General features: G+C 42.1%; 78 protein-coding genes and 2 pseudogenes (1 of these 80 running past the window's edge). 14 read left to right on the forward strand and 66 right to left on the reverse strand.

Annotated features, from left to right (window positions below; genetic code table 11):
* Nucleotides 1–641: 641 nt before the first annotated feature.
* The 3 genes from RDV49_RS01065 (at nt 642) to RDV49_RS01075 (ending at nt 3,124) form a co-directional block, all read left to right on the forward strand.
* Nucleotides 642–1,469 (forward strand): ABC transporter ATP-binding protein, encoded by an 828-nt coding sequence (locus tag RDV49_RS01065; protein WP_003009839.1) that lies wholly within the window; start codon nt 642–644, stop codon nt 1,467–1,469.
* A gap of 1 nt (nt 1,470) precedes the next feature.
* On the forward strand, nt 1,471–2,163 hold the full coding sequence (locus tag RDV49_RS01070; protein ID WP_003009836.1) for an Rv2686c family ABC transporter permease subunit: 693 nt from the start codon (nt 1,471–1,473) through the stop codon (nt 2,161–2,163).
* Between the two features lie 430 nt (nt 2,164–2,593).
* Nucleotides 2,594–3,124 (forward strand): hypothetical protein, encoded by a 531-nt coding sequence (locus tag RDV49_RS01075; protein ID WP_003010706.1) that lies wholly within the window; start codon nt 2,594–2,596, stop codon nt 3,122–3,124.
* A 197-nt stretch (nt 3,125–3,321) separates the two neighbouring features.
* On the opposite strand, the gene RDV49_RS01080 is transcribed toward RDV49_RS01075, so the two are convergent.
* The 19 genes from RDV49_RS01080 to RDV49_RS01170 all read right to left on the reverse strand — a co-directional run bounded on the left by RDV49_RS01080 (nt 3,322) and on the right by RDV49_RS01170 (nt 19,440).
* Complete coding sequence (locus RDV49_RS01080; RefSeq protein ID WP_003010655.1) at nt 3,322–4,029, reverse strand: hypothetical protein; 708 nt, start codon at nt 4,027–4,029, stop codon at nt 3,322–3,324.
* On the reverse strand, nt 4,026–4,706 hold the full coding sequence (locus RDV49_RS01085; RefSeq protein ID WP_003010654.1) for an ABC transporter ATP-binding protein: 681 nt from the start codon (nt 4,704–4,706) through the stop codon (nt 4,026–4,028). Before RDV49_RS01085 ends, RDV49_RS01080 begins: the two co-directional genes overlap by 4 nt.
* 288 nt (nt 4,707–4,994) lie before the next feature.
* Complete coding sequence (locus RDV49_RS01090) at nt 4,995–6,281, reverse strand: sensor histidine kinase (protein ID WP_037608252.1); 1,287 nt, start codon at nt 6,279–6,281, stop codon at nt 4,995–4,997.
* A 31-nt stretch (nt 6,282–6,312) separates the two neighbouring features.
* The gene (locus tag RDV49_RS01095; RefSeq protein ID WP_037608250.1) at nt 6,313–7,047 is read right to left on the reverse strand and encodes a response regulator transcription factor; all 735 of its coding nucleotides are present in this window, start codon (nt 7,045–7,047) and stop codon (nt 6,313–6,315) included.
* A 906-nt stretch (nt 7,048–7,953) separates the two neighbouring features.
* Nucleotides 7,954–9,579 (reverse strand): chaperonin GroEL, encoded by a 1,626-nt coding sequence (gene groL, locus RDV49_RS01100; protein WP_003004647.1) that lies wholly within the window; start codon nt 9,577–9,579, stop codon nt 7,954–7,956.
* A 21-nt stretch (nt 9,580–9,600) separates the two neighbouring features.
* Nucleotides 9,601–9,882: a co-chaperone GroES gene (gene groES / locus RDV49_RS01105; protein WP_003013619.1), complete on the reverse strand. Its 282-nt coding sequence runs from the start codon at nt 9,880–9,882 to the stop codon at nt 9,601–9,603.
* A gap of 129 nt (nt 9,883–10,011) precedes the next feature.
* Nucleotides 10,012–10,305, reverse strand: coding sequence for a hypothetical protein (locus RDV49_RS01110; RefSeq protein ID WP_003004348.1), 294 nt, complete (start codon nt 10,303–10,305; stop codon nt 10,012–10,014).
* Between the two features lie 101 nt (nt 10,306–10,406).
* A complete protein-coding gene (locus RDV49_RS01115; protein ID WP_037585172.1) occupies nt 10,407–11,261 on the reverse strand; it encodes a PTS system mannose/fructose/sorbose family transporter subunit IID in 855 nt (284 codons plus the stop codon).
* Nucleotides 11,245–12,087, reverse strand: a complete 843-nt coding sequence (locus tag RDV49_RS01120; RefSeq protein WP_003004789.1) for a PTS mannose/fructose/sorbose/N-acetylgalactosamine transporter subunit IIC — start codon at nt 12,085–12,087, stop codon at nt 11,245–11,247. Before RDV49_RS01120 ends, RDV49_RS01115 begins: the two co-directional genes overlap by 17 nt.
* A gap of 56 nt (nt 12,088–12,143) precedes the next feature.
* A complete protein-coding gene (locus tag RDV49_RS01125) occupies nt 12,144–12,638 on the reverse strand; it encodes a PTS sugar transporter subunit IIB (RefSeq protein ID WP_000261775.1) in 495 nt (164 codons plus the stop codon).
* A 14-nt stretch (nt 12,639–12,652) separates the two neighbouring features.
* Nucleotides 12,653–13,090, reverse strand: coding sequence for a PTS sugar transporter subunit IIA (locus RDV49_RS01130; protein ID WP_003009816.1), 438 nt, complete (start codon nt 13,088–13,090; stop codon nt 12,653–12,655).
* A gap of 140 nt (nt 13,091–13,230) precedes the next feature.
* Nucleotides 13,231–14,529, reverse strand: coding sequence for an ABC transporter substrate-binding protein (locus tag RDV49_RS01135; RefSeq protein WP_003009814.1), 1,299 nt, complete (start codon nt 14,527–14,529; stop codon nt 13,231–13,233).
* Nucleotides 14,526–15,209 carry a response regulator transcription factor gene (locus RDV49_RS01140; protein ID WP_037585171.1) on the reverse strand — a complete coding sequence of 228 codons (684 nt, stop codon included), beginning with the start codon at nt 15,207–15,209 and terminating at the stop codon, nt 14,526–14,528. Before RDV49_RS01140 ends, RDV49_RS01135 begins: the two co-directional genes overlap by 4 nt.
* A gap of 5 nt (nt 15,210–15,214) precedes the next feature.
* Nucleotides 15,215–16,531: a sensor histidine kinase gene (locus RDV49_RS01145; RefSeq protein ID WP_003009809.1), complete on the reverse strand. Its 1,317-nt coding sequence runs from the start codon at nt 16,529–16,531 to the stop codon at nt 15,215–15,217.
* Nucleotides 16,531–17,514: a substrate-binding domain-containing protein gene (locus RDV49_RS01150; RefSeq protein WP_003009806.1), complete on the reverse strand. Its 984-nt coding sequence runs from the start codon at nt 17,512–17,514 to the stop codon at nt 16,531–16,533. The genes RDV49_RS01145 and RDV49_RS01150 overlap by 1 nt, the downstream gene beginning before the upstream one ends.
* Before the next feature lie 188 nt (nt 17,515–17,702).
* A complete protein-coding gene (locus RDV49_RS01155) occupies nt 17,703–18,098 on the reverse strand; it encodes a single-stranded DNA-binding protein (protein ID WP_003004675.1) in 396 nt (131 codons plus the stop codon).
* A 101-nt stretch (nt 18,099–18,199) separates the two neighbouring features.
* Nucleotides 18,200–18,826 (reverse strand): YtpR family tRNA-binding protein, encoded by a 627-nt coding sequence (gene ytpR / locus RDV49_RS01160; protein WP_003009800.1) that lies wholly within the window; start codon nt 18,824–18,826, stop codon nt 18,200–18,202.
* A gap of 9 nt (nt 18,827–18,835) precedes the next feature.
* A complete protein-coding gene (locus RDV49_RS01165; RefSeq protein WP_003009797.1) occupies nt 18,836–19,153 on the reverse strand; it encodes a thioredoxin family protein in 318 nt (105 codons plus the stop codon).
* Complete coding sequence (locus RDV49_RS01170) at nt 19,150–19,440, reverse strand: DUF4651 domain-containing protein (RefSeq protein WP_003004245.1); 291 nt, start codon at nt 19,438–19,440, stop codon at nt 19,150–19,152. The genes RDV49_RS01165 and RDV49_RS01170 overlap by 4 nt, the downstream gene beginning before the upstream one ends.
* A 142-nt stretch (nt 19,441–19,582) precedes the next feature.
* On the opposite strand from RDV49_RS01170, the gene pepA reads away from it, so the two are divergent.
* Both pepA and RDV49_RS01180 read left to right on the forward strand, forming a co-directional pair.
* The gene (gene pepA / locus RDV49_RS01175; RefSeq protein WP_003009794.1) at nt 19,583–20,647 is read left to right on the forward strand and encodes a glutamyl aminopeptidase; all 1,065 of its coding nucleotides are present in this window, start codon (nt 19,583–19,585) and stop codon (nt 20,645–20,647) included.
* Nucleotides 20,648–20,891: 244 nt separating this feature from the next.
* Nucleotides 20,892–22,376 carry a DUF1846 domain-containing protein gene (locus tag RDV49_RS01180; RefSeq protein WP_003009791.1) on the forward strand — a complete coding sequence of 495 codons (1,485 nt, stop codon included), beginning with the start codon at nt 20,892–20,894 and terminating at the stop codon, nt 22,374–22,376.
* A 335-nt stretch (nt 22,377–22,711) separates the two neighbouring features.
* Here the strand turns inward: RDV49_RS01180 and folK are convergent, their stop codons facing one another.
* The 23 genes and pseudogenes from folK to pbp1b form a co-directional block, all read right to left on the reverse strand.
* A complete protein-coding gene (gene folK, locus RDV49_RS01185; protein WP_037608247.1) occupies nt 22,712–23,521 on the reverse strand; it encodes a 2-amino-4-hydroxy-6-hydroxymethyldihydropteridine diphosphokinase in 810 nt (269 codons plus the stop codon).
* A gap of 25 nt (nt 23,522–23,546) precedes the next feature.
* A complete protein-coding gene (gene folE, locus RDV49_RS01190; RefSeq protein WP_003019101.1) occupies nt 23,547–24,101 on the reverse strand; it encodes a GTP cyclohydrolase I FolE in 555 nt (184 codons plus the stop codon).
* Between the two features lie 96 nt (nt 24,102–24,197).
* Nucleotides 24,198–25,421 (reverse strand): annotated as a pseudogene (locus tag RDV49_RS01195) (bifunctional folylpolyglutamate synthase/dihydrofolate synthase); the annotation flags it as partial.
* Nucleotides 25,422–26,372 (reverse strand): dihydropteroate synthase, encoded by a 951-nt coding sequence (folP, locus tag RDV49_RS01200; protein ID WP_003009783.1) that lies wholly within the window; start codon nt 26,370–26,372, stop codon nt 25,422–25,424.
* 162 nt (nt 26,373–26,534) lie between these two features.
* A complete protein-coding gene (locus RDV49_RS01205; protein WP_037608245.1) occupies nt 26,535–27,266 on the reverse strand; it encodes a CPBP family intramembrane glutamic endopeptidase in 732 nt (243 codons plus the stop codon).
* 72 nt (nt 27,267–27,338) lie between these two features.
* Nucleotides 27,339–28,532, reverse strand: coding sequence for an acetate kinase (locus tag RDV49_RS01210; protein WP_003009777.1), 1,194 nt, complete (start codon nt 28,530–28,532; stop codon nt 27,339–27,341).
* Between the two features lie 51 nt (nt 28,533–28,583).
* A complete protein-coding gene (locus RDV49_RS01215) occupies nt 28,584–29,537 on the reverse strand; it encodes a class I SAM-dependent methyltransferase (RefSeq protein ID WP_003009772.1) in 954 nt (317 codons plus the stop codon).
* A 30-nt stretch (nt 29,538–29,567) separates the two neighbouring features.
* Entirely contained in the window at nt 29,568–30,005 is a 438-nt protein-coding gene (gene comGG / locus RDV49_RS01220) for a competence type IV pilus minor pilin ComGG (RefSeq protein WP_003009770.1), read from the reverse strand.
* The gene (gene comGF, locus RDV49_RS01225) at nt 29,992–30,444 is read right to left on the reverse strand and encodes a competence type IV pilus minor pilin ComGF (protein ID WP_003009767.1); all 453 of its coding nucleotides are present in this window, start codon (nt 30,442–30,444) and stop codon (nt 29,992–29,994) included. The genes comGG and comGF overlap by 14 nt, the downstream gene beginning before the upstream one ends.
* On the reverse strand, nt 30,434–30,721 hold the full coding sequence (gene comGE / locus RDV49_RS01230; protein WP_003004353.1) for a competence type IV pilus minor pilin ComGE: 288 nt from the start codon (nt 30,719–30,721) through the stop codon (nt 30,434–30,436). Before comGE ends, comGF begins: the two co-directional genes overlap by 11 nt.
* The gene (gene comGD, locus RDV49_RS01235) at nt 30,687–31,091 is read right to left on the reverse strand and encodes a competence type IV pilus minor pilin ComGD (RefSeq protein ID WP_003004513.1); all 405 of its coding nucleotides are present in this window, start codon (nt 31,089–31,091) and stop codon (nt 30,687–30,689) included. Before comGD ends, comGE begins: the two co-directional genes overlap by 35 nt.
* Nucleotides 31,081–31,398: a competence type IV pilus major pilin ComGC gene (gene comGC, locus RDV49_RS01240; RefSeq protein WP_003009763.1), complete on the reverse strand. Its 318-nt coding sequence runs from the start codon at nt 31,396–31,398 to the stop codon at nt 31,081–31,083. The genes comGD and comGC overlap by 11 nt, the downstream gene beginning before the upstream one ends.
* On the reverse strand, nt 31,395–32,426 hold the full coding sequence (comGB, locus tag RDV49_RS01245; protein WP_182448484.1) for a competence type IV pilus assembly protein ComGB: 1,032 nt from the start codon (nt 32,424–32,426) through the stop codon (nt 31,395–31,397). Before comGB ends, comGC begins: the two co-directional genes overlap by 4 nt.
* Nucleotides 32,359–33,300 carry a competence type IV pilus ATPase ComGA gene (comGA, locus tag RDV49_RS01250; RefSeq protein WP_003009757.1) on the reverse strand — a complete coding sequence of 314 codons (942 nt, stop codon included), beginning with the start codon at nt 33,298–33,300 and terminating at the stop codon, nt 32,359–32,361. The genes comGB and comGA overlap by 68 nt, the downstream gene beginning before the upstream one ends.
* 87 nt (nt 33,301–33,387) lie before the next feature.
* On the reverse strand, nt 33,388–33,777 hold the full coding sequence (locus RDV49_RS01255; RefSeq protein ID WP_037608454.1) for a DUF1033 family protein: 390 nt from the start codon (nt 33,775–33,777) through the stop codon (nt 33,388–33,390).
* A 209-nt stretch (nt 33,778–33,986) separates the two neighbouring features.
* Nucleotides 33,987–35,090, reverse strand: a complete 1,104-nt coding sequence (locus RDV49_RS01260; protein WP_003009752.1) for a family 8 glycosyl hydrolase — start codon at nt 35,088–35,090, stop codon at nt 33,987–33,989.
* Between the two features lie 8 nt (nt 35,091–35,098).
* Complete coding sequence (locus RDV49_RS01265) at nt 35,099–36,409, reverse strand: glycosyltransferase family 2 protein (RefSeq protein ID WP_003009751.1); 1,311 nt, start codon at nt 36,407–36,409, stop codon at nt 35,099–35,101.
* On the reverse strand, nt 36,402–36,542 hold the full coding sequence (locus RDV49_RS01270) for a hypothetical protein (RefSeq protein WP_003009749.1): 141 nt from the start codon (nt 36,540–36,542) through the stop codon (nt 36,402–36,404). The genes RDV49_RS01265 and RDV49_RS01270 overlap by 8 nt, the downstream gene beginning before the upstream one ends.
* Nucleotides 36,543–36,551: 9 nt before the next feature.
* Complete coding sequence (locus RDV49_RS01275; RefSeq protein ID WP_003009746.1) at nt 36,552–37,340, reverse strand: MMPL family transporter; 789 nt, start codon at nt 37,338–37,340, stop codon at nt 36,552–36,554.
* A complete protein-coding gene (gene wecB, locus RDV49_RS01280; protein WP_003009744.1) occupies nt 37,341–38,495 on the reverse strand; it encodes a non-hydrolyzing UDP-N-acetylglucosamine 2-epimerase in 1,155 nt (384 codons plus the stop codon).
* 322 nt (nt 38,496–38,817) lie between these two features.
* Nucleotides 38,818–42,471: a DNA-directed RNA polymerase subunit beta' gene (gene rpoC, locus RDV49_RS01285; RefSeq protein ID WP_003009742.1), complete on the reverse strand. Its 3,654-nt coding sequence runs from the start codon at nt 42,469–42,471 to the stop codon at nt 38,818–38,820.
* Nucleotides 42,472–42,630: 159 nt separating this feature from the next.
* Nucleotides 42,631–46,200 carry a DNA-directed RNA polymerase subunit beta gene (rpoB, locus tag RDV49_RS01290; RefSeq protein ID WP_003009739.1) on the reverse strand — a complete coding sequence of 1,190 codons (3,570 nt, stop codon included), beginning with the start codon at nt 46,198–46,200 and terminating at the stop codon, nt 42,631–42,633.
* A gap of 351 nt (nt 46,201–46,551) precedes the next feature.
* Nucleotides 46,552–49,008, reverse strand: a complete 2,457-nt coding sequence (gene pbp1b / locus RDV49_RS01295; protein ID WP_037608243.1) for a penicillin-binding protein PBP1B — start codon at nt 49,006–49,008, stop codon at nt 46,552–46,554.
* A 182-nt stretch (nt 49,009–49,190) separates the two neighbouring features.
* On the opposite strand from pbp1b, the gene tyrS reads away from it, so the two are divergent.
* Nucleotides 49,191–50,447, forward strand: a complete 1,257-nt coding sequence (gene tyrS, locus RDV49_RS01300; RefSeq protein WP_003004779.1) for a tyrosine--tRNA ligase — start codon at nt 49,191–49,193, stop codon at nt 50,445–50,447.
* Between the two features lie 62 nt (nt 50,448–50,509).
* Here tyrS and RDV49_RS01305 read toward each other — a convergent pair whose 3' ends face one another.
* The 5 genes and pseudogenes from RDV49_RS01305 to RDV49_RS01325 all read right to left on the reverse strand — a co-directional run.
* Nucleotides 50,510–50,923: a DUF3021 domain-containing protein gene (locus RDV49_RS01305; protein WP_003009732.1), complete on the reverse strand. Its 414-nt coding sequence runs from the start codon at nt 50,921–50,923 to the stop codon at nt 50,510–50,512.
* Between the two features lie 9 nt (nt 50,924–50,932).
* Nucleotides 50,933–51,388: a LytTR family DNA-binding domain-containing protein gene (locus RDV49_RS01310; protein WP_003013710.1), complete on the reverse strand. Its 456-nt coding sequence runs from the start codon at nt 51,386–51,388 to the stop codon at nt 50,933–50,935.
* Nucleotides 51,389–51,406: 18 nt separating this feature from the next.
* Nucleotides 51,407–52,249, reverse strand: a complete 843-nt coding sequence (locus RDV49_RS01315; RefSeq protein WP_003009728.1) for an ABC transporter permease — start codon at nt 52,247–52,249, stop codon at nt 51,407–51,409.
* Nucleotides 52,249–53,115 carry an ABC transporter ATP-binding protein gene (locus RDV49_RS01320; RefSeq protein ID WP_003009725.1) on the reverse strand — a complete coding sequence of 289 codons (867 nt, stop codon included), beginning with the start codon at nt 53,113–53,115 and terminating at the stop codon, nt 52,249–52,251. The genes RDV49_RS01315 and RDV49_RS01320 overlap by 1 nt, the downstream gene beginning before the upstream one ends.
* 124 nt (nt 53,116–53,239) lie before the next feature.
* A pseudogene (locus tag RDV49_RS01325) lies at nt 53,240–53,347 on the reverse strand (winged helix-turn-helix transcriptional regulator); the annotation flags it as partial.
* A 37-nt stretch (nt 53,348–53,384) separates the two neighbouring features.
* Between RDV49_RS01325 and RDV49_RS01330 the strand changes: the two are divergent.
* Entirely contained in the window at nt 53,385–54,239 is an 855-nt protein-coding gene (locus RDV49_RS01330) for a putative RNA methyltransferase (RefSeq protein ID WP_003009717.1), read from the forward strand.
* Nucleotides 54,240–54,279: 40 nt separating this feature from the next.
* Here RDV49_RS01330 and RDV49_RS01335 read toward each other — a convergent pair whose 3' ends face one another.
* The 10 genes from RDV49_RS01335 to RDV49_RS01380 form a co-directional block, all read right to left on the reverse strand.
* Nucleotides 54,280–55,584 carry a response regulator transcription factor gene (locus RDV49_RS01335; protein ID WP_003009715.1) on the reverse strand — a complete coding sequence of 435 codons (1,305 nt, stop codon included), beginning with the start codon at nt 55,582–55,584 and terminating at the stop codon, nt 54,280–54,282.
* Between the two features lie 10 nt (nt 55,585–55,594).
* A complete protein-coding gene (locus RDV49_RS01340; RefSeq protein ID WP_003009711.1) occupies nt 55,595–57,241 on the reverse strand; it encodes a sensor histidine kinase in 1,647 nt (548 codons plus the stop codon).
* 2 nt (nt 57,242–57,243) lie between these two features.
* Nucleotides 57,244–57,855, reverse strand: a complete 612-nt coding sequence (locus tag RDV49_RS01345) for a YesL family protein (RefSeq protein ID WP_021154271.1) — start codon at nt 57,853–57,855, stop codon at nt 57,244–57,246.
* Between the two features lie 171 nt (nt 57,856–58,026).
* The gene (locus RDV49_RS01350) at nt 58,027–59,508 is read right to left on the reverse strand and encodes an ABC transporter substrate-binding protein (protein ID WP_003009706.1); all 1,482 of its coding nucleotides are present in this window, start codon (nt 59,506–59,508) and stop codon (nt 58,027–58,029) included.
* 79 nt (nt 59,509–59,587) lie between these two features.
* Complete coding sequence (locus RDV49_RS01355; protein WP_003004100.1) at nt 59,588–60,520, reverse strand: carbohydrate ABC transporter permease; 933 nt, start codon at nt 60,518–60,520, stop codon at nt 59,588–59,590.
* 13 nt (nt 60,521–60,533) lie between these two features.
* Nucleotides 60,534–61,463, reverse strand: a complete 930-nt coding sequence (locus RDV49_RS01360) for an ABC transporter permease (RefSeq protein ID WP_003009701.1) — start codon at nt 61,461–61,463, stop codon at nt 60,534–60,536.
* A gap of 227 nt (nt 61,464–61,690) precedes the next feature.
* Nucleotides 61,691–63,571: a beta-N-acetylhexosaminidase gene (locus tag RDV49_RS01365; RefSeq protein WP_003009699.1), complete on the reverse strand. Its 1,881-nt coding sequence runs from the start codon at nt 63,569–63,571 to the stop codon at nt 61,691–61,693.
* Entirely contained in the window at nt 63,565–64,434 is an 870-nt protein-coding gene (locus RDV49_RS01370) for an ROK family protein (protein ID WP_003009697.1), read from the reverse strand. Before RDV49_RS01370 ends, RDV49_RS01365 begins: the two co-directional genes overlap by 7 nt.
* 90 nt (nt 64,435–64,524) lie before the next feature.
* Nucleotides 64,525–67,170, reverse strand: a complete 2,646-nt coding sequence (locus tag RDV49_RS01375; protein WP_003009694.1) for an alpha-mannosidase — start codon at nt 67,168–67,170, stop codon at nt 64,525–64,527.
* A 241-nt stretch (nt 67,171–67,411) separates the two neighbouring features.
* Nucleotides 67,412–68,692 carry a glycoside hydrolase family 125 protein gene (locus RDV49_RS01380; RefSeq protein WP_003009691.1) on the reverse strand — a complete coding sequence of 427 codons (1,281 nt, stop codon included), beginning with the start codon at nt 68,690–68,692 and terminating at the stop codon, nt 67,412–67,414.
* A 215-nt stretch (nt 68,693–68,907) separates the two neighbouring features.
* On the opposite strand from RDV49_RS01380, the gene RDV49_RS01385 reads away from it, so the two are divergent.
* Entirely contained in the window at nt 68,908–70,983 is a 2,076-nt protein-coding gene (locus RDV49_RS01385; RefSeq protein ID WP_037608238.1) for a GH92 family glycosyl hydrolase, read from the forward strand.
* Between the two features lie 190 nt (nt 70,984–71,173).
* Here RDV49_RS01385 and RDV49_RS01390 read toward each other — a convergent pair whose 3' ends face one another.
* The 5 genes from RDV49_RS01390 to RDV49_RS01410 all read right to left on the reverse strand — a co-directional run bounded on the left by RDV49_RS01390 (nt 71,174) and on the right by RDV49_RS01410 (nt 75,317).
* Nucleotides 71,174–71,731, reverse strand: coding sequence for a DUF6287 domain-containing protein (locus RDV49_RS01390; RefSeq protein WP_049472597.1), 558 nt, complete (start codon nt 71,729–71,731; stop codon nt 71,174–71,176).
* Between the two features lie 138 nt (nt 71,732–71,869).
* Nucleotides 71,870–73,375: a zinc ABC transporter substrate-binding protein AdcA gene (locus RDV49_RS01395; RefSeq protein WP_003009679.1), complete on the reverse strand. Its 1,506-nt coding sequence runs from the start codon at nt 73,373–73,375 to the stop codon at nt 71,870–71,872.
* 2 nt (nt 73,376–73,377) lie between these two features.
* Complete coding sequence (locus RDV49_RS01400; RefSeq protein ID WP_003009676.1) at nt 73,378–74,181, reverse strand: metal ABC transporter permease; 804 nt, start codon at nt 74,179–74,181, stop codon at nt 73,378–73,380.
* Entirely contained in the window at nt 74,174–74,878 is a 705-nt protein-coding gene (locus tag RDV49_RS01405) for a metal ABC transporter ATP-binding protein (protein ID WP_003009673.1), read from the reverse strand. Before RDV49_RS01405 ends, RDV49_RS01400 begins: the two co-directional genes overlap by 8 nt.
* Before the next feature lies 1 nt (nt 74,879).
* The gene (locus tag RDV49_RS01410; protein ID WP_003004547.1) at nt 74,880–75,317 is read right to left on the reverse strand and encodes a zinc-dependent MarR family transcriptional regulator; all 438 of its coding nucleotides are present in this window, start codon (nt 75,315–75,317) and stop codon (nt 74,880–74,882) included.
* Nucleotides 75,318–76,094: 777 nt separating this feature from the next.
* Between RDV49_RS01410 and RDV49_RS01420 the strand changes: the two genes are divergently transcribed.
* Entirely contained in the window at nt 76,095–76,559 is a 465-nt protein-coding gene (locus RDV49_RS01420; RefSeq protein ID WP_268928507.1) for an HXXEE domain-containing protein, read from the forward strand.
* Between the two features lie 364 nt (nt 76,560–76,923).
* Here RDV49_RS01420 and merA read toward each other — a convergent pair whose 3' ends face one another.
* The 4 genes from merA to RDV49_RS01440 form a co-directional block, all read right to left on the reverse strand.
* Entirely contained in the window at nt 76,924–78,819 is a 1,896-nt protein-coding gene (gene merA, locus RDV49_RS01425) for a mercury(II) reductase (RefSeq protein ID WP_003009663.1), read from the reverse strand.
* A 28-nt stretch (nt 78,820–78,847) separates the two neighbouring features.
* Complete coding sequence (gene merR / locus RDV49_RS01430; protein ID WP_000640389.1) at nt 78,848–79,240, reverse strand: mercury resistance transcriptional regulator MerR; 393 nt, start codon at nt 79,238–79,240, stop codon at nt 78,848–78,850.
* Between the two features lie 197 nt (nt 79,241–79,437).
* Nucleotides 79,438–80,058 (reverse strand): tetratricopeptide repeat protein, encoded by a 621-nt coding sequence (locus RDV49_RS01435; protein WP_003009660.1) that lies wholly within the window; start codon nt 80,056–80,058, stop codon nt 79,438–79,440.
* Nucleotides 80,059–80,155: 97 nt separating this feature from the next.
* Nucleotides 80,156–80,611 carry a helix-turn-helix domain-containing protein gene (locus RDV49_RS01440; protein WP_003009656.1) on the reverse strand — a complete coding sequence of 152 codons (456 nt, stop codon included), beginning with the start codon at nt 80,609–80,611 and terminating at the stop codon, nt 80,156–80,158.
* Nucleotides 80,612–80,931: 320 nt separating this feature from the next.
* Between RDV49_RS01440 and RDV49_RS01445 the strand changes: the two genes are divergently transcribed.
* The 5 genes in view from RDV49_RS01445 to RDV49_RS01465 are tightly spaced (at most 59 nt apart) and all read left to right on the forward strand, a layout consistent with a single transcriptional unit that may run on beyond the window.
* Entirely contained in the window at nt 80,932–81,405 is a 474-nt protein-coding gene (locus tag RDV49_RS01445; protein WP_003009653.1) for a hypothetical protein, read from the forward strand.
* 40 nt (nt 81,406–81,445) lie between these two features.
* Nucleotides 81,446–82,642, forward strand: a complete 1,197-nt coding sequence (locus tag RDV49_RS01450) for a replication initiation factor domain-containing protein (RefSeq protein ID WP_003009651.1) — start codon at nt 81,446–81,448, stop codon at nt 82,640–82,642.
* A gap of 2 nt (nt 82,643–82,644) precedes the next feature.
* Nucleotides 82,645–83,031, forward strand: a complete 387-nt coding sequence (locus tag RDV49_RS01455) for a hypothetical protein (protein ID WP_003009646.1) — start codon at nt 82,645–82,647, stop codon at nt 83,029–83,031.
* Between the two features lie 59 nt (nt 83,032–83,090).
* Entirely contained in the window at nt 83,091–83,285 is a 195-nt protein-coding gene (locus RDV49_RS01460; protein WP_000598356.1) for a DUF3173 domain-containing protein, read from the forward strand.
* A 3-nt stretch (nt 83,286–83,288) separates the two neighbouring features.
* Nucleotides 83,289–84,316, forward strand: the 5' portion of a protein-coding gene (locus tag RDV49_RS01465) for a tyrosine-type recombinase/integrase (RefSeq protein WP_003009641.1). The gene runs 106 nt beyond the window's last position; the window shows 1,028 of its 1,134 coding nt (coding positions 1–1,028); its start codon is at nt 83,289–83,291; the stop codon falls past the right edge of the window.

Consider the following 84,316-nt stretch of genomic DNA (forward strand, 5'->3'; position numbering starts at 1 on the left):
AAGCTTTGGGAACCAAGGCTTTATATGATATCAATCACCGACCACGAAAATGTTTAGCTTACAGAACTGCTAGTGAAGCTCTAGAGGATGAGTTCGAGTAAATGTTGCACTTATTCTTGCAATTTATCATTTACTTGATGCACGAACTCGATATTTTTTTCGTTAATTTGTTTTTGCCCCACTTTTGCCCCATTTTTAAATCCTGACATTGAAAATACCTAAAAGTATTTCCCTAAAATCAGCTATATTTCAACATTTTTGTTTATTTTCAATATGAAAAGTTCTTACAAATTCATGTAGGGGGCATTTTTTTATGCACAAAAAGCCTTGAAAACCACTCAAGGCTTTTTTGTTTATTTAAGACAAATGGATTTGTACCACCTCTTCTGTATAAACTAGAAAATACATCTTTACTTTCATTCAGAGATTTTAATACGATAAGTGTAAAAACTATCTGCGAGTAAACCACATTTCAAAAATTAACAAACTAAAGAATATATCTTGCTTTATCTTTTAAATCTTAGTATTATAGATTTAAAACTTTAGGAATAAGCCTATGTACTGACAAATAAAATTCCCGTATTCCAATTTATCGTGATGGTAACAAATTACGTAATAATTTTCTAAAAGAAAGATATAAAATGAACGAAAGTATCTTAATTTCAAATCTTACCAAAAAATTTAAAGACAAAACAGCACTCAAAGAAATTAGTTTCTCAATAAATAGTGGAGAAATATTTGGTTTTTTAGGACCATCTGGTGCTGGCAAAACTACGACAATCAATATTTTAACTGGTCAGTTACCACCTGATGAAGGAGAGGTTAAAATATTAGGAAAGGATTGCGCCCAATTAACCTCTGACGACTTTTTAGAATTGGGAATTATGAGTGATAATGTAGGTTTCTATGATAGACTGTCTCTGTACGATAATCTTTTATTTTTTGCTAAATTCCACAGTGTAGAAATATCATATCTAGATCATTTATTAAAGCGATTGAAGTTATATGATGATCGATTTAATAAAGCAGAGAAGTTATCAACCGGAATGAAACAAAGAATGTTGTTAATTCGGGCGATTCTACATTCACCAAAAGTAATTTTTTTAGATGAACCAACTTCTGGAATGGATCCAACCCTATCTCAAATCGTTCATGAACTACTACTTGAAATAAAAAACTCTGGGGCAACTATTTTTTTAACAACTCATAACATGGATGAAGCGACCAAGTTATGTGATTCAATCGCTTTACTTCATGAAGGAAAAATCGTCGAACAAGGTTCGCCTCGAGAGATTATTGATAAGTACAGCCAGACTGATAAGGTTAAAATAAGCTATTTTGATGGAAGAGAGATTATTGTTCCTAAAGAGGAGGCTTATAAATATCTAGGAGAGAACACTAAAACAATTAATACTCTGGAAACAAGCCTTGAGAGTATCTTTATTCAATTAACAGGAGACAAATTATAATATGCTTAAACGATTTTTTAGTTTATTATGGTTACGGTATAGATACCTTCTTCATAACAAAATCATTCTATTTGTATGTGTATTCACACCAATAGTCGACTTCTCACTTTTAAACTTTGTGCCAGACGTTCGTGGTTCAATCTTTTTAATGAATATGGCGATTATTACCATCTATAGTCTGACCGCTGGAACCTTTACTACACTAATCATCAGTGAAGAAAAAGATAAAAAGAATTTAAGAACGTTAATTTTAACAGGAGTCAAAACTCCAGAGTATATTTTTTCTACAGTCTTATTTCCATTTCTATTTTCAATTATAGGTGTTTGGGTGATGCCTATTACTTTTGGTATCTCAATACCTAATCTTGCTCTATATTCAGTAGTAACCTTCCTTACGATACTTTGTTTTATATTGGTCAACTTTGCTATAGCTTTGTTCTGTAAAAATCAAACACAAGCCTCTGCCGTGAGTCTAATATTCTATCTTGTCATTATGACTCTCCCTATGTTTTCGAGCATAAATAAATTTGCTAAATTATTAACAGATTTTTCTCTATTAGGAGCGCATAATCAATATTTTAATGATATCTCTGCCTTCAATCTTTATAATATACAAATTTTAACATTGTTACTTTGGATCATGTTAATGTCCGCACTTGTATATACGGGATTCGTCTGGAATAAGAAACATTGAGATGATGTAAGCAATTTATCGGGCCTAGGTTACTGATAAAATAATTTTTGCCACACTTTTGCCCCATTTTTAAATCATGACATTGAAAATACCTAAAAGTATTTCCCTAAAATCACTTATATTTCAATATTTTTAATTACTATCAGTATGAAAATTCTTTCCAAATCCATGCAGGGGACATCAAACTTCAACAGTAAAAGCCTTGGTTTACAAGGCTTTTTTGCTTGTCTCAAAAGTATTTGGCTCATATTTTTATACACTATAATGTAGCGTACGAAGTTAGAACATCCTGCATCATTGTTATTCCATTTAAAATAAAAAAGCACCTTTGAACCCTAGCAAACATTTGACAGTTCTTGCCTGAATCCGCTATGATAAGGGTACTTGAAATTCCAAGTTTTCGTTACATCTTAAATGTAAGGAGTCCAAAATGAAAATCTATTATTCAAAATATGTCGGATATGGCTTTTTGGCTTTTGCCTGTGCGATCTTTGTCCACTTAGCTTTTTTATCGGTCCTAGGTTTTGAGGGTTTTCCAAAAATCACTTTTATCACTCTCATTCAGATCCTTTTATTGTTAATTGCGGTCTATGCAACCATTGCTGGGATCAAAAGGCTGACTAATCGTCAGATCGCCTTTGAACTGACTTCTGATGGGATCCATGCTTATCAGGGAGTGATTCTGACAAAAGATATCTTTATTCCCAAGGAAGATTTGGTAACTGCAGCTTATAAAGAGGTCGATGTTAGTGACCCCGATCACCAAAATAGTAAGAGTTATTTCATCGAATTTCAACTGAGGGACAATACAGCACTAGAAAATCTCTCAAAATCGAATGTCATCATTAACACAGAGCACCATACCGTAAAACTCTTCGTCAATCTTTGTAAATTTAAGGAAGAAGATTGGCAAGATCTTTCCAAGTACTTGACGGACGAATACCGAATAACCGTTTTATAGCAAAGAAAAGAGAGTGGGACAGAAATCGGTAATTCGTTAGAATTCGATTTCGTCGTCCCACCTCCGCACAGTTGAGTAGGGCTGTAAAAGCTGATGAAATCAGCGTAGTAGAGCCCACTCAACCACTGCGTCTTGCTCGACAATCCAAAAACAATTGAGAGGCTAGGACTTTTGTCCCAACCTCTTTTTAACTGCTCTTAGTTCCCCATTTTTCCTTTGGGTACGAGCAGATAGAAAAATAGCAAATTCAATCCAAATACGGCAACAAAGAGCGCTAATTGAGTGGCATCGACCGTTTGTTTCTCGGTCAAATCTTGGATCAGCTTTGTATAATAATAACCTGGGAAAGCCCGTTGTAGCTTGCCAACTAAGTCCATAAATCCTCCACTTGCACCAAGCGTATCAAAGGGAATAATGGTCATAGCGGCCAAAATAATGATAGGAAAGCCAATGGTATCAATCGTCTTGGCATCTACTCTTACCCCAAGGACAAAGCCAATCACGCTAAAGTAGATCCCCATCAAGGATAAGAGGAAAAATTGTACCAACAGGCTAGTCGTCACTGGAAAGCGAAAACCTAGAACAGCAACTACTAGTACTGCTAAAAAGATCAAGCTGTTCAAAATCAGTTGTACGATCGATTGATCCCATAAATAGTTCTTGACACTATAGCTTGTAAAATGGGATTCAAAAGAATAAAACCCGATATCTGAGGCGATCCGCTTACTAAAGGTTGCAAGGCTATTGCCAATGACCCCGATAAATACGGCAATGCCTAATAAAATACTTGGCGAAACCCCTTTTTGAAGCTGATCAAAGAAGATATACCAGCCTATGGGTAAAATAATGGTGAATAATACAAAGCGCTTATTTCGTAAAACTTGTTTTAATTGAATCTTTTTCATGCTTGTTCCCCTCCTTTATTCATCTCTTCTCGGAAATACTGCTCAATGGTTTGACCATCCTGGTGAATGTCCTCGACAGACTTTGTGGCAGCAATTCGACCATCTTTTAAAATCAGGACTTTTGTAAAAAAGGCATCGATTTGGTTAAAATCATGGGTCACCACAACAGATGTAAACTCTTGCTGCTCCAGTAATTTCCAAAAATTATCCACTGCTTCCAAGTCCATGCCAGTCGTTGGCTCATCTAAAAAAATCAACTTTGGATGATTCAAAATAGTTACCAACAAGGACAAGCGTCTCTTTTGACCACCGGAAAGACTGCCCACCATCTGCTCTCTTGATTCTCTCAATTCGACCATCTCTAAGAGTCCATTGATATCAGCCTGCTTCAGCTGATTCATCCGGCTTTTTAATTCGACGAATTCAGCGACGGTTAGATCCTCGATGAGCAGATCCCCCTGAGGCATCATCCCAATTTCTCTTTGAAAATCAAGCGAAGTCTTTATCGTCCCCGAATCGGCCTGGAGCTGTCCAGCGATAATATTGAACAGGGTGCTTTTACCTGCCCCATTATTTCCCAGCAAGGCAATTTTATCTCCTTCTTCTATCGAAAAAGACACTCCCTTTAATACAGCTTTTTCCTTAAATGATTTTGTAATAGATGCTACCTGAAACATACGATCCCTCTTTTCTTATTGATCTTGTGTACAGTATACTTCAAAGGGACAGGCTTTGTGGCTCTCTGTCAGAATCGGTCAGAAAATCGTCGCGAATGGTCAAAAAAGAGGCTGGGACAAAAGTCCTAGCCTCTCAATTATTTTGGATTGTCGAGCAAGACGCAGTGGTTGAGTGGGCTCTACTACGCTGATTTCATCAGCTTTTACAGCCCTACTCAACTGTGAGGAGGTGGGACGACGAAATCGAATTCTAACGAATTACCGATTTCTGTCCCACTCTCTCTTCCATTATTCCTTCCAAAAGGTCAGGCTCTGAGTAAATCGGTAGTTTGAACTCTTGGTAGACACTGTCGTTTTGGGATACTTTTCCAGTAATTGTTGGATCTTGTACAAGCCAAGACCGCGGCCCTCTCCTTTACTCGAGTAGTCTTTTTCAAAAATTCTCGCCAGATCTATTTTTTCAGCTTTTGTACTATTTTCAACGATTAAGATGAGGGAGTTTGTTTCCTGAAGCATGGCAAGGGTCAGCTGGGGGTCCTCTGATTCAAGACTCGCTTCAATAGCATTGTCACAAAGGATGGATAAGAAGGTGATGAAATCTAAAACCTCGATGAATAAATCACGAACAGGTTCATCGATCTCGACAGAGATCCCAATCCCTTTATTTTGAGCTTCCAATAATTTTGCGGACAGAACACTTTTTACAGCTGGATTTTCTATGTGACTGAGTTTGGCAATATCAAACTTACTATTGTAAAATTGCTGGCCACTCTCTCGAAGAACATTCTCATAGACTTCCCTGATCGCATTGAGGTCTTCGTGCTCAATACTTAATTTGAGACTGGTTAAAATATTCAGGTAATCATGACGAAAGGCACGAATCTCCCCATAGAGCATTTCGACGTGTTGGCTATAGGTGGCTAACTCCTGCAGTTGCCTATCTTTTTGCTCTAGAATCTCTTGTTTCAATCGTTCTTTGGACACTGCATTGAAATACAAGAGCATCACAAAAAACAAAATCAGATAAATACTATTTAACTGTTCCCGTAAAGCATCTGCATGAGGAATAGCATCCTCAAAAACCACCAGACCTACAACACTGAGCAAATACACAAACATGGAAAGATCCATTGGGAGTAGGAAACGATTAAAATACTGCCGTTGAAACCCTACTTTTAAATCTGTAAAATCTAGTTTTAACAATTTAGTGATTCCTATATAAACAGGAAAGACCAGCAATTCAAGTAGAGCATCATACCAGCTGACAGATGCCTCATGAACAAGTACGATCCCTAACATTGGAAAGACATAAAAGGCTAAGAGACGCCCAATGAGACTCTCCATGACAACCGGATAGAGCCCATAAAAAATATTCAAAAGGTGTCGTATGTTACGATTTCGGTAGAAACTATAGGCAATAAATACTAAGAAATAGCCAAAAAAGCCTACCGGTGGTACAAGGGTAAAGATAATTGCAAAGAAGAAGGGGCACAAAAAGAGCCAGCGCAAGGTGAACTCTTGTCTACTGATATGACGATAGATCAGCATGCTGACGAAGAACTTTAGGTAAGACATTAGAATATCTAACAGCAATTCTTTCTCCCTTCTATTTTTTCAAAGCTTCCAGTAAGCCTCTGTACTTGGTCCGTGAGATCAAGCAATTGTCCCCATTTTCAAAAAAAGCTTTCTTGGCTTCTTTATCAATCTTCGTAATATTTTGCGGATTCACCACAAAGGAGCGGTGGCACCGATACAAGCGGGGATCTGCTTTTTCGATATCGGCAATACTAGCGTAAAATTCCAAGCGCTCTTCCTGGGTGTGTAAAATGACCTTGTGAATGGTTGGAGACGTTTCAACATACAAAATCTTATTAAAAGGAACTTGTACACGCGCCATCGCACTCTCAAACGTAAAGGCATCTTGCGCAATCGTGGTCCCAGCTTGCTCCAAGGTATAATCGATGGCTGAGCTGATTCTCTCTTTGAACTCTTCCTCACCCAGCGTTTTATCGATAAAATCCAAGGCAGCCACTTTGTACTGAAAGGTAATGGGCATAAATTCAGAGTGAGTGGTGACAAAGACAATGGTCGCATGGGGATCTTTCTTACGAATCTCTTTTGCGATCTCCAGCCCCTTTTTCTCCTCACCTTTAATCTCGATATCTAAAAAGAATAGGTGATGGGCGCCTCTCTCTGTGATAGCATCCAGCAACTGGCTTGACTTCCCAAACACTTCTGGCGCTTTGCATTGCAAGAATTTTTGACGGATGAGATCCTGCAAGACCGCTTCGATACGCGATTGTTGGATCCATTCATCTTCTAACACAAAAATCTTCAACAAAGTCCTCACTCCTTCCCCTCTACGAATATGTTCTATTTTACCATAAATGATGCCTGCTGAGCCACTCTTTCAAAAGAGACTTAATAGCCCTTCTACCTTTTCTCCTTAACAAAAAAACTCTCCCGGAGGAATCCGGAAGAGCTTGCGCAAGGGGAATTTGAAAAATATTTTTTAATATGAAAAAGGTCGATAAAATCTATGCTATGTTCAAACTCTCATTTTACTAACAGCGATATTACGATCAAGTTTTATTGTCAATAGACATGTATGTGGGAAGTTCTCCCCTTGCAACAATGTAGACCTGTGATCTACTCTTACTAGTATACACTAGAATTATTACAAAATCAGTTAATTTGTATTGCAATTTGTTGGCAAATATCCCTCTGCCTGAAAACACCGCAAATGCTTGATTCCCAAGCATCTACGCAAGTCCTCTTTAATTAGTATTTATCATTTCTGTTACAAAATTTAAAATAAAAATATTATTCCATAATAAATGAAAATCCCAAAGCACGATAAAAAGAGGCTGGGACAAAAGTCCTAGCCTCTCAATTATTTTTGGATTGTCGAGCAAGACGCAGTGGTTGAGTGGGCTCTACTACGCTGATTTCATCAGCTTTTACAGCCCTACTCAACTGTGCGGAGGTGGGACAACGAAATCGAATTCTAACGAATTACCGATTTCTGTCCCACTCTCTTTGAGCTAGTAAGACGATTAGCCAGGCCGCAACATAGTGGCTACTATCCAACGATGAGAGGTATAGCCTCAATCGTGTAACAGTTACGACAGAAAATAAAGAAGGCCTATAACGCCTTCTTTATTTTCTTAGTAAGACACTTCGGCAAGGCACCATGGTGCTTGCCGTAGCCTAATGAGGTGCTTTAGCACCCATTAGGCTAAGTGTGTTACATCATCCCACCCATCATGCTTGGATCCATTCCTGGTCCTGCTGGGGCTGCTGGTTCTGGTTTGTTGGCTACGACTGCTTCGGTCGTCAAGATCAGACTCGCTACGGAAGCGGCGTTTTGAAGGGCTGAACGGCTCACTTTAACTGGGTCGATGATTCCTGCATCAATCATATTCACCCATTCACCTGTTGCAGCATTGAAACCTGTTCCGACTTCGGCATTTTTCAAGCGATCAATCACAATAGATCCTTCGTAACCGGCATTGTGGGCAATTTGGCGCACTGGCTCTTCCAAAGCACGAAGAACGATATTGCGTCCTGTTGCTTCATCCCCTTCTAATTCAAGGGCTGCGACTGCAGAGATGACATTGACAAGAGCTGTACCACCTCCGGCAACGATCCCTTCTTCAACGGCTGCGCGAGTCGCATTAAGGGCATCTTCGATACGGAGTTTCATTTCTTTCAATTCTGTTTCTGTTGCAGCACCAACCTTGATTACGGCAACGCCACCAGACAATTTAGCCAAACGTTCTTGTAATTTTTCACGGTCAAATTCAGAGGTTGTGGTTTCGATTTGTGACTTGATGACCGCCACACGGTTAGCGATCGCTTCTGGGTTACCAGAACCTTCGACAATGACGGTACTGTCTTTATCAACTGACACTTTAGCTGCTTGACCAAGCGCTTCAATGGTTGCATCTTTCAATTCCAAACCAAGATCGTCTGTAATGACTGTACCACCTGTCAAGATGGCAATGTCTTCTAGCATGGCTTTGCGGCGATCTCCAAATCCTGGTGCCTTGACAGCTACGACATTAAAGGTACCACGGATCTTGTTCAAGACAAGTGTTGGAAGAGCTTCGCCATCGACATCATCTGCGATGATCAAGAGTGGACGGTTGCTTTGAAGAATGCTTTCCAACAATGGCAAGATTTCTTGGATATTTGAAATCTTCTTGTCAGTGATCAAAATGTATGGATTTTCAAGGTCTGCCACCATCTTTTCATTATCAGTGACCATGTATTGTGAGAGGTAACCACGGTCAAACTGCATGCCTTCAACGACTTCCAGTTCTGTCTCCATTCCACGAGATTCTTCAATCGTGATGACCCCATCTTTGCCAACTTTTTCCATGGCTTCAGAGATGTACTCACCAACTTTTTCAGAACGAGAAGACACAGCAGCTACTTGAGCAATCGCTTCCTTGCTCGATACTGGGATCGCATTGTTTTTCAAAGCTTCTACTGCTGTTGCAACAGCGGTCTCAATCCCACGGCGGATGCCAATTGGGTTAGCACCTGCAGTGACGTTTTTGATCCCTTCACGGACGATGGCTTGAGTCAAGACCGTTGCGGTCGTTGTACCGTCACCTGCGATATCATTGGTCTTAGAAGCCACTTCTGACACCAATTTAGCACCCATATTTTCAAAATGGTCTTCCAATTCAATTTCTTTTGCGATGGTCACCCCATCATTTGTGATCAAGGGCGAACCAAATGATTTTTCAAGAACCACATTGCGTCCTTTAGGGCCCAACGTAACTTTCACTGTATCTGCTAAGACATCGACACCACGGACCATTGCAGAACGTGCATCAGATGAAAATTTAATATCTTTTGCCATTTCTCTTACCTCTTTCTTCTCTTACTCTACAATTGCAAGAATGTTTGATGTTCCAACGATGGTGTAAGTTTCTTCCCCATCTTTCACTTCAATTCCTGCATGGCTTTCAACCAAAACGTGGTCTCCTGCTTTTACAGCTGGAGCGATGAGTTCACCACTTAGGGTACGCACACCTTCACCAACGGCAACCACTTCAGCTGTTTTTGTATCGGCCTTGCTCGCACCTGCGAGGACAAAACCTCCAACAGTCTGTTCTTTTTCTTCTACTTTTAAGACCACACGGTCTCCTAATGGTTTTAACATGTTCATTCCTCCATACGTGTTTTTAGCACTCTCTATACACAAGTGCTAACTTATGTTTCTATTGTATCACTTGGTCAGAAATAGTCAAGAAAAAAACACCTCAAAAATAAATGAGATGTTTCTAAAATATCAATTTAAAATTGTCAATTTTTGATTGAAATCATCGATCACTTTTTGAAGATTGATCCGACCGCGGTAGATGCCATATCCAAAAACAATCATGCCTAAAATTCCAACCAAGGCTAGTAAAATCCCGAGGATCAAGAGTGGGAGGAAACTTTTGTGAAAGAGATAGATCAATACCACACCAATACTGGCAATGATAAAGAGTAAGCTGAACCAACGACCAAGGTTTTCAAGCATGTGGCGTTGGTACTTGATTTCTGTTTCATATCCATTGACAAGTTCTTGTTTTGTAACCATGGGATTCCTCCTGATAAAAATTGAGAATGAAGTGCAAATAAAGGAGGTCCATTCACTTCATTCTCAAAAACTCCTACTAGCAAATTCGTTTTTTCTTGACCTTAGTATTTAAGATGTGGGTCAAAGATACCAAGGGCAACACCGATCAAAGCCACTACAACGAGAAGTAACATGACTTTGTTTGGTGAAATTTTTTTCTTAGACATCAACCACCAGCAAAGAGTGATGAAGGCTGCTGTCAAGAGACCTGGATAAACACCATCGATCTTTTCTTGGATGTTCAAGAAGACTTTTCCTTCAGAATTCTTGAATTGAAGGGCTGTTGTAACAGATACCCAAGTAGCTGCTACGGCACCGATAACCATACCACCGACAACGCTGATCGCTTTACGAAGAGCTTGTCCTTTTGGTCCTACAAGGAATTCAACGGCTTTATCCCCTAATTGGTAACCTTTGAAGAAGGCAAAGCGCATACCAAAGTAGACTAAGAGGTTCCATACGACGATGTAGAAGAGAGCACCAGCGACGTTACCACCTTTAGAAAGACCAAGGGCAATCCCTAAGAGAACTGGAATCAAGGTACCAACGACCAATGAGTCACCAATACCAGCGATTGGTCCCATCAAACCGGCACGCATACCGTTGATGGTTTCGCCATCTACTGCATCTCCGTTTGCACGCGCTTCTTCCAAACCAGCTGTGATCCCTACAACAAGAGATCCAAGTTGTGGTTCAGTGTTGAAGAAGGCCGTATAGGTTTGCATAGCATCCTTTTGTTCTTCTTTTGTGTCATACATTTCTTCTACGATTGGAAGCATAGAAGTCAAGTACCCGAAGGTTTGCATATGTTCTTGAGAGAAACAAGTCAAATGACCATAATACCAATGATGGAATGCTTTTGCTAATGTTTTCTTTGAAATTTTCTTTCTATCAGCCATTTTAAATATCCTCCTCATCATCGTCTTGGTCCACCACTCCGGCTGGAGCAGCTTTCATCGATTTGATCACTTCAAGTTCATAGTAGATTACTGCAAAGATTAATGAAACAACGGCACTGGATACCAAGTTCAATCCGAGAGATTTTGCCAAGGTAAATCCAACAAAGAATGGAATGAAGTCAGTTGCTTCTGTAACAATTTGTTTCAACAAGATGGCAATACCGACACATGGGAGAAGAGCACCGACTGTAAAGAGGGCTTTCATCCAGTAACCATCCATAGGAAGGTATTGTTTCATCAAATCAACCATGTTTTCACCGTATTTGGTGATAATCATTGTTGGAAGGAAAGAGAAGAGGAAGTGAGAGATCCAAGGGTAAACCCAGTCAACTGCGTAGAGTTTTTTGAAGTTTCCTTCTTCAACGGCTTTCCAACCAATGTGTTGCCAAACCAAGTTCATAGTAGCGGTACCGTAGAAAAGAACTGTACCAATTGTCCCAACGGCTGCACCGATTGGAGCTGCAGCTGCGGCGATTCCTGCTTCATCTGTGATGTTATTAGCATGCACAAACAAGATAGCAAGAGGAACACCGATGTAAGAGATGGCACGCACATCGGCAGATACGGTACCACCAGGTGTTACCAAGGCGATATAAACGACTTGAAGGGCAACCCCGACCATAATACCGGTTGTCACATCTCCAAGAATTAAACCTGAAATCAACCCACCGATCAAAGGACGACCGAGTGTATAGTTCCCGATACTGGAACCTCCCATACCAGGCATTGAAGACAAGCTGGCGAAAATACCAAGCAAGATTGCTTGAATCCATGAAATTGTCATAACAAACGCTCCTTTTGTTTGTAAATTTATTTACCTAACAGATCAGACTGTTAGTTTTAAAAACCAAATTTTGATTTGAAATCATCCCAATACCCGATGGAAACATCTGGCAACAATTGGAATTTCACCTTGTAGCCTGCTGCTTGAATGGCTTGGAAGGCTTCTGCTTCTTCCTGAGTGATGGATTGGTTATTTCCCAATTTCACAGCTCCAGGACGATCATTTGCAGGGCCAACAATGATTTCTTTGACATCACCTGGGACAAACCCTTGGTCGACCAAAATTTCCTTCATATCGATTGGATTTTTGGTGATCAAGAAGTAACGACTATCTGATTCTGTTACTTTTGCTGATTTTTCCTTAAAGGCTTCCTTTGTCCATACAAAGGTTTTCTTGTCTGATGCGCCTTTGTAAGCTTGAATCAAAACCTTGTTTGATGCTGCTGCATCGTTTACGGCAATCAAACCATCACATGGTTTTTCCTTTGCCCAGCGTGTGACTGTCTGACCGTGAATCATGCGGTCATCAATCCGTACAAATGTTACTACCATAAGGTACCTCCCTATTAAATATCGTCATCATCTTCTTCAGCACCAGTGGCTGAAACTTCAAAAGGCTGTAGTGCAGATCGTGCTTCTGATAAGATGGTAGCTGACAAATCGTCTCCATCCAACACATCCTTCATCACAACTGCCGTCAAGGCCATGGTGAGGTTCATCCCACCAAGGATCAAGGCTCCATCGAGCTTTCCAGCTTCTTCTAGAACCATGGCTGCAGTGGTTAATGGACTACCACCTACGATATCTGCCAAGACCAAAACAGAATCATCAGCTGTCAATCCTGAAATGCTCTCTCTGAAATCAACTGCGAAGTCATCGACCGATTTTCCTTCTTTGAGTCCAACTGCGATGACCTGATCCAACTTGTCACCAGCAAACATGGCTAGTGATGTTTTTAGACCTTCTGCCAGTCCGCCATGACTGACCAAAACGAGGTATTTCATTTTTCTACGCCTCCTTTATTTGACTCTATTGTAGAGTATTTGAAAGCGTTTTTACATTGTCAAATGTCACATTCCTAATATGACATTTAGCAATAAAAAAATGACATCTGTCACTTGACAAAATGCCATCTTATTTTACTCTAAACTCCTACCTGTAGACTACTTTCAATCTCCCTCTGAATTTGAGGCAAGCGGTTCTCAACATCTTGATCGCGCAAGGCATTGCCAATCAAGTAATCTAACTTTTCTAACACCTCTTTTGAGACATTTTTAGGACTACTTTCAACAGCTTGTTCCATGATGCGGTTCAAGGTCTGATTGGTCAAGGAATCCGTCCCAAAATCATCTACCTGCAAGAGGTCTTTACTAGAGCGACTCTTGACTACCTGTGGCATGACAGAGATCCCCTGGGATTGGGCAAAGAGGGTTTGTTGAATTTCGGGATCCTCTGTTAAGAGTTGCATTAATTCCCAAGCCAACTTGGAATGAGAACTTCGAGCCGACATAGCAAAAGAAGTCGTCGTGACCAAGGTTGCCTTGGTCGTTTTTGACTTAGCAGGCATCGGGATACAGGTCCAGGTGAAGTTTGAATATTTAGAAACGTGGTAGGGATAAGGTTTGTAGGTCCGATATTGGGCCAAGGTCATGGGATAGAAGGCGACTTTTCCCTGGTCAAAATCTTTAGAGCTCACCTTGTAATTTTTATTTAGATCTTCCAATTTTTGCAGAAAAGTCAGAGACTCTTTCACTTCTGGAGCTGTCAGCTTGAGCATGCCTCCTTGGAAGAGATGACCTCCATTTGCCGCCAAGGCTTCTTTCCAGGTGTATTCTGTACTCCCAAATTGGTCCAATTGCCCATCCCCATTGGTATCTTTGGTTAGTTTCTTGCAAATCGTATAGAACTCTTCAAGGGTCCAGCCTTCTTTGGGAACCGCGATACCTTCTTTATCCAAGAGATCTTTATTGACACACATCAAAATCGGATTGCTTTCATAAGGTAAGGCATAGGTTTGCCCCTGATAGACACCGGATTCAAAGGCAACGGGATAAAAGGCAGCTTGATCTTTTCGATCCATATAGCCGTTTAACTTTTCTAATACGCCTCGCGCTGCTAATAAGGAAAGATCTTGCTCAGAGACCATAAACACATCTGGCGTCTTTCCTGAGACAATCTTTTCGGAAAGCCAGTCAGAATAATCCGACTGAGGAATCCCATTTTCATACTCTACACGAACGTGGGGATGGGATTTTTCAAATTTTTGAATCGCACGATCCAAGGCATGGGAACGTTGACTGGTCGGCACATCCCAGCTAGAACCTGCATAAACGCCGATATGGAGGACGGTCGGTTGCTGTTTCCACCAATAGAAACCCGCGCTCGCACAGAGCACAACAAGGAGGCCGATCCCCCAACAAAGATGCTTTCGCTTCAATTTCATTCTGTATTTCCTTTAGAAAAATCACGTCTCGTCACTCCTGTTTGGACTGACCAGATCGCTAATTGCGTTCGATCTCGTAGGTTTAATTTCGCCAAAATTGTTGATAAGTAATTGCGCACGGTTCCTTCTGATAAGAAAAGTTTAGCCGCAATTTCTTTATTAGACTCCCCATAGCCGACTTCTTGGATAATGCGCCATTCCGTCGTGCTCAAATCCTTGACATTGTCCTCATCCACAGCAATAGAGAAGTTGGTCTTGGCCATTTGTGAGAAAATTTGAAAGACTTTACTAGCGATATTCGGGTTGATCATGGCTCCGCCTTGATACACCACCTTAATCGCTTCATAGAGTTCCTCTGTCGAGGCTCCCTTTAAAAGATAACCTGAAGCACCATACTTGAGTGCACTATAGATAAATTCATCATCATCAAAGGTCGTTAAAATAATAATTTTGATATCCGGATAGTGCTCTTTGACTTCTTTTGTCGCCAAGACCCCATCCATGCCTGGCATCCGAATATCCATTAAGATCAGGTCAGGATGTGTCTGTGGAATGCTCGACAAGACGTGATTCCCATCTTCCACTGTGGCCACCACTTCAATATCGGGGTGGGCTGACAAAATAATTTTCAGAGATTCTCGAATCAAGGCCTGGTCATCTGCTACCATTACTTTTATCACCATCTCTATCTCCCTTCTTTATATTTCGGTAAACTGACGCGCGTGAAAAATCCATCGCGACTTTCAAATTGAAGCTGTCCTCCTAGGATGGAAATACGCTCCATCATCTGCTTGAGCCCATAGCCATAGGTCAAGGTTTCAAATCCAACCCCATTGTCCTGCAACTCAATCAGGTAATTTTCTTTATCCTCAAAAAAATGAAGGCTCATCTGACTGGCATGACCGTGGCGAACCGCATTGGTCATAGACTCTTGGATCACACGAAAGATCGTATCTTCAATCATGACGTCCATATCGACATCGACCCATTCATAGCGTAAATCAACCTGCAAGTTGGAGAGCGTCTGGTACTCGCGGATCATCTTTTCTAAAGCATCTTTGAGGGTTCGTCCCTCAAGGGCACCTGGACGGAGGCGGTTGAGAGAGCCTCTCACATCCTGGATTCCTTCACGAACCACTTCTGAAACACTTTTCACCTGCTCTTTTGCCCGATTGGGATCGATATCAATCAAGACTCCGACAGCATCTAAACCTGCTGAGATCCCTGTTAGCGCGTGTCCCAAGGTATCGTGAATTTCCCGAGCAATCCGCTTGCGCTCCCGATCCTCTGCAATCTTCTCAGACAAGGCCATATAGTTGTTCAACTCCGTATTGACCTTCGAAACCATGGCCAACTCTTCTTCTACTTCGTGGTTTTCCGCAAGAACATTCATAATATAGAACAAAAGCGAAATAATGAAGAGCACCATATTCAAGGCATAGAGGGAATTCTTCAAGAAAAAGGCCAGAATCCGAATGGAGGCAGGATAAAAATGAATATAGACATCCAGAGAAGGAATCGGAAAGAAAAGCGAAAAGACGTCTGAATTGGTCACAAGAAGCATCAAGAAACTTACTAGGATAAAAGCAAACCAATACTTGCGGTCTCGCTTGGTATTCAACTCTTTGGAACCATAGAAGATATCCGCAAAAACCAAGAGAATGAGCCCGTTATAAGCTACATTTTGGACCCACATCAAGAGCAACATCAGGAGGATCTCCAGAATGTTCCACTTATCAAAAATGGACCATCGACTCGTTTGAGACCGATAACGACTCATGGAAATCAAGGCAATCCCAGCAAATAAGAGTGCAGACAACCAAAAAGTTGTAGAGGGCGCAAAAGGAATGCGCTCTAAGCGTTCTACTAATAGGGAAGCTTGTCGTTGAGCAATGATATAATTGGTTGCTTGAAGATAGATGATACTGTTGAGCATCACAGCGATAAAATTCACGACCATCAGAATGGCCAAACTGTATCTCACACCTCTAAATTTTCTCATTACTGCCACCCATTCACATCAAATTGATCGATGTTTTCCTTTGTCATCATCTGAACCGGAATGGTTATTTCTTTTTGGTAGCTCTTCCCATCAGCCATATCTTGGATGACCTCCATCACGCGGTCTCCCATCTTCAACGGAGACTGGGCAACGGTTCCTACGACATCATCTGTCGAGTGTAGCAAGGCTTTCATATCTGGTGAGCCATCAATCCCATAGATCGCAATGGGATGGGTGATTCCTTGCTCCTTGATCGCCGCTAAAGCTCCTATAGCCGAGCGGTCATTCAAGGAGACTAGAGTATCGACATTCCCCCCTGACTGCAAGAACTTACGGACAGCTGGCATGGCGATCTCCGTCTGCCCCTTGGTTTCTAGTTCCGAGATGATCTGATAAGACCCATGTCCTTTGATGGTATCCTTAAATCCCTGAATCCGCGTATCTGCCGAAACAGTCCCTTTGTGCTCCAAGAGAAGGATCCGAGCATTTGAAGAGCGTTTCATCAACTCTTTCGCAATCAAGACTCCTGCTTGGTAGTTGTCGGAGACAATGCTGGCATCCGGCTTAAAATGCTTGAGCTGGGTATCAACTGCAATGATCTTAATTCCTTGTTTTCTAGCTTTTTTAAGAGCCCTTAAAATCGGCTGACTATCCCCTTTGACCGGATTAATCACAATCACATTTACTTTTTGAGCGCAAAAATCATCGATCTGCTGGCTCTGCCTTTTTTCATCCAATTCCGGATCTCGAACAGATACAAGAGCCCCTCTCTCATCGGCAATCCGACTAATTTCCGAATGAATACTTTTATAGAACTCATTGTTCATGGTCATATAGGTGACACCAATCTTGGTCTGATCCTTGATGCTACTGGTTTGACAAACAGCATAGATCCACAAGAGGAGGCAGGCCACTGGAATCACCAGTAGAACCCGTTTTATCAGCCATTTTAACAGTTCTTTTCTTTCTTCTTTCCTCTTCAAACTCCGTTCCTTTTCTGAAAATTTTGAATATATATTACTTTATTTTACTACTTTTTCAAGAAAAGTGCTGGCTTTTATTGTACAGATGCATATTTTTGATTTATTTTTAAAAGAGTCGTTCCCGAATAAAATCCCTAGCAAGTATCAAAAAAGCTGGTCTATAAACGAACCAGCTTTCTTTTTTGATCCTAAAAGGGAAGATCTTCCTCTTCTAAGATGATATCGGCTAAATCTCCCGTTCCACCATTTTCACGCATCGCTCGCTGAGCGCGGCTCTCTAGCAACTGAAAACTTTGGCAGAGGACCTCTGTCACATACTGCATAACTCCATTTTTCTCGTAGCGGCGCGTCCGAATCTCTCCATCCAAAGAGATCAGGCTCCCTTTGCTAGCATAACTAGCCATGGTTTCAGCCAATTTCCCCCAGACAACGACATTGACAAAATCAGTCTCTCGCTCCCCGTTTTGGTCCTTGTAGCGACGATTGACCGCAACGGTCACTCGGGCAACGGATTTGTCTGTGCTGGTTTTATGCAATTCTGGGGCCGCTACTAGGCGACCGATTAAAATAACTTTATTATACATCATTTACCTCCTATCTATTTATTCGAAAAAATTTCAAAAAATGGAGGTGACAAACCAAAATCAAAAAAATCTAGGATCCAAAACATCCTAGATTCTTCTCTTTATTCGTGCCAGTGACGAGCAGGATCAAAAGGTGTCCCTGCTACTTCTGCGTCATCCAATTCAATAATGCCTCGTTTTTGAGGAGCATTTGGCAAGTGCAATTCGCGCGGACTGCACATCATCCCATAGCTTTTTTCTCCACGAAGGGCCCCTGGGAAAATCAAGCTACCATCCGGCATCATGGCACCTGGAAGAGCGACAATGGTCTTGAGACCCACTCGCGCATTTGGAGCTCCAGCTACGATCTGAACCGTCTTATCTGGTCCAACTGCTACTTGGCAGATATTCAAGTGGTCACTATCTGGATGGGCTACCATTTCAAGGATTTCTCCCACCACAAATTTTGGTTCCCGATCATTGACCAAACGTTCTGCGAAGCCTTCTCTTTCCAATTCTTGATTCAAACGAGCTACTTGCTCATCTGTCAAAAAGACTTGGCCCTTGCCTTCGATGGCGAAGAAAGATGAGGCATCAAAAATATTCCAGGCAACGGTTTCTTGCTTGTCCTCACGGTAAACGCGAGCCACTTTTCCTTTTCTCTCCACCGCGAGCTTTGCTTCTCCACTATTTTTCAAGGTCAGCATCAAGACATCGCCGACTTGTTCTTTGTTGTATGTTACAATCATGTTTTTCTCCTATTTTAATCCTGCTAAGAATGCTGTAAGCTGCGCCTTGGTTTTTCGATCCCGATTGACAAACCGACCGATTTCCTTATCCTTTTCCAGAACCACCAAACTTGGGATCCCATAAACATCCCAGACTTTCGCCAGATCCATATAGGCATCTCGGTCAATCAAGATAAAGGTAAATTCGGGATTTTCAGCTTCAATCTCCGGCAAAAAAGGCTTGAGGTAACGACAATCCCCACACCAATCTGCTGAAAAGACAAACACTTTCTTGCCATCTTGCTCTACATAAGAAGCAATTTCTTCTAGAGAATTTGGTGTAATCATAGTTTTTCCTCTTCATAATGCAAGAGACCGTCCTCATAGACAAAGCGGTAATGGCGCTCATCTTCAAAAATGACGCCTCCTACTAAGCGTTCTTCACTAGACTCGTAGAGTTCCACATACAGGGTCGCAATCGTCCCCATGGCTTCCATTTGCTCCCGTACTTCTGCTACCAACTCTTCTTGGGTACGGAGACGCTTTTGATCTTTGGCGATTTTATAAACACCGGCCGCAAGAGCTCCTGCACTTGCTACAGCCAGACTAGACAAAATAATTTTTTTAGCTTTCATAGTGCCTATTGTAACACAAAATAAGCAGAGGGACAACGGTCTAGGCTGGATCTCTCCCTCTGCTTTTTGAGATTGATTTCCATAATAACGCTACCATCCTTGTAGAAAAAGTGTTAAAATAGCATCAGAAAGAAGGTAACCTATGACTGATTTATTTTCTAAAATCAAAGAAGTAACTGAAATCCCTGCTATCTCAGGTCATGAAGCTCCTGTACGGGATTATTTGCGCCAACAATTGACCCCTCATGTGGACGAAATCGTGACAGATGGTCTCGGTGGGATCTTTGGGGTCAAACATTCAACAGCTGCCGATGCTCCTCGTATCTTAGTAGCTGCCCACATGGACGAAGTTGGTTTTATGATCAGCGAAATCAAAGCTGACGGAACTTTCCGTGTTGTCCCAATCGGAGGTTGGAATCCGATGGTCGTCAGCAGCCAACGCTTCAAACTCTTTACACGTGACGGACGTGAATACCCTGCTATTTCAGGATCTGTTCCTCCTCATTTGACACGTGGAACGGGTGGACCAACCGTACCAGCCATTAGCGACATCATCTTTGATGCAGGCTTTAGCTCTAAAGCCGAAGCTGAAAGTTATGGGGTTCGTCCTGGAGATACTTTGGTCCCAGATAGCTCTGCGATTCTCACTGCTAATGGTAAAAACGTCATCTCAAAAGCATGGGATAACCGCTACGGCGTCTTGATGGTCAGCGAATTGGCCAAGAGCCTTTCTGGACAAGCCTTAAACAACGAACTCTATGTAGGGGCCAACGTTCAAGAAGAAGTGGGACTGCGTGGAGCCCACACTTCAACCACTAAATTTGATCCTGAAATCTTCCTTGCTGTAGACTGTTCACCAGCGGCCGATGTCTTTGGAGACCAAGGAGCGATTGGGGAAGGAACACTGCTTCGCTTCTATGATCCAGGTCACATCATGCTACCAAATATGAAAGATTTCTTGCTCACTACTGCTGAAGAAGCAGGTATCAAATTCCAATACTATTGTGCCAAAGGTGGTACCGATGCAGGTGCAGCACACTTGAAGAACGGTGGAGTCCCATCAACCACTATTGGTGTCTGTGCACGTTACATCCACTCCCACCAAACCCTCTATGCCATGGATGATTTCTTGCAAGCACAAGCCTTCTTACAAGCATTGGTTAAGAAATTGGATCGCTCTACAGTTGATTTGATCAAACACTATTAAGCAACATCGATCCGAAGCCCCGTAAGGGGCTTTTTTAGAGGGAAAACAAACTTCTCTTGGAAACTTTCCACCGTGAGTCACCATTGAGCCCCTTGGCATCCACACTCCCCTTAGGAAAGTATCTTAGAATATTTTATCTTCCATCTGTTTTCTGATATAATATGAAAGAATGAAATGGTAGGGAACGGAACACTCATCCTTGGATTTGTGTGGCAGACCCTTCCCTTATATACAGGAGTTTTACATGAAAAAACAAGCTTTTAGTTCTGAAAAGTATTTGAACTTGCAACGTGACCACATTATTGAGAGGATCAACCAATTCGATGGCAAGCTCTACCTTGAATTTGGTGGTAAGATGTTAGAAGACTTCCACGCTGCTCGTGTCCTCCCTGGATACGAACCAGACAATAAGATCAAGTTGCTCCAAGAATTGCGCGACCAGGTGGAAATTGTCATTGCCATCAACGCCAACAACATTGAGCACTCAAAAGCCCGTGGAGATCTAGGAATTTCTTATGACCAAGAAGTACTGCGCTTGATCGACAAATTCAATGAATTAGGGATCTTTGTAGGCTCTGTCGTCATCACCCAATATGCTGGACAAGCTGCAGCAGACGCCTTTCGCAAACAACTGGATAAGAGCGGGATCGCCTCTTATCTCCACTATCCGATCAAGGGCTATCCGACTGATATGGACCACATCATCTCTCCTGAAGGGATGGGGAAAAACGACTACATCAAAACTAGTCGCAATTTGGTCGTTGTGACAGCTCCTGGCCCTGGTTCTGGTAAGCTGGCAACTTGTATGTCCAATATGTACCATGACCAATTAAATGGGATCAAATCAGGTTATGCTAAGTTTGAAACCTTCCCAGTATGGAATCTTCCTTTGCACCACCCAGTCAACTTGGCTTATGAAGCAGCGACTGCAGATCTAGACGATGTCAATATGATCGATCCCTTCCACCTCCAAACCTACGGGGAAACGACGGTCAACTACAACCGCGATATCGAAATCTTCCCTGTCTTGAAGCGCATGTTGGAACGCATCTTAGGAACCTCTCCTTATGCTTCTCCAACAGACATGGGTGTCAACATGGTTGGCTTTGCCATTGTGGACAATGACGCTGCGATTGAAGCTTCCCAACAAGAAATCATCCGTCGCTATTACCAAACCATCTTAGATGTCAAAGCTGAACGCGTCGGTGAAGGAGCTGTCAAAAAGATTGAGCTCTTGATGAATGATTTGGGCATTACGCCAAATGATCGGAAAGTAACCGTGCTTGCCCGCCAAAAAGAAGAAGAAACAGGTGAGCCAGCCTTAGCCCTTGAATTACCAAACGGCGAGATGGTAACCGGAAAAACCTCTGATCTCTTTGGCCCAACCGCAGCCCTCTTAATCAATGCGATTAAGAAATTGGCGCATATTGATAAAGAAACCAAATTAATCGAGCCAGAATACGTCCAACCTATCCAAGGCTTGAAGATCAATCATTTGGGTAGCCGTAACCCTCGTCTTCACTCAAACGAGATCCTCATTGCCCTGGCCATTACAGCCATGAGCAACGAAGATGCTAAGCTTGCTATGCAAGAATTAGGCAAGTTGAAAGGCAGCGAAGCCCACTCAACCGTGATGCTGACAGACGAAGATAAGAACGTCCTTCGTAAGCTCGGTATCAACGTCACCATGGACCCTGTCTACCAGTACGATCGTTTGTATCGTAAATAAACTAAGACAAACAAAAACAATCCCTGTTTTAGGAATTGTTCAGATTGAAGACAAAGTCTTCTTAAAAAACTTTCCTTAGGTGAGTACGGACGTCAGCGAACTTCTACGAAGTTCCATGACTAATTATTGAGCCTAAGGTCTCAATAATTCCGAGTGCCTGAAACGGTATTGTTTCAGGCACTTTTCTCACGGCGGAAAGTTTCATTAGATGACTGAATAACTATAACGAGTATAATTTTTAAAGAATTGATTAGATTCTATTAAAGATTCGTTTATCTACGCTCTCAACAATCCCTGCTCGAGGGATTGTTTTTTTATAATGCAAAGAAGAGAAACTATTTGACAGCCTCCCATAATTGGCGAATGGGCTTTCTTTGAACAGGGTCCACAAAATGAGGAGCAATTTCATTCAAAGATTCTAGGACAAAGGCACGTTCTGCCACATAAGGATGTGGCAAGATCAAGTTTGGACTGTAACAAATGGTGTCCCCCATATAGAGCAGATCTAGATCGATCACACGTGGCCCCCACTTGACCTCACGAACACGTCCCATTTCCTGCTCAATGGCAAGTAAGGTCTCTAATAAATCCTCTGGGGTCATCCAGGTTTCAACTTCTGCCACCTGATTCAAAAAGGTGTCCTGCTCCACTCCTCCCCAAGGTTCTGTTTCAATCCTTGTGGATGTCTGAAGAAGGCGAATGCCTCGATCCTTGAGTTTTTCTAGCGCCGTCTCTAGTTGCAGTTGTTTATCTCCCATATTGGTGCCAAGCCCAATAAAGGCCCGTTTTTTCTCCCGTTCGATTCTCACCGAACAAGTCTCGAGTGGCAAGGGAACAGGAGCCCAGGGCTTTTTCAACTCCAGACGAACTTTTTCTACAAAGGCATAGCTTTCGAAAATCTTTTGCACCAATTGAAAGGCCACCGTTTCAATCAGATCGATCTTTTCTGCCTGCATCCACTCGGTCAACTGTTCCGCCAAGATCCCATAATGGATCGAAGCTTCTAAATCACCTGTGCGGGCAGCACGGGTCATCTCATAATCTACCCATAGGTCTAGGACAAAGCGTTGTCCTAATTCTTTTTCTGCTGGAAAAACACCGTGATAGGCGTATACCTCTAAGTCCTTGATCCGTAATTGATCCACTCTCTTCACCTCTTATAGCCAGCCATTAGTGGCCCATGAGTTTATAGGCTTCATTTTTTAAGTCTTTATCTGTCGCAAGCAGTCCACGCGCAGCAGTTGTCACTGTAGCGGTCCCAGGTTTACGGACACCACGCATATTCATACACATATGCTCTGCTTCTACCCAGACAAGTGCTCCTTGCGCTCCAAGATATTCCATCAAGGCATCTGCGATTTCTACCGTCAAACGTTCCTGAATCTGTGGTTTTTTAGCATAAACCTCGACCGTACGAGCCAGTTTTGAAAGCCCAGCCACACGGCCATTTGGAATATAGGCAATGTGCACTTTTCCATAAAATGGTAAAAAGTGATGCTCACACATGGAATGGAAGAAGATATCCTTCTCGACCACCATATTGTTATCAATGATTTCAAATGATTTAGACAGGTGCTCTTCTGCTGTCTGCCCTAGTCCTGCAAAGATTTCTTGATACATCTTGGCAATGCGGGTTGGCGTTTCCTGAAGTCCCTCACGGTTCTCGTCTTCACCGACTGCCTCGATGATCATTTTCACTGCTTCTTCAATTTTCTTTGTATCCATATCATCTCCTAGTTGGATTTTTCTGTTTTTTAATAAATAAGGTCGTATCTGGCTAAGGAAGTAGAGCGACCCCGTTACAATGAGGAGCTCATCGCCTTTTGCTTGCCAGTTTTGTAGAAACTCTTGCCAATTGACTTCCTCAAGCTGATGGTTTTTCGCAGCAGCTCTTATCTCTTCTTGAGAATAGGCTCTTGGATCTTCAAAAGTCGTGAGGATCAAGCGACTATTTTCTAGTTCCTGCCACTGAATGAGCATCTCTTCTAAGGCTTTGGTCCGGATGCAGGTAAAAAGAATGGTCTTTTTTTGGCCTGGGAACAGTTCCCGAAGACTTGCGATTAAAGGCGCAACGGCGTGGGGGTTATGGGCCCCATCTAGCAAGATCATGGGATTTTGCGAGACCACTTCCATCCGGCCAGGCCAGACGACTTGATGCAAGGCCTCATCCACTAACTCTCTTGACAAGAGTTCACGCCCTTCTCTTTCAAAAAGTACATCACAGATACTGATCGCAAGAGCTGCATTTCTGGCCTGGTGATGACCTAAGAGCGCTACTTGATAAGAGGCTTTTTCTCTTTTAGAACTGTGATAAGAAAATGATTGGCCTGATAGACAAGAGGCTTCTAGCTCAACTTGGTAATCTCTGTCATAGGCTGTTATCGGTGCCTGCTTCTGAATCGCAATACCTTCAATGACTTGGCTGGCTTCTGCTTCTAATTTCCCTAGAACCAGAGGAATTCCTGGCTTAATGATGCCTGCCTTTTCACGGGCAATGGAAGCCAGATCTGGCCCAAGAAGGGCAACATGATCCAAGCCAATCGAAGTGATCGCGGTCAGAACAGGCTGACAGACATTGGTACTGTCTAGTCGTCCGCCCATACCGACTTCTATGATCACATAATCCAGCTCCTCGTGAGCAAAATAATCATAGGCGATGGCTGTCATCACTTCAAATTCCGTCAACCCTTGAAAGACGGCCGATGATTCTTCAGCTTCCAAGAGTTGTTGATAGCTATCCAGATAGGCCTGCAGGTCTTGATCTGAAATGGCTTGGCCATTAATGGTGATTTGGTCATTGTAATGGATCAAATAAGGAGAGGTAAAGACTCCAACGCGTAAACCTGCCTGCCTCAAGAGTTGGGACAAGGTAGCAATGGTAGAGCCTTTGCCATTGGTCCCCGCAACATGAATGACCCGACAGTCTAGGTGAGGATTTCCTCTCAAAGCCAAGAGAGCTTCCATGCGCTCCAAGCCGAAATGTGGATCTTGAGAACGATAGGCTTCTAGCCAACGAAGATCCAACTGATGTTCTTTTGTCTTCATTTACTTGTATTGTTTTAAATTGGTATCTGCTGCCTCTTGGGCTTGGAAAATGGCTTGGCCTAGACTTGCTGCCATCTTGTGAAGGGGAATATCATGCACCCGCACCACTTCGACTCCTTGACTGGCTGCAATACTGGTCAAATGGCTCGAAGCCAGGTCCCGATTCCAAAAACCAGTCTCCGTTGCAGGATCTGTCTCAAATCCAGCTTCCTCAATAATGTTGACCACAAAGCGTTTGCGGGAGACCCCTAGAAAGATCGGATAGCCCTTTTGGTGAATCGTCCCAAGTTCTTGTAATAAGAGTAAGTTCTCTCGCTTGGTCAACCCAAATCCGATCCCAGGATCCAACATAATACGATCCATCTGGACACCGGCTGCTTTCGCTACCGCAAGCGAGCGGTCAAAGAAGGTCCACATCAAGTCTTGAATCGGTTCTTGAGCCATCTGTTGAAGCTCTTGCTCTGAAAAGACTGGTTCGAAACCAAAACTTGGAAAGATAGTGGAACTTGGATGATGCGGTCTTGCCATCACTGGATTAAACATGAGAACTGCGCTCGCTTCATGCTCCGCGACGACAGCAGCCATCTTAGGATCTCCAAGAAAACCAGTAATATCGTTGACAATATCAGCTCCAGCTTCGAGCGCCGCCGCCGCCACTTGAGACTTCCAGGTATCCACCGAGATCAAGACATCACTTTCTTTCCGAATGGCTTTAATCACTGGAACCACGCGGTCAATCTCTTCTTGGATCTCCACATAATGACTTCCTGGTCTGGTTGATTCTCCTCCGATATCGAGGATCTGAGCTCCTTCTTGGATCAGTTTTCTCACCTGCTGCAAGGCTGCATCCACACTCGTATACTTACCGCCATCAGAAAATGAATCCGGAGTGACATTTAAGATCCCACAAAGAAGGGTCCCTTGGCCACTCAGCCATTTATTATCAATCATTTTCGTTCTCCTTTGATTCCCTTCCTACAGCATGATTGCGAACAAAAGAGGCTAGAACAAGTGTTCTAAACCTCTGAGTCTACTCTCCATACGGATTTCTGATTTTTTCTGACCTTCTGTAGGATGGTTCTGCATCAAAACTCATTGGTACTTACCATTTTATCATAATTTATCATGGAAGAAAACTCTCCATACTGGCAATAAACAAAGGAGTATGACCACCGGATAATAATAAGCCAGCGCATTCAAGGTCATATGAAGGCAAATGCTATACTCGATCCGCTTGTAGCGATAAGCCACCCAAGTTAAGATCAAGGACATGCCTCCGTAAGCTACCCATTCCCCTAGGGTACTCGGACCATGCAAGTAAGTAAAAAAGAGGGCACCAGCTAGATATCCGATTGGTTCTGCCCCTCGAAAGATCAAACGAGGGATGATGGCCCGACAGAGTAGCTCTTCTAGAATCGGAGCGACAAGGATCACGACCATGCCCATAGCAAGAAAAGGAGCATGAGATTGCAACTCATTCAGAGCCGCTTGGTTTGTTGTCGTCCCACCTGCCTCTTGTTTCAACAAAGGATAGGCGAGCAGGTTATTAGCCATCAACAAGAGAAGAAAAAGAAAATTTCTCCCCAGAGCCGGCCAGGTTATGACCCGAACATCTAAGTTCTCCAGAGGACTCTTTTTGATGACCTTATAAAAAACAAAGAGCACCGCCACTGTCACCAAGAGAGTGAGGATAGTGATCCACCTTGCATCCATTCCTTCTTGAAGGGAATAAACCATGGTGATGAGGGGAAATTGTGAGAGAAAGAATAAGGGCACAAAAAGAAGGAGCCAGAGGGCATTCTTACATAATGGGTGCTTTCGAACAAAAGACTGTATATTTTTCAATGGACAACCTCTTTCTTGTATAAAATAAGAAGACTGGGGCTTTCGCCTCCAGCCTTCTCACTTTATTTCAGTTTACTGATTTTTGAAACGTTCAACGTCACGCGCAATCACCAACTCTTCATCCGTTGGAATCACCAATACCTTCACACGGGAATCATCTGTGGAAATATCTCCGACAACTCCAAAAACGTTCTTTTCAGGGTCGACCTTGCAGCCAAACCAGCTGATTCCATCGATAATAGAAGAACGAACGTTTACTGCATTTTCACCGATTCCTGCTGTAAAGATGATGGCATCTGCACCATTCAAGACAGCTAAGTATTGACCGATGTATTTTTGCAAACGATCGATAAAGATATCGTAAGCCAATTTAGCTTTTTCGTCTCCATTGTGCATCGCTGTATGGATATCCCGCATGTCGCTAGAAGATTCAGAAACACCCAGAAGACCTGATTCACGATTGAGGATGCGGCTAATATCTTCAGGCTTACTGAAATCCTCTGTATGTTCCATCAAGTAAGGAATAATCGCTGGATCAAGATCCCCTGTACGGGTTCCCATCATGACACCACCTAGAGGGGTGAAGCCCATTGAGGTATCGACAGAGATTCCCTTGTCAACCGCTGTAACAGATACACCATTTCCAACGTGGCAGGTGATCAATTTCAATTCTTCTAATGGTTTTCCAAGAAGTTTAGCAGCTTCACCAGCTACATACTGATGACTGGTTCCATGAGCGCCATATTTACGAACCTTATTTTCTGTGTAATATTTGGTTGGAAGAGGGTAACGATAAGCTTTTTCCGGCATGGTTGTATGGAAAGAAGTATCAAATACCACAACACTGGTAATATTTGGACAAATCTCTCTAAAGGCGCGAATTCCAGCTGCATTTGCAGGATTATGAAGAGGTGCTAACAAAGACAATTCTTCTACTTTTCGAAGGACTTCGTCATCTACCAAGGCAGAATCCTTAAAGTATTCTCCACCAGCAACGACGCGGTGGCCCACACCTGTAATCTCATCGTAGGATTTGATAATATCAAAACGAATCAAATCATCCAACAAAATTTTTACAGCTTGTGTATGGTCCTGGATATCTAATACTTGTTTTTCAGAGCGTCCATCAAATTTAACAGTTGAAATAGAATCTTTCAAACCGATCCGTTCAATCAACCCTTTTGCAAGAACAGTTTCCTCTGGCATTTGGTACAATTGCCATTTCAAACTAGAGCTTCCTGCATTAATAGAAATTGTTTTCGACATATATTCACCTCATTAAGCGTTTTCACTTCCTCTATTATATCAGATCTTTGATCAAATTTCACTATCCTTTAACCAGTTTTGGAAACTTTCCATAAAGTGAACCACCTGGTCTTGATCCTGGAGATCGGTAAAAGGATAGACAAAGGGCTGAACAGACTCTTCTTCTTGTTTTCGTAGGACGAAAATCGTCTTAGCATAGGCTGGATTTGAAAAAAGAGATTCTGGCAAGGTCAGCATGGCAAGAATTTGGGCTTTGTCTGTTAGCCAAGCTTTCAACAGATCACTCTGAGGGCTCGTCAAGAGGTTGTTTGGAGCTAAAAAGATGGCTACTCCTTGAGGTTTCAGGTATTTCAGAGCCTGTTCCATCATGAGGTGATGGGCATAGGTATGGCCTTTGGAGCTCGCTACCTGATAGCGCTGTGCAATCGCATCATCTGGATAATAACCAATTGGAAGATCACTGACGATCAAGTCACTTTCTTTCAAAACTTGTGGGCGAACCGCATCGCCTTGTGCAAAGACAACACTGGATTCCATCACGTCTGCGATACTAGCAGATAGGTCAATCAAGAGATCATCTACTTCCAATCCTAAGTAATCAATCGTGAGGTGGCTATTGTTGACAATGGTCTCAGCGAGATTTCCGGTTCCACTTCCCACTTCTAAGACATCCAGTTGGTCGCCTTTGGCCAACTGATCAATCAAAAATGTAATGATAAAACCAATCGCATCTGGTGTGAACTGGTGATTCGCTTGTAAAGGCTCTGTCTGAGCAGCTTTCATAAAAAGGAATTGGTAGGCTCTGCGCCATTCTTCCTTACTTAAACCTAGTTCTTTTAATTTTTTGCTATTATTTTTAACAATGTCTAGATCTGTCTTGCCATCCAAATACATGGCATTTTGTTCAATCAAGGCGTCATAAAAGTTGGTCGACAATTCATTTTGAATACTTTGAGTGTTTTCTAATAGATAGGTATAGGCTTGTTCAATTTTTTCGAAATTCATGATTTCCTCCGCACCCTATCATACCAAAAATTAGTCTTTTTCGCTATTTTCTGATGGCTCCTTGGTCTCATTTGAAGTCTCTTCAGAAGGCTTTTCGCTCCCTGTCTGCTCTTTATCTTTCTGCGTCTTCTTCTTTTCTTTTTTAGCTTTCTTGCTTTCTTTTTCTTCCCTCACAGGAAGGACAAACTCATAGCTTTCGCCATCCATCTTAGCCTGAGCATGAAGAAAATCAGTGTCCTGCTGTAGCTGAACAACTCCAGATTTTAAATGAATCTCTGATGTCTTCTCATCACTCTTTCTCTTTTCAAGAGCCATTTGCACCAAAGCATAGGCCCGAAGGCGATCTTGACTCGTCTTTAAGATCCGTCTCTCCGCAACCTGACGGTGCAGGTAAAACTGAAGTAAGAGACTAAAAATCGCTGCCATCAAGAGGGCGTAGAGCAAGACACCAGCCTTAACTTTTTTCATTTTGCATCGCTGGTACCACATGGTAGACATACTCCCTTTCTAGACCTTCTTCGAAATTCAACCGCAGATGAATCAACTCTCCCTCCTGCCAAATTTGGCTAGAGCGAACCCCTGAAATTATAGGCTGATAGCCCCTGCCCTTATCATCTGTTTTTCGGATATCATCTCCTTTAGATTGACCAATGGCAATTGGTTTTTGATCCTGAACCAAGTAGATATGATTGTCCGCTACTTTTTCAAAATGGCTCCGATCCAATTCCACCTGCAATTGTTGCTGAAAAAGTATCCATTCTTCCTGCTTTTGATGCGCCTGGTAGTCCAATTCAGCATGCAGGAGCTTGGTCAAGCCTTGAAAGACCAACACACCCCCACTGAGCACCAAGAGAGCGACCAAGGCTTCGAGCAGGGTAAAGGCCTTGACCTTTCCTTTATTCCACATGCAGCACCACCTTTCCTTGATGATAGACCGTGAGTTGATCGGCATCTTTTTCGACTTGAACCTGAATACCATTGGCCTCTAGATGATTTTGCCCTGTCTGAAGCGCCATTTGAGCGACAGATAAGACCTCTACCTCTTTGAAATCCGCTAGTCGCTCCTTGCGCGAACGCCGGATCTCCCCTAACAATAAGGTCGTAATCATGGCAAATAAACCCAAGGCTACCAAAGATTCTATGAGAATACTAGCGGGAACGGATGCTTTTTTTAATTTTCCCATTTCCAAGCGACAGTTGATAGGTCACCACTCCTCTCTGTGTCTGAAAGTGAACATTGGCCAGGGATGAATTGCCACCTGCTCGGTCTAAACGAATAGTTTTAGGATCTTGCAAAATGACAGAATCAGGAATCTCCACCGTCTGGTAAGGCGTTTGAATCTTCCTTGCAGTCACTTCAACATCCAATTCCGTTTGCCTTGCCAGCGCTATTTTCTGGCTTTCTTGATAGAGGTGTTCAAACTCTGCAAAAAATACTTTTTCTTCCACCTGCTGAAAGCTCGTCTTGATCGATCCCGATAAGCCCAGATAGATAAAACTGACGATCATCAAGGTCAGAAGAGTCTCCACCAAGGTGAAGGCCTTAATCTGCAACCGCACGAGTTTCTCCACTATTTTTCGCATAATAGGCACGGTAGGACTCTGCTTGTTTGTTGGTAATATTTCCATCAGCAATCAGCTTTGCTAGAGTAGCTTGGTCATTGGTATGATTGAGCTCGTACAATTCAGCCTGGCTTTCGACCACCTTCACAACCGCTGCATTTCCTGTCTCCTTCACGGAGTCTTTTTGCTTGGTCAAATTCGGCACAAAGAGCAATAAAAGCACACTGATGATCAATAAGACCACCAACATTTCAATAAGTGTAAAGGCTTTAACCTGATAGGTTTTTAATTTTTTCATAAATGAACCTCCATATTTTGATAAATCGGCAGCAACATGGCTGCATAGAGTAACACAATCACAAGAGCCACAAAGACAAACACCAAGGGTTGTATCACATTCATGGCCTTGTGAACCTGACGAAAGAAATCTTCCCATGTTTTTTCAGCGTAGATCTCTAACTCACTTCCGAGCTTTGATTTGACTTCACCATATTCAATCATAAGGGGCAATTCTTTTTTGAAAAAAGGATACCCCCTGACCGTTTCTGAAAAGGACTGGCCACGATCTAAAGAAAGAGCTAAGTCCCTCCCAATTTCTTGAAAAAGCTGGGATTTTTGCTCCTGCATCATGGAAAAAATCTGAGACAATTCCAATCCTTGCCCAATCAGATTGCCCCATTCTCTGGCATAATAGGCTGTCAAATAAGCTTGAATCATGCCTTTTCCGAAAGGCAAATGAGACAAGGTTCTAAAAACGTTGATCTTGCCCGACTTCCGATAATAGAGAAAGCCGAGTAAGAAGAAGGTCACCAGTCCCGCTCCTAAGGCCAAAAAGAGTTGGGGGAAGGAACTGATCAATTGTGTCCCAATATTTTGAGCATCCATTTGAGGGAGCAAATAATTACGCAGGCCTAGCATAATCAAAACTAAAAACCCAAGTAAGATAAGAGGATAAGTGCTCACCTCAATCAGCTTTTTCTTGACCTTGCGCATGTTTTCTAAATAAGCACTGATTTTCTTCAAGCTCAATGCAAGATTGCCATGGAGCTCAGCGAGAGACAGCTGTGTCGTCACTGCATCTGAAAAACCGATCCCCGCCATCATCTCTGAAAAACTCCGGCCCCGCGAGAGATCCTCTCGCATCTGGGAAACCAAACGACTCTCCACTAGGTGGGAGCGATCCAGAAAATCGACGATCTCAGACAGATGAAAACCACTCGAATAAAGATTCAAAAACAATTCAATAATTTGCTTTTGTTTAGCGGTAGATAATTTTTTCGGCTTGGGCCTGAGCCAGCTGGATATATCCCGATTGAGCCAAGAGATCCATTTGTTGGTTCCAGCGGCTGGCTGAGTGCTCTTGGTAGTTTTCCGTCGCAAAATCGACCACACCTCCTCCTGCAATTAATCGTTGGTAGCAAATACCTTGTAAAACAATCTTGAGCTCTTCCTCACTCACTCCAAGTTCTAAGAGCCTCTCATAAACACCTCGAACGCTCTTGGCATGAATAGTAGAGAAGACGGTGACTCCTGTCAAACTAGCTCGTACGACTGCACGAGCTGTTTCCTTATCTCGGATCTCTCCAATGATGAGAAGGTCCGGCCGATGGCGTAAGGAGAGTTTGATCAGGTTGTCATAGGTCATGCCGATCTGGTCATTCAGCTGAAGTTGAAGCATATTGTCCTGCTTGATCTCGACAGGGTCTTCAATAGACATGACTTGCTGGTCCGCAAAGCGCTCTTGCGCCAACGCATGCATGAGAGTGGTCTTTCCCGAACCAACAGGACCTGCAAAGAGATAGAGGCCACGACCAGCCAATTTCTTCTTCAAGTCCGGCAACTGATCAAACCAAAACCGCAATTCACGTTCCTCATCATGCAAGAGCCGAATGACCAAGCTTTCATAACCACGATAATCCCCCACCGTCGACAAGCGAATCGAGACCACTCCATTCTCCAAAGGGTAATCACACGATCCTAGCTGGCTGCGCCTTTTTTCTCCCACATTCATCCCTGCCACGAACTTAAAGTGGCTAATCATAGCCGTCATGTCCTCAAAAGGGAAGGACTGCACAAAGCGCCTCTCGTCTCCCACCCTCATAAAAACTTGGTACTCCTCCTTCCGAGGAATGAAGTAAAGATCCTGAGCCTCTTCCTTTTTTCCCATACGGATCAGTTTTTTTGCAATTTCTTGAACCATAGTTCCTCCTCTCACTTATACTATTCGAAAAAGAAGACAAAAAAAGAAGACTTTCTAGATCGCTCTAAAAAATCTTCCGCATTTCTCTTATGACAGGGTCGTCCCCTTTTTTGAATCGAGTGTATATTGACAAGAACGGTGTTTGCGACTGCCTCTTTCCTTTTCGTAGCCTGGGCGGAGCTTGCTTTTAGGGATCTTATGCTCGTCTTCTAGGAGGACAATCGAGTGGAAAAACTGCACATCTTCACTGCAGTCCTCACACCACTCTTTCTCCTTGGTATCCCAAAAGATCGTCATGAGGTCACTCCGACTCTTATAACTTGGAAAGTGCTCATTTAACTCCAACCACTTCTGCTTGTAGTATTTCAAAGCCTGGTAATAGTCTTCAAACTTCCGACTACTCACGATATCTTCTTCCCAACCTTCTAAAAACCACCAGGGTTCACAGTCCCCGTACATTTCAATCACTCGATACATAAACTCATCCATCCTTTGTATCCTCTATTATATAGAAAATCCTTTGAGAATAAAAGTTTTCTGCTCAGAGCATAATTTTTCAGGTATTTTCACAGTTGTTTTTTCAAAAATAGACTACTTGATTTCTCTTGGGTCCTTTTTTCGAGAATCAAAAAAGAGAGTCCCAACAAAATGACGAGCCATCCTGGGAACTCTCTCTTCTCAAGTATTTAGAACAATTCAAGTGCAATCATGGTTGTCATGGTTGCATCATAATAGTTGTTCAGAGGTAGATCTTGTGTGAAGATATACTTATTCTGTTGCACCAACTTCAGATAGCCTTTTTCGTGTTCAGAAGCATAGACTATCGGTGCTAAAAAACTTGCTGCCTGATGATTGTTCAAGGCTTTTCCTTTCAAGTCATAACCCGCGTACAGGTTTCTTTGACTCTTGAAAAAGTTTAACATCTTTTTCACCAATTGTTGACTGGTTGCATCCTTACTTTGAACAAGATTATATGGAAGGCGACAAGCATTATACGAGTAGGCTCCATCATACTTGGATTCAATCGTCTTGGGATCCGCTACGCGCGTTCCTTGCTCATCTACCCAGATGAAATCAGGTAGTAAACCTGTTTTTGTTTGGGAGCTGATCGTTTGGAGTTGCTGCAACATCTTTTCTTTGATGTCTAACCACTTCGAATCTTTTGTCACTTCATAAAAGATCTGGAATTGCGCTGGCAGTGTATCAGACGTCCGCATCAAATGATAGAATTCCGAATCCTGATTAGCCCAATTCCCCACCGTTAACACACCGGTTTCTTCATTGTAGTTGTGTGCGAGAATATCTTCTAAAATCGCTTTGGCTTGAGCCTGGTAGTCTTTGGCTTGCTTTGGCCATTGCTGAGCAGCTTTTAGAAGAGCATAGGCAATATAGAGATCTCCATCTGTGGCGTTATGGTCCTCATCCTTTGCTTTTCCATTGCTGATGGTTTGTTTCCAAGACATCAATTGGGTACCTTCCAAGCGATGATTTAGATAATATTGATAGAGTCTGTCAAAGTCTGCTTGTTGGGCTTGTCCTTTTTTAGCAGCCGCAACAGTAATGAGCATTCCATAACTTTGCGCTTCGGATAAAACCACCGTTTGATTGCTATCATTGGTGGTTCGAACATAGGATTCTTTCCCTTTTGAAACAACAAAATGCTCATTCCACTGACGGTAAATTCGATTTCGCATCTCCACTTTACTTCTCGTTCTCGCTAAAAATAAGGTCAAACAGAAAATGCAAAGGATGACTAGAAACCATACATATCTCATCTTTTTCGTATTCATAATCTCTCCTATCCTGCGAATCGTTTTGTTTTAACCCATTTGGTTTCTTTCCGGTGCAATAGTTTATCCATCACAATCGAAGAGATGGCATCAATCGACACAATGATAAACAGTTGAGAATAGGTGAAATAGGCAGCCAAAGCCAACCAAATTTGCTTGGTAGTGGCTTGACCAAATTGTGAGGCAAGAGCCACATTAATTTGAAGAAGATAAAGCCCGATCATCAAGATCCAATTGAAGAGCATCAATTGCGCAATGTAGATATTTTCAGAATCAAAGGAAAATGGAATTTGCACACCTGGCACCACTGTATGGATACACATAGCCAGAATATTGGCAAAAAAGATCAAGTCCGATAAGACGATGGCCGCATTAAACCAGAAGAAGACACAGGAATAGTTGGTCACTTCTAACTTCACGCGCCAATTTCCCTTACCAAATAAATGCTTGAAGTTGGAAAGAACCACTTCATAATTCCCTTTGGCCCAACGTTTCCGTTGCATATAGTAACTCTTCAGAGTCTCTGGCTCTTGTTGGAAAGCTTCTGAATTATAGGCTAGCGCAATCAACTTCCCACTTTGCATAATCTTGAAAGAAATATCCGTATCCTCAGTCAAGGCACCGTTTTTCCATCCTCCGATACTCTTTACAAATTCGGTTTGAATAATGAAGTTAGTTCCTGGAATCCGTCCAATCTTAAAGAGATGCCACATGCCCACATGGTGGACCCGTTGGGTGACAACAATCTCTTGGTTGATACAGCGGGTCAAGAAGTTTTGATTGGCATTCCGCGTTTTATTGCGGCCGAAAGAAGCCACATGACGTTCTGGATCTTTGAGGACTTCTTTCACAAGGAAATAAAGAGCATTCTTTTCAGGCATGGCATCTGCATCATAGACGCAGATATAGTCTCCAGTCGCCATCGCCAAAGCGTCATTTAGCACACCGGCTTTCCCACCTGTTCCACTTCGATTGATAATGGTCAAATCCCGTCCTGCATACTCTGGCAATGCTTTAACCGCCAAACACTCTTCATAGGTGCGATCGGAACAATTATCCGCAAAGAGCAGTAATTCAACACGATCATGTGGGTAGTTCATATCAAGGATCGCTTTGGCTGTTTGTGCAATGACCACATCCTCATTATGGGCGGGTACGACGATCGTTACTTTTGGATAATAAGGGAGCGGATCCGTATTAACACGAAAATCACTGTGTTTAAACCAAAAATGAACGGCTGAAAAGAGGATTACTAAGCCCCAGGCTAAGGATAACCAAATCGAAATCAAGGCAATAATCATCACAATTTGACTAATCATGGTCCACCGCCTTAAAATTTTTATTGACACGGTGGTAAATCACCGTATAAGCTACAAATAATACAATAAAGCACAAGGCAAAAAATACACTGATGCCTACAGCTATATTAAAAAATATATTTGTAAGAGACATGTTTTCCTCCTAATATTCCACAATAATATCTGTTTCAAGTTGACGTTTTAAGTAACGAATCATTTCTTTATAGCGATGGTATTTGGTTCGATTGGATTGATCCACTACAAGAAATCCTGACTGAAATTGGATGCCCTGAACCCCATCTTCTCCTTGGAACACCAGACTTTCCAACTGTGGTTTTAAGACCGTCATATAATCGCTCTTCAGATCCCGCTCGCTATCAGAAGATAAGATCAAGAAATTACCGTCTGATACATAATACAAGCTTTCATTTGGCTTCAGATGATGCGTTAACAAATAGTTGATTTGGTTCAAGGTCCGATTGTACTCTCTCGGTTGCAATTGGAAGAACAATTCCTCGTGCGACCAGTGAATGAGTAAGGCCTGAATTGTATCATTGGTTTGTCCGCCATAAGAAGCGATGCGGTTGCGATAATCTGCGTAAGCTTCTGGCTCTTGATCCTTCACTTTTGCAATCTCTTTAAAGAGGTGATAGCGAATTCGGGTCAAGATTCCAATCAAGATTGGAAAACTAAAGAGCAAGAGCAAGGCTTGATGAAATGGGATATAGACAACACCCGCCACCAAAAAGACAATCCCAAGGGCAAATGACAACAGGATGGTCCATGTCAACAATAAATCCGATAAAACAATAGCAGAAAATAATCCTAAAACAAAGAACAATCCTTCCTCAATCAGAATCTCTCTTGCAAAAAACAAGCAGTAAAGTAAAAGAAGTACTTCGAAAACAATCAAAATCAGCAACCATCTACTTAACTTTTCCGTTTTTTTCATTTATTCTTTCTCTCCCTCATGAAATTCTTCGGCAGCCTCTCCCTGGCCAAAGTAATGTTTAATGGCTTGTACGATTCGCTCAGAAGCTCTTCCATCCCCATAAGGATTTCGGGCATTTGCCATTTGAAGATACAGGCTTTCGTTGGTTAAGAGCTCTGTCATCGTCGTTTTGACGACGGCAGGATCCGTTCCAACTAATTTCAAAATTCCCGCTTTGACCCCTTCTGGGCGTTCCGTTGTATCGCGTAATACCAATACCGGTTTTCCTAATGATGGCGCCTCCTCTTGCACCCCACCTGAATCCGACATGATAAAGTAACTTCTCGAAGCTAAGTTGTGGAAATCTAGTACATCTAGAGGCTCAATGAGGTGGATCCGATCATGATCTCCTAATAGATCGTTTGCTGCCTCTTGGACCGCTGGACTAAGATGCACTGGGTAAACCACTTCAATAGTCGGTTCTTGATCCACCATTTCTCTCAGAGCCCCAAAGACCGCTCGCATGGGTTGGCCTTGATTTTCTCTTCGATGCATGGTGACCAGGATGACTTTTTTAGCTGGATCTAATTGATCTAACACTTCGTGGTGATAATCCTCTTGAACCGTGAGTTTCAGTGCATCGATGGCAGTATTTCCTGTCACCACAATAGAGGATTCCGGATGATTTTCTTTTAAGAGATTAGCCTTACTTTCGCCAGTCGGCGCAAAATACAGATCCGCTAGATCATCCGTCATTTGACGGTTCATCTCTTCTGGATACGGAGAATATTTATCAAAGGTTCTCAAACCAGCTTCGACGTGACCAATGCGGACTTGATTGTAAAAGGCAACCAAACTCGCCGCAAAGGTAGTGGTCGTATCTCCATGGACGAGCACCATATCTGGCTTTTCTTTTTTGATAACTGGATCTAATTGATTCAGAATTTTAGAGGTAATGTCTAATAAGGTCTGGCTTTTCCCCATAATATCCAAATCGTAATCAGGTACGATGTTAAAGATTTCTAAAACCTGGTCCAGCATTTGACGGTGCTGGGCAGTGACCACTGTAATGGTCTCAATAGTCTCCCTCTGCTTTTGCAACTCCAGCACCAAAGGGGCCATTTTAATGGCCTCCGGTCGCGTCCCAAACACAACCATAATTTTCAATTTTCCCATAAACTTCCCCCGTCGACATACATGTAATTCGACATTTTTTTAATTTGTGTACATCTTTTTCCATTCTACCGCCAATGACTTTAAATGTCAAACCGCTTTTGGGTTTTATAAAGAAATTACTAATAGTTAGTCATTTTATTATTTTGGTGTTTAGAATACATATCCATATAATCACTAATTGTAAGTATTTACAGCATGACTTTTACCGGGCTAATATTTTTGGTAAAAAAATAATTCAATAATTATACAATTATTTTTCAAATAATAAATTTTTATAATTTTTTCAAAAAAAAGCCGGAACTTGTAGTTCCGACTAATTTTCTTATTCTTCTACGACTTCAGCTGTTTGAACTTCATCAACTGTTCCATCTGTTAATGGCACTTCTTCGATAATTTCAACTTCATTAATCGCTTGTGGTTCCAAGTTACGGTAACGAGCCATACCTGTACCTGCAGGAATAATCTTACCAATGATAACATTTTCCTTAAGTCCAAGGAGATGGTCTTTCTTACCACGGATCGCTGCGTCTGTAAGAACACGAGTTGTTTCCTGGAAGGAAGCCGCAGACAAGAAACTGTTGGTTTCAAGTGAGGCTTTGGTAATTCCCATAAGGACTGGACGAGCTGTCGCAGGAACTCCACCAGAAATAAGGACGTCCTTGTTGGCATCTGTAAAGTCTGTAATGTCCATCAGAGTACCCATGAGAAGGTCTGTATCTCCTGGATCCATGACACGTACTTTACGGATCATTTGACGCACCATTACCTCGATGTGTTTGTCGCCGATTTCTACCCCTTGGCTACGGTATACTTTTTGTACTTCTGCAAGAAGGTAAGTTTCAACAGACAAGACATCACGAACGGCAAGGAGACGTTTTGGTTGGATAGACCCTTCTGTCAGAGCATCACCACGAGAGACTTGATCTCCCACTTCGACTTTCATGCGGGCAGTGTAAGGGACAACGTATTCGCCCTCACCAGTTGCTCCGCTAACAAAGACTTTCTTGGTCCGTGTAGAAGCATCTTCTTCGATCGCTGTGACTTCCCCTTTGACCTCAGTGATGACCGCTTCCCCTTTTGGATTGCGGGCTTCAAAGATTTCTTGGACACGAGGAAGACCCTGAGTGATATCGGTATTTGAGGCAACCCCACCCGTGTGGAAGGTACGCATGGTCAACTGTGTACCAGGTTCCCCGATAGATTGGGCAGCGATAGTTCCGACTGCTTCACCCACTTCAACCGCATCACCAGTCGCCAAGTTGATACCATAACAGTGACGGCAGACACCATGGCGGGTGTTACATGTAAAGACAGAGCGGATAGTGACTTCTTCCACACCAGCTTTGACAATTTCACGTGCTAGGTCTTCTGAAATCAAGGTATCTGGACCAACGATGACTTCACCTGTTTCAGGATGTTTAACAGATTTCTTGGTATAACGACCAGTCAAGCGTTCTTCGAGTGGCTCGATCATTTCCTTACCATCAGTAATGGCACGGATCACAAGTCCACGGTCTGTTCCACAGTCATCTTCACGGATAATGACGTCTTGGGCCACGTCAACCAAACGACGAGTCAAGTAACCTGAGTCGGCTGTCTTCAAGGCCGTATCGGTCATCCCTTTACGGGCACCGTGAGTTGAGAAGAACATTTCGAGTACTGACAAACCTTCGCGGAAGTTTGACAGGATTGGCAATTCCATGATCCGTCCATTTGGAGCGGCCATCAAACCACGCATACCGGCAAGTTGCGAGAAGTTTGAAATGTTACCACGGGCTCCAGAGTCCATCATCATAACGATTGGGTTCTTCGGATCTTGGTTATCCACCAAGCGTTTTTCCAATTTCTCGCGGGCTGCACGCCATTCAGCTGTAACGGCATTGTAGCGTTCGTCATCCGTGATCAAACCACGACGGAATTGTTTGGTGATTTGTTCCACACGTTTGTGAGATTCTTCAATGATTTCTGCCTTGTCTTCAACGACCGGGATATCGGCAATCCCCACTGTCAAACCAGCAAGGGTTGAGTGATGGTAACCCAAGTCTTTCAAGCGGTCCAAGAAAGCAGACGTTTCAGTTGTACGGAAGCGTTTGAAGATTTCTGCGATGATATTTCCAAGATTTTTCTTCTTGAATGGAACGTTTAATTCCAATTTTTCAATCGCTGCTTTGACATCTTGACCAGGCTCCAAGAAGTACTTAGCTGGAACGCCTTCTGTCAAGTTGGCATTATTTGGCTCTTGAAGGTATGGAAGTTCTGCAGGCATGATATCGTTAAAGAGAATCTTACCAACAGTTGTCAAGAGAATCTTGTGTTGTTGCGCTTCTGTCCATGGTTTGTTCAAGCTATCGGTCGCAATTCCGACACGGGTATGCAAGTGAACATAGCCATTGCGAAGGGCCATGACCGCTTCATCACGGTCTTTAAAGACCATGCCTTCCCCTTCACGACCAGCTTCTTCCATAGTGAGGTAGTAGTTCCCCAATACCATATCCTGAGATGGGGTAACAACTGGTTTACCGTCTTTTGGATTCAAGATGTGCTCAGCAGCCAACATCAAGATACGAGCTTCTGCTTGGGCTTCTTCTGAAAGCGGTACGTGGATGGCCATTTGGTCCCCGTCAAAGTCGGCATTGTAGGCTTCACAGACAAGTGGGTGCAAGCGAAGAGCTTTCCCGTCAATCAATACAGGTTCAAAAGCTTGGATCCCCAAACGGTGAAGGGTCGGTGCGCGGTTCAAGAGAACTGGGTGTTCTTTGATCACTTCTTCTAGGATATCCCAGATGCGTTCATCTCCACGTTCGACCAAGCGTTTTGCAGCTTTGACGTTTTGCACGATATCACGCGCAACGATTTCACGCATCACAAATGGTTTGAAGAGCTCGATCGCCATTTCACGTGGTACACCACATTGGTACATCTTAAGAGTTGGACCAACGGCGATAACAGAACGTCCTGAGAAGTCGACCCGTTTACCGAGCAAGTTTTGACGGAAACGTCCTTGTTTCCCTTTGAGCATGTGGCTCAATGATTTTAATGGACGGCTACCTGGTCCTGTGATCGGACGACCACGACGACCGTTATCGATCAAAGCATCAACGGCTTCTTGGAGCATCCGTTTTTCGTTTTGCACGATGATACCAGGAGCATTCAACTCAAGCAAACGTGCCAAACGGTTGTTCCGGTTAATCACACGACGATAGAGGTCGTTCAAGTCAGAGGCAGCAAAACGGCCACCATCCAATTGGACCATCGGACGAAGATCTGGTGGAATAACCGGAAGGATATTGAGAACCATCCATTCTGGCTTGTTACCAGATTTGTAGAAAGCATCCAAGACATCCAAACGACGAACAGCCTTCACACGTTTTTGACCAGTTGCAGTCTTCAATTCTTCTTTCAAGAGAGCAATTTCAGCTTCCAAATCCACTTGTTTCAAGAGGTCTTGGATCGCTTCTGCACCCATCTTAGCTACAAAGGAACCTGGTCCGTATTCACGCAAGCGTTCACGGTATTCACGTTCCGTCATGATGGATTTGTGCTCAAGTGGTGTATCTTTTGGATCGATCACCACATAAGCTGCGAAGTAAATGACTTCTTCAAGGGCACGAGGGCTCATATCCAAAGTCAATCCCATACGAGAAGGGATGCCTTTGAAGTACCAGATGTGTGATACAGGTGCTTTCAACTCGATGTGTCCCATACGTTCACGACGAACTTTCGCACGTGTTACTTCAACCCCACAGCGGTCACAAACGATCCCTTTGTAACGGATCCGTTTGTATTTCCCACACGCACATTCCCAGTCTTTTGTAGGTCCAAAGATGACTTCATCAAAGAGACCTTCACGTTCTGGTTTCAATGTACGGTAGTTGATTGTTTCAGGTTTCTTGACCTCTCCATAAGACCATGAACGGACCTTGCTTGGAGAAGCTAGGGTGATTTGCATACTTTTAAAACGATTTACATCAACCACTATTTCTTACCTTTCCTTGTTTTCATACTTGTTTCATTTGGATACAGCTTAGGTGGGGAAAGAAAGAAAACTTTCTTGCCACCTCCTTGTGTCTGTATCTTGTTATCGAATCATCCTGTCAGAAGTATTGGTTTCTCACAAGACAATCATTTTTACTGATTATTTTTCTGATTCTTCAGCATCAAAGGCTGCTTTTGCTTCCTTGGCTGCTTTTTCACGTGCTTTTTCAAGGTCATCCACATGAATCACATCATCGTCTTCCCCTTCATCGAGGTCACGAAGTTCCACTTCTTGATCATCTTCGTCCAAGACACGCATGTCAAGACCAAGAGATTGCAATTCTTTGACAAGAACGCGGAAGGATTCTGGTACACCTGGTTTTGGAATTGGTTTACCTTTGGTAATTGCTTCATAAGCTTTCAAACGTCCGTTGACATCATCTGACTTGTAGGTCAAGATTTCTTGAAGGACATTTGATGCACCATAAGCCTCAAGGGCCCACACTTCCATTTCCCCGAAACGTTGTCCACCAAACTGAGCTTTCCCTCCGAGTGGTTGTTGGGTAACCATTGAGTATGGTCCGACAGAACGAGCGTGGAGTTTATCATCAACCATGTGGTGAAGCTTGATCATGTACATGACACCGACAGAAACACGGTTGTCAAATGGCTCACCTGTACGGCCATCGTAAAGAATGGTCTTGGCATCGCTATCCATACCAGCTTCACGAACGGTATCCCAGAGGTCTTCTGAGCTTGCTCCGTCAAAGACTGGTGTTGCGATGTGGATACCCAAGTTACGAGCGGCCATACCAAGGTGAAGTTCCATAACCTGACCGATATTCATACGTGATGGCACCCCAAGAGGGTTCAACATGATATCAACTGGTGTACCGTCTGGAAGGTAAGGCATGTCTTCAACTGGAACAATACGAGACACAACCCCTTTGTTTCCGTGACGACCGGCCATCTTATCTCCGACGCGGATCTTCCGTTTTTGTGCGATGTAAACACGAACCAACATGTTGACACCAGATTGCAATTCATCTCCGTTTGCACGTGTAAAGATCTTAACATCGCGAACGACTCCATCTCCACCGTGAGGTACACGAAGAGAAGTATCCCGCACTTCACGAGATTTATCTCCAAAGATCGCGTGAAGGAGACGTTCTTCAGCAGAAAGGTCTTTTTCACCCTTCGGTGTGACCTTACCGACAAGGATATCGCCTTCTTTTACTTCCGCACCAATACGGATAATACCTGTTTCATCCAAGTCACGAAGAGCATCTTCCCCAACGTTTGGAATTTCACGAGTAATTTCTTCAGGGCCTAACTTAGTATCGCGTGTTTCTGATTCGAATTCTTCCAAGTGAACAGATGTGTAGACATCTTCTTTCACCAAGCGTTCGCTCATGATAACGGCATCCTCGAAGTTATACCCTTCCCAAGTCATGTAAGCGACGATTGGGTTTTGACCAAGGGCCATTTCCCCTTTTTCCATCGATGGACCGTCAGCGATAAAGTCGCCTTTTTCAACGGCATCGCCAACTTTTACAAGGGTACGTTGGTTGTAAGCAGTACCTGAGTTTGAACGACGGAATTTTTGGACGTGATAGACATCAAGAGATCCATCTTCCCGACGAACTTCTACCTTGTCCGCATCCGCATAAGTAACTTTACCATCGTGTTGAGCAATGACTGCAGCTCCTGAGTCATGGGCTGCTTGGTATTCCATACCAGTACCCACATAAGGGGCTTTTGGATCGATCAATGGCACAGCCTGACGTTGCATGTTGGCACCCATGAGGGCACGGTTGGAGTCATCGTTTTCCAAGAAAGGAATACATGCTGTCGCAACGGCAACTACTTGTTTTGGAGATACGTCCATGTAGTCGACTTGATCAGATGGGAATTCTTGGTTGTTACCACGGTGACGTCCCATAACGATTGGCTCAGCAAAGCCACCTTTTTCGTTCAACTTAGAGTTAGCCTGAGCGACGATGTACTCATCTTCTTCATCGGCTGTCAACCAAACGATTTCGTTGGTGACTACACCTTTTTCCCGGTCCACTTTACGGTATGGCGTTTGGATGAAGCCATATTTGTTCAAGTGTCCGTAAGATGACAAGTTGTTGATCAAACCGATGTTTGGTCCTTCAGGTGTTTCGATTGGACACATACGACCATAGTGGGTATAGTGCACGTCACGCACTTCATATCCGGCACGGTCACGTGTCAAACCACCAGGCCCTAAGGCAGACAAACGACGTTTGTGAGACAACTCAGAAAGTGGGTTGTGTTGGTCCATGAACTGTGACAACTGTGAAGATCCAAAGAATTCTTTAATTGCTGCAGTTACTGGGCGGATGTTGATGATTTGTTGTGGTGTCAAGACATCGTTATCTTGTACAGACATCCGTTCGCGAACGTTTCGTTCCATCCGTGAAAGTCCAAGACGCACTTGGTTGGCAAGCAATTCACCAACGGCACGAATCCGACGGTTTCCAAGATGGTCGATATCATCCACACGGCCAAGGCCTTCTGCAAGGTTCAAGAAATAGCTCATTTCTGCCAAGATATCAGCAGGTGTGATGATACGCACTTTGTCAGATGGGTTAGCATTTCCGATGATGGTGACAACGCGGTCTGGATCTGTCGGAGCGACAACTTTGAATTTTTGCAATTCTACTGGCTCTGTCAAAACAGCAGCATCATTTGGAATGTAGGTGATTTTGTTCAAACCGTTATCCAATTGTTCTGAGATGCTGTCGATCACATCGCGCGTCATGACAGTACCAGCTTCTACAAGGATTTCCCCTGTTTCAGCATCTACCAATGGTTCTGCGATTGTTTGGTTCAACAAGCGGTTCTTGATATTGAGTTTCTTGTTGATCTTGTAGCGACCGACAGGAGCCAAGTCATAACGACGTGGATCAAAGAAACGAGCTACCAACAAGCTGCGTGAGCTTTCCGCTGTTTTTGGTTCACCCGGACGAAGACGCTCGTAGATTTCTTTGAGGGCTTCATCTGTCCGTGAATCCATTGGATTTTTGTGGATATCTTTTTCAATGGTATTACGAACCAATTCGCTATCCCCAAAGATATCGATGATTTCATCATCTCCAGAGAATCCAAGAGCACGCACAAGAGTTGTAAATGGAATCTTACGTGTGCGGTCGATACGTGTGTAAGCAATGTCTTTTGAGTCGGTTTCAAGCTCTAACCAAGCCCCACGGTTAGGGATAACAGTTGATCCATAACCAACTTTACCATTCTTGTCCACCTTATCATTGAAGTAGACACCTGGTGAGCGGACCAACTGAGATACGATAATCCGTTCTCCACCATTGATGATGAAAGTTCCCATTTCAGTCATGATTGGGAAATCACCAAAGAAAACTTCTTGGGTCTTGATTTCACCTGTTTCTTTGTTGACCAAACGGAAGGTCACAAAGATTGGTGCTGAGTAGCTGGCATCGTGGATGCGCGCTTCTTCAAGCGAATACTTGGGTTCGCGGATTTCATAACCCACAAATTCCAATTCCATTGTATCCGTGAAGTTTGAGATGGGAAGCACATCTTCAAATACTTCCTTCAAGCCATGATCCAAGAAATCTTTGAATGAGTCTGTCTGGATTTCAATCAAGTTTGGTAAATCAAGAACCTCTTTGATTCTTGAAAAACTACGACGGGTCCGATGTTTCCCGTATTGAACGTCATGTCCTGCCAAAGTTTTTAGCTCCTTTTTCCATACTAGGATAGCTTGGTAAAATGATTTTCACCACCTATCCGGTTTTAACTACAATTGTGTGATTTGCATCACGTGAAGAGCTGTCTCTTCACCTCATTCGTCGCTTTTTGTAATTTTTAGAAAAATTAAATTTGTGTAACAAACTAGGATTTTTCTGAAAAATAGGCACAAAAAGAGCAGCTAAATCGACTTATTCAAGTAAGATTTAACTGCTGTAAGCTCTTATTTGGACAATATTTCAAATAAAGCACACGACAAATTAGTTATCACTATTATACCGTTTTTTGCTCCAAAAATCAAGGCTTTCTCTATGTTTTCTACTGGATCAGACTAGCGTCGATTGCCACGATTTGAGCTGTTTCGATTTGAACTATTGCTGGATGAACTATTGGTTGTCGAATTGTTCTTATTATTCGACTGATTTCCACTGGAATTGCCGAGAATGGCCGCCCAAGCACTTTGATAATCGCTATCCGATCCCCCGATGGCAAAGCGGTATTGAGTGGTTGGCGCTCCGTTTTTGGCCCAAAGGCTCGTCACCATTTGACCGCTCACATCGATATCCCGGCCATTGACATTGACGCGACCCGGTCTTTCACCAGTCGATTTGAGCACTTCAGAGCGGATCACACTCTTATCGAGAGTGAATTTATCCTGAATTCCGAAGAGACTTGGATCTGCTTGGTAGATCGCATTTGCCAACTGCGCCATGTATTGGGCATTGTTGTTGTATCCAGTCAAGGTCTGCATAGAAGCATTGTTGTCATGGCCAATCCAACCTCCTAAAGAAACATTAGGGGTGGACAGCATGAGCCACATATCCCCATTTGAGTTAGTGGTACCGGTTTTTCCAATCCAGTCAGCACCTGCCAGCGTTGGATTGACTTGGCTAATCCGTGACTTAAAGGTCGTTGTAGCACCAGACGTAATAACCCCGCGCAAGAGATCCTGCATAATCGTTGCCGTCGCTGGAGAGTAAACACGAACAGGATCTGCCTCGTGCTTGTATACTACATCCCCATCTCGATCAATGATTTGCTCTACCATGTAGCGTTTGAGGTAGTTCCCATTGTTAGCAATGGTTTGGAAACCATTGGTATGTTGGGCAACAGTGACCTCAATTCCTCCCCCCATTGGCAGACTCTCAATGCCATATTCAGGGATATCATAGCCCATTTTCTTCATGTAGGATGGGACATCCACACCCTTTTCACGAAGGGTCCGGTAAGTCCAGTAAGCTGGAATATTCCATGAGGTATTGAGGGCCTCACGGAGATCCATCATGGCTGTCCCTCGGCTATCCACGTGCATGATTGGCTCACCACTTGAGAAATTAGTCGGGTAGTTAGAAAGGATGCTATTGCTTCCCATCAAGCCTTGGTCGATGGCAATCCCATAGGCCAACAGAGGTTTGATAGTAGACCCTGGGGAACGCTCTGTATCAAAAGCATGGTTGTTTTGGTTGCCGTCAAAATTCCGTCCACCGATAAATCCTAAAACGGCACCCGTACGATTGTCCATGAGGACATTGCCGACTTCTACTAGACCCGTCCCATCATCCAAGACGCTTCCAAAATTCGCTACCGCGGCCTGCATCGCATTGTGAACCGGTTTGTTAATCGTGGTTTGAATGGTGTAGCCACCTTCGCGCAACTCGCTCTCAGCTAATTCTTGGTAAGCCTTGACGGTTTCATTATTTTTCAAGTCTTGCTTGGTGACATTGTCTCGCTTGATCAAGTAATCATACATGGCCTCTTTTGCTTCTTCCATGGCTTGGAAGTAGAGGTAGTCATGCGGTGTTTTCTCGATGCCATCTGGAGCCATGAAGTCTTTGGTCAAGTCGTACTGAGCATAGGTCTCGTAGTCTTTTTTCGACAAGGCTCCCGTCCGGTACATATTGAACAAAACGTCTTTGGCACGCGCCAAACCTAACTCGAGGTTTTCCTTGCTCTTTAGGCTACCGTCTGCAGCATAAGGAGAGTAGACAATCGGACTTTGTGGCAAGCCAGCGATAAAGGCCGCTTGTGGAACGGTCAAGTCTTTGGCAGAGACGCCAAAGATTCCTTGAGCTGCAGCTTCCACACCCGCAATATTTTGTCCCCGATTGTTTCGTCCAAAAGGCGAAACATTTAAGTAGGTGGTTAGGATTTCATTTTTATCCATTCCCCGCTCTAAAGCCAAGGCATCGACAATCTCTGTCGCCTTACGAGTAAAGGTTGGAGCGTCTCCCACGACTTGCTGTTTGATCAATTGCTGGGTCAGGGTTGATCCCCCACTAGAGGAACCCACGCCGGCTACAGATCCAAGTGTTGCCCGAAGAACGGCTTTAGGCACAACCCCCTTGTGGCTTTCAAAATTCTCATCCTCAGTAGCGATCACAGCCTTCTTGACATTATCTGAAATGGCATCTCCAGCTACGGGCGTACGGATCAAATCACTGTCCACCTCTGCAATCAAGCTCTTATCGGAATAAGTCAGTTTTGAAACACTGCTAACATTGCGAACCTGCTGGACCAACTCTTCTGTCTTTGGAACCTTGACATTGCTAAAGAGGCTCGCTGCATAACCGATCCCGATCCCTGCGCCAAATAAAAAGAGGCACACGAACAGGGCGATCATGACATCCCACAAGAGTTTGAGGGTCCGCAAAAAGGTCGCAAAAATATCGCCGACAGACCAGCTACTTTCCTCATTTTTTTCCTTATTCGGAGTTTCTGTATACATCTTTGCAAAGAATTTTTGAACCTTCTTCCAAAATTCTTGCAGCTTCTCTTTTAATTGATTCACTGATTCTTTCTCCTTGTTCCCTATATTATAGCAAATTAGACCCTTTGTTTTCAATCACAAGAGCGTAGAAATCGTCACTCATTCTGCTTGGGCAAGGGCAAGAAAATGATGGAAAGCATTGCCATTTCCGTGGTTTATGGTAGAATAGAGAAATGAATAAACTTATAAAGGAGAAAAGACACATGCACATTTTTGATGAGCTAAAAGAGCGTGGTTTGGTATTTCAAACGACGGATGAAGAAGCCTTACGCAAAGCACTGGAAGAAGGTCAGGTTTCTTATTATACTGGTTATGATCCAACTGCTGACAGCCTTCACCTTGGTCACTTGGTTGCCATCTTGACGAGCCGTCGCCTTCAACTAGCAGGCCACAAACCTTATGCGCTCGTTGGCGGTGCGACTGGTCTCATTGGTGATCCGTCCTTCAAAGATGCTGAACGTAGTCTCCAAACAAAAGAAACTGTACAAGAATGGGTTCGCTCCATTCAAGGGCAATTGTCTCGTTTCCTCGATTTTGAAAATGGGGACAATAAAGCCGAAATGGTCAACAACTACGATTGGTTCGGAAGCATTAGCTTTATTGACTTCCTTCGTGATGTCGGAAAATACTTTACAGTCAATGCTATGATGAGTAAAGAATCTGTTAAAAAACGGATTGAAACAGGGATTTCTTACACAGAGTTTGCCTACCAAATCATGCAAGGCTATGACTTCTACGTCCTCAACCAAGAACACAATGTAACCCTTCAAATCGGTGGATCTGACCAATGGGGAAACATGACAGCCGGTACTGAGTTGATGCGTCGTAAAGCAGATAAAACTGGTCATGTTATGACTGTGCCTTTGATCACAGATGCAACTGGTAAGAAATTCGGTAAATCAGAAGGCAATGCGGTCTGGCTCAATGCAGACAAAACATCTCCATACGAAATGTACCAATTCTGGATGAATGTGATGGATGCAGATGCTGTGCGCTTCTTGAAGATCTTCACTTTCTTGTCACTTGATGAGATTGAAGAGATCCGCAAACAGTTTGAGGCTGCTCCTCATGAACGCTTGGCTCAAAAGATCTTGGCGCGTGAAGTGGTTACCCTTGTCCACGGCGAAGAAGCCTACAAGGAAGCCCTCAACATCACAGAACAACTCTTTGCAGGAAACATCAAAAACCTTTCTGTCAAAGAACTCAAACAAGGCCTTCGTGGTGTGCCAAACTACCAGGTACAAGCAGAAGATAACCTCAACATTGTTGAACTCTTGGTCACAGCTGGTGTGGTCAATTCTAAACGCCAAGCCCGCGAAGATGTTCAAAATGGTGCTATCTACGTTAACGGCGAACGCATCCAAGACCTTGACTATGTCTTGAGCGATAGCGATAAATTAGAGAACGAATTGACCGTTATCCGTCGCGGTAAGAAAAAATACTTTGTTTTGACTTATTAAGAAAGCAAAACCACGAAGTTTGGTATGAACTTCGTGGTTTTCTTATACACTTTTTTCTGGGACTATTTCCCTTTTCTGCGATGCAACAAAGCTTGGTTAATTCGTTGAGTTTTTTTATGGAGCTGCCAAATCTGATAAAGCCAGATCAGGCCGTAAATTGCTAGAAAGATCAACCAAGGAATCGGGCTCCGTAAGGCTGCCCCCCAGCCAAAAAACAAGTAGGTTAATGCTAAGATGGTAGCTGTCACAACTAAATGCAGGACCACACGCAAACTATAGGTCAAAAACTCTTCTTCCTCAAGAATGAACGTCAAGACTCCCATTGTTCCACTCATTAAAAAGATCGCTAGAATGTTGCGTACATTCACAGCAGGATAGACGATGTTGGGATAGACATGGGATAATAACACCAAACACAAATAAAAGAAGGAACCTGTCCTCATACCAGATACAAAATAAGCTATAAATCGTTTCATCACTTTCTCCTATACCCCTAAATAATCCATCAAGGATTTGACATATTTCCGACTGACACTTGATTTCACTCCGCGTGTCAGTTTAGCCATCATATTGCCTGAAAAACTATCCGATAGCGATTCCAAATGGTCGATATTCATCACCGCGTGGCGGGATATCTGTAAAAAATTACGACGATTAATCCGATGTTGAAAATTTGTCAAAGTATCTCTGACGATGAACGTTTTGTCTGTCGTATAAATGGTTAGCTGATTCTTATCAATCTCGGCTAGAATAATGTCATCAATTTTCACCATGATCAAATGATCATCTGTTTTGATAGGGATCACTACTTGATTCACTGTCGAAAACTGTTCGAGATAGTCCATCACCTCTCGTGCTTGATCGGATAATTGCTTGGCTTGAATGACCACACAGGGGTCGTTTTCTGGGATATCCTGTTTTTCCTCAAAACGAATCTTCATTCCTACTCCAATTCTCACTTACTTTCTTTTATTCGATCTTTTTGCTAAGGAAACCCAAATCCCCAAAGCTAGAAGAATACCACCTAACACTATAAGGTATGTTTGTTCCTTTGTCAATAACGCTTGCCATTTGAGCTGAACGCCCATTTTTTCTTGAAATTCTCGAAGAAGATCATCTCGCCCCTTAAAGGTTTCGCTCACTGCTTCTTTCATGAGTACTTGTCGATAAAGTGATGCAATATAAGTTGCTGGAGTGCACTTCATTAGTAGTTGTGCAAAATCAGGTAGAACACCTAAAGGTACATAAGTCCCTACCAAAAAACCAGAAGCTGTACCCACTATGGTCGCAAACTTCCCAAGACTGTCTACGGATTGGAAAAAATGAACAAAAATGGCATTCACTAAGCTAGAAAGCAGGCTACTAAACAGCATAATAAGGAGCACTTCAGGTAATAAAGACAGTGCTGGAACTTCTCTAAAATAGCCACACATCAGTACATACATCAGGACTTGCATGAAAAAAGAGATGATGATTGCGCTCGTTAGATACGAAAATGGTAACCGCCACTTTCCTTGATCCGATAAATAAAGATCCTGATCTACTTGATGTTCACGGTCCTTTACTAACTGAGTCAGGGCAGCCAGACTTGTCGTAATTCCTGTCACAGCCAGCGTCCCACTCATTAACCAATTATTTAACACAGGACCACTATTGGGGAGCTGAGCCCAAGCATCTGTTAGATTTTTTTGAAGAAAAATAATATAGAGAACAAAGGAAATCAAGGCTCCCAACAGGGAGAAGAAAACTCCTGAACGATTTCTGAAGTACAATAAAAAATTTCGCTTTAGTAAGGCTAGCATTAGCGAACCTCCCTTCCTGTAAGTGCAATAAAGGCATCATCCATGGTCCCTGGACGAAACTCAAAATGGGCTAGATTATCTCTAACTTGCGCCAGGTAATCAATGGCTTCCCTTTCACTCTTGGGTTGAAAAACATATTCTAATGATCCCTGTTGTTCTACTGACATTCCTGAATTTTTAAGACTTTCTATCTGCTGCATCTCCTTGAAACGAATCTTCAAGATGTTTTTTGCATACTGACTCTTAATATCTAGTGCTGATCCCTGAGCAATCACTTTCCCATGGTCCACAATATAAATCTGATCAGCTTCATCTGCCTCGTCAAGATAATGCGTGGTCAAAACAACAGTCATTCCCTCTTCCCTCTGCAATTGATAGAGCAAATCCCAAATAGACTTCCGAGTTTGGATATCCAAACCTGTCGTTGGTTCATCTAAGAACAAAAGGTCTGGACTGTGTAGTAGAGCACGCGCAATGTCAACCCGACGCTTTTGGCCACCTGAAAGCGTTCCGTATTTCTGCTTTTGGAAAGCTGATAGGCCTAGCCGACCAATGAGATCAGACACACGATCGGGTTTTAAGCCTTTATACTGTTTCGCACGAATGGTCAGATTTTCCCTAACCGTTAGCATCTCATCTAAGACACTAGTCTGGAAGACCACACCAATTTTAGTACCTGGTTCATAGATGATTTCACCTTGCGTTGGTTGTTTCAAACCAATCAACATGGAAATCGTTGTTGATTTTCCCGCCCCATTTGGTCCTAGAATCGCATTAAAGGTTCCCTTTTCAAACTGTAAGTGAATATTGTTTACGGCTAAATGATTTCCATATCGTTTACTGATGTTTTTAGCTTGTAATATCATGTTCTCTCTCCTTTTGATAGAACCAGTCTAGCAAAAAAGCCGTTTAAAAAACGACTTTTGGGGATAAGTGGTCAAAATGAAGAGATGAGTGGCGAGATAGAAGAGATTAAAATGAGGAAAAAATTTATTGCAGCCATTCTTTTCCCCATTGATTCAATTCCTTTAAAATCGGCATCAGTGACTTGCCTTTTTTTGTCAGCTCATATTTTGTTTGGTGCTCTATTAGAGCATCGGTTGCTATCTAGAGGCTCTTTTGTTACACTACTAATATGAATACACCGATCAAACCAAAATTACAACGATTTCAAACAGCGACTGCTTTTGCCTGTCCCATCTGTCAACTGGGCCTAGAACTTGTGGAGACCAGTTTTAAATGTCCCAAGGGCCATTCTTTTGATTTGGCGAAATTTGGCTATGTCAATCTGGCTCCCCAGATCAAACAATCGAAGGACTATGACAAAGAAAATTTCCAGAATCGCCAGCTAATCTTGGAAGCAGGTTTTTATGAGCCGATTCTAACAGCGATCGGACAAAAAATTCCGACCAGTGATGCCAGAATTCTAGATATCGGTTGCGGAGAAGGCTATTACTCCCGAAAACTACAAGAAGCCTATCCCAAGGCTACTTTCTATGCCTTTGATCTTTCCAAGGAATCTGTGCAACTAGCTGCCAAGAGTGACGCTAGCTGGAAGGTCAATTGGTTTGTAGGAGACTTGGCTCATTTACCCATTCAATCCAAGAGTATAGAGGTCATTTTGGACATCTTCTCCCCGGCTAATTACGCTGAATTTGAGCGTGTCTTAAAGGCTGAAGGGGTGATCATTAAAGTCGTCCCAACCTCTTCTCATCTGAAAGAAATTCGTCAGTTGGCCCAAGATCAATTGACCAAGCAATCCTACTCCAACCAGGAAATTTTGGAGCACTTTGAAGACCACTGCCAAATTCTCTCATCCGAAACAGTCAGCCTCACCAAGAGTTTAACTCCTGAAGAACGCCAAGCGCTCCTCGCTATGACCCCTCTTCTATTTCACGTAGATCAAGAGAAAATCGACTGGAACCAACTCACAGAAATCACCATTGAAGCGGAGCTGCTGGTTGGAAAAATCAAGATACAAAGAACGTAAAATGAAAAGTAAAAAGGCTGAGACAAATCGTCTCAGCCTTTTAATCATCTTCTGCTTGCTCTGTCATGACTTGTAAGCGATAGGTTTTAGGCGATTTTCCACAGAGTTTACGGAAAACCTTATAGAAATAGCCCACATTGCTGTAACCGACTTTATAGCAGATATCTTCAATACTGTCATTGGTCGATAAGAGGAGCTGCTGGGCAGCCTTAATCCGCTGTTTGTTGAGGAGTTCTGCGAACGTTGCATTGGTTTCTCGTTTAATCAATTGGCCTAAATAGACTGGATTGATAAAGAGAGCCTGACTGATATCCTTGAGCGACAGCTCTTTTTGGTAATCACGGCTAATCACTTGGAGGACACTCGCTACATTTTCATTCATCCGATAGTGGGATAAGAAACGGGATAACTCTTCCTGGATGAAGCTAATCATCTCGCTAAAGGTAGCAGCTTCTTGGACTTTCTTGACCACATCGGCCAAATCATCTCCTTGCAGGTATTCAAACAAATGAAAGACATCCATCAAAAATTGGATAAAGAGCTGCTTGGTCAACGAAACCTTGGGTGTCTTCTCAAGGATCATTTTTTCCAACCAGTCCAGTTCTTCTAAGATCTGTTGGATATTTCCTTGCATGATCACCCGGTAGGCCGGCTCGTAGTAATGGAAGACCTCTTCATCTTGATTGAGAGGGGTCGCTCCATAAAAGAGGCTCCGCTCTACTAGGTCCTTAAATTGACGAAAGTGCTCTTTATAAGGAGGCTCAAAGGCCTTCTCAATCATGGCTTCTTCTTCTTGATCTGAGATAAAGAGTTGAAGATTTTGCCCGAGAACTTGGTAAGATGAGCTGATAAAGCCTTTTTTCTCCTTAGCAACCCCAATCCACAATGAATTTCGTCCTGCGATATACCGACAAAACTCTTCCTCAGAGATATCATCGTGAATCAAGCGGTTGGCCAACTCTTGGCTTGGTTGCTGGATTTGGTGCTGAATTTTTTCTAGAATATTGCCCATCTCCACCTTATTGACAGGTTTGAGCAGGTAGTCTGCCACGCGCAAATTGAGAGCTGTCTTGACATATTCAAAATCCTGATAGCCTGACATAATGATAAAAGCAGCATCTGGGATCAAATCCTTCATCTCTGCAATCATCTGAAGTCCGGTCTTTCCAGGCATATTGACATCCGTGATCACCACATCCACCGGATGCTCTCGCACATAATCAAGGGCCTGGTCGGCGTCTTCTGCAGTTGCGACCACTTCCATATTCCAGTGGTCAAAGGGGATTAATTTTTTTAACCCTTCTGTAATCATATACTCATCGTCTACTAATAAGACTTTGTACATTCTGTCTCCTTTATTCATCTTGAATGGTTATCGTATAGGTCACTCCATGGTGAGGTTGGGAGAAGACTTGGATATGGTAGCGATCTCCAAAATAGAGTAGCATGCGTTCATGGACATTGACAATTCCGATGGACTGCCGGCCACTCTTTTCTTCGATTTCTGAGCGGGGATTGCGATTGGCCAGTATCTCTTGAATTTTTTCTAGCTGTTCTTCTTCCATCCCACGCCCATTATCAGTAACTAGGATCATGACTTGCCCTTCTCCTTGCAAGACTTTGACACTAATCACATTGTCCTTGCGTTTGTGATCCACTCCATGCGCAAAATAGTTCTCGACCAAAGGCTGGATGGTGAATTTGGGAATCTTCATCTTTTCCAAACCTGGATCGATCTTAAAGCCATAAGCAATCGATTTTGGATAACGCACCATACAGAGGTAGCTGTATTTGCGACAAAATTCGAGCTCATTTTCAACTGTCGTCACTCGCTCGTCTGAGATATTATTGCGCAAGAGACTACTAAACTCATAGATAATATCACCCAATTCATCCTGCTCTTGCATGACGGCATACATCCGGATAAATTCCAGTGTATTGTACATGAAGTGGGGATTGATCTGGGCTTGTAGTGCCCGCATATTGGCATCTTTTTGGCTGAGCTGTAGCTGGTAGATATCCCGAATATTCTTATCCATATTGTCTAACATGGTATTGATCATATTACCAATAACCAGCAGTTCTTGGTCCTTGGTCGAGGTATCAATCCGTCGTTCACTCTCGCCTTGACTGATCTGATTCATGGTATCGACCAAATCAAGGACTTGACGCCGGTAATTTTTGAAAATCTGACCTAACAACAAGTAAAGGATCAAGAAAATTAGAAAAGCAATGGAGAGAAAAGTGGTCAGATTAGCTAGACCCTTTTTGACCAGATAACTTTCAGAAACAGCTACATCCACCTTGTAGCCATAGATCGTGCTACGGGTTTGCCATTTAACATCCTTTGATTGCCCCTTATCCCCTTCATGGTACATCTCTTTCCCAAAGGGAGTAAAGATCCGCACAACGATCGGAAGATCGCCCCTGGCGTTATCAATCGCTGCCGTCAAAATTTCTTGGTTCAGCGTCATATAAGCAATCCCAACTCCAGCACCCGTAGTCGGATCTGTCAAAGGAACCGGAATGGCTGTCGCAGGAGCCTTGTAATGGTCCGCTGAGACTTGCTTGCCTCCCTGTGATTGCCGGGTAGAGACAAATACCGTCTTGTAATCAGACAAGGTGACATCGATACCCTCGATGTTTTTATTGCTCAAATAGAGACTGTCAATATTCTTATGTAGGGACAATTGGATATAAGAAGGGAATTGGGCATTCAATCGCCAAGTCTCATACTCCGATGGTGACAAGGTAAAATAGCGATAAACTCCTTCTAATTTTGCAGGGTTCTCAACGAGGCTACGACCTTCTTGTGTGACCCGTTGATAAGAGGTCTCAAGATCCGTCACCACTTCGGTCAAGACCCGTTGGGAGATCCGGTCGGCTTCAGCTTGCTGGTTTTTCCAAGAGATCCCCGCGACGACCAGGCCCATAATGGTCAAAATGACCACCATGACATAGGCGTAGAATTTTAAAAGCGTACTTAACCAGATTTTTTTCATCGTTAGGATACCAATTTTTCGTGGATGTTTTGATAAACAGGGTCAAAGATATCATTGACAAAGAAATGCCATACACCGATCAAGACGAAAAAGAGAAGGGCTGGCATATAGTAGCTAATGACGCCAAGTAGCGCAGTTCCAAGGATGAACTTCAGAACCGGACGAATGTCCAGCAACATTCCGATCAAACTGAGCTTGATACTATTGGCATAAGAGAGATCGAAATGAACTTGCAATTTCAAATAAACGGCGTAAGCTAGAGGCGCAACCAAGAGAAAAACCAGATTAAACAAAAGAACCAAAATTTGGAAGAAATTCAAGTGAGGAATCTGGATCATGAGGTACATGCCATAGAGAAGAACCCCTTCAATGGCAAAGAAGGTATAAAAGACTTGATTAGCCGGGCGTAGATTTTCTTTGAAGAGTTCCCAAGCGCGTGACCAATGATAGTCCTTGTAGGTCATGCCATTTTCCGCATAGAGGCTCATGATAGTGGCACTAGCGGGTCCTACTCCTAGCAGAACACCCCCACAGATCGTCAAGACCCAAAAAATCCCTGTTACCAGCATGGCAACATAGACTCTCGTAAAAATGAACTCGATGATTTTTCCCATCATTCAGCCTCTTTTCCAATTAGTGATTCTATTATACCATAAAAATAAAACGCTTTCCCCCTATTTGCATTGGTAAATTGAAATATTGATTTTCATTTACAAGATTCATTTTCATAAAGACACAAAAAGGCTCTGGAGATCCCTCCAAAGCCTTTTTCGAACTACCTGTTCTTATTTTTTAGAAGCAAGGAATTCGTCGTATTGTTTTTGCATTTCGTCAAGCACTTTTTGGTAAGCACCTTCTGATTTCAATTTTTCAAGCATCTTAGGAACTTCTACTTCAGGATCCACAGTACCAGTATTGATAGCACCTGCGAATTGGTTCAAAGTATTTGTAAGAGCAGTGATTTCTGATTTCACTTTATCTGTGTTAAAGATGAAGCCAAGTGCTGGAGATTCTTTTGCAGTTTCCAAGTCTTTCTTAGATTGTGCAATTTGTTCATCTGTTACGTTTTCGTTGATGTAAAGAATCCAGTTGTTACCAGTGTTCCATCCAGACATGTGAGTGTTTCCGTTGTAGCCATCCAAGACTTTGACACGGTTTTCTTTGCCGGGAACTTTTTCCCAGTTCTTGCCTTCTGGTCCATAAACAAGGCCGTTCAAGAGTTCTGGATCAGTGTTCAAGAGGTTCAACACTTCCATTGCTTTTTCTTTGTTCTTAGAGTTGTTTGAGATAACAAAGTTAGCTACTTGAGTAGTATTGTTCTTCTTGTACAGTTCAGTAAATGGTTTGATTTCGATCTTACGGTTTGCTACACGAGAAAGCAAGCTGTTACCGTAGTCAGCTGGCCCTACTGTTTCTTCACGAACCAACCATGTATCTTGAGAAAGATCATAACCAGTGTCGCTCGTTGCTACGTCTTTTGGAATGTATCCTGCTTCGTAGTATTTGTGAAGAGTCTTCAAGTTTTCTACATAACGAGGAATTGTGTAACGGTCAACGATCTTAGTAGTGTCACCTTTCAAGTCAACAACGAATGGAAGTCCATCAACAGCCACATAGTCAAAGTCATCTGAAGGTCCACCGTAGCTCTTGTTCATTGCAAATGGAACAACGTTTGGATCTTTTTCTTTGATGGCTTTCAAGACTGGTTCAAGAGAAGCATAGTCTTTCACGTTTGAAACGTCGATACCATATTTTTCAAGAAGTGGTCCGTTAAATGCAAAGTTTTGAGAAGATGCAACGTTAGCTGCTACTGGAACAGCATAGATCTTGCCGTTTACAGTGTTCCCTTTGATGTAAGCTGGGTCAAGTGCTTTGTAAAGGTCTTTCCCTTCTTTCTTGTACAATTCTGTCAAGTCAGCATAAGCACCTTTTTGAGCGTTAATGACATAGTTATTAGCAAAGGCAATATCATAGTTTTCACCAGATGAGATGATAACGTTCATTTTTTGTGCATAGTCACCCCAACCAAGATATTGGATATCCAATTTTGCGCCAACTTTCTTTTCAATGATCTTGTTGGCATTTTTAAGAAGAACATCCAAGTTATCTGGTTTATCACCGATTTGGTACATCTTGATGATTGGTTTACCGTCTTCAGTTGTTGCAGACTTCTTGTTGTTCCCTGTAAGGTTTCCACAAGCAGCAAGAGTAGCTCCAAGAGCGATGACACTAGCAGATGCTAACGCGTATTTTTTCCAATTTTTCATAAGAAAAATCTCCTTTATGTTATTTTCTTTTTAGACTAAGTTATGAGTTGAAAATCCTGCTGATTTTCAATAAACGATGTTATTCTTTCACACCACCGATGGTCAAGCCTTTTACAAAGTAGCGTTGGAAGAATGGATAGAGAATGGCGATTGGCACTGTTGCCACAACCACCATGGCCATACGTCCTGTTTCCCGTGGGATGGATTGTACAGCTCCTGCCAATTGGCCGGATACCCCGACGTTTTTAGCGATGTAATCCATATTGTTTTGGATTTGCATCAAGAGGTATTGCAATGGGTAAAGGTTGTCACTCTTAATATAGAGGAGGGCGTTGAACCAGTCATTCCAGAACCCTAAAGCGGTGAACAAACTGATGGTCGCAATCCCTGGAAGAGACAATGGCAAGCAGATTTGGAAGAAGATCCGTGTTTCACTTGCCCCATCGATCCGAGCGGATTCAAGGATAGCTTCTGGAATGGTCCGTTTAAAGAAGGTCCGCATCAAGATGATGTTAAATGGACTGAGCAACATTGGGATAATCAAAGCCCCGATGGTATCACCTAACTGCAAGAGTTGAGTGGTGACAATGTAGCTTGGAACCAACCCTGCACTAAAGAGCATACTAAGGAGTGAAAATACGGTAAAGAACTTGCGGTATTTAAAGGTACTCCGTGAGATAGCGTAAGCATAAGTTGTGGTGATAAAGACATTACATGCTGTTCCCACAATGGTCACAAACAAGGTAATGAAGAGGGCTTGCAAGATTTTGTCTTTGAACTGTACCAAGAAGAGGTAACCATCAAATCCAAATTTTGCTGGCCAGAATTGGAAGCCATGGACTGCCAAACTTTGTTCGTCTGTCAAAGAGATCATGACAACGAAGATGAAGGGAAGCACACAGGTCAAGCCGACCAAGGTCAACAACAAGGTAAAGAAGAAGTTGCTCTTCTTACTGAAAGAATGGATCCCGACATTATCAATTTTTTCTTTTTGAATGGTTGATTTTTTCATACGATCCTCCTTTCTAGAAGAGAGCGGCATTCTTATCAATGCGACGGGCAATGATATTTGAGATTAACACAAGAACCAGCCCGACTACCGATTGGTAAAGACCGGCTGCTGCTGTCATCCCGATATCCCCTGACTTGGTCAAACCGTTGTAGACATAAACATCAATAACGTTGGTTACACTATAGAGAGCTCCAGCATTATGCGGGATTTGGTAGAAAAGACCGAAGTCTGCGCGGAAGATATTTCCGACTGCAAGAATGGTCAAAACCGTAATCAAGGAAGACAACTGAGGAATGGTGATGTTGCGAATGCGTTGCCACTTAGACGCACCATCCACGGTCGCTGCTTCATAGTAAGTTGGGTCAATTCCCATGATGGTTGCATAATACATGACACTGCTATAACCAAAGCCTTTCCAGATTCCTAAGAAGAGGAGAAGCGCTGGCCAGATCCACAATTCCGAATAGAAATTGATGGCTTTCATACCAAATGAAGTTAAGATGTGGTTGACCAATCCTTTGTCCACGTTAAGGAAGGCATCGGTGAAGAAGCTGATGATAACCCATGATAGGAAGTACGGGAAGAGCATGGAGGTTTGAAGCACCTTGACCACTCTTTTTGATCTCAACTCACTAAAGATGATGGCGATCCCAACGGAAACAATCAATCCTAAGAAGATGAATCCTAAGTTGTACAATACCGTGTTTCTTGTAATAATGTAGGCATCTTTGGAACTAAAGAGAAATTTGAAGTTGTCAAAGCCAACCCACTTACTCTTCATGACACTGTCAATGAAGCCCTCTCCTGTGATATGATAGTCCTTAAATGCTACGATATTCCCAAAAACCGGAATATAGAAGAATAAGATTAACCACGCTGCACCAGGTAAGACCATTAAAAGAAAAATGAAATTTTCTCTCAGAGTCCTTACAAACTTTTTCATTTAACTCCCCCCTTTGAGCCTTGAGCGTGTTTATTTGCTTTGGTAGCGTTTACATCACCTATTATAAGATAGCCCATTTATATTTTCAAACTCCTAATTATAGAAAAAATTCTACAAATTTATGACATAGCTTTAAAAAAGGAGTAGAAAAGGGTGTTCGTAAAGACAGCTCCTCTTCTACTCCTATCGACCGCGGATGAGATTTCTGTCATCCGACTTGGCATTTTTTACGTTGTATAAATGGTTGAGGCAGTCGCAATAGTATGCCACTGGTTAGCCGTTGTGGCTGCGAAGTCCTGATCCCCGTAGAAATCATTAAATGGCAAGATTTCGACTTCTAGTTCGTCGATGCGGTCAATCTGATCAGACAGATAAGCCTCAATGCGGCTTTCTGCGCGCTTGATCCGTTGCAAGAGCCCACCCATACGAATGTCTACTGTATCCAAGCCAAAGACCTTGTTTTCTTTCAACCATTGGTGGCTAAAGAGCTTGTGGAAGGTTTCAATCTGGCTTCTTAATTTTGGTAATTCTTCCCTAGCAATTTGTTGCAAGCTCTCTTTATCACCTTTTTGATAGGCTTGACGAATGCGTCGGCCTACATCCACTTTACTACTTAAAATAGCATTCAACTGTGCCTGAGTTTCAAAGAGATAAGCGTAGATGCCTGCTTTTTCTTTGATAGTAGCAAGAGTCTCAGCTGCTTGGGTAAAGTGTGGTTTGTCCTGCTCAGGAGTCATGTGCTTGTCAAGGATTGGGCAGAGAACATCCTGATAAAAGACATAGCGATTAGGGTTGATACCACTGAGATTATCTGGTAGGTCTGGCAAGAGGTTGGCAAGATCAAGTTGCATAAAGTCCTCAACCGATAAGCCTGTATTGGTCTTGAAATGAGCTGACAAACGGTCTAAATCATTGCGGTAGCTGAGTTCTGCCCAGATTTGCAAGCTTGGCAGAATAGAGAACTGAGCTGTTTCACCACCATTATCTCCCCAACCAGTCACAATGACTTCTTTGATCTGATTGGCACGGCAGGCTTTGTTAGCTTCGACAGCGATGAGACGACTGAAATGGTTGTGTGGTGTGAAACCAATCCACTTCCAAGCCCCACCTGCAAAGGCAATATCCTGGTTAATCTTGTGGTGGTTACTGAAGTTACGATTGTATTTTTCTTCGCTATCCTGATAATAATCCCAGTAAACCAAGGTCACACGGTCTTTGAGACGGTCAAGATAAACACGAGTTTCTTCTGGAATTTCGACATCACGGTCGTACTGGCCATCTGCTGACATGAGTTTGAAGAACATATCGCTCCACATCTGGCAGTGGAAACCATACTTGTCTGCGATATCCAGCACGCGCTCCAAGTGTTGGCACATGAGAAGACTCCGATCCACCACACCGTTCAAGATAAGATAACGACCCAAACCAACCAGGTGAGCTTCATCCATTCCGATATTGACCTTGCGAGTTTGTAGTTTAGATAACGTCGCAAACATACCGTCAATCAGGTCGTAGACTTTTTCTTCACCGATGAGGAGGATATCTTCTACATCGCGGAGCTCTTGCACTTCTTTGACGCCCCATTTGACAAAGGCTGATAAGTGAGCCAAAGTTTGGATACATGGCACAAAGGTCATGTCAAACTGCTGGGCGTAGCTTTCGATTTCCTGTAACTCTTCAGCTGAGTATGCTCCACGGAAATAACCAAAGTAAGGTTGTCCTTCAATTTGATAAGTGTCTTCCATGTAGAGCTCAAAGGTTGAATAACCCATCAGAGCCAAGACTTCAATCATCTGCTTGGCAGATGCGACATTGAGCACGGCATTGCGCGAACAGTCCGCCATATAGGCTAAATCTTCATAGGCCGCCTGCTCTTCAATCTCTACCTTGTCCCCTTCTGCTAAAGCTGTTGCGAGCACAGATAAGGCACGGTAGAGTTGATGAGGTTTACGGTAGGTCAATTGATACTGCCCATTCTCCCCCTTGATAGAGATGGAAGCATGGTCAGACTGAGCGACTGCCACTTCTACATCTGGTAGAGAAATGTGATTTTGGAGCAACTCTAAAGCTTGCGCTTGTTTACTGTTGATTCCGGTAAAACTTACCATTGGTTTTCCTCCTGTAACCAGTTGACAAGGGCACCGTAGAGATTGGCATCTGCCTGATAGGTGCAAGCTTGAATGACTGGAGCGATGGTATATTCTTCATATCTTTCCACAAAGGCATCTACGGCTTTTTGCACGCCTTTGATAAAATCAGGGTTCTGACTGATAGAGCCGCCTAGACTAATCACATCTGGATCAATCAGGTACTGGATATTGAGCAGTCCTTGAGCAAGATTACGATTCATGCGCTCAATAGCTTCTTGGCAAAGGGCATTACCTGCTGCCGCCTCTTGGTACACCTTGCGGCCATCCCAATCGGTTTGACCAGATTTTTCAATCACATAGCGAACCATGTTTCCTGTAGAAGCGAGTTGTGACCAGTTATTGAGTCTTTCTGCGGGCTCGATTGTGGTCATGTAGCCAAACTCACCGCCCAAACCATGACGACCACGGTGTAGCTTCCCATTGATAATCATGGCTCCACCGATTCCTGTACCAATCACGACACAGGCTGCATTTTCAATCTCAGGATGAGCTAGCAGTTCACTGAGTCCAACACAGTTGGCATCATTTTCTAGGTGGATAGGAAGCTTATGATGAGCAAGCGCCTCATACCATGAAAAACCATGGATGTAAGGAATGGCACTGATCCCTTCAATTACCCCTGTTTCTTGATGAACGGCTCCTGGCACACTCATGGCAATCCCACGGTAGTCACGTTCTGACAATCGCTGATCCAACCAAGCTAGCAACTCTTCCAGAGTCTCTGGCGTTGCGGTGCTGGCCTTATCTAAAATCTTTCCATCAGGAGTTAGACTAGCAAACTTAATGCCAGTCCCTCCGATATCAATCGTTGCAATGGTCATTGCTTTTACCTGTAAAAAGGAGCGAGTCAGCAGTCGGTTCTTACTTTTTCGCTCCTCCTTTCCTTTTATTGTTTCTTCAGCTGCAACCAGCTATACTTCTTCTTTTTTAATCCATTCTGTCCGGATTTCTTGCGGTGCCAATAAACCTGTATGGACCGGATACGGTTGTTCCAGAAGATCGACAACCGTTTGTTGTCCTTCTGACACGCGCACATTTTCTTGGCTCATGTTGTAATAGCGAAGGATGTAACCTTCTTCATTTTCTGCTACCTTAAAGGCTGTTGGACAAACCTGAGGATGCGTCAAGGCTGTATGCTTGAGTAAGCTACCAGACGCTGCTACACTTCCTTCTTGTTTTTCAACTTGAAGGCTGGTCATCGGTGTCTGCAAAGCTTTGGCCCGGCGATAAGCAGAGAAGCGCCCCTGAGCTTGATGGCATTCTACTGCATATTCAACCTCAAAGTCCCGCAAACATTGTGCTTCTGGCGTTGGGAAGTAGCCCCAGTCACCTAGCTCACCTGAAGCACGGAGAAGGGTTACAGCCATGGTGTCGTCTTCAAGGATTTCGTATTCGTGCAATCCTTTATTGGCTACTGTCACTCCTTTAACATCGTCATACAAGCTAACAAAGGCTTGTTGGTGTTGTGGATTTTCAGGATTTTCCCAAGAAGCTGCTGGTTTATTTGGTCTTGTAACAACTTCATAGATGCTTTCAGAATCATTACTTGGGCGTGTGTTATGAGTTTTGACCAAGAGACGAATGCGGTGGTCTTTGGCAGTATTGGTAAAGCGCGTCTTGAAGCGAATTTGTGGATCATCTACAAAAATGGTCATCTCCGTTTCAAGAGGGATCGTTGTCAGCTCTTCTGAGCGACTTGCCTTGCGGTTCATAAACTCGATAATGCCTCTTTGCTCCGCATCCAATTGTTCATCCGCGCTGACCGGGATCGTCAAGTCATGCTTGAGCAAGATTTTGGCATAGCGAGCATTGTTTTCCAAGACCTCATAAGCTGTTAACTCCGCATAGATCGGCTCTGTTCCTTTTGGTTGGAAGTAGATATATTCATTTCCGATATCCCCACGATCTTCAAAACGAAGGAAATCCTCATAAGCCTCATTGGTCGTTTTATCATAGAGGGTTAAGCCATCATCGATACTAAGGGTTACAAATGGAGTATCAATAACTCCATTTTGGAAGATACCATCGCTTTGTGCTGCTGGCCCTTCGACTAATTGGAAGCTTGACCAAGAAAGTGGTGCAAGGTGAATTGGAATTGTCACGCGCACTTGACGTGCAATATAGGGTTGGCGGAATTTATCCTTAGGCAGGGTATAGCCAAAGCTTGCTCCCAAGTCTTCAATCTCTGCTTCTACAAGATGCCCATCTAAATCTTCTACGTGGTAGTCTGGCAAGCTCAAAGCGGCCATTTTCTTGAAGCCCTCTGTCGGGTGCAATTCCTTAAATGGACAAACCGCTACATCGACAATCGTGCTGACGGTATCTACCTTACTATGCAAGCCAGTATTGATGACCGTAAAGAGGTGCTCACTCTGGGCTTTTTGAGTTGCTAGTTTACCCTTCCATTCGTTCAGAAGGTTGGTCTTGACAAAGTTTCCAACTTGGTTGACCTTGGCAAAACGAACTTCCATTTCACGGTGAACATCATCTACGCTACATCCACAAATACTATCGTGTGGCGCATTTTGTAAGAGTGTCTTCCAAGCATAGGTCAATTGATCCTTATGGTTGTGCCCACCAGTAATGATGGTCAAAGGTTCCACCACTTGCTCGAGCAAGTTGCTGTTTTCTTGGAAGGCTTGTTTGAGGTAAATACGTGAAGAAGAGGTATTAGCAAGAGTGTACCAACCATCGGTTTCCTGACTGGTCAATTCTCCCGTAACCGTTGATAATTGTTCGGGAAGTGCACTTTCCACTGCTTGCACATATTCATCAAAGGAGCTATGAATAAAGGTCACGTCAGGGAACAGTTCGTTGGCCACGCGAATAGCTTCACTCAAGTTTCGTTGAACCGGTTGGTGGTCGCAGCCGTTCATCATTAACCATTGGTTGGTTGAGGCATAGTCGCGAACATCTGCCAATTTTTGTTTCCAGAAAGCCAAAGCTTCGTCTTTATCCACTGGAATTTCGTTCCCGTTACTGTACCAGTTGGCAAAGAGAATACCCAGCACACGGCTACCATCCGCCCCTTGCCAGTACATTTCAGAAAATTGAGAGGTGAATTGCTCATCTTCGAGGACCTGGTTGTCAAATCCGATTGGTTTGACCCCACGCCCAAAGGCTGCTACGTGAATCCCTGATTTTTGAAGAATTTGAGGTGCTTGCCCCATATTTCCAAAGGTATCTGGGAAGTAACCAATCTGAGTGGATTTGCCCCATTTAGCGCATTCAGCTTGGCCAATCAAGGTATTGCGGACATTGGCTTCGCTGGAGATCAAGTAATCATCCTGCAAGATGTAGAAGGGACCAATCTTGAGCTTGCCCTCGTCGATATAGCGCTGCACCTTGTCGCGATTTTCAGGGCGAATTTCTAAATAGTCATCGAGGACGATGGTTTGTCCATCTAAGTGGAAACTTTTGAATTCAGGGTCATTTTCAAAAAGATCAAAGAGATTGTCAAAGAGTTCCACCAATTGCATGCGGTGACTTTCAAAAGGTAGATACCACTCACGATCCCAGTGGCTGTGAGAGATAATATGTACAACAACATTTTCCATGAGTAAAACCTCATTCTAACTTAAATTTTTAATGTTTTAAATATAAACTTGTGATTCTAACAAGAATCAGTGAAGCTAAAGCGTGCTCCTTATACTCAATGAAAATCAAAGAGCAAACTAGGAAGCTAGCCGCAGGTTGCTCAAAGCACTGCTTTGAGGTTGTAGATAGAACTGACGAAGTCAGTAACATATATACGGCAAGGCGAAGCTGACGTGGTTTGAATTTGATTTTCGAAGAGTATTAGCGAATATCCAAGTAATCCAAGACTAATTCGCAGAACATCATGTTGGCCCAAGAGAACCATTCACGCGAGTATTTGGTTGGATCATCTACGTGGAAACTTTCGTGCATGACACCTGTTTCACCATCGCAGGCAACCAACTGATCCAGCAAGAATTTCTTCTCTGCCTTATCATTTGTTGTCAATCCTTGAATAGATAAAGCAATCGGCCAGATATAGCGATAAAAGGTATGAGAACTTCCGAGTCCGCTTGCGTACTTCCCTTCATAGAAGTAAGGATTTTCAGGGCTCAAAATCGTCCGACGAGTGGCTTGGTAGACTTCATCGTCAATCGCACAGTAGCCCAGATAGGGAGCCGCCAACAAGCTTGGCACGTTAGGATCGTCCATGATACTAGCATTTCCCAAACCATCTACCTCAAAGGCATAAATTTTCTCGCCCTTGCTGTTAGTGGTGTAGGCGTAGTTTTCGATCCCTTCTTGAATCTCCGCCTGCAGGCGTTTGGCATCTGCAATGATGCTCTCGCTATCGGCTAGATTCAATGTTGCGAAGATTTCTTGCACATAACCCAAGACAACCACTGCAAACATATTGGACGGAATCAAGTAACTATACTGACAGCAGTCATCACTTGGACGAAAGGCTGACCAGGTCATCCCTGTCACAGCAAAGTCAGGACCAAATCCGTCATTTACCAGCGTGTCTTCCTTACGATCTGTATCCCGAACAAAGCGATAAGGGGAATTCTTGTGGTCTTGTTCCACTGTCCAAAGATGAAGGATTTCCTTAGTCGCTGTAACAAAGGTTTCATCAAATTGGCTAGTCTCACCAGTTTCTTTCCAAAGAAGATAAGCCAGTTGCAAGGGATAGCACAGTGAATCCACCTCATACTTGCGCTCCCAAATCCAGCCATTCAAATCGGTGTGATCAGTCTCGTGATGGCCTTTCCAGTTCTCCTCAATATTAAAAGAGTTGGCATAGGGATCCTTGAGGATCAAGGTCATCTGGCGTTTGACCAAACCAGCAATGGTCTGACGCAAACGAGGGTCTCTTTTTGCCACATAAAGATAGGGCCTCAATTGAGCCGTCGAGTCACGCAACCACATAGCTGGGATATCCCCTGTTAACACAAAGGTTGAACCGTCTTCTAAAATTTCAACTGTATTATCCAAAGTGTCTGTATAACAACGTTCAAAGACATCCACCCACTCAGGGTACTCCTTAGCTCGCTCAGCCACTTGATCCAACCATTCTCGCACAATTTCTTTTGAATAGGTCATTTATTTTCCTCACACGTATCGATTCTTTCCTATTCAGTATAAAAGATTTCAAAGGGGAAATACATACGCAAACTATAGCCCTTTTTCTACAAAATTTTCCATTTGATAAAAACGCTATCATATTTGACAACACTTTGATACAATGAAGAAAATACCAGCGCGTGTTCAAAAAAAAATACAGATCATTTAAGGTTGATGAAGAAAAAGGAGACAGGATGCGCACACATTGCCAAACCATCGATACCCGCTGGGGAAGCGATAATCATCCCCACTATTCCCACGGAAATACCCTCCCTTATACCGGGGTCCCTTTTGGGATGAACTACTTCCTTCCCCAGACGACACACGAACAAGGAGCTTGGTTTTTCAACCCCAATCTCCCTATTTTTCAGGGATTTCGTCTCACCCACCAGCCTAGTCCTTGGATAGGAGACTACGCTTGGTGCCTCATCACGCCCATCACAGGAGATATTGCAAGTTCCGACCTCTTCCGTCGCCAAAGCAGTTATTCGATGAAAGAAGCCGTTTTCCAGCCTCACTACCTCCGTTTTTTTTCGGAACGTTATCAGATTCAAAGCGAGCTGGTTCCAAGCCGCTACGGGGCTGTCATGCGCTTTCGAGCACCAGAAAAGCTAACACTCTGCTTTCATGCAGCAAAGGAACTAGAGGACTTGACTCTGACAGACCAAACCTGCCACTTTCACATTCTGGATCAGGCCCATACCGCAGATACTTCATACTCTTTCTATCTCCAGTGGCAATTTAGCCAGCCGATTGAGAGCGTCACTCACATCGATCAAGATCTTTTTCTGACCTTTGCTAGCAATGAAGTGACCGTCCAATTAGGAACTTCTTATCTGTCCCAAGACATGGCTCACAGCCATCTTCCCCACCTTTCTCTAGAGGAAGCTAAAAAAGAAGCATCCGATCAATGGAATCAGCTGCTAAAACGAATTGAAGTAAAAGATGCCGGAGGGCGTGACCAAGCCTTTTTCGACCATTGCCTGTACCGACTCCTCCTTTTCCCTCAAACCTTTTATGAAACAGATACCGAGGGAAATGACTGGCACCTGGATGTCACTCATAATGAAATCAAACCAGGAAAAGCTTATACCAATATCGGATTCTGGGATCTCTTCCGAACATCTTTTCCGCTCTTTAGCCTTGTCTACCCCGATTATTACCGTCACTTTCTCGAAGGATTTTTAAACACTTACAAGGATACTGGTTTTCTACCAAAATGGTTGGCCCCAGATGAACGAGGAATGATGCCAGGTACCCTCATCGATGGAGTCTTTGCGGATGCTGTCACAAAAGGGATCGCACCAGACCTACATGAAAACATGCTGACAGCCATGCTCCAAACGGCCCAAAAAACAGATCCTACTCAACATTTTGGTCGCCATGGCAATGAAAGCTACAAGACCCTTGGATATCTACCCGATGATTTTCACGAAAGTGTGAGCCACAGCCTAGATTATGCTTATAGTGATTTTTGCATTGCTACCGTTGCCAAGCAATTGAGTCATGCAGAAACAGCCGCTCGCTATGCTACTTCCAGCCTCTCCTACCGAACATTGTATGATGCCCAAACGGGCTTCATGAGAGCGCGATCCACCAATGGAAACTTTAAAGAGCCCTTCTCTCCTACCAGCTGGGGAGGAGATTATGCAGAATGTTCTGCAACCCAGGCTACTTTTGGAGCCTTACACGACCTCTCCGGCCTGATAGAGCTAATGGGCGGTAAAAAAGCCTTTACCCAACGACTGCTGGATCTAGCCAATCAAAAACCTCAATTTGATGTAAGAGGATATGGCTATGAAATCCATGAAATGAGTGAAATGGCCCAAGCCCCATTTGGGCAGATCGCCATCTCCAATCAACCCAGCTTTCACATTCCCTACCTCTTCCGTCACAGCCTTCATCCCGAATACACCAATCTCCTGATCCACCAGATCCGTTCTCAAGCTTTTCATCAAGATTTCCAAGCCTATCCAGGTGATGAGGACAACGGTAGCCTATCTGCTTGGTACATCTGGTCGGTCCTTGGACTCTACCCAACCTGCCCAGGAAAACCAATCTATGATCTGGGCCTCCCTCTCTTTAAAGAAGTTCTTCTCCATCTTCCAAATCATGAGCTCAAAATTTGCGCCAACTCACACACTGCAGGCGCCTATTTCATCCAAAAAGCCCTATTAGATGGCAAAGAGAAACAAGAGATTTCCCATCAAGATCTCCTTGAAGCCCAATTGCTCCAGTTTGACCTTTCATGGCTCCCCCCACATGCATAAGAAAAAGAAAGTGGGACAGAAATCGGTCATTCGTTAGAATTCGATTTCGTCGTCCCACCTCCGCACAGTTGAGTAGGGCTGTAAAAGCTGATGAAATCAGCGTAGTAGAGCCCACTCAACCACTGCGTCTTGCTCGACAATCTAAAAATAATTGAGAGGCTAGGACTTTTGTCCCAGCCTCTTTTTTCTGTTATTCATCTCCTACATGATAGTAGATCGAGCCTTGTTCCCCAAAACTAGCGATACCAACACCAGACCATAAGCGGTTTTTAGAGGCATCTGATGTATCTTTAAAGACGACTTGTCCTTGATCATCGACCTGATCACCAATGGTCACTCCTGCAGGAATATACTCCAACAAGAAGCCTCCATCACGACCACCATAAATGCCTTCTGATGCTGTTCCATAATCCGTCAAAGAAGCTCCATAGCCCTCTAACTCTTGTGAGACCAACCCTTTGTCGTTAAAGACCAGCTTGTTTCCCTTATCATCTTGCCAGATACCAGCAATACTGCTGTAGTCTCCATTGGCAATCGCTTCAAGATCCATTTTCTTCACTTCTTTTTTCTCTTCTTTTTTTTCTTTCTCCTTCACTTCCGAACTAGAAGCAGCCGTCTTTTTGACCTCAGAAGAGGTCGTCGTTTGACTAGAAGAAGCCGGTGATTTTTTACTCACCCTCTGCTGCGAACAAGCTACCAACAGGACCACACTGAGAAGACTCACAAGAATTGCACCAACTTTTTTCATTTAAAATTCCCCATACATTTTTTAATTTAAAGCCCTTTCATTGTAACGTATTTTCAAGCATTTGACAAGCTTCACTCCCCATTTTTAATCAAAAAGAGACCGGGATAATCAGTCCTAGTCTCTCTTTTGATACAACTTTTAATGAGCCAGCATTTCCTGTGCCACTTCTAAACCAGATAAGTTCGAAGGATAATAAGTTGGCCAATTTTCCAACTCATCATAAAGCGCTTCTTGACTCTTTCCTCCATGGAAAATGTGGAAGTGAGCTGCCTTTACCGGAGTAATTTCATGGTCACTAAATTGAACATATTTGAAGTCTCCCGCATCGCTCTCCTTGGCTTCAAATAGATAACGAACACCACGATTTCCCTTCTTATAAGTCAAAATGTGCTTACCTACGTATTTATAGGTATATTTCTTAGAAGATCCTTTTTGATAAAACTCCATTGAATCCTTATCAATCTTAATCCGATCAATATCTGTTTGGTAACCCTTAGTATAATATTCCTTATACTCAGCAGCCGTCATAGTTGGATTTAATTTTGCCTTATAATCAAAGACCTGATCCAAGGTTCCATCTTGCAAGTATGGATAAACGGATTTCCAATCACCTACATAATTTGCTAAGCTACGATCCTTAACTTGACTATCCTCGAAATAGCCCTTTTGAACCGTCTTAGCATCTTCCTCATGTTCCGGTTGAATATCCTTACCAGCTTGTGACGTTGTTTTCTCTAGCGCCTTCAGATTCTCCTTCATAACAGACACGTAGTCTTCGCCATCTTTCATTTCTTGATCCGTCAAGCTTTCCAAAGGATTTAAGACAGCCAACTCAACACCAGCTTCAGAAGACAAGGTTTTCGCCAAGGACTTAGAAGCATTTTCCTCAAAGTAAATGACCTTGATCTCATTTTTCTTGATATACTCTGTCAATTCACGCAATCGTGCAGCAGAAGGCTCGCTATCAGGTGAAATCCCTGAAATGGCCACCTGGTTTAATCCATAATCCAAGGCCAAGTAACGGAAAGCCGCGTGTTGGGTCACGAAATTCTTTTGCTTCGCATCTTTCAATCCATCCTGATAAGCTTGATCCAAAGCCTGTAATTTCTTCAGATAGGCTTGGGCATTTTTCTCAAACGTCTTTTTCTTATCTGGATAAGCTGCGACCAACTGATCACGAATCGACTCTACCATCTTCATGGCACGATGTGGAGAGAGCCAAAGGTGAGGATCATATTCATGATGGTGTTCTTCGCCCCCTTCGTGTTCATGTTCCTCTTCCAATCCAGGAAGCAAGACCATACCCTTGGTAGCATCGATCACTTTGGTTTTCTTATCCTTCATGGATTTCAAAAGATTTGGAACCCACGTTTCCATGTTTTCATTCTCATAAACGAAAACATCCGAATCTTGAATCATAGCCCGCCCCTTAGCAGACAATTCATATTCATGAGGCTCTGATCCCGCTCCAATGAGCAAGTCTACCGTTCCTTCATCTCCAACAATATTTTTTGTAAAATCATAAACAGGATAGAAAGTGGTCATCACTTTTAATTTCCCATTTTGACTCTGACTTTTGCCACAAGCTGTCAAAACAAGTGTTAAAGCCACTAACAATAACCAACCAAATTTTTTAAAGTTCATATCTACTTCCTCAAACGTGATCCAAGATTCACAAGCAAGAACAGTGCCACAAATAAAAGCGTAATACTGGCACTCGCTGGTGTATCTGCAATATAAGACAAAATCAACCCACTAAACATCCCGATAAAACCAATGATGACCGCAATCAGCATGACCCCACGGAAGTTCTTCCCTAATTTCAGGGCAATACTAGCCGGTAAGACCATGATGGTTGAAACCAATAACGATCCTGCTGCAGGAATCATTAAGGCGATAGCAACCCCCGTTACCACATTAAATAAAATGGACATAGTCCGGACAGGAAGGCCATCTACGAAGGCCGTATCTTCATCAAAGGTCAAAATATACATAGGCCGCAAGAATAAGGCCGTCAGCACTAATACAACGAAAGCAATCACAAACAAGGCGATCACCTGTTCATCTGTAATGGTTAAGGTAGAACCAAACAAATATTGATCCAAGCTCATCGAGCTTTTCCCACCACCACGCATCAGTACCAAAGCTAGGGCAAGACCAGTGGACATTAGAATTGCCGTCCCGATCTCCATAAAGTCCTTAAATAAGGTCCGCAAATACTCAAGAAAAACCGCAGCTATAATGACAATGATCATAGTCGAAAGCGTCGGAGAGATCCCAAGGAAAAGCCCAAAAGCGACACCCGCAAGAGAGACGTGACTCAGCGTATCACTCATCAGACTCTGCCGTCTCAAAATCAAGAAAATCCCTAATACAGGAGAAAAAAGACTCATGGCAACCATAGCCAACAAGGCTCGCTGCATAAAATCATACTGGAATAAATCAAGCATGGTCACCCTCCCCTTCTATATCATGGACGTTAAAACATCTCCAAGGAGAGCTCTGGTCGCGAACCAAATGAATATTCCGATCCGCAAACTGGTTAACCTCTTCAGGATCATGCGTAATCATCAAAACAGATTTTTGATGGTGATGCGCACTGTGATGCATCAACTCATAAAAATCACTCTTTGTCGTCGCATCCATCCCTGTTGTCGGTTCATCTAAAACAAAGATATCCGGATCTGAAGCAAACATCCGAGCAATGACAGCCCGTTGTTTCTGACCACCAGACAAAGAACCAATCGCCCTATCCTTGAACTCCAGCATCCCAACAGATTCTAAACTCTTTAGAATATGCTTTTCATCGTGCTCATTCAACTTTCGAAACCAGCCTTTACGAGGATACCGACCTGACTTCACAAATTCATAGACCGTACTGGGAAATCCTGCATTAAAACTAGCAATCTGTTGTGGCAAATAAGCAATCCTTAACTTCTTTCCCTTTACATTTGTCTTTGAAATCTCAACTGTCCCGACCTTGGGCTGTAGAATGCCAAGACTAGCCTTAATCAAGGTTGACTTAGCAGCCCCATTCTCACCAGTCAGCGTAACAAACTCTCCACTATCTAAGTAGTAATTGATCCCTTCCAGAACCGGTTCTCGATCATAATAGAACGATAAATTTGAAACCGTAATATACCTCAAACTATAACTCCTCTTCCAATAAATCTAAAAACCGCGAAATGACCCCCTGCTCATTCTTAGTAAACTTCGACAAAACATCCTCATAAGTGTGAAGGGTATGCTGATGGTGGTGCTGATGCTCTAATGCAATCGGCTTACCAATCTCAGTTAAGCGATAATAAAGAACCCGAGCATCATTCTCATCTCGATAAGTCTCTAGCATCCCTTGACTTAATAATGGCTTCACAGCCTTCGTGATAGCCGCCTGACTAACATTCAATTTCTTAGCTAAGACAGAATTTGTTAGAGCTTCATCAGCAACCAGCATCAAAATATGTTCCTGAGTGTTGGTTAATGAAACACCACTTGTACAAGAACCAACTAAAATCTCATGCTGATTTTCAGATAACAATAAAATAGAATTTAAAAATCGATCGATTTTATTTGCAACTTCAGACAAAATTAACTCCTTCTAATTCACCAAAAGAAACTTTACCGGTTAATTATATCATAAAAAAGAAAAAAATAAAACAAAAAAAGGAGTAAAACTCCTTTATAATCTATACCGGCGGCCGGGGTCGAACCGGCACGTCCTTGCGGACACTGAATTTTGAGTTCCATAACTACATTTTTTGAGCCTTATAACCTTGATTTAATAGGGTTTTAGGACTTTTGAATCTTGCAAAATAGACTGATTTTTCAAATTTTAGTAACTTTTTGGTAACACTTCATACCTTATCGTCCTAAGAGCATCATCAGAGAATAGAGGATATGTCCCAACCGGTCATATTCATACAAAGGTATTCAGAACAAAAGATAATGATCAATTAAACCATCACATAAAACTTGATTGAGAACCTGTGAAATAATCTCAGAAATGAGCTCTTTATCTTGAAAACGACGGCTGTAATTCTTTCCGTATGTAGTAAAATGAGGAACCTTGTCTTTCTAAATCCTCTTTTAATACACGTATTGAAGTCGTAACTCCACTCACTTGTGGAAAGTACGTATCTGTAAATATACCGATTCGCATACTTACCTCCTTAAATTTGAAATAAACAAAATTATTTCTATCATCCTCTCCATTATAAACGATACACGCTGTAGTGTCACTAATAGCTGATAAATTAACTGCTTTTGTAATCTTTAGTGTCAATATTACATAGCAACTTTCATTTCGTGATATAATATCAAACATAAAGATATTTTTAATAAAGAAGGTTATTATATGGATCAAATGGCATTCTACTTACTTTTTCCTAGCTTATTTATGATTCACGAAATGGAAGAGATTCTTCTTATGCCCAAATTTATGTCCTCTATAATTGATAATACGAAATTTAAAAATTTAAAAGAACTCTATACTCCTTATAGGTTTAACTTAATTGTGTTCGAGGAATTTTTAATCCTTCTATGTTTGCTTGCCTATAGTTTCTATTTGGGTAATTTTACAATTTATCAAACTATCATCATCGCATATAACTATCACATTATAATCCATATTATCCAGACTCTTTATCTAAGAAAGTATGTGCCTGGTCTTTTAAGTGGAATTGTAACAGGAGTATACTGTTCATTATTGATTCATCAACTTTTACAAATTAATTTACAACTCTACATATCTTCCATTCTAACATTAATCATTATTATGTTAAATCTAATCTTCTGCTTTAAAGTATTAAATTTCTTTTCTGAAAGATAGTACTGGTACAAAAAAATTTTTACTAATTTTTTTAACTAATAGATACAAAAAATAAGGACTTAGCCCTGCACAATACAGAGCTAAGTCCTTTAGACAAATTATAACGTTTTTGGACAGTATAGAACTTAGTTTTTACTTTCAAGTCATTAATTTTTCAATTTCGGGTATTCGGATTTTATGGTGGAAAAGGGCTTATAAATCACCCTTCTCCAAATTCTTAATAAGTGTGGAAAAATCGACACCTAAGTTGTCTGTAATGTCGAAATCATCAGTGTTAAATTATTTTTGTGACCACAAATGCACTTAGAAAATCCCTTAAAGCATTAGCTGGTTCACTTGAATAGGGAGTTGTAAAAAAGTTCCCTTAGCCTGCACAGCAAGATAATTTCGAAACATCTTTGTCAAAAGTTAGGACAGCCAGCTTCAATCCTTCTGCCATTGTTAGATATGGACACATCGTTTCTCTCAGATCTCCAACAGTTAAACCGAATTTCACAGCTAATGTTGCTGCATAAATTACGTCTCCTGCGTTTTCTGCCACTACATGCGCCCCTAACACTTTCAATGTTTTCGCGTCTGCCACTAATTTGAAAACACCTGTTGTTTCCCGATTAACGAGCGCTCTTGGAACAGCATCCAACGGCAATACCGATGTTTTCACTTCATATCCTTTTTCTTTTGCCTGTTGCTCCGTTAAACCAACCGTTGCAATCGATGGAGAAGTAAACGTAACGCCTGGAACCACTTCTAAATTGACCTTTTGATTTAGTCCTCCGATTGCATTACGAGCAGCAAGTCCACCTTCATAAGCAGCTACATAAACAAATTGGGGACCGAGAGTGACATCTCCAGCTGAATAAATTCGGGAATTGGTCGTTTTAAGATAATCATCAATGACAATTTCACCACGGGAACCAACTTCAACGCCTGCTGCATGTAAGTTTAATGATTCTGTATTTGGTTTTCTTCCAGTGGCAATTAGCAATTGTTCTGCTTCAATAATTCGCTTTTTACCATTTATCTCAACATGAACTTTTTTAATGTCTCCATCTTGCTCAACTCGTTCATAGGTTGCACCTGTTACTAAGTTAATTCCCTGTTCTGTTAAGGCCTTAGTAATGGCTTCTGAAATTTCAGGATCGTATTCTTTTAATAGACGCTCGCTTCTTTGAATCAAAGTGACTTCTGACCCGAGGTTATGAAATAGTTGTCCTAATTCCATGCCGATATATCCTGAACCAATTACGGTAAGACGATTTGGAACCTTCTTTAATTCCAATAAGCTAGTGCTTGTTAAATAATCTACTTCATCTAATCCGGGAATATTAGGTGCAGTTGAAGAAGCACCTGTAGCTATTAAAAATCTTTTGGCTGTGATTTGATTGCCATTTACTTCAACTGTATTTTCATTTACGAATTTTGCTTCACCTTTTATTAATTCAAAACCATAATCATCAATTAAATTCACATATTTTTCATTTCGCATCTCGGTTACTAAATCATTCTTTTGTTTTACTAATGGCGCTAAATCAACATTTGAAGCCGAAGTGTGTAATCCCACAAATGGATTATTTTTTGCTAGATGATTGATTTCCCCTGCTCTTAATAAGGTCTTAGAAGGAACGCATCCGACATTAACGCAAGTTCCACCCACCGTTCCACGCTCAATCATAGCCACTTTTGCGTTCAAAGTAACGGCTTCAATGGCAGATGAAAAGGCAGCTCCACCAGAACCGATGATGATGTAATCATAATCATAGTTACCTTCATCATTTAAACTTACATCTGTCCTTTTTTCCGATTGCACTTGTATTTCTTCTGCTTCGCCCGGTTGATATTGTGCGTCAGTAATCGCTATTTTCGCGATATCAATGTCTACATCATACGGTAGTTCAAACAGTGCTTCTCCGCGACGAAAGTCTACTTCAATCCCTTTTGCACCTGCATTTTCAAGAGCAACCGCAATATGTTCTTCACAACCAGTGCAGGTCATTCCTTCAACGTTTAGCCGATATTTTTTCAATAAATTCGTCTTTTGTTCCGATTGAAATTCTTCTGCTTCGCCCGGGTGATAATTTGCGTCAGCAATCGCCTTTATTGCACTTTCAACCTCAATATCATCGGACAGTTCAAATACTGCTTCACCACGACGATAACTAGACTCAATATTTTTAGCACCTATCTTTTCAAGTGCTGATTCTACGTGTTTTTCACAACCCGTACAAGTCATTCCTGAAATGTTTACCTTAAATTTATTCATAAAAAAGCTCCTTTCGTTAATTAATCTCTCATGTTAATGTTTCTATTATTGGACACGAATGTAATTGCTTTTCATCTGGACATCGTTGTTTTAAGTCGTCTAACATAGTTTCAATTCGTTTTAAATCCTCTATTTGTTTTTGCACTTCCTTTTGTTTTTTAGAAACAAATTCGAACATATCTTGACAACGAACTTCATCTTTATCTACAACACCAAGTAATTTATAAATCTCGCTTAAAGAGAAACCAAGTTCCTGTATTCGTTTAATAAGCCCAACACGCTTAACGTCATCATATGAATATATCCGATAACCAGCTTCCGTTCGGTGAGGTTCTTGTAATAAATTTTTTCGCTCGTAATATCTGATCGTTTCTTTATTAACTCCACATTTATCTGCAAACTCACTAATGCGATAAATCATCTTATTTCACCCCCTGAATATTATAAACCATGTACCATAGTACACGGTCAAGTAAATTGGACTATTTTATTTTTTTCCCAAAGTATCACTCGTATGTGATTGATACTTTTATATAATACTATTGATTATCCTAACATCCCACCAGAAAATCCGATTTAAACACCAGTTGTTTTTAAACTATTAAGAAAGTAATTCCACTATATATTCCGAAGACCCTCAATTTCTTTTATTCCTTCAGACTCATCAACGCTTTCGAAAAGTTCTATAGCTCGTTTGAAATGTGTGTTGGCTAATCCTTTATCTTCCAAGGCTAAATAGATCTCACCTAACCCTCTGTAGCTACAAGCCTGAGAAATCACATCATCAGTCTCTAAAGATTGTTCCAGTGACAGATTCATGAATGTAAGAGCTTCATCAAGATTGTTTAATTTCAATCTCACATAGCCTTGTTCGTAGTTATTTATAGCTTTCTTTAGATTATCATTGGGAAAATGCTCTTCAATTATCTTCTCTTCATCTTCAATGAGCTTTAAAGCCTTATGAAAATCACCCTGATCTCTGTAGATCATCGCTAATTGATGTAAGCCAATATGTTCATGTTCTTTATCTTCATTTTGTTGAGCTAATAAAATGTATTTCTCAAAGATATGGGTACACGAGGCATAGTCTTTTTCTGCTAACAATAAATATCCCATCAGATTTAAAAGACTAAAATCTGTACAGGTATCAATGGAAAAATCTTGTTCAACCAACTTTTTAGCTTCTGATGTTTTTCCCTCCAGAAATAAGTCCCAAGCTGTATCAATTTTAGAGACCATCTATTCCCCCTTTCAACTATAAACAACCTTCATTAAATAAAATTATCCAACAAGAATATACTAATCTCTACCTATTGAAACTTAATCAAATAAACCATCAATCTGCATTAAAATAATCATGAACCTCTTTAAAAAGGGTATGCAATATTTCTTGCTCTTCTTCATCTAAATTATTTTCAGAAACTAGCTCATCCAAATACTTAGGTAGAGTAGAATGGTTTTTAATTCCATTCATGACAATTGCAAATTTCAGATCATCTAGTTCAGCTTTATTAAACCCTTTTAGCTTCTTCAAATCAATTCTAGTGATTGGAGGTGGGACAACATCTAGAGTACTGTAAATGGTTTTTCCTAATAAGTAATCTGTTGTGGTATCAAATAATTTCGCTAATTTGACAACCGCTTCTAAATTAGGTTCTAAAGTTCCGTTTTCCCAACGAGAATAAGTACCTTGTTGTACATCAATCATCTCAGAAACTTGTACCTGTGTTAACTTCTTACTCTTTCTCAGTTCCCTAAGACGATCTCCAAAAGAATTATTATTATTAAACATTGTATCCTCTTTAATATTCGATTCTGTATATTTTAGCTTGACAAAATATTCTAAACGGTATAAAATAGAATTATTCCATAAGGAATATTTATTTTGAGATTAAATATTCCATTGAGAATATTATAGCATAAAAGGAGGTAAAAGCGTATGTAATTAGTAGTTGATTTAAAAAATTTTAATAAAGGAGGTAAGATTCGACAAAATAAAAAAATCTTGAAACAAATGTGCCGTTCGTTCCAAGATCAAAACATATTATGTAACAATTATACCACAGAAAACTCCTCAGTTACACAAGAAAATTTCGGAGGTTTCACAAAAAGATGACCAATAAAGAGTTAGTCAATCAAATTTCTGGCCTAAACTCTACCTCTACTCTTAAAAATTGGATTCAACTGATTAAAGAGATAAGTGGCAAGGAATTTAAGAAAATTAAAATTCCTATCAGTAGAAATCCCAGAACTCATCAATTAAGTTATACAGTTGCCTATGACTTTACAGACGAAGACCTTAGACAATTTCAAAAGTTAGCTAACCTAAAACTTGAAATAGGTTTAAAAGAGGCTATACAAAAAGTATTTGGGAGTCTAGCAGACAATGAGCAAGAACTCCTAAACCAAGTAGTAGATGAACTCTATGATGAACTGAGCGCCTTAAAACAGGAATTTAAGCGAGAAATACGACTGATAAAAAATGAGAATGCCAATCTAAAAAAGAAAATCCAAGATATTGAAGAGTCGATGCAAACCGGCTTATTAGGGTTTGTTCAGAAGAGGTCAAAAAATAGGTTCGGCTAATAGCGAGTTTTCGGCTGAGCCATGAGGCAGAAAGCCGAAAATGAGCGTAGATGCAGACGGACCATTTTTGACCGTTAGGGTGTGTAGTAACACCACCCTCTGCAAGTTAGGTGTACCATCGAAAGATTTCAGTATTTCCAAGGGTTTCAGAGATTTTAAGGGTGGCAAAATTAGGCAAAAAGTTGAATCAAAATCTATGGCAAAAAATGAACATTTACGTTCTGTATTTGACTGGATTCAAATTCAGTTTGATAAGACTGAATTTTCGCCAAGAGAAATAATCGAAGACATTCTATTTCTTGACTATGACTTATTTATTGAGAATAAAGGGAGCCTTAAATACTATAACTATGATAGCCAGCTTCATCATGGGAATATCCGTATCTACTATGGAGCGAAAGAGTCGTCCTACATGCTTGTCATGTCAGGACAGGCACTCGAGTTCTTTAGAGATATGGTATTAGATCCAAATAGTCTGTCCGAAAAACAGTTTCTGAACAACCTCTACTACAATTACAATCAATTTTCAGTAAGACGAATTGATATTGCAATAGATGATTTTAATGAAACACCCTATTTCACTCCTAGTCAGCTTCTAAAGATTTGTCAGAAGAAACGCTTTATATATGGAAAAAGCACCTACTACAATACCTACGGAGATGAAACAATCGGCCAAACCTTATATTTGAGAAAACCCAATGATGATGAAAGACTTAGAATTTACGATAAACGCTTAGAACGAGCTGAGAAGCTCGGCATCAGCAAGCGTTTTATAGAAAATTGGATAAGAACTGAGTTAGAACTTAGAAAAGAAAAAGCTCACTACTTCATTCAAGAATGGTTGCATTCAGAAATAGATCTTCTCAACTTTACCAAGGGATATCTCAAAGAAAAAGTGAGATTTTATAGTGATAGCCATTTCTCAAAACCTTTGAGATCTTGGGAAAAGTTTTTAGGTCACTCAAAACCTATCTCTATCATTATTTCAAAGCCAAAAACAGAACTTGAACAAAAATTAGAATGGTTTACCTATAAAGGTTCAGGGGCTATTCTAAAAGCGTATAAATTTCTATACGACAATAATTTACTGCATGAGTATGAGAAATCTAACTATCTCGCACTCAACAATATGGAATATCCACCAGATTTAGCAAGTGGATTAATAGAAAGGGCAATTCTCTTTAAAAGAGAGGATTTAATCCCTACAATCAAAGAAAATATCAAAAGGAGAAATTAACTATGGCAAAAATGCTTTCACAAAATGACTGGAATTTTAATAACATTGGAACAAAATTTGAATTGGATGAAGTTATTCCAAAATTTGAAACGGAAGTCCGAGCAGATGCAAACGGAGAAATTATCAAAAACCGAGATGGTAGCGAAAGACGTTTTAATACCGATAAAATCATTGGTTGGAAATACAATGTAACAATCAAGGATGGACAATTCAAAAAGAAATCAACCCAAGTCTCAGTAGACAATCCAGAAGCTTTAGTCGATAATGACTATATCCAAGCAATGGACGAGGTACCAGTTACATTTGACAATTTACAAGCCACTATGATTAGTTCAACGATGTATTACAAAGCGGATTCTATCCATTTAGTAGATGTAAAACAAAAATAAGTATTAGACAAGGGGAGCTAATCCTCCCCTTACTTAATCTAATCAGAAAAGGAGATCACATGATTAAAACTGTAACAAAAGATGACCTTATCGAACTTGGATTTGCTCCAGGAACTGCAAGAAAGATTATCCATACTGGCAAATTACTATTAGTGAATCGTGGTTTTAATATCTACGATAACAAACGGATTGGTACAATTCCAGCCAGTGTCGCTGAAGAACTACTAGGAATTGAACTCCAGAAAGAAGCATAATGAATGACTATTCGTAAAGCTAAAAGTGGTAAATGGACTGTTGATGTTTCTAACGGTTTCCACCCAGTCACACAAAAAAGAATACGTATTATTCGTAAAGGATTAAAATCTAAAAAAGAAGCCCTAGAACTTGAACAACATATTAGAGTTGTAGAATTAAAAGAAAAACAATTTGACTTTGTAGTAACAACGGATATGTTATTCGACTTACTTGAAGAAGATGATTTGAAAAATGGCAGAAAAGTAAGCTACACAAGTACACAAAGAAACAATTATGAGCGTCATATTAAGCCATATTTTAAAAATACAAATTTAAATAAATTAACGTATGACCATATATTCGAATTTCGTGAATACCTAAAAACAAAACCTAAAAAACAAAATGAAAATGAAGTTTTAAGCTATAATACAATTAATAAGATTCTAATTTTACTTAAAAAAATTTTTGATACTGGTATAAGAAAATCCCTCATTGATAAAAATCCTGTTGAGAATCTTAGAAAATTACCAATTAGGAAGCCTAATATCAAATTTTGGAGTATAGAAGAGTTCACGAGATTTAGAGAACTTATTCGAGATGATGAAATAAGCTATGACCTGTTTTTCGTAATTGCTTTCTTTACTGGAATGAGAATGGGAGAAATACTCGCATTAAACTGGAATGATATAAATCTTTTAACAAATACGATTTACGTTACCAAAACGGTATACTTTGTCAATAATACAAGCTACATTAATACAACAAAAACACGATCAGGAACTAGAAATATAACAATAAATCAGAAATTAGCAGAAATGCTAAAAGACTGGAAAGTAAAACAAAAAGAAAAACTTGAGGAATTTACGAAAAATACTGAAGAACTACAAATAATACAGAGTACACCAATAACAATTACAAAAAATATGATTGATAAGAAGTTTAAGCAAATACTAGAAAGGGATAAAGATTTAAAGAAAATAAGAATTCATGATTTGAGACACTCTCATGCATCATTACTTATAAATCAAGGAGAAGATTATCTTGTTGTCAA

Source organism: Streptococcus parasanguinis, from assembly GCF_031582885.1.
Taxonomy (GTDB): domain Bacteria; phylum Bacillota; class Bacilli; order Lactobacillales; family Streptococcaceae; genus Streptococcus; species Streptococcus parasanguinis_M.

Excerpts from the sequence above, each read along its gene's own strand:
- RDV49_RS01065 (WP_003009839.1), top strand. The coding sequence starts at position 642 with ATGAACGAAAGTATCTTAATTTCAAATCTTACCAAAAAATTTAAAGAC.
- RDV49_RS01070 (WP_003009836.1), top strand. The coding sequence starts at position 1,471 with ATGCTTAAACGATTTTTTAGTTTATTATGGTTACGGTATAGATACCTT.
- RDV49_RS01075 (WP_003010706.1), top strand. The coding sequence starts at position 2,594 with ATGAAAATCTATTATTCAAAATATGTCGGATATGGCTTTTTGGCTTTT.
- RDV49_RS01080 (WP_003010655.1), bottom strand. The coding sequence starts at position 4,029 with ATGAAAAAGATTCAATTAAAACAAGTTTTACGAAATAAGCGCTTTGTA.
- RDV49_RS01085 (WP_003010654.1), bottom strand. The coding sequence starts at position 4,706 with ATGTTTCAGGTAGCATCTATTACAAAATCATTTAAGGAAAAAGCTGTA.
- RDV49_RS01090 (WP_037608252.1), bottom strand. The coding sequence starts at position 6,281 with ATGTCTTACCTAAAGTTCTTCGTCAGCATGCTGATCTATCGTCATATC.
- groL (WP_003004647.1), bottom strand. The coding sequence starts at position 9,579 with ATGGCAAAAGATATTAAATTTTCATCTGATGCACGTTCTGCAATGGTC.
- groES (WP_003013619.1), bottom strand. The coding sequence starts at position 9,882 with ATGTTAAAACCATTAGGAGACCGTGTGGTCTTAAAAGTAGAAGAAAAA.
- RDV49_RS01110 (WP_003004348.1), bottom strand. The coding sequence starts at position 10,305 with ATGGTTACAAAACAAGAACTTGTCAATGGATATGAAACAGAAATCAAG.
- RDV49_RS01115 (WP_037585172.1), bottom strand. The coding sequence starts at position 11,261 with ATGAGGAGGATATTTAAAATGGCTGATAGAAAGAAAATTTCAAAGAAA.
- RDV49_RS01120 (WP_003004789.1), bottom strand. The coding sequence starts at position 12,087 with ATGACAATTTCATGGATTCAAGCAATCTTGCTTGGTATTTTCGCCAGC.
- RDV49_RS01125 (WP_000261775.1), bottom strand. The coding sequence starts at position 12,638 with ATGGTAGTAACATTTGTACGGATTGATGACCGCATGATTCACGGTCAG.
- RDV49_RS01130 (WP_003009816.1), bottom strand. The coding sequence starts at position 13,090 with ATGAAATACCTCGTTTTGGTCAGTCATGGCGGACTGGCAGAAGGTCTA.
- RDV49_RS01135 (WP_003009814.1), bottom strand. The coding sequence starts at position 14,529 with ATGAAATTGAAGCGAAAGCATCTTTGTTGGGGGATCGGCCTCCTTGTT.
- RDV49_RS01145 (WP_003009809.1), bottom strand. The coding sequence starts at position 16,531 with ATGAGAAAATTTAGAGGTGTGAGATACAGTTTGGCCATTCTGATGGTC.
- RDV49_RS01155 (WP_003004675.1), bottom strand. The coding sequence starts at position 18,098 with ATGTATAATAAAGTTATTTTAATCGGTCGCCTAGTAGCGGCCCCAGAA.
- ytpR (WP_003009800.1), bottom strand. The coding sequence starts at position 18,826 with ATGATTGTAACATACAACAAAGAACAAGTCGGCGATGTCTTGATGCTG.
- RDV49_RS01165 (WP_003009797.1), bottom strand. The coding sequence starts at position 19,153 with ATGATTACACCAAATTCTCTAGAAGAAATTGCTTCTTATGTAGAGCAA.
- RDV49_RS01170 (WP_003004245.1), bottom strand. The coding sequence starts at position 19,440 with ATGAAAGCTAAAAAAATTATTTTGTCTAGTCTGGCTGTAGCAAGTGCA.
- pepA (WP_003009794.1), top strand. The coding sequence starts at position 19,583 with ATGACTGATTTATTTTCTAAAATCAAAGAAGTAACTGAAATCCCTGCT.
- RDV49_RS01180 (WP_003009791.1), top strand. The coding sequence starts at position 20,892 with ATGAAAAAACAAGCTTTTAGTTCTGAAAAGTATTTGAACTTGCAACGT.
- folE (WP_003019101.1), bottom strand. The coding sequence starts at position 24,101 with ATGGATACAAAGAAAATTGAAGAAGCAGTGAAAATGATCATCGAGGCA.
- folP (WP_003009783.1), bottom strand. The coding sequence starts at position 26,372 with ATGATTGATAATAAATGGCTGAGTGGCCAAGGGACCCTTCTTTGTGGG.
- RDV49_RS01210 (WP_003009777.1), bottom strand. The coding sequence starts at position 28,532 with ATGTCGAAAACAATTTCTATTAATGCAGGAAGCTCTAGTTTGAAATGG.
- RDV49_RS01215 (WP_003009772.1), bottom strand. The coding sequence starts at position 29,537 with ATGAATTTCGAAAAAATTGAACAAGCCTATACCTATCTATTAGAAAAC.
- comGG (WP_003009770.1), bottom strand. The coding sequence starts at position 30,005 with ATGAAAAAAGTTAAGGCTGGTGTCTTGCTCTACGCCCTCTTGATGGCA.
- comGF (WP_003009767.1), bottom strand. The coding sequence starts at position 30,444 with ATGTGGAATAAAGGAAAGGTCAAGGCCTTTACCCTGCTCGAAGCCTTG.
- comGE (WP_003004353.1), bottom strand. The coding sequence starts at position 30,721 with ATGGGAAAATTAAAAAAAGCATCCGTTCCCGCTAGTATTCTCATAGAA.
- comGC (WP_003009763.1), bottom strand. The coding sequence starts at position 31,398 with ATGAAAAAATTAAAAACCTATCAGGTTAAAGCCTTTACACTTATTGAA.
- comGA (WP_003009757.1), bottom strand. The coding sequence starts at position 33,300 with ATGGTTCAAGAAATTGCAAAAAAACTGATCCGTATGGGAAAAAAGGAA.
- RDV49_RS01255 (WP_037608454.1), bottom strand. The coding sequence starts at position 33,777 with ATGTATCGAGTGATTGAAATGTACGGGGACTGTGAACCCTGGTGGTTT.
- RDV49_RS01260 (WP_003009752.1), bottom strand. The coding sequence starts at position 35,090 with ATGAATACGAAAAAGATGAGATATGTATGGTTTCTAGTCATCCTTTGC.
- RDV49_RS01265 (WP_003009751.1), bottom strand. The coding sequence starts at position 36,409 with ATGATTAGTCAAATTGTGATGATTATTGCCTTGATTTCGATTTGGTTA.
- RDV49_RS01270 (WP_003009749.1), bottom strand. The coding sequence starts at position 36,542 with ATGTCTCTTACAAATATATTTTTTAATATAGCTGTAGGCATCAGTGTA.
- RDV49_RS01275 (WP_003009746.1), bottom strand. The coding sequence starts at position 37,340 with ATGAAAAAAACGGAAAAGTTAAGTAGATGGTTGCTGATTTTGATTGTT.
- wecB (WP_003009744.1), bottom strand. The coding sequence starts at position 38,495 with ATGGGAAAATTGAAAATTATGGTTGTGTTTGGGACGCGACCGGAGGCC.
- tyrS (WP_003004779.1), top strand. The coding sequence starts at position 49,191 with ATGCACATTTTTGATGAGCTAAAAGAGCGTGGTTTGGTATTTCAAACG.
- RDV49_RS01305 (WP_003009732.1), bottom strand. The coding sequence starts at position 50,923 with ATGAAACGATTTATAGCTTATTTTGTATCTGGTATGAGGACAGGTTCC.
- RDV49_RS01310 (WP_003013710.1), bottom strand. The coding sequence starts at position 51,388 with ATGAAGATTCGTTTTGAGGAAAAACAGGATATCCCAGAAAACGACCCC.
- RDV49_RS01315 (WP_003009728.1), bottom strand. The coding sequence starts at position 52,249 with ATGCTAGCCTTACTAAAGCGAAATTTTTTATTGTACTTCAGAAATCGT.
- RDV49_RS01320 (WP_003009725.1), bottom strand. The coding sequence starts at position 53,115 with ATGATATTACAAGCTAAAAACATCAGTAAACGATATGGAAATCATTTA.
- RDV49_RS01330 (WP_003009717.1), top strand. The coding sequence starts at position 53,385 with ATGAATACACCGATCAAACCAAAATTACAACGATTTCAAACAGCGACT.
- RDV49_RS01335 (WP_003009715.1), bottom strand. The coding sequence starts at position 55,584 with ATGTACAAAGTCTTATTAGTAGACGATGAGTATATGATTACAGAAGGG.
- RDV49_RS01340 (WP_003009711.1), bottom strand. The coding sequence starts at position 57,241 with ATGAAAAAAATCTGGTTAAGTACGCTTTTAAAATTCTACGCCTATGTC.
- RDV49_RS01345 (WP_021154271.1), bottom strand. The coding sequence starts at position 57,855 with ATGGGAAAAATCATCGAGTTCATTTTTACGAGAGTCTATGTTGCCATG.
- RDV49_RS01350 (WP_003009706.1), bottom strand. The coding sequence starts at position 59,508 with ATGAAAAATTGGAAAAAATACGCGTTAGCATCTGCTAGTGTCATCGCT.
- RDV49_RS01355 (WP_003004100.1), bottom strand. The coding sequence starts at position 60,520 with ATGAAAAAATCAACCATTCAAAAAGAAAAAATTGATAATGTCGGGATC.
- RDV49_RS01360 (WP_003009701.1), bottom strand. The coding sequence starts at position 61,463 with ATGAAAAAGTTTGTAAGGACTCTGAGAGAAAATTTCATTTTTCTTTTA.
- RDV49_RS01365 (WP_003009699.1), bottom strand. The coding sequence starts at position 63,571 with ATGGTAAGTTTTACCGGAATCAACAGTAAACAAGCGCAAGCTTTAGAG.
- RDV49_RS01370 (WP_003009697.1), bottom strand. The coding sequence starts at position 64,434 with ATGACCATTGCAACGATTGATATCGGAGGGACTGGCATTAAGTTTGCT.
- RDV49_RS01375 (WP_003009694.1), bottom strand. The coding sequence starts at position 67,170 with ATGGAAAATGTTGTTGTACATATTATCTCTCACAGCCACTGGGATCGT.
- RDV49_RS01380 (WP_003009691.1), bottom strand. The coding sequence starts at position 68,692 with ATGACCTATTCAAAAGAAATTGTGCGAGAATGGTTGGATCAAGTGGCT.
- RDV49_RS01385 (WP_037608238.1), top strand. The coding sequence starts at position 68,908 with ATGCGCACACATTGCCAAACCATCGATACCCGCTGGGGAAGCGATAAT.
- RDV49_RS01390 (WP_049472597.1), bottom strand. The coding sequence starts at position 71,731 with ATGAAAAAAGTTGGTGCAATTCTTGTGAGTCTTCTCAGTGTGGTCCTG.
- RDV49_RS01395 (WP_003009679.1), bottom strand. The coding sequence starts at position 73,375 with ATGAACTTTAAAAAATTTGGTTGGTTATTGTTAGTGGCTTTAACACTT.
- RDV49_RS01400 (WP_003009676.1), bottom strand. The coding sequence starts at position 74,181 with ATGCTTGATTTATTCCAGTATGATTTTATGCAGCGAGCCTTGTTGGCT.
- RDV49_RS01420 (WP_268928507.1), top strand. The coding sequence starts at position 76,095 with ATGGCATTCTACTTACTTTTTCCTAGCTTATTTATGATTCACGAAATG.
- merA (WP_003009663.1), bottom strand. The coding sequence starts at position 78,819 with ATGAATAAATTTAAGGTAAACATTTCAGGAATGACTTGTACGGGTTGT.
- merR (WP_000640389.1), bottom strand. The coding sequence starts at position 79,240 with ATGATTTATCGCATTAGTGAGTTTGCAGATAAATGTGGAGTTAATAAA.
- RDV49_RS01435 (WP_003009660.1), bottom strand. The coding sequence starts at position 80,058 with ATGGTCTCTAAAATTGATACAGCTTGGGACTTATTTCTGGAGGGAAAA.
- RDV49_RS01440 (WP_003009656.1), bottom strand. The coding sequence starts at position 80,611 with ATGTTTAATAATAATAATTCTTTTGGAGATCGTCTTAGGGAACTGAGA.
- RDV49_RS01445 (WP_003009653.1), top strand. The coding sequence starts at position 80,932 with ATGACCAATAAAGAGTTAGTCAATCAAATTTCTGGCCTAAACTCTACC.
- RDV49_RS01450 (WP_003009651.1), top strand. The coding sequence starts at position 81,446 with ATGAGCGTAGATGCAGACGGACCATTTTTGACCGTTAGGGTGTGTAGT.
- RDV49_RS01455 (WP_003009646.1), top strand. The coding sequence starts at position 82,645 with ATGGCAAAAATGCTTTCACAAAATGACTGGAATTTTAATAACATTGGA.
- RDV49_RS01460 (WP_000598356.1), top strand. The coding sequence starts at position 83,091 with ATGATTAAAACTGTAACAAAAGATGACCTTATCGAACTTGGATTTGCT.